This is a genomic window from Bacillus sp. LK2, from assembly GCF_001043575.1.
Taxonomy (GTDB): domain Bacteria; phylum Bacillota; class Bacilli; order Bacillales; family Bacillaceae_G; genus Bacillus_A; species Bacillus_A paramycoides.
In genome coordinates, this window is record NZ_LDUK01000014.1 from 1 (window position 1) to 112,815 (window position 112,815).

The 112,815-nt window shown below is 36.6% G+C and carries 116 protein-coding genes, 7 pseudogenes and 4 other annotated features; of the genes and pseudogenes, 23 read left to right on the forward strand and 100 right to left on the reverse strand.

All coding sequences use genetic code 11. The annotated features are described in order from the left end of the window. Window positions 1–123: 123 nt before the first annotated feature. The 24 genes from recO to gpr all read right to left on the reverse strand — a co-directional run bounded on the left by recO (window position 124) and on the right by gpr (window position 23,034). Window positions 124–870 carry a DNA repair protein RecO gene (recO, locus tag VK90_RS09235; protein ID WP_002173498.1) on the reverse strand — a complete coding sequence of 249 codons (747 nt, stop codon included), beginning with the start codon at window positions 868–870 and terminating at the stop codon, window positions 124–126. A gap of 33 nt (window positions 871–903) precedes the next feature. Next, on the reverse strand, window positions 904–1,047 hold the full coding sequence (locus VK90_RS27600) for a YqzL family protein (RefSeq protein WP_000883924.1): 144 nt from the start codon (window positions 1,045–1,047) through the stop codon (window positions 904–906). A 176-nt stretch (window positions 1,048–1,223) separates the two neighbouring features. Continuing rightward, a complete protein-coding gene (gene era, locus VK90_RS09240) occupies window positions 1,224–2,129 on the reverse strand; it encodes a GTPase Era (protein WP_001080234.1) in 906 nt (301 codons plus the stop codon). Next, the gene (locus VK90_RS09245; protein ID WP_002173499.1) at window positions 2,122–2,520 is read right to left on the reverse strand and encodes a cytidine deaminase; all 399 of its coding nucleotides are present in this window, start codon (window positions 2,518–2,520) and stop codon (window positions 2,122–2,124) included. Before VK90_RS09245 ends, era begins: the two co-directional genes overlap by 8 nt. A gap of 100 nt (window positions 2,521–2,620) precedes the next feature. After that, the gene (locus tag VK90_RS09250) at window positions 2,621–2,974 is read right to left on the reverse strand and encodes a diacylglycerol kinase family protein (protein ID WP_002173500.1); all 354 of its coding nucleotides are present in this window, start codon (window positions 2,972–2,974) and stop codon (window positions 2,621–2,623) included. Further along, window positions 2,971–3,441, reverse strand: a complete 471-nt coding sequence (ybeY, locus tag VK90_RS09255; protein ID WP_002088675.1) for an rRNA maturation RNase YbeY — start codon at window positions 3,439–3,441, stop codon at window positions 2,971–2,973. The genes VK90_RS09250 and ybeY overlap by 4 nt, the downstream gene beginning before the upstream one ends. Further along, on the reverse strand, window positions 3,425–5,581 hold the full coding sequence (locus tag VK90_RS09260) for an HD family phosphohydrolase (protein ID WP_048372237.1): 2,157 nt from the start codon (window positions 5,579–5,581) through the stop codon (window positions 3,425–3,427). Before VK90_RS09260 ends, ybeY begins: the two co-directional genes overlap by 17 nt. 196 nt (window positions 5,582–5,777) lie before the next feature. After that, complete coding sequence (locus VK90_RS09265; RefSeq protein WP_002173502.1) at window positions 5,778–6,737, reverse strand: PhoH family protein; 960 nt, start codon at window positions 6,735–6,737, stop codon at window positions 5,778–5,780. 3 nt (window positions 6,738–6,740) lie between these two features. Then, entirely contained in the window at window positions 6,741–7,940 is a 1,200-nt protein-coding gene (yqfD, locus tag VK90_RS09270) for a sporulation protein YqfD (protein ID WP_048372238.1), read from the reverse strand. Window positions 7,941–8,171: 231 nt separating this feature from the next. Next, window positions 8,172–8,465 (reverse strand): sporulation protein YqfC, encoded by a 294-nt coding sequence (yqfC, locus tag VK90_RS09275; protein ID WP_002088680.1) that lies wholly within the window; start codon window positions 8,463–8,465, stop codon window positions 8,172–8,174. Between the two features lie 109 nt (window positions 8,466–8,574). Next, window positions 8,575–9,018, reverse strand: coding sequence for a GatB/YqeY domain-containing protein (locus tag VK90_RS09280; protein WP_002173504.1), 444 nt, complete (start codon window positions 9,016–9,018; stop codon window positions 8,575–8,577). Between the two features lie 15 nt (window positions 9,019–9,033). Then, window positions 9,034–9,207 (reverse strand): 30S ribosomal protein S21, encoded by a 174-nt coding sequence (gene rpsU, locus VK90_RS09285; protein ID WP_000048061.1) that lies wholly within the window; start codon window positions 9,205–9,207, stop codon window positions 9,034–9,036. Window positions 9,208–9,553: 346 nt separating this feature from the next. After that, on the reverse strand, window positions 9,554–10,906 hold the full coding sequence (mtaB, locus tag VK90_RS09290; RefSeq protein WP_002173505.1) for a tRNA (N(6)-L-threonylcarbamoyladenosine(37)-C(2))-methylthiotransferase MtaB: 1,353 nt from the start codon (window positions 10,904–10,906) through the stop codon (window positions 9,554–9,556). Window positions 10,907–10,912: 6 nt separating this feature from the next. Next, window positions 10,913–11,662, reverse strand: a complete 750-nt coding sequence (locus tag VK90_RS09295; RefSeq protein WP_048372240.1) for a 16S rRNA (uracil(1498)-N(3))-methyltransferase — start codon at window positions 11,660–11,662, stop codon at window positions 10,913–10,915. 145 nt (window positions 11,663–11,807) lie between these two features. Continuing rightward, the gene (prmA, locus tag VK90_RS09300) at window positions 11,808–12,746 is read right to left on the reverse strand and encodes a 50S ribosomal protein L11 methyltransferase (RefSeq protein ID WP_048372242.1); all 939 of its coding nucleotides are present in this window, start codon (window positions 12,744–12,746) and stop codon (window positions 11,808–11,810) included. Window positions 12,747–12,774: 28 nt separating this feature from the next. After that, on the reverse strand, window positions 12,775–13,875 hold the full coding sequence (dnaJ, locus tag VK90_RS09305) for a chaperone protein DnaJ (protein WP_002173508.1): 1,101 nt from the start codon (window positions 13,873–13,875) through the stop codon (window positions 12,775–12,777). Between the two features lie 215 nt (window positions 13,876–14,090). Further along, window positions 14,091–15,926, reverse strand: coding sequence for a chaperone protein DnaK (dnaK, locus tag VK90_RS09310; protein WP_002173509.1), 1,836 nt, complete (start codon window positions 15,924–15,926; stop codon window positions 14,091–14,093). 26 nt (window positions 15,927–15,952) lie between these two features. Further along, window positions 15,953–16,519: a nucleotide exchange factor GrpE gene (grpE, locus tag VK90_RS09315; protein ID WP_048372244.1), complete on the reverse strand. Its 567-nt coding sequence runs from the start codon at window positions 16,517–16,519 to the stop codon at window positions 15,953–15,955. Between the two features lie 115 nt (window positions 16,520–16,634). Next, window positions 16,635–17,651: a heat-inducible transcriptional repressor HrcA gene (gene hrcA, locus VK90_RS09320; protein ID WP_002173511.1), complete on the reverse strand. Its 1,017-nt coding sequence runs from the start codon at window positions 17,649–17,651 to the stop codon at window positions 16,635–16,637. A 129-nt stretch (window positions 17,652–17,780) separates the two neighbouring features. After that, a complete protein-coding gene (hemW, locus tag VK90_RS09325) occupies window positions 17,781–18,920 on the reverse strand; it encodes a radical SAM family heme chaperone HemW (RefSeq protein ID WP_002173512.1) in 1,140 nt (379 codons plus the stop codon). A gap of 51 nt (window positions 18,921–18,971) precedes the next feature. After that, window positions 18,972–19,346 carry a winged helix-turn-helix transcriptional regulator gene (locus tag VK90_RS09330; RefSeq protein ID WP_048372245.1) on the reverse strand — a complete coding sequence of 125 codons (375 nt, stop codon included), beginning with the start codon at window positions 19,344–19,346 and terminating at the stop codon, window positions 18,972–18,974. Between the two features lie 189 nt (window positions 19,347–19,535). After that, a complete protein-coding gene (gene lepA / locus VK90_RS09335) occupies window positions 19,536–21,359 on the reverse strand; it encodes an elongation factor 4 (RefSeq protein ID WP_048372247.1) in 1,824 nt (607 codons plus the stop codon). A 203-nt stretch (window positions 21,360–21,562) separates the two neighbouring features. Next, on the reverse strand, window positions 21,563–21,931 hold the full coding sequence (locus VK90_RS09340) for a YqxA family protein (RefSeq protein ID WP_053081398.1): 369 nt from the start codon (window positions 21,929–21,931) through the stop codon (window positions 21,563–21,565). Then, window positions 21,931–23,034: a GPR endopeptidase gene (gene gpr, locus VK90_RS09345; protein ID WP_048372248.1), complete on the reverse strand. Its 1,104-nt coding sequence runs from the start codon at window positions 23,032–23,034 to the stop codon at window positions 21,931–21,933. Before gpr ends, VK90_RS09340 begins: the two co-directional genes overlap by 1 nt. 180 nt (window positions 23,035–23,214) lie before the next feature. On the opposite strand from gpr, the gene rpsT reads away from it, so the two are divergent. Next, on the forward strand, window positions 23,215–23,472 hold the full coding sequence (gene rpsT, locus VK90_RS09350) for a 30S ribosomal protein S20 (protein ID WP_001274011.1): 258 nt from the start codon (window positions 23,215–23,217) through the stop codon (window positions 23,470–23,472). Between the two features lie 81 nt (window positions 23,473–23,553). Here rpsT and holA read toward each other — a convergent pair whose 3' ends face one another. Continuing rightward, window positions 23,554–24,564, reverse strand: a complete 1,011-nt coding sequence (holA, locus tag VK90_RS09355) for a DNA polymerase III subunit delta (protein ID WP_048372250.1) — start codon at window positions 24,562–24,564, stop codon at window positions 23,554–23,556. 348 nt (window positions 24,565–24,912) lie between these two features. Between holA and VK90_RS09360 the strand changes: the two genes are divergently transcribed. After that, window positions 24,913–25,047, forward strand: a complete 135-nt coding sequence (locus VK90_RS09360) for a YqzM family protein (RefSeq protein WP_000997609.1) — start codon at window positions 24,913–24,915, stop codon at window positions 25,045–25,047. 31 nt (window positions 25,048–25,078) lie between these two features. On the opposite strand, the pseudogene VK90_RS09365 reads toward VK90_RS09360, so the two are convergent. The 3 genes and pseudogenes from VK90_RS09365 to VK90_RS09375 form a co-directional block, all read right to left on the reverse strand. Continuing rightward, a pseudogene (locus VK90_RS09365) lies at window positions 25,079–27,399 on the reverse strand (DNA internalization-related competence protein ComEC/Rec2). A 14-nt stretch (window positions 27,400–27,413) separates the two neighbouring features. After that, on the reverse strand, window positions 27,414–27,971 hold the full coding sequence (locus tag VK90_RS09370; protein ID WP_048372253.1) for a ComE operon protein 2: 558 nt from the start codon (window positions 27,969–27,971) through the stop codon (window positions 27,414–27,416). 63 nt (window positions 27,972–28,034) lie between these two features. Further along, window positions 28,035–28,634 carry a helix-hairpin-helix domain-containing protein gene (locus VK90_RS09375; protein ID WP_048372255.1) on the reverse strand — a complete coding sequence of 200 codons (600 nt, stop codon included), beginning with the start codon at window positions 28,632–28,634 and terminating at the stop codon, window positions 28,035–28,037. 77 nt (window positions 28,635–28,711) lie between these two features. Between VK90_RS09375 and comER the strand changes: the two genes are divergently transcribed. Beyond that, window positions 28,712–29,539 (forward strand): late competence protein ComER, encoded by an 828-nt coding sequence (comER, locus tag VK90_RS09380; protein ID WP_048372257.1) that lies wholly within the window; start codon window positions 28,712–28,714, stop codon window positions 29,537–29,539. Between the two features lie 172 nt (window positions 29,540–29,711). Here comER and VK90_RS09385 read toward each other — a convergent pair whose 3' ends face one another. The 8 genes from VK90_RS09385 to VK90_RS09420 all read right to left on the reverse strand — a co-directional run bounded on the left by VK90_RS09385 (window position 29,712) and on the right by VK90_RS09420 (window position 34,844). Beyond that, window positions 29,712–30,461 carry a class I SAM-dependent DNA methyltransferase gene (locus VK90_RS09385; RefSeq protein WP_025147395.1) on the reverse strand — a complete coding sequence of 250 codons (750 nt, stop codon included), beginning with the start codon at window positions 30,459–30,461 and terminating at the stop codon, window positions 29,712–29,714. After that, window positions 30,458–30,814, reverse strand: coding sequence for a ribosome silencing factor (gene rsfS, locus VK90_RS09390; protein ID WP_025147394.1), 357 nt, complete (start codon window positions 30,812–30,814; stop codon window positions 30,458–30,460). The genes VK90_RS09385 and rsfS overlap by 4 nt, the downstream gene beginning before the upstream one ends. Beyond that, a complete protein-coding gene (yqeK, locus tag VK90_RS09395) occupies window positions 30,811–31,380 on the reverse strand; it encodes a bis(5'-nucleosyl)-tetraphosphatase (symmetrical) YqeK (protein WP_048372260.1) in 570 nt (189 codons plus the stop codon). Before yqeK ends, rsfS begins: the two co-directional genes overlap by 4 nt. Then, entirely contained in the window at window positions 31,370–31,939 is a 570-nt protein-coding gene (locus VK90_RS09400) for a nicotinate-nucleotide adenylyltransferase (protein ID WP_025147392.1), read from the reverse strand. Before VK90_RS09400 ends, yqeK begins: the two co-directional genes overlap by 11 nt. A 135-nt stretch (window positions 31,940–32,074) precedes the next feature. Then, entirely contained in the window at window positions 32,075–32,368 is a 294-nt protein-coding gene (yhbY, locus tag VK90_RS09405) for a ribosome assembly RNA-binding protein YhbY (protein WP_048372262.1), read from the reverse strand. Between the two features lie 4 nt (window positions 32,369–32,372). Next, window positions 32,373–33,206 (reverse strand): shikimate dehydrogenase, encoded by an 834-nt coding sequence (gene aroE / locus VK90_RS09410; protein WP_048372264.1) that lies wholly within the window; start codon window positions 33,204–33,206, stop codon window positions 32,373–32,375. Between the two features lie 15 nt (window positions 33,207–33,221). Continuing rightward, window positions 33,222–34,328 carry a ribosome biogenesis GTPase YqeH gene (yqeH, locus tag VK90_RS09415; protein WP_048372267.1) on the reverse strand — a complete coding sequence of 369 codons (1,107 nt, stop codon included), beginning with the start codon at window positions 34,326–34,328 and terminating at the stop codon, window positions 33,222–33,224. A gap of 3 nt (window positions 34,329–34,331) precedes the next feature. Continuing rightward, on the reverse strand, window positions 34,332–34,844 hold the full coding sequence (locus VK90_RS09420) for a YqeG family HAD IIIA-type phosphatase (RefSeq protein ID WP_002173529.1): 513 nt from the start codon (window positions 34,842–34,844) through the stop codon (window positions 34,332–34,334). 247 nt (window positions 34,845–35,091) lie between these two features. On the opposite strand from VK90_RS09420, the gene VK90_RS09425 reads away from it, so the two are divergent. Further along, window positions 35,092–35,247 carry a sporulation histidine kinase inhibitor Sda gene (locus VK90_RS09425; RefSeq protein ID WP_000850096.1) on the forward strand — a complete coding sequence of 52 codons (156 nt, stop codon included), beginning with the start codon at window positions 35,092–35,094 and terminating at the stop codon, window positions 35,245–35,247. 153 nt (window positions 35,248–35,400) lie between these two features. Here the strand turns inward: VK90_RS09425 and VK90_RS09430 are convergent, their stop codons facing one another. After that, on the reverse strand, window positions 35,401–36,189 hold the full coding sequence (locus tag VK90_RS09430) for a phosphatidylserine decarboxylase (RefSeq protein WP_025147390.1): 789 nt from the start codon (window positions 36,187–36,189) through the stop codon (window positions 35,401–35,403). Between the two features lie 291 nt (window positions 36,190–36,480). Beyond that, on the reverse strand, window positions 36,481–37,194 hold the full coding sequence (sigK, locus tag VK90_RS09435) for an RNA polymerase sporulation sigma factor SigK (RefSeq protein ID WP_000051382.1): 714 nt from the start codon (window positions 37,192–37,194) through the stop codon (window positions 36,481–36,483). 259 nt (window positions 37,195–37,453) lie between these two features. Here sigK and VK90_RS09440 point away from each other — a divergent pair. Beyond that, window positions 37,454–37,683: pseudogene (locus VK90_RS09440) on the forward strand (hypothetical protein). Between the two features lie 55 nt (window positions 37,684–37,738). Here VK90_RS09440 and VK90_RS09445 read toward each other — a convergent pair. Beyond that, complete coding sequence (locus tag VK90_RS09445) at window positions 37,739–39,235, reverse strand: YcdB/YcdC domain-containing protein (RefSeq protein ID WP_048372271.1); 1,497 nt, start codon at window positions 39,233–39,235, stop codon at window positions 37,739–37,741. Window positions 39,236–39,300: 65 nt separating this feature from the next. Continuing rightward, complete coding sequence (gene rpmG / locus VK90_RS09450) at window positions 39,301–39,450, reverse strand: 50S ribosomal protein L33 (RefSeq protein WP_001265617.1); 150 nt, start codon at window positions 39,448–39,450, stop codon at window positions 39,301–39,303. A gap of 449 nt (window positions 39,451–39,899) precedes the next feature. Between rpmG and VK90_RS09455 the strand changes: the two genes are divergently transcribed. Then, complete coding sequence (locus VK90_RS09455) at window positions 39,900–40,550, forward strand: GTP pyrophosphokinase (RefSeq protein ID WP_002173533.1); 651 nt, start codon at window positions 39,900–39,902, stop codon at window positions 40,548–40,550. Window positions 40,551–40,577: 27 nt separating this feature from the next. Here VK90_RS09455 and VK90_RS09460 read toward each other — a convergent pair whose 3' ends face one another. Both VK90_RS09460 and VK90_RS09465 read right to left on the reverse strand, forming a co-directional pair. Then, window positions 40,578–41,045 (reverse strand): hypothetical protein, encoded by a 468-nt coding sequence (locus tag VK90_RS09460; protein WP_048372273.1) that lies wholly within the window; start codon window positions 41,043–41,045, stop codon window positions 40,578–40,580. Between the two features lie 58 nt (window positions 41,046–41,103). After that, the gene (locus VK90_RS09465; RefSeq protein ID WP_048372275.1) at window positions 41,104–42,489 is read right to left on the reverse strand and encodes an alkaline phosphatase; all 1,386 of its coding nucleotides are present in this window, start codon (window positions 42,487–42,489) and stop codon (window positions 41,104–41,106) included. A gap of 271 nt (window positions 42,490–42,760) precedes the next feature. Between VK90_RS09465 and VK90_RS09470 the strand changes: the two genes are divergently transcribed. Together VK90_RS09470 and VK90_RS09475 are read left to right on the forward strand one after the other, a co-directional pair. Further along, window positions 42,761–43,600 (forward strand): GNAT family N-acetyltransferase, encoded by an 840-nt coding sequence (locus VK90_RS09470; RefSeq protein ID WP_048372277.1) that lies wholly within the window; start codon window positions 42,761–42,763, stop codon window positions 43,598–43,600. Window positions 43,601–43,636: 36 nt separating this feature from the next. After that, complete coding sequence (locus VK90_RS09475) at window positions 43,637–44,500, forward strand: alpha/beta fold hydrolase (protein ID WP_376769445.1); 864 nt, start codon at window positions 43,637–43,639, stop codon at window positions 44,498–44,500. A gap of 37 nt (window positions 44,501–44,537) precedes the next feature. Here the strand turns inward: VK90_RS09475 and VK90_RS09480 are convergent, their stop codons facing one another. The 3 genes from VK90_RS09480 to VK90_RS09490 form a co-directional block, all read right to left on the reverse strand. Further along, a complete protein-coding gene (locus tag VK90_RS09480; RefSeq protein ID WP_025147382.1) occupies window positions 44,538–45,038 on the reverse strand; it encodes a DoxX family protein in 501 nt (166 codons plus the stop codon). A 263-nt stretch (window positions 45,039–45,301) separates the two neighbouring features. Next, complete coding sequence (locus tag VK90_RS09485; protein WP_231595852.1) at window positions 45,302–45,784, reverse strand: CHAT domain-containing protein; 483 nt, start codon at window positions 45,782–45,784, stop codon at window positions 45,302–45,304. Between the two features lie 65 nt (window positions 45,785–45,849). Beyond that, the gene (locus VK90_RS09490; RefSeq protein ID WP_048372279.1) at window positions 45,850–46,425 is read right to left on the reverse strand and encodes a histidine phosphatase family protein; all 576 of its coding nucleotides are present in this window, start codon (window positions 46,423–46,425) and stop codon (window positions 45,850–45,852) included. A 148-nt stretch (window positions 46,426–46,573) separates the two neighbouring features. On the opposite strand from VK90_RS09490, the pseudogene VK90_RS27605 reads away from it, so the two are divergent. Both VK90_RS27605 and VK90_RS09495 read left to right on the forward strand, forming a co-directional pair. Further along, window positions 46,574–46,867 (forward strand): annotated as a pseudogene (locus VK90_RS27605) (phosphoglycerate mutase). Between the two features lie 72 nt (window positions 46,868–46,939). Further along, window positions 46,940–47,062: a DUF4023 domain-containing protein gene (locus VK90_RS09495; RefSeq protein WP_002173541.1), complete on the forward strand. Its 123-nt coding sequence runs from the start codon at window positions 46,940–46,942 to the stop codon at window positions 47,060–47,062. 43 nt (window positions 47,063–47,105) lie between these two features. On the opposite strand, the gene VK90_RS09500 is transcribed toward VK90_RS09495, so the two are convergent. After that, complete coding sequence (locus VK90_RS09500) at window positions 47,106–48,344, reverse strand: TolB family protein (protein WP_048372281.1); 1,239 nt, start codon at window positions 48,342–48,344, stop codon at window positions 47,106–47,108. Window positions 48,345–48,704: 360 nt separating this feature from the next. Further along, window positions 48,705–48,933 (forward strand) — a binding site (T-box leader). 51 nt (window positions 48,934–48,984) lie between these two features. Further along, window positions 48,985–49,212, forward strand: a binding site (T-box leader). Between the two features lie 161 nt (window positions 49,213–49,373). Between VK90_RS09500 and VK90_RS09505 the strand changes: the two genes are divergently transcribed. Together VK90_RS09505 and VK90_RS09510 are read left to right on the forward strand one after the other, a co-directional pair. Beyond that, window positions 49,374–51,128 (forward strand): aromatic amino acid hydroxylase, encoded by a 1,755-nt coding sequence (locus VK90_RS09505; RefSeq protein WP_048372283.1) that lies wholly within the window; start codon window positions 49,374–49,376, stop codon window positions 51,126–51,128. Beyond that, complete coding sequence (locus VK90_RS09510) at window positions 51,109–51,423, forward strand: 4a-hydroxytetrahydrobiopterin dehydratase (protein WP_025147376.1); 315 nt, start codon at window positions 51,109–51,111, stop codon at window positions 51,421–51,423. Before VK90_RS09505 ends, VK90_RS09510 begins: the two co-directional genes overlap by 20 nt. Before the next feature lie 16 nt (window positions 51,424–51,439). Here VK90_RS09510 and VK90_RS09515 read toward each other — a convergent pair whose 3' ends face one another. Together VK90_RS09515 and VK90_RS09520 are read right to left on the reverse strand one after the other, a co-directional pair. Beyond that, window positions 51,440–52,297 (reverse strand): VOC family protein, encoded by an 858-nt coding sequence (locus VK90_RS09515; RefSeq protein ID WP_048372285.1) that lies wholly within the window; start codon window positions 52,295–52,297, stop codon window positions 51,440–51,442. 21 nt (window positions 52,298–52,318) lie between these two features. Beyond that, window positions 52,319–52,723 (reverse strand): DoxX family protein, encoded by a 405-nt coding sequence (locus VK90_RS09520; protein ID WP_025147374.1) that lies wholly within the window; start codon window positions 52,721–52,723, stop codon window positions 52,319–52,321. A 157-nt stretch (window positions 52,724–52,880) separates the two neighbouring features. Here VK90_RS09520 and VK90_RS09525 point away from each other — a divergent pair, with 157 nt between their 5' ends. Further along, window positions 52,881–53,426, forward strand: coding sequence for a helix-turn-helix domain-containing protein (locus VK90_RS09525; protein ID WP_048372288.1), 546 nt, complete (start codon window positions 52,881–52,883; stop codon window positions 53,424–53,426). A 38-nt stretch (window positions 53,427–53,464) separates the two neighbouring features. Here VK90_RS09525 and VK90_RS09530 read toward each other — a convergent pair whose 3' ends face one another. From VK90_RS09530 to VK90_RS09570, 9 genes are all read right to left on the reverse strand, one after another. Next, window positions 53,465–53,842 (reverse strand): MaoC/PaaZ C-terminal domain-containing protein, encoded by a 378-nt coding sequence (locus tag VK90_RS09530; RefSeq protein ID WP_002173548.1) that lies wholly within the window; start codon window positions 53,840–53,842, stop codon window positions 53,465–53,467. 123 nt (window positions 53,843–53,965) lie between these two features. Then, window positions 53,966–54,424 carry a GNAT family N-acetyltransferase gene (locus tag VK90_RS09535; RefSeq protein WP_002173549.1) on the reverse strand — a complete coding sequence of 153 codons (459 nt, stop codon included), beginning with the start codon at window positions 54,422–54,424 and terminating at the stop codon, window positions 53,966–53,968. Between the two features lie 71 nt (window positions 54,425–54,495). After that, entirely contained in the window at window positions 54,496–55,023 is a 528-nt protein-coding gene (locus tag VK90_RS09540) for a GNAT family N-acetyltransferase (protein WP_048372291.1), read from the reverse strand. 510 nt (window positions 55,024–55,533) lie between these two features. Continuing rightward, the gene (locus VK90_RS09545; RefSeq protein WP_048372293.1) at window positions 55,534–55,770 is read right to left on the reverse strand and encodes a YrhC family protein; all 237 of its coding nucleotides are present in this window, start codon (window positions 55,768–55,770) and stop codon (window positions 55,534–55,536) included. Between the two features lie 126 nt (window positions 55,771–55,896). Next, window positions 55,897–58,500 carry a bifunctional acetaldehyde-CoA/alcohol dehydrogenase gene (adhE, locus tag VK90_RS09550; protein ID WP_048372295.1) on the reverse strand — a complete coding sequence of 868 codons (2,604 nt, stop codon included), beginning with the start codon at window positions 58,498–58,500 and terminating at the stop codon, window positions 55,897–55,899. 261 nt (window positions 58,501–58,761) lie between these two features. Beyond that, complete coding sequence (locus VK90_RS09555) at window positions 58,762–59,895, reverse strand: bifunctional cystathionine gamma-lyase/homocysteine desulfhydrase (RefSeq protein WP_002173554.1); 1,134 nt, start codon at window positions 59,893–59,895, stop codon at window positions 58,762–58,764. A gap of 3 nt (window positions 59,896–59,898) precedes the next feature. Next, on the reverse strand, window positions 59,899–60,822 hold the full coding sequence (locus VK90_RS09560; RefSeq protein ID WP_002173555.1) for an O-acetylserine dependent cystathionine beta-synthase: 924 nt from the start codon (window positions 60,820–60,822) through the stop codon (window positions 59,899–59,901). A gap of 82 nt (window positions 60,823–60,904) precedes the next feature. After that, the gene (gene mtnN / locus VK90_RS09565; protein WP_002088741.1) at window positions 60,905–61,600 is read right to left on the reverse strand and encodes a 5'-methylthioadenosine/S-adenosylhomocysteine nucleosidase; all 696 of its coding nucleotides are present in this window, start codon (window positions 61,598–61,600) and stop codon (window positions 60,905–60,907) included. A 14-nt stretch (window positions 61,601–61,614) separates the two neighbouring features. Then, window positions 61,615–62,253, reverse strand: coding sequence for a class I SAM-dependent DNA methyltransferase (locus tag VK90_RS09570; protein ID WP_002173556.1), 639 nt, complete (start codon window positions 62,251–62,253; stop codon window positions 61,615–61,617). A gap of 136 nt (window positions 62,254–62,389) precedes the next feature. On the opposite strand from VK90_RS09570, the gene VK90_RS09575 reads away from it, so the two are divergent. Continuing rightward, window positions 62,390–62,605, forward strand: a complete 216-nt coding sequence (locus VK90_RS09575) for a YrzA family protein (protein ID WP_002173557.1) — start codon at window positions 62,390–62,392, stop codon at window positions 62,603–62,605. A gap of 34 nt (window positions 62,606–62,639) precedes the next feature. On the opposite strand, the gene VK90_RS09580 is transcribed toward VK90_RS09575, so the two are convergent. The 12 genes from VK90_RS09580 to alaS form a co-directional block, all read right to left on the reverse strand. Continuing rightward, window positions 62,640–63,308 carry a YrrS family protein gene (locus tag VK90_RS09580; protein WP_048372298.1) on the reverse strand — a complete coding sequence of 223 codons (669 nt, stop codon included), beginning with the start codon at window positions 63,306–63,308 and terminating at the stop codon, window positions 62,640–62,642. A 116-nt stretch (window positions 63,309–63,424) separates the two neighbouring features. Then, window positions 63,425–65,179 (reverse strand): peptidoglycan D,D-transpeptidase FtsI family protein, encoded by a 1,755-nt coding sequence (locus VK90_RS09585; RefSeq protein ID WP_048372300.1) that lies wholly within the window; start codon window positions 65,177–65,179, stop codon window positions 63,425–63,427. A 233-nt stretch (window positions 65,180–65,412) separates the two neighbouring features. Next, a complete protein-coding gene (gene greA / locus VK90_RS09590) occupies window positions 65,413–65,889 on the reverse strand; it encodes a transcription elongation factor GreA (RefSeq protein ID WP_002173560.1) in 477 nt (158 codons plus the stop codon). A 275-nt stretch (window positions 65,890–66,164) separates the two neighbouring features. Continuing rightward, window positions 66,165–66,803, reverse strand: coding sequence for a uridine kinase (udk, locus tag VK90_RS09595; protein WP_048372302.1), 639 nt, complete (start codon window positions 66,801–66,803; stop codon window positions 66,165–66,167). A gap of 17 nt (window positions 66,804–66,820) precedes the next feature. Then, a complete protein-coding gene (locus tag VK90_RS09600) occupies window positions 66,821–68,101 on the reverse strand; it encodes a peptidase U32 family protein (RefSeq protein ID WP_000217969.1) in 1,281 nt (426 codons plus the stop codon). An 18-nt stretch (window positions 68,102–68,119) separates the two neighbouring features. Next, window positions 68,120–69,049, reverse strand: coding sequence for a peptidase U32 family protein (locus VK90_RS09605; protein WP_048372306.1), 930 nt, complete (start codon window positions 69,047–69,049; stop codon window positions 68,120–68,122). 7 nt (window positions 69,050–69,056) lie between these two features. Further along, entirely contained in the window at window positions 69,057–69,698 is a 642-nt protein-coding gene (locus VK90_RS09610; protein WP_048372308.1) for an O-methyltransferase, read from the reverse strand. A gap of 215 nt (window positions 69,699–69,913) precedes the next feature. After that, entirely contained in the window at window positions 69,914–70,984 is a 1,071-nt protein-coding gene (gene mltG / locus VK90_RS09615) for an endolytic transglycosylase MltG (protein ID WP_048372310.1), read from the reverse strand. 224 nt (window positions 70,985–71,208) lie between these two features. After that, a complete protein-coding gene (locus VK90_RS09620) occupies window positions 71,209–71,487 on the reverse strand; it encodes a DUF1292 domain-containing protein (protein ID WP_025147360.1) in 279 nt (92 codons plus the stop codon). 12 nt (window positions 71,488–71,499) lie between these two features. Beyond that, window positions 71,500–71,913, reverse strand: a complete 414-nt coding sequence (gene ruvX / locus VK90_RS09625) for a Holliday junction resolvase RuvX (protein WP_048372312.1) — start codon at window positions 71,911–71,913, stop codon at window positions 71,500–71,502. Window positions 71,914–71,916: 3 nt separating this feature from the next. Next, on the reverse strand, window positions 71,917–72,183 hold the full coding sequence (locus tag VK90_RS09630) for an IreB family regulatory phosphoprotein (RefSeq protein ID WP_000348590.1): 267 nt from the start codon (window positions 72,181–72,183) through the stop codon (window positions 71,917–71,919). A gap of 76 nt (window positions 72,184–72,259) precedes the next feature. Continuing rightward, a complete protein-coding gene (alaS, locus tag VK90_RS09635) occupies window positions 72,260–74,902 on the reverse strand; it encodes an alanine--tRNA ligase (protein ID WP_048372314.1) in 2,643 nt (880 codons plus the stop codon). Window positions 74,903–74,942: 40 nt separating this feature from the next. Next, window positions 74,943–75,161: a binding site (T-box leader), on the reverse strand. A gap of 247 nt (window positions 75,162–75,408) precedes the next feature. On the opposite strand from alaS, the gene VK90_RS09640 reads away from it, so the two are divergent. Then, window positions 75,409–75,753, forward strand: a complete 345-nt coding sequence (locus VK90_RS09640; RefSeq protein ID WP_048372316.1) for a PH domain-containing protein — start codon at window positions 75,409–75,411, stop codon at window positions 75,751–75,753. A 44-nt stretch (window positions 75,754–75,797) separates the two neighbouring features. Here the strand turns inward: VK90_RS09640 and VK90_RS09645 are convergent, their stop codons facing one another. Beyond that, window positions 75,798–76,865, reverse strand: coding sequence for an AI-2E family transporter (locus VK90_RS09645; protein WP_048372318.1), 1,068 nt, complete (start codon window positions 76,863–76,865; stop codon window positions 75,798–75,800). 176 nt (window positions 76,866–77,041) lie between these two features. On the opposite strand from VK90_RS09645, the gene VK90_RS09650 reads away from it, so the two are divergent. Then, complete coding sequence (locus VK90_RS09650; RefSeq protein WP_002173569.1) at window positions 77,042–77,254, forward strand: hypothetical protein; 213 nt, start codon at window positions 77,042–77,044, stop codon at window positions 77,252–77,254. A gap of 46 nt (window positions 77,255–77,300) precedes the next feature. Here VK90_RS09650 and VK90_RS09655 read toward each other — a convergent pair whose 3' ends face one another. From VK90_RS09655 to cymR, 7 genes are all read right to left on the reverse strand, one after another. Continuing rightward, on the reverse strand, window positions 77,301–77,429 hold the full coding sequence (locus tag VK90_RS09655; RefSeq protein ID WP_002173570.1) for a YrzQ family protein: 129 nt from the start codon (window positions 77,427–77,429) through the stop codon (window positions 77,301–77,303). An 18-nt stretch (window positions 77,430–77,447) separates the two neighbouring features. Further along, complete coding sequence (locus VK90_RS09660) at window positions 77,448–77,636, reverse strand: hypothetical protein (protein ID WP_000490499.1); 189 nt, start codon at window positions 77,634–77,636, stop codon at window positions 77,448–77,450. A gap of 126 nt (window positions 77,637–77,762) precedes the next feature. Then, window positions 77,763–80,099: an SF1B family DNA helicase RecD2 gene (recD2, locus tag VK90_RS09665; RefSeq protein ID WP_048372322.1), complete on the reverse strand. Its 2,337-nt coding sequence runs from the start codon at window positions 80,097–80,099 to the stop codon at window positions 77,763–77,765. Window positions 80,100–80,206: 107 nt separating this feature from the next. Beyond that, the gene (locus tag VK90_RS09670; protein WP_048372324.1) at window positions 80,207–80,866 is read right to left on the reverse strand and encodes a tetratricopeptide repeat protein; all 660 of its coding nucleotides are present in this window, start codon (window positions 80,864–80,866) and stop codon (window positions 80,207–80,209) included. 110 nt (window positions 80,867–80,976) lie between these two features. Beyond that, window positions 80,977–82,092: a tRNA 2-thiouridine(34) synthase MnmA gene (gene mnmA / locus VK90_RS09675; RefSeq protein ID WP_002173573.1), complete on the reverse strand. Its 1,116-nt coding sequence runs from the start codon at window positions 82,090–82,092 to the stop codon at window positions 80,977–80,979. Between the two features lie 16 nt (window positions 82,093–82,108). Further along, on the reverse strand, window positions 82,109–83,254 hold the full coding sequence (locus VK90_RS09680; RefSeq protein WP_048372328.1) for a cysteine desulfurase family protein: 1,146 nt from the start codon (window positions 83,252–83,254) through the stop codon (window positions 82,109–82,111). Window positions 83,255–83,289: 35 nt separating this feature from the next. Then, window positions 83,290–83,706, reverse strand: coding sequence for a cysteine metabolism transcriptional regulator CymR (gene cymR / locus VK90_RS09685; RefSeq protein WP_000704116.1), 417 nt, complete (start codon window positions 83,704–83,706; stop codon window positions 83,290–83,292). 293 nt (window positions 83,707–83,999) lie between these two features. On the opposite strand from cymR, the gene VK90_RS09690 reads away from it, so the two are divergent. Further along, window positions 84,000–85,286: a replication-associated recombination protein A gene (locus VK90_RS09690; protein ID WP_048372330.1), complete on the forward strand. Its 1,287-nt coding sequence runs from the start codon at window positions 84,000–84,002 to the stop codon at window positions 85,284–85,286. A 37-nt stretch (window positions 85,287–85,323) separates the two neighbouring features. Beyond that, entirely contained in the window at window positions 85,324–85,965 is a 642-nt protein-coding gene (locus VK90_RS09695) for an RsfA family transcriptional regulator (RefSeq protein ID WP_048372331.1), read from the forward strand. Window positions 85,966–86,179: 214 nt separating this feature from the next. On the opposite strand, the gene VK90_RS09700 is transcribed toward VK90_RS09695, so the two are convergent. From VK90_RS09700 to VK90_RS09745, 10 genes are all read right to left on the reverse strand, one after another. Continuing rightward, the gene (locus VK90_RS09700) at window positions 86,180–86,947 is read right to left on the reverse strand and encodes a tRNA threonylcarbamoyladenosine dehydratase (RefSeq protein WP_000903181.1); all 768 of its coding nucleotides are present in this window, start codon (window positions 86,945–86,947) and stop codon (window positions 86,180–86,182) included. Window positions 86,948–87,296: 349 nt separating this feature from the next. Beyond that, window positions 87,297–89,072: an aspartate--tRNA ligase gene (gene aspS, locus VK90_RS09705; RefSeq protein ID WP_048372334.1), complete on the reverse strand. Its 1,776-nt coding sequence runs from the start codon at window positions 89,070–89,072 to the stop codon at window positions 87,297–87,299. A 12-nt stretch (window positions 89,073–89,084) separates the two neighbouring features. After that, window positions 89,085–90,356, reverse strand: coding sequence for a histidine--tRNA ligase (gene hisS, locus VK90_RS09710; protein WP_033719450.1), 1,272 nt, complete (start codon window positions 90,354–90,356; stop codon window positions 89,085–89,087). 69 nt (window positions 90,357–90,425) lie between these two features. Beyond that, window positions 90,426–90,656 (reverse strand) — a binding site (T-box leader). A gap of 54 nt (window positions 90,657–90,710) precedes the next feature. Next, entirely contained in the window at window positions 90,711–90,887 is a 177-nt protein-coding gene (locus tag VK90_RS30225) for a hypothetical protein (protein WP_001242605.1), read from the reverse strand. A gap of 82 nt (window positions 90,888–90,969) precedes the next feature. After that, on the reverse strand, window positions 90,970–91,302 hold the full coding sequence (locus tag VK90_RS09720) for a YrdB family protein (protein WP_048372336.1): 333 nt from the start codon (window positions 91,300–91,302) through the stop codon (window positions 90,970–90,972). Between the two features lie 115 nt (window positions 91,303–91,417). Further along, window positions 91,418–91,858, reverse strand: a complete 441-nt coding sequence (locus tag VK90_RS09725; protein WP_001266956.1) for a D-tyrosyl-tRNA(Tyr) deacylase — start codon at window positions 91,856–91,858, stop codon at window positions 91,418–91,420. A gap of 16 nt (window positions 91,859–91,874) precedes the next feature. Beyond that, window positions 91,875–94,058: a GTP diphosphokinase gene (relA, locus tag VK90_RS09730; RefSeq protein WP_048372338.1), complete on the reverse strand. Its 2,184-nt coding sequence runs from the start codon at window positions 94,056–94,058 to the stop codon at window positions 91,875–91,877. A 224-nt stretch (window positions 94,059–94,282) separates the two neighbouring features. Beyond that, on the reverse strand, window positions 94,283–94,795 hold the full coding sequence (locus tag VK90_RS09735) for an adenine phosphoribosyltransferase (protein WP_002173582.1): 513 nt from the start codon (window positions 94,793–94,795) through the stop codon (window positions 94,283–94,285). 65 nt (window positions 94,796–94,860) lie between these two features. Next, entirely contained in the window at window positions 94,861–97,182 is a 2,322-nt protein-coding gene (gene recJ, locus VK90_RS09740; RefSeq protein WP_048372340.1) for a single-stranded-DNA-specific exonuclease RecJ, read from the reverse strand. Between the two features lie 101 nt (window positions 97,183–97,283). After that, window positions 97,284–98,177 (reverse strand): cation diffusion facilitator family transporter, encoded by an 894-nt coding sequence (locus VK90_RS09745; protein ID WP_048372342.1) that lies wholly within the window; start codon window positions 98,175–98,177, stop codon window positions 97,284–97,286. Window positions 98,178–98,273: 96 nt separating this feature from the next. Here VK90_RS09745 and VK90_RS28385 point away from each other — a divergent pair, with 96 nt between their 5' ends. Beyond that, on the forward strand, window positions 98,274–98,465 hold the full coding sequence (locus tag VK90_RS28385; RefSeq protein ID WP_082147859.1) for a hypothetical protein: 192 nt from the start codon (window positions 98,274–98,276) through the stop codon (window positions 98,463–98,465). 31 nt (window positions 98,466–98,496) lie between these two features. Here VK90_RS28385 and secDF read toward each other — a convergent pair whose 3' ends face one another. Continuing rightward, window positions 98,497–100,761: a protein translocase subunit SecDF gene (secDF, locus tag VK90_RS09750; RefSeq protein ID WP_048372344.1), complete on the reverse strand. Its 2,265-nt coding sequence runs from the start codon at window positions 100,759–100,761 to the stop codon at window positions 98,497–98,499. A 294-nt stretch (window positions 100,762–101,055) separates the two neighbouring features. Beyond that, window positions 101,056–101,340 (reverse strand): post-transcriptional regulator, encoded by a 285-nt coding sequence (locus VK90_RS09755; RefSeq protein WP_048372346.1) that lies wholly within the window; start codon window positions 101,338–101,340, stop codon window positions 101,056–101,058. 185 nt (window positions 101,341–101,525) lie between these two features. On the opposite strand from VK90_RS09755, the gene spoVB reads away from it, so the two are divergent. After that, entirely contained in the window at window positions 101,526–103,085 is a 1,560-nt protein-coding gene (gene spoVB / locus VK90_RS09760; protein ID WP_048372349.1) for a stage V sporulation protein B, read from the forward strand. Window positions 103,086–103,168: 83 nt separating this feature from the next. On the opposite strand, the gene VK90_RS09765 is transcribed toward spoVB, so the two are convergent. Continuing rightward, window positions 103,169–103,825: a DUF421 domain-containing protein gene (locus VK90_RS09765; protein WP_048372352.1), complete on the reverse strand. Its 657-nt coding sequence runs from the start codon at window positions 103,823–103,825 to the stop codon at window positions 103,169–103,171. A 102-nt stretch (window positions 103,826–103,927) separates the two neighbouring features. Here VK90_RS09765 and VK90_RS09770 point away from each other — a divergent pair, with 102 nt between their 5' ends. Next, window positions 103,928–104,311: a TIGR04086 family membrane protein gene (locus VK90_RS09770; RefSeq protein WP_048372353.1), complete on the forward strand. Its 384-nt coding sequence runs from the start codon at window positions 103,928–103,930 to the stop codon at window positions 104,309–104,311. A gap of 36 nt (window positions 104,312–104,347) precedes the next feature. Here the strand turns inward: VK90_RS09770 and yajC are convergent, their stop codons facing one another. The 6 genes from yajC to ruvA are packed head-to-tail and all read right to left on the reverse strand — an operon-like array spanning window position 104,348 to window position 108,681. Then, complete coding sequence (gene yajC / locus VK90_RS09775; RefSeq protein WP_048372355.1) at window positions 104,348–104,608, reverse strand: preprotein translocase subunit YajC; 261 nt, start codon at window positions 104,606–104,608, stop codon at window positions 104,348–104,350. A 27-nt stretch (window positions 104,609–104,635) separates the two neighbouring features. Then, window positions 104,636–105,775 carry a tRNA guanosine(34) transglycosylase Tgt gene (gene tgt, locus VK90_RS09780; RefSeq protein WP_000125372.1) on the reverse strand — a complete coding sequence of 380 codons (1,140 nt, stop codon included), beginning with the start codon at window positions 105,773–105,775 and terminating at the stop codon, window positions 104,636–104,638. Between the two features lie 12 nt (window positions 105,776–105,787). Further along, on the reverse strand, window positions 105,788–106,840 hold the full coding sequence (gene queA, locus VK90_RS09785; RefSeq protein WP_048372359.1) for a tRNA preQ1(34) S-adenosylmethionine ribosyltransferase-isomerase QueA: 1,053 nt from the start codon (window positions 106,838–106,840) through the stop codon (window positions 105,788–105,790). Window positions 106,841–106,859: 19 nt separating this feature from the next. Next, the gene (locus tag VK90_RS09790) at window positions 106,860–107,060 is read right to left on the reverse strand and encodes a DUF2905 domain-containing protein (RefSeq protein WP_048372360.1); all 201 of its coding nucleotides are present in this window, start codon (window positions 107,058–107,060) and stop codon (window positions 106,860–106,862) included. Beyond that, window positions 107,057–108,058 carry a Holliday junction branch migration DNA helicase RuvB gene (ruvB, locus tag VK90_RS09795; RefSeq protein WP_025151209.1) on the reverse strand — a complete coding sequence of 334 codons (1,002 nt, stop codon included), beginning with the start codon at window positions 108,056–108,058 and terminating at the stop codon, window positions 107,057–107,059. The genes VK90_RS09790 and ruvB overlap by 4 nt, the downstream gene beginning before the upstream one ends. Window positions 108,059–108,063: 5 nt before the next feature. Beyond that, window positions 108,064–108,681 (reverse strand): Holliday junction DNA helicase RuvA, encoded by a 618-nt coding sequence (gene ruvA, locus VK90_RS09800; RefSeq protein WP_000464514.1) that lies wholly within the window; start codon window positions 108,679–108,681, stop codon window positions 108,064–108,066. A gap of 189 nt (window positions 108,682–108,870) precedes the next feature. On the opposite strand from ruvA, the gene VK90_RS09805 reads away from it, so the two are divergent. Next, window positions 108,871–109,815 carry an iron-hydroxamate ABC transporter substrate-binding protein gene (locus VK90_RS09805; protein ID WP_002173594.1) on the forward strand — a complete coding sequence of 315 codons (945 nt, stop codon included), beginning with the start codon at window positions 108,871–108,873 and terminating at the stop codon, window positions 109,813–109,815. 14 nt (window positions 109,816–109,829) lie between these two features. Here the strand turns inward: VK90_RS09805 and VK90_RS09810 are convergent. Together VK90_RS09810 and VK90_RS29815 are read right to left on the reverse strand one after the other, a co-directional pair. Then, a pseudogene (locus VK90_RS09810) lies at window positions 109,830–110,355 on the reverse strand (BofC C-terminal domain-containing protein); the annotation flags it as partial. Window positions 110,356–110,548: 193 nt separating this feature from the next. Beyond that, window positions 110,549–110,635: pseudogene (locus VK90_RS29815) on the reverse strand (DMT family transporter); the annotation flags it as partial. 387 nt (window positions 110,636–111,022) lie between these two features. On the opposite strand from VK90_RS29815, the pseudogene VK90_RS09815 reads away from it, so the two are divergent. Further along, window positions 111,023–111,456, forward strand: a pseudogene (locus tag VK90_RS09815) (branched-chain amino acid ABC transporter substrate-binding protein). Between the two features lie 30 nt (window positions 111,457–111,486). On the opposite strand, the gene VK90_RS09820 reads toward VK90_RS09815, so the two are convergent. Beyond that, window positions 111,487–112,161: a YhcN/YlaJ family sporulation lipoprotein gene (locus VK90_RS09820; RefSeq protein ID WP_048372363.1), complete on the reverse strand. Its 675-nt coding sequence runs from the start codon at window positions 112,159–112,161 to the stop codon at window positions 111,487–111,489. Between the two features lie 180 nt (window positions 112,162–112,341). Next, window positions 112,342–112,815: pseudogene (locus VK90_RS09825) on the reverse strand (spore coat protein); the annotation flags it as partial.

Genomic DNA, 112,815 nt, shown 5'->3' on the forward strand with positions numbered 1-112,815 from the left:
CTTGACATTTCATAGTTGGTCTTTAATGCACAACGAAAAAAGTTATACTATCTCTTAAATATTATATACTAAATATGCTATTCGAAAAAGAAAGTATGTAAAAAGGACCGTATACGGCCCTAATTATATCTGAAACTTATCAAGTTGTTCTAGGAAACGCCTTGATTTCAAATAAATCCCACAATATTCATCATAATATGTATTCAATACTGTGCGCATTTGTTTTTTTGTACTATCCTTCACCGATACATTACCGAGCCGGTGTAGATCGAAGTGAAAAAAGAGACGTAATAATTTATGAACAGCCTCTCCCACCGGGATACGATACGGATCTTGCTCCGCATGACGCGAGCACAGAAAACCACCTTCTCGGACAGAGAAGGCGACAAAATCTGTTGCTTGATGACAAATAGCACATGTATCAAAATACGGGCGCATCCCTAATACCGGAAGCATTTTCGTTTGATAAATTAACGATAATACCTCTGGGTCAACACCCTCACACATATAATGCAACGTTTGATATAACATTTCAAATAAATACGGATTATGCTTCTTATCTTCTGTTGCTTTATCAGTTAATTCAATAATAAATGATGCATAAGCAGTTAAAAATATATCCTCACGAATTTCTTTCATAGATGAAATAATCTCGCCTTGTTGCAAAGTTCCAAGTCCAGATCCCATTTGAATAAGAAAATGACCATGTGTCATAAGTTGCGAAATAGCTGCTAACCGACTTTTCGGTTTTTTCGCCCCTCTTGCCATTGCACTTACCTTACCAAATTCCCGTGAGAATATTGTAACAATCTTGTTCGTTTCTCCGTAATCTGTCGTACGGATAACAATGCCCTCAACTTTTTGAAACATGTTCGTCACCATCCAAGGTTTGAACAAAACGGGTCAAGAAATTGGAGAATCTAAATGCGCTAACTCCTCTTCATGTTGATCCATCTCATCGTTTACGTCTTTTTCCATTTCTTTCAAAAGCAAATACGTTTCAATGCTTCCTGTTTTGGAGAAAAACTTCCAGGTAAAATCTAGCATAAGAATCCACCTTTCTCAATAAGCGTAGCCTATAAACCAATTTCTTTTGTTGTTATTAAATTGACCCATTTTGTTCATTTTCATGTGAGAAAAATTTTTCCTAATTTATCAAGGTTTATGAAAACCAATAATCAGTGGATGAACAAAACATCCACTGATCGCAACTTTACTTCATATTAATATTCGTCTTCACGGAAACCAAGGTCACGCAGCTGTGACATTTTATTGCGCCAATCTTTTTGCACTTTTACCCATACTTCTAAAAATACTTTAGAACCGAGAAGTGCTTCAATGTCAAAGCGAGCTCGCTTACCGACTTCTTTTAACATCTTCCCTTGCTTACCGATAATAATTCCTTTTTGTGATGCGCGTTCAACAACAATCGTTGCATTTATATAAACTGCCCCGCCTTCACGTTTTTGAATTGCATCAATAACAACAGCTACAGAATGCGGCACTTCTTCACGTGTTAAATGTAATACTTTTTCACGAATAAGCTCTGCAATAATAAATCGCTCTGGATGATCCGTTACTTGATTATCTGGGTAGTATTGTGGTCCTTCTGGTAAATACTTTTTAATTGCTCCAATTAACGCTTCCACATTATTACCGTCTAATGCAGAAATTGGTACAATCTCTGCAAACTCATGTAGCTTACGGTATTGATCAATTAACTCTAATAATTGCTCTGGATGAACTTGGTCAATTTTATTAATTACCAAAAATACCGGTTGTTTCGTTTCTTGTAATTTCTCAATAATGAATTCCTCACCACGACCAAATCCTTCAGTTGCATTGACCATAAACAGAACAATATCAACTTCTTTCAATGTCGTTTGAGCCATCTTCACCATGAAGTCACCTAGTTTATGTTTAGGTTTATGTATTCCTGGTGTATCAATGAAAATCACTTGTGAATCATTTTCTGTATATACACCTTGAATTTTATTACGAGTTGTTTGTGGCTTGTCGCTCATAATGGCAATCTTCTGGCCGATAATACGATTTAAAAATGTAGATTTCCCAACATTCGGTCTGCCGATAATAGAGACAAAACCTGATTTATAACCTTTTCTATTCATGTAAATCCTCCGCTAAAAATGCTCCTGGTAACAATTCTCCGACTGTTGTCTCTTGAACGTCACCATGTAAGTTTGATAAGTATACTTTCGTATCCTGTTTACATAATTCTACCATAACTTGTCGACATGCTCCACAAGGAGGTACTGGGCGCTTTGTATCCGCTACGACTGCAATAGCTACAAACTCCTTATCCCCTTCAGAAATCGCCTTAAATAAAGCTGTTCTTTCTGCACAGTTACATAAACCATATGATGCATTTTCAACATTACATCCACGATATATTTTTCCATCTTTAGTTAGTAAAGCTGCACCTACTTGAAATTTAGAATATGGTACGTACGCTTGTTTACGCGCTTCGGTTGCTTCTTGAATTAATTGTTTGCTATTCATATTCCCGCATCCTTTCCGTTCACAGATGTGAATAGATACATTCTTTCATTAAAGGCCTTCACGGCGCTCCCAAAGCTTAATAAAAGCTTTGGAATGCCAACTATACCATATACGGTAAAAAGATAATAGCACCAATTACAACAGCTATAATTGCAAACAATAAAACCGCTCCCGCTGCAACATCCTTTGCAATTTTTGCAAACGGATGAATATCAGCGGTTGCTAAGTCTACTGTTTTTTCAATAGCCGTATTCACCATCTCTAAACTTATTACAATCCCAATCACAATAAGTAATATGATCCATTCTGTTTTTGTAATATGGAAATAAAAGCCGCAGCATATAACAATGACTGCGGCCAAATAGTGAATTTTCATATTTCGTTCATGACGAAGACAAAAGTATATGCCAGCTATAGCATATCCAAAACTATTTATAAGTTTTCCTTTTTTCATCGTCCTAATCCAAATGCCTCTAAAATTTCTTTTTGTCTTCCAAACATTTCTTTTTCATCCTCTTCTGTCATGTGATCATAACCAAGCAAATGTAAAAAGCCATGTAACGCTAAAAACCCGAGTTCACGATCAAAAGAATGTCCATATTCCTCAGCTTGTTCTTTTGCTCTTGGAATAGAAATAATAAGATCCCCTAACATACGTGGCATCTCTGCACCGACGATTTCCATTTCGCCTTCTCCCATTTCTTCCATTGCAAAAGAAATAACGTCTGTAGGCTGATCCTTATCTCGGTAGTCGCGGTTAATTTCGCGAATACGTTCATTATCTACAAACGTAACCGATAATTCTGCTCCTTCTTCTATATTTTCCATTTGGGCTGCTTTCTCTACCAATCCTCGAATCAAACTTATATATTCGTCTTTCACTTCTTCTGTTTCATCAATAAAATCAATTAATAAACTCATTCTTTCTCCTTTCTTCCGGCAGTTCCGGATATGTAATACGAGAATGGAAAATACCATTTAATGTTTCACATAACGTTTTACCAACAATTTGTAATTCTTTAAATGTCAAATCACATTCACTAAATTGCCCATCTTGCAAACGATCTCTAATAATACTTTGCACTAAATTATTAATTTGATCTGGCGTTGGATGATTCATCGAACGTACCGCCGCTTCTACACTATCAGCAATACCAACAATTGCCGACTCTTTAGATGTTGCTTTTGATCCTGGATAGCGGAACATCTCTTCCTTATATTTCTCTTTATCCTCTTTAATCGCTTTATAGTAAAAATATTTAAGCAACGTTGTACCGTGATGCTGTCCGGCAATATCAACAATTTCTTGGGGAATATGATACTCTTCCAACATCCTCACCCCATCAGTTACATGAGCAATGATAATATCTTTACTCGTTACAGGATCTAATTTATCATGCGGGTTTTTAATTCCCATCTGGTTTTCAATAAAAAACTGCGGTTGTACGGTCTTTCCTACATCATGATAATATGCCCCTACACGCGCTAACACTCCATTTGCTCCAACCGCTTCACAAGCAGCTTCAGACAGATTCGCTACCATTACACTATGGTGATACGTACCCGGTGCTTCTAATAAGATTTTACGCAGGAGCGGGTGATTCGGACTTGAAAGTTCCATTAATTTCATACTCGATACAATTCCGAGTCCACTTTCTAAATACGGTAAAATCCCCATAGCTAGAACAGAAGAGATAATCCCTGAAACTGCAGCCATTAATAATTGCATACCAATTTCAAGAGGCGAAAAGTTCCCATTTCGCAATAGTAGCAAAGCCGCCAATACGACTACATTTAATACAGAAACGAGTATACCAGCTTGTAAAATCATCGTACGACGATTTTTTTCTCTCAAGAAGATGCTAACCGATAATGAACTTAATAAAACATAAATACCTACACTATAATTCAGTGTACTCGTTACACCTTCATTAAACATAATACTTCCGCACACAGAAAAAATCATACTTGTTAAAAATACAAATCGATCACCAATCATTAATTTTACAAGTATCGTCCCCATCGCGACCGGAACCACATACGCAATCCCCGCATAGTCAAGCTTTTGAAATAAACTAATGATTTTCATTAAAACAATCGTGATAGACAGAATTGTGATGTATGCTAAGACATACGGCCTATCTTCTCTTTTTCGCTGTAAAAATACTTCAAACTGCTTATGCATAAAGTATAGCAACACACAAATGAGCACCGCCAAACCAACATAAGGTTGGAAGGTATTACCTTTCTCTAGCAACCCAACTAATTTCAACTGATTATACATATCACTTGAAATCGTTTCTCCTTCCCTAACAAGAACTTGTCCTTGAAGGATATAAACAGGTGCAACTAAATCTTCCTCTGCTTTTCTCTTCTCTTTTGTTAAAGTCGGATCATAAAAATAATTCGCTGAAATTGCATATTTCCCTAGTGCCTTAACAGCCTCTTTTAGACCACTATCGACATTAACACTATTCATCTCACTTACATACCGCTCTTTTGCGTCCTTCAATTCGTCCATTTTAATATGCATAGTCATTATACTATTAATGGCTGTGACTGCTGCATCTTTCGCTAATACCAATTGGCTTGAATCTGCGTTAATCAAGTTTAGTAAGTTTGAATCAGATAAATCTTTTGTTAAATCGACAGGTAATTTCTTTTTCAACTTGTCCACTTTATCAGCATCAGTAATCTTTTTTTGCTCATCTGGCCCAATAGCTTTAATCTCTTGTACCACTTCATCTACCTTAGCAAAAACATCATTAACAATATCCACTTTATTTTGTTTAAGCTCACTTCTATATGTATACTGATCTTCAACTTTTGTAGCGGCATCTTTTTTCTTTTTTTCCGTTGTAACTTTATCTTCAATTTTAATAGGAGAGTGGATTGTTTTTTTTGCAATAGAGTATATTTCAACATCTAATTGCTCTGGTTTCACATTATTCATAAGTGCAAAAAACAGTACCGCTCCTAATAAAACGTAAGAAATCCAACTTAGTTTTTTCGAATGTTGTAAATTACGAAACCACTTAGAAATTTCTTGAGATCTTGACATGATTTCAATACCTTCTCCTCTCCAGAAATAAAGTGAAACTATTCATACTTTCATCTCTTCTAGCCAATGATGCTTTTTGGGGCAACATTTTTATACAACATCACCTATAGTTTATTTCCCTCGTCTTTAATGATAGTAAAAAATATGCCGTTCGCCAACCTTATCATACAAAAAGAAATGATCCTGACAAATAGGATCATTCCATTTTATCATATGCCTCAATAATACGTTGCACTAACGGGTGTCTCACAACGTCTGTTTGTTCCAGTGTAATGAACGAAAGACCTGATACACCAGACAAAACATTAGCAGCAATAGAAAGACCTGATTTTACCCCTTTTGGCAAGTCTACCTGTGAAGGATCTCCAGTAATAACCATTTTAGAAGTAAAACCTAATCGTGTTAAAAACATTTTTATTTGGGCACCAGTTGTATTTTGCGCCTCATCTAATATAACAAATGAATCATCAAGAGTACGCCCTCTCATATAAGCAAGGGGTGCAATTTCAATTACACCTCGCTCCATCATACGCTGTGTATATTCTTGTCCAAGAATATCGTGCAATGCATCATATAGTGGACGTAAATACGGATCTACTTTTTCTTTCAAATCACCCGGTAAAAACCCTAGACTCTCCCCAGCTTCTACAGCAGGTCTTGTTAAAATAATTTTCTTTACATACCCTTGCTTTAACGCTCTCACAGCCATTACTACAGCCAAGTATGTTTTTCCTGTCCCAGCAGGTCCTATTCCAAATACAATATCATTCTTTTTCATTGCATGAATATATCGTCTTTGTCCCATCGTTTTCACACGAATGGATTTTCCTTTTGCTGTTTTAAAAATTTCCTCTTCATATAGTTCTTCGAATTGAGCGATTTTTCCTTGTTGCCCAAGCTGAATTGCATACGCAACATCTCTTTCCGAAATTGACACACCTTTACGGATAACAACAAGTAACTGTTGTAAGATTTTTTCTACGAGCGCCACAGTTTCATCTGCGCCAGATACACGAACAGACTCTCCTCTAGTCACAATCGATACACTAAGTTCTCGTTCAATTACTTTTAAATGAGCATCATTTACCCCAAAAAGAGCGATTGCCTCGTTGGGATTTTCCAATTGTTGGTTCATTTCTACTAATTGTTCTGCCATTACTCAGTCTCCTTGAATATCGGATTCAGATATTGGTTGTGGCTCTGCAATATTTTCAATCACTGTATAATGTAATGTGACCTTTAGGTGATCCACCTCAACCTCTTGACTCAAAATCTTATCACTTACAATCATAGCATGTTCATCCAATTTTTTCTTTAGTTCTTTTTCTGCCATCTCTTTTGCTACTTTCATCGCTTGCTTTTCAGTATATTCTCGGTTCGCTTCTTCCTCTTCTCGCACAATATCTTTTTCGTATGCAATTGGTAATGTAAAACCAAATAATTTCACATCATGTTTTACACTTTCAGTACGAGAGCGCTTATACTTATCATGTTTAAATCCCCAAATTTTTATTTTAGCACTCCCAAATTTAAGAAAATATTCATTATACGAATTACCCGTATACACATGAAATTGTGTCTTTAACGGTACATCCACCTCAGATTTGTACCACGTCTCTCCATATACAATACCTTTAGCCGAAACAACTGTTGGATTCTCCTCATTACCATACACCCCTGATACGAGAAGTTGCCCCTTTTCTACATGGTCATTTTTCATAACGACTGGTTTTCCAACTTCCACAAACGTTTTTGTAATAGTCGCTTCTTTTTTTGCCACTAAGTTTTGTGGCTGTTGTTCCTTTTCTTTTTTCGGTTCATTTTTTTCAACAATTTTAAAATGATATGTTGTCCCTCTTATTTCCAATCCTGCCCAAGTAATCGCATTAATATTATCCGTTAAATGACGTTGAACATCTTCTACATTAGGCATTTGGAACTGTAATTTCCCTTTTTTAATACCCATTTTGTCCAATTCTTTTATCAATATATATTCTGTTTCAGGTTTTGCTCCTGTAATTTCGATTTTCCATACCATATTCGATAATGCAATCATTCCGAAAAAAAACATTAAAAAACCAATTAAAAATCCACTATTTTTAATTAAACGCTTATTCCAAAAAGGAAAACCGTAACGTCCAATAAAATATAATTTGCACTCATTTTTTCTATAGATTGGTTTTATTTTTTTCACATCTCGTAATAACATGCAAAAAACTAACGTTTCATCTGCAATCTTCTTTACATCCCAAACTAATAATTTTCTACGAACACACTCGTTAACAAAGCGTTCCGCCCCTCTACCTTCAATCCGTACCTTTACATACCCAAGCCACTTTATAAACCATTTATTTTTCATCGACTATCTCCACTACCTTTCTAAAAGTAGATACAATACCTTTCACTCTAAGTATCAAAATAGCTCGTACTAAAATGAAATAAAGCGGAACTTTAATCAGCGAGGGTTTCATCCCCACTAATTATCCCCTCACTAATCGGGCATTTTCTTTGTATGAACTGAATATTAAGATTGGATTACTACCTGTTAATGGGGATAAGGAAGAAAAACTTCACAAACGGAAGTTTCCCCTCACTCCTCTTTCTTTTCATTTTCTAAAAATGTCACTTGTTCAATTATCCCTTCAAGTAAAAGTTCTTCTGGAAGGATTGTTTTAATAACAAAGGATTGACCTTTAATTAATAATTGACCATGTTTTAATAGCAATCTTACCTCTTTATCTGAAAACACTAATAATCCTCGATGATTTTCTATATAGATATGCACTTGCCCAACAAGCGTGATCCGAGGTAGATCCATTAACACATCCACTGGCAGGTCTATTTGCTTCGTTAACCAATTCTTCATTTGTTCTAATTTCTTCATCTCCAAAAGACCCCCTCTCATCCCATATGTATGAAAAAAGAGCTTGTAATATCACGTCCAAACTGAAAAAAAGCATAAAAAAACGTCTCATACGAAATGAGACGTTTTTTTATGCTAATAGCTGTATAACCAGCTTATTCACTAGTGATCCGTCTGTTTTACCTTTTACTTTCGGCATAATAGCAGTCATCACTTTACCCATATCTGCTTTAGAAGTAGCACCAACTTCAGAAATAACTTGCTTAATTAAATCAGCTAATTCTTCTTCTGTTAATTGCTCCGGCAAATATGCGCTTAAAATCTGAATTTCACTTTGCAGTTTATCAACAAGGTCTTCACGACCAGCTTTTTTAAATTCAAGGAGGGAGTCCTTATACTGTTTTACTTCACGAGCTAAAACTGTTAATTCCTCTTCTTCAGTAAGAGTATGTTGCAGTTTAATACCTTCATTTTGTAAAGCAGCCTTAACCATACGAATGACGGTTAATTTTTCTTTTTGTTTATTCTTCATCGCTTGTTTCATATCATCGTTTAAACGACCGAGAAGACTCATAACTTACACCCTCTCTTAGAATTTACGCTTTCTTGCCGCTTCAGATTTCTTCTTACGTTTTACACTTGGTTTTTCATAAAACTCGCGCTTTCTTGCTTCAGCAAGTGTACCAGTTTTAGAAACCGATCTTTTAAAACGGCGAAGTGCATCCTCCAAAGACTCGTTTTTACGAACGACTGTTTTTGACATTCTCTTTCCCTCCCTCCGAAACATCACACTTACATACTAACTTCAGCATGCAAAAAGAAACACTTCTTCAGCATGTCTTTTACGATTATAATACATTTTATCACTTCAGGTCAACTATTTGGCAGAATAAAAGAAGAAGAGATGCTCTTCCTTTTTCAAAAACTATGTAGATAGCTGTTATCTCTTTCCCTTAAAAATAAATATATTTTTATCACTAAATTATTTTTATACAGAGAACTGCTAAAAAATACTCAGTTAACGAGCAATCCATTACACCCTCTTTCAATACTTAACTTCTCCACAAACGGAAAAAGCATGCAAACCCTTTTTGTTTGCATGCTTTTTATTATGCGCTTGCTGATTCTTTTTTCACATCATCTTCAAGAACACGAACAAACTGCGCTTCGTTATATGGATAACCAGCTTTTGTAATCTTCACTTTTACTAACTTACCAATTAATTCTTCAGATCCTTCAAACACAATTTTTAAGTAGTTATCTGTATAACCTACATATAACCCTTCACGGTCACCATCTTTAAATGTCTCTTCCGGAATAATTTCAAGTACTTCACCTTCAAACCCAGAAGCATACTCTTTCGCTAATTGATTAGATAGCTCAATTAGACGATGAACACGATCGTTCTTCACATCTTCAGGAACTTGATCTTCCATACGTGCTGCTGGTGTACCTGTACGTTTTGAATAAGGGAAAACGTGTAATTCAGAGAAACGATTCTCTTTAATGAAATTGTACGTTTCCATGAATTCTTCTTCTGTTTCACCTGGGAATCCAACGATTACATCTGATGTAATCGCAAGACCTGGTAGCGCCTCTTTCAAACGATCTAAACGCTCTTGGAAAAATTCCATCGTATACTTACGACGCATACGTTTTAATACAGTATTAGATCCTGATTGCAGTGGAATATGCAAGTGACGTACAACTACTTCAGATTTATCTAGCACTTCAATTACTTCATCTGAAATTTGACTCGCTTCAATAGAAGAAATACGAAGACGTTTCAATCCGCCTACTTCTGCTTCCATATCACGAAGTAGTCCAGCTAAGTTATAATCTTTTATATCTTCACCGTATCCACCTGTATGAATACCTGTTAATACGATTTCTTTATAACCTGCATCTACTAATTGCTGTGCTTGTTTAATAACTTCTTTTCCATCACGAGAACGCATTAAACCACGCGCCCAAGGAATGATGCAAAATGTACAGAAGTTATTGCAACCTTCTTGTATTTTTAAAGATGCACGTGTACGGTCCGTGAAATATGGTACATCAAGCTCTTCGTATACACGTGTTTTCATAATATTGCGGACAGCATTAATTGGTTGACGCTCTTTACGGAACTCTTCGATGTATCCTAACATTTTCTCACGATCTTGCGTACCAACAACAATATCTACACCTGGAATTGCCATGATTTCAGCTGGAGATGTTTGTGCATAACATCCAGTTACACAAATTACCGCATCTGGATTTTGACGTACAGCACGTCTAATTACTTGACGGCTTTTTTTATCTCCAGTATTTGTTACTGTACATGTATTAATAACATATACATCAGATTTCTTTTCATATTCAGTTCTTTCATAACCACCTTGTTTAAACAATTGCCAAATCGCTTCTGTTTCATAGTGGTTTACTTTACAACCTAACGTGTGGAACGCAACAGTTGCCATTGATTATCACCCCATCAATTCAAAATGATAAGAAGCGGCACTTAACGCATAAAGCGGAGCCGTTTCTGTTCTTAAAATTCTTGGTCCTAAACTACATGGTACAAATTTATGTTCACGAAGTGCAGTAATCTCTTCCTCCGCTAAACCGCCTTCTGGTCCAAATACAATTAACAGCTTTTGACCCGGTTTAATCGTCGCTAAAGCTTTCGCAAAATTAGATTTCTCACCTTGTTTTGCTTCCTCTTCATACGCAACAAGACAACTATCATACTCACTACTCATTGCAAGTAATTGCTTAAATGATGCAGGAGCATGCACTTCTGGAATTTCACTTCTATGTGATTGTTCCGCAGCTTCTTTCACAATCTTTTTCAAACGCTCAACTTTTTTATCTGCTTTTTTCGCATCCCATTTTACAATAGAGCGAGATGCTTGAAAAGGTAAAAATGCAGCTGCCCCAAGCTCAGTTCCTTTTTGAAAAATTAACTCTAGCTTGTCTCCTTTCGGCAGTCCACTTGCAATCGTCACGAACACAGGAAGTTCGCTTGACGCCTCTACCCATTCTACAATAGCGGTATCCACAAATTCACTGGTAATTTCAGCAATTGAACATTCTGCTGTTTTACCATTTACACAACAATAAATGTGGTCACCAGCTGACATACGCATCACTCTTGCGATGTGATGGACATCATCACCCATTATGCGAATACTTGTCTCATTTACATATTTCTCTTCTACAAAATAACGTTGCATATAATCACCTTAGTAGAGTTTCGTTCCTTTCGTAAGTCAGCACTTACGAAAAGAACGAAACGTTATCATTTTCATATAACAAACGGCAAGTCCCTCACCTTATATAGTGAGAGACTCCCCTGTTCTTTATAGACTAAAATCTATATTACGCATTTCGTGCAATAATTGCTACCCAATCTTCCATTCGTAGCACTTCTTCAATTGTAAATCCAGCTTTTTCTAACGCCTCAGAAATTACTTTTTCTTTCGCCGCAATAATACCAGATGTAATAAATAATCCACCTGGCTTCACAACTCTCGCTGCATCTTCAGGGAATAGAAGAATAATTTCCGCTAATAAATTTGCTACGATTAAATCAACCGGACCTTCAATACCTTCTAATAGACTATTCTGTCCAACATTGACAATGTCATCTGTTTTATTTAAGCGCACATTCATCTCTGCACTTTCAACTGCAACTGGGTCTAAATCATACGCTTGAACAGAAGCCGCACCTAATTTTGCTGCTGCAATACTAAGTACCCCCGAACCTGTCCCCACATCAATCACAGTATCACCTGGCTGAACCGTTTTTTCTAACGCACGAATACACATCGTTGTTGTTGGATGTGTCCCTGTACCAAACGCCATACCTGGATCTAATTCAATAATTTTTTCATCTGGAGAAGACGGTGTATATTCTTCCCACGTCGGCACAATTGTGAATGTATCAGAAATTTGAACTGGATGATAATATTTCTTCCAAGCAGTAGCCCAATCTTCCTCATCGACTTCATTAATTGTAATGTTTCCTGTACCAATTTCGATGTCGAAAGATGGTAGCGCATCAATAGATGATTTTACACTTGCAACCGTTTCGTGTAAAGAATCCGTTTGTGGGAAATATGCTTTCACCAAGACACCCTCACTTGGGTATTCATCTGGGTTAAGTGCATAAATCTCACCGTATTGTTGCTCACGCTCTTTCGTTAACTCAGCCGGATCCTCAATTGCAACCCCGCTAGCGCCTGCTTCGTGCAAAATATGAGAGACAGCTTCTACTGCTTCTTCTGTTGTATGAATACTAATTTCTGACCATTTCACAATTTACCAACTCCATTTTTTATTTCCATTATTCCCCTTTGAAAGCACGTTTAAGCTTTCCGAATAAGCTATCATCTTGATTTTCCTGACCTGCGAACTCACGCAATAATTCTTTTTGATGCGAAGTTAATTTCGTCGGTACAACGACACGAACCACTACGTATTGATCTCCTTGGCCATATCCACGTACATTCGGAGCTCCTTTTCCTTTTAGACGGAATTCCGTTCCTGTTTGTGTTCCTGCTGGAATTTTCAACTTCACTTTCCCGTGAACTGTAGGTACTTCTACTTCAGCACCAAGCGCTACTTGTGCGAATGTCAATGGCATTTCACAAATAATATGATCGCCATCACGTTCGAAGAATTCATGATTTCTCACATGAACAACAACATATAAGTCACCTGCCGGCCCACCATTCACACCTGCTTCGCCTTTACCAGACACGCGAATTTGTTGACCATTATCAATACCAGCTGGAATTTTCACATTAATTTTTTTGCGTTTACGTACTTTACCAGAACCATGGCATGTCGTACATTTCTCTTTAATCATTTGACCTGTTCCTGAGCAATGGTTACACGCTTGACGGTTTACAATACGGCCAAATGGTGTATTTTGTTCTACACTTATTTGACCTGTTCCTGAACAATGTTTACATGTTTCTTTTGAAGTTCCCGGCTTCGCTCCACTACCGTGGCAAGTATCACATGGATCTTCTACTGGAATCTCAACGTTTAATTCTTTACCAAAAATTGCTTCTTCAAACTCTAAAGTAACTTGATATTGTAAATCAGCACCTTGACGCGGAGCATTTGGATCACGACGTCTGCCGCCACCACCAAAGAATGAACTAAAGATATCTTCAAAACCGAAACCTCCACCAAAGTCTCCACCACCGAAACCTTGATTTGGACCAGCGTGACCAAATTGATCGTACTGTGCGCGTTTTTGATCATCACTTAATACTTCATATGCTTCTTGTACTTCTTTAAACTTGTCAATTGCATTTTCTTCTTTACTTACGTCTGGATGGTACTTTTTAGCCAAACGACGATACGCTTTTTTAATTTCATCTTTAGAAGCGCCCTTGCTAAGACCAAGGACCTCATAATAGTCTCGTTTATTCATAAATTTGTAACCCCCGAATCTTTCACATAAACGTAATTTTAACATCGAAAGAAAGTGCTTTGCAACAAAGTTTCCTCACTTACAATATGCAAAGTTCAAAACTTAAGACCTTCTCAAGAATGTCTTAGCTCAAATAACCACTTTTTTCTTATTCGTGAAAAAAGCCAAAGCCAAGGCACGCTTGACTTTGACTTTTTGTCATCTTACTTATTGTATTACTTGTCTTCTTTTACTTCTTCAAACTCAGCGTCAACTACATTGTCTTTTTTCGCACCAGCGTCTTGTGCTCCTTGTGCACCTTCTGCTTGCCCTGCAGCCGCTTGAGCTTGCTCATATAATTTAACAGTTAATTGTTGTACGATTTCTTGAAGAGCATCTTTTTTCGCACGGATTTCATCAAGTTCATTTTTCTCGATTGCCGCTTGTAATGCTTCTTTCGCTTCTGTTGCTTTCGCTACTTCAGCTGCATCTACTTTACCTTCTAAATCTTTTACAACTTTATCTGTTTGGAATACAAGTTGGTCAGCTTCGTTACGAAGTTCAACTTCTTCCTTACGTTTTTGGTCAGCGTCAGCATTTGCTTCAGCTTCTTGTACCATACGATTTACTTCGTCATCAGAAAGACCTGAAGAAGATTGGATTGTAATAGCTTGCTCTTTACTTGTTCCTAAGTCTTTCGCACGTACGTTAACAATACCGTTCGCATCAATATCGAATGTTACTTCGATTTGTGGAATACCACGTGGTGCTGGCGGAAGGTCTGTTAATTGGAAACGACCTAGTGTTTTGTTATCAGCTGACATTGGACGCTCACCTTGTAGCACGTGAATGTCTACCGCTGGTTGGTTATCAGCAGCTGTTGAGAATACTTGTGATTTACTTGTTGGAATTGTAGTGTTACGCTCGATTAGTTTCGTAAATACACCGCCCATAGTTTCAATACCTAAAGAAAGTGGAGTTACGTCTAATAATAGAACGCCTTCTACATCACCAGTAAGTACGCCACCTTGAACTGCAGCACCTAATGCTACAACTTCATCTGGGTTTACACCTTTATATGGTTCTTTACCAGTTTCACGTTTAATTGCTTCTTGTACAGCTGGAATACGAGTAGATCCACCAACAAGGATAACTTTATCTAATTCGCTTGGAGCAAAACCAGCGTCTTTTAATGCACGACGAGTTGGCTCTAATGTTCTTTCAACAAGACCTGCTGAAAGCTCTTCGAATTTCGCTCTTGTTAACGTTAATTCTAAGTGTAATGGACCAGCAGCTCCAGCACTAATGAATGGTAATGAAATTTGTGTTTGCGTTACACCAGAAAGATCTTTTTTCGCTTTTTCAGCTGCATCTTTCAGACGTTGAAGTGCCATTTTATCTTGACTTAAGTCAATGTTGTTTTCTTTCTTGAATTCAGCTACTAAATGATCGATGATAACTTGGTCAAAGTCATCTCCACCAAGACGGTTGTCACCAGCAGTTGAAATAACTTCAAATGTTCCATCTGCTAACTCAAGGATAGATACGTCAAAAGTACCGCCACCTAAGTCATATACTAGAATTTTTTGTTCTTCGTCTTGCTTCTCTAAGCCATAAGCAAGTGCTGCTGCTGTTGGTTCGTTAATAATACGTTCTACTTCTAAACCAGCAATACGACCAGCGTCTTTTGTCGCTTGACGTTCTGCATCGTTGAAGTATGCCGGTACTGTAATAACAGCTTTCGTCACTGTTTCACCTAAGTACGCTTCAGCAGAAGCTTTTAAGTTTTGTAAAATGATTGCAGAAATTTCTTGAGGTGTATAATCTTTACCTTCAACTTCTACTTTATAGTCTGTACCCATATGACGTTTAACAGACATAATTGTATTTGGGTTTGTAATTGCTTGACGTTTCGCAACTTCCCCAACTTGACGCTCTTCATTTTTGAAAGCCACAACAGAAGGTGTTGTACGGTTTCCTTCTGGATTTGGGATAACCTTTGGTTCTCCACCTTCCATAACAGCTACACAAGAGTTTGTTGTACCTAAGTCAATACCGATAATTTTACTCATAGCGAATCCTCCTACATTTATGTAAATTATTGATTTACTTTTACCATTGATGGACGAATCACACGGTCTTTTAGTTTATAACCTTTTTGGAATTCTTCCACAACCGCGTTTGATTCAAACTCACTGTCCTCTACTTGCATAACAGCTTGGTGCTCATGAGGATCAAACTGTTTACCAACAGCTTCAATCGCTTCAACACCTTCTTTAGTCAGTGCTTCTAACAATTGACGATGCACCATTTCCATACCTTGTAATAAGGACTTCATTTGCTCATCAGTTGCTTCCACTTGCATTGCTCTTTCAAAATTATCAAGAGCTGGCAGAATATCTGACACAAGACTTTGTGCTCTATATTTTTCAGCAGCCTGTTTATCCATTTGGACGCGGCGCTTATGATTTTCAAAATCAGCTTGTAGACGTAGTGTGCGACCTTCCGTTTCCGTTAGTTTCGCTTGTAACTCATCTACTTTCTCTTGTAAAAGAGCAGCTTCACTTTTTTCTTCTACAGCTTCTTCACCGTTTTCTGTCGTGATAGCTTCTTCAACTTGCGCTTCTTTCACTTCTTCTACCACTTGTTCGTTACGCTCTTCCACAATTTTCACCTCCTTAAAAGGTATTAGGTATCATGTATAAGCATGATTACCTAAGCATTATATATTACACACAGCAATGAAAATTTCATCACTTGAGCGAATGTATTACTCTCATTTACTTTTTAAGTCCGTCTGTAAATTGTCTTGTAAATAACTGCAGCAAACTAATTACACGAGAGTATTGCATTCTCGTCGGACCCAAAATCGCAATTGTTCCTAGTTGCTCTTCTCCAATCGAATACGTTGCAGAAATTAAACTACAATCTTCCATAGCTATCGAAGAATTTTCCCTGCCAATTTTCACTTGAATACCTACTTGTTTATGACGCAAAATATCATAAAACTCAGCTTCGTTATCAATCATCGTCAGCAAGGACCTTACTTTTTGAATGTCATGGAACTCTGGCTGCGAAAGCATATTTGCTTTTCCTCCAAAGTATATCTTTTCCGATAAAGGAACTTGAAATGTACCATCTAACATTTTTATTGCACTATCGTAATTATGAACATACCCACGCAAGACTGTAACAATCTCTTTAAAGATTTTATTATGAAGTTCCGACATAGGTACACCCGATAGCTTTTCATTTAAAATATTAACCATTTTTTCTAAATCTGATAAATCAACAGATTCCGGAACGGTAATCGTTTTACTTTGTACATGCCCTGTATCCGTTACAATAATGGCGACTGCTGTTTGACGATCAAGCGGTACAATTTGTACATTTTTAAGTTTATTTGTGCTTAATTTTGGGCCAAGAACAATAGCCGTATAATTCGTAAGCTCTGACAAAATCTGAGCAGATTGTTGTGCAATCTTTTCCGCTTCAAAAATTCTTTCAGCAAATAAATCTTTAATTTGTACAATTTCATCGTTAGGTAAGTTTTGTGGTGCCAAAAGATGGTCTACATAAAAACGATACCCTTTTTCAGAAGGAACACGTCCAGAAGAACTATGCGTTTTTTCAATAAATCCTAGTTCCTCTAGGTCAGCCATTTCATTTCGAATAGTCGCTGAACTAAACGTAATTTCATCTTTCTTAGCCAACGTCCTCGACCCAACAGGTTGCGCTGATCCAATAAAGTCATCAATAATTGTTTGTAAAATTAAGAGCTGACGTTCCGTAAGCATCTCATCATCACCTCTGTTAGCACTCTTTGTCTTCGAGTGCTAAATCTATTAATAACTTACCAAAATTGACATTCAATTGTCAACGGAAACGTCACGAAATCACGAAACTTTTTCACACTTATGGAACATTTAATCAATCAAAAATGACTGGAACACTTCATTTCCTAATAGTTTCCCTTTTCTCGTTAAACAAACATGCCCATCTCTGTTTTCAAGTAACCCCTGTTCTTGGTTGCTTTGTAACTGCTTTGCAAAAACGTGATCCATTTCCACATTAAATTTCTTTTGGAATTCTACCTTAGAAACACCTTTTGTTTTTCGGAGCCCTAAAAACAACTCTTCTTCCATTTTTTCTTTCTCCGTCACTACGTGAACATCTAAATATGGAAATCCTGTTTCATCAATTTTAGTGAAATATTGCTTAAGTGGCCCTACATTTTGGATACGTTCCCCATTTACATAACTATGCGCTCCAGCTCCAAATCCATAATACTCTTCATTATTCCAGTATGTGAGATTATGTCTACTTTCATTATCACCTTTTGAGAAGTTGCTAATTTCATACTGGCTATAACCATGTTTCTCCATTTCATCCATTACCATTTCATACATTTTCGCTTCATGGTCTTCACCTGGAAGTCTCAACTTCCCTTTATTCATTAAGTTATAAAATACAGTCTTCGGTTCCACAATTAATGAATATGCTGAGAAATGTTGTACACCAAGCGTGAAGGCAATGTCTAATGTTTCTTTTACATCTTCTATCGTCTGTCCTGGCAAAGCATAAATTATATCTACATTAATATTTGTAAAGCCAACTTCCTGCGCTTCTCGAATTGCTACAAATGCATCTTCCCTCGTATGTTTACGCCCAATCTTCTCAAGTAACTCATCACGAAACGTTTGCACACCAAAACTAATTCGATTTACTCCACCTTCTAGTAATAAGTTCAACTTCTCTTTCGGTAAATCACCTGGGTTCGCTTCAAACGTTAATTCACAATTCGGAGCAAACGGACGCAAACGACGGTTTATAATGTCGAGTAGTTTTTTTGTTTGCTCCATATTTAAGGCTGTCGGCGTTCCTCCGCCAACAAAAATCGTTTTCATACTTTCAAACGGTACTTTTTGAACCGTATTTATTATTTCTTTCTCTAAATATTGCAAGTATTGATCAACCGGTTGGCGTTCAATAAATACTTTATTAAAATCACAATAGTGACAAATATGCTGACAAAACGGAATATGAATATATGCAGCTTGTACCAAATATAACTCCTACCTTTCTACAAAGAAAACCTCCGCACTCGGGAGGCTCTTTTACTTCTCTAACATATTACGAATTTGTTCCATTCGCATTTTTCCCCAATCATACATCATTTCAACGATTGGTAAAAGCGACATGCCTAATTCCGTCATATAGTACTCAACACGCGGAGGGATTTCTGGATATACTGTTCGCTCAACAATCCCATCCTCCATTAATTCCTTTAGTTGATTCGACAACACTTTATGAGAAATGCTCGGGAATAGTCGTTGCAATTCACTAAAACGATGGGGCCCTTCCACACCGAGATGCCACAATATCACAACTTTCCACTTCCCACTAATAATAGAAAGCGTCAATTCCTTTTCACAATTAAAATTACCATTTTGTATTTTATCTTGAATATCTTTTCGAATATTTTCGGACATTAATAGTCTCCTAACTCTAGATCAATCACTAAAAAGCTCTCTCATCATTGTAAATGAGAGAGGCTCAGATGTCTAAAAAGTACTTAGCAATAAAAAAGAAGCCGAACGAACGGCTTCTACTTTTAATCCAATTAGTGCGGACTAATAATCAATAAGGATTGAAAAACCACTGATTATAGTTTCACTTTATTAGTTATCATCCATTTTCAATACAGCCATGAATGCTTCTTGTGGTACTTCTACAGAACCAACAGACTTCATACGTTTTTTACCTTCTTTTTGCTTATCAAGAAGTTTACGCTTACGAGAAATGTCACCACCGTAACATTTTGCAAGTACGTTTTTACGCATCGCCTTAATTGTAGAACGGGCTACAACTTTGTTTCCGATAGTTGCCTGAATCGGCACTTCGAACTGTTGTCTTGGAATTAATTCTTTTAGTTTCTCTACAATTACTTTACCACGGTCATACGCTGAATCACGGTGCACAATAAATGATAAAGCATCCACTTGTTCATTATTTAAAAGAATATCCATTTTCACAAGTTTAGATGGTTTATAACCAATTAACTCGTAGTCAAATGATGCATATCCTTTCGTATTTGATTTCAATTGATCGAAGAAATCATATACGATTTCTGATAACGGGATTTCATATGTCAATGTAACACGCGTTTCATCTAAATATTGCATATCAATAAACGTTCCACGTTTACCTTGGCAAATTTCCATTACAGCTCCAACATAGTCATTCGGAACCATAATTGAAGCCTTCACAAACGGCTCTTCTACACGATCGATAGACTGTGGATCTGGCATATTTGATGGATTATCAACAATAACATCTTCACCGTTTGTTAAATAAACTTTATAAATAACGCTTGGCGCTGTTGTAATTAAGTCAATCTTAAATTCACGTTCAATACGTTCTTGAATGATTTCCATGTGAAGAAGTCCTAAGAAACCACAACGGAAACCAAATCCTAGCGCCTGAGATGTTTCTGGTTCAAACTCAAGAGCAGAATCATTCAATTCTAGTTTTTCTAATGCATCACGTAAGTCGTTATAACGTGCAGAATCAATCGGATATAAACCACAGAATACCATTGGGTTTAATTTACGATATCCTGCTAACGGCTCTGCAGCTGGACGTTTCGCGTGTGTAATTGTATCACCAACGCGTGTATCACCAACGTTTTTAATCGATGCTGCTAAGAAACCTACATCACCTACTGTTAACTCGTCACGTTGCGTTGTTTTCGGTGTAAACACACCTACTTCTGTTACTTCAAATTCTTTTCCAGTTGCCATCATACGTACTTTATCGCCAACTTTTACCGTTCCATTTACAACACGGATATAAGCAATTACACCGCGGTACGGATCATATAAAGAGTCGAAAATCATACATTGTAACGGCTCTTCCGAATCACCTGTCGGAGCTGGTACTTTTTCAACGATTTGTTCTAAAATTTCTTCAATACCAATCCCAGCCTTTGCTGAAGCAAGTACTGCTTCTGATGCATCTAAACCAATTACATCTTCTACCTCTTGACGCACACGTTCTGGGTCCGCACTTGGTAAGTCGATTTTATTAATTACTGGTAAAATCTCTAAATTGTTATCAAGCGCTAAATATACGTTTGCTAACGTTTGCGCTTCAATACCTTGCGCTGCATCTACTACAAGAATTGCGCCTTCACAAGCCGCTAAACTACGAGATACTTCGTACGTAAAGTCGACGTGTCCTGGTGTATCGATTAAATGAAGAATATACTCTTCACCGTCTTTTGCTTTATACGTTAATTGTACTGCGTTTAATTTAATTGTAATACCACGCTCACGCTCTAAATCCATAGAGTCAAGCAATTGAGCTTTCATTTCACGTTGTGTTAACGCGTTTGTTTTCTCTAAAATACGGTCTGCTAACGTTGACTTTCCGTGGTCAATATGAGCAATGATAGAGAAATTACGAATGTTCGACTGTCTTTTTGCTCTTTCTTCTTTATTCATCTATGTTCTCAACTCCTAATAGTCTCGCCAATATACACTAGCACTGATTATATCAATAGAGCAGCAAAGATTCAATGAAAACTCGTGCTGCTTACAATACAAATCATTCTATCTATATCTTATGCGAACAAACCATAAGAGACAAACCTTTTTCAAATTAAAGGACGGCTTTCTTACAAAACAATAGACAACCGTCCTTCCCGCTATCCTTCACTAAAAATTCCTTTTATTTTCCCAACAACTATATCCGTTCCAAACTTAGTTATATCGTAAGCAACACTTGCTATTGCCATACCAATACCTTCTACGACATTAAAACTCCTTAAGTTTTCCAGCTGTTTTTGTTTTTCAGCGGCTGAAAATACATTTCCCAAAATCTCCGATTCAGCCCCGGCACCTTCTGTTCCTGTCATATGAGCAATTTGTTCATATGACAACTGACGATACCCCTTCATACTTTTTAAACCTTGATTAGCGAGTCCCACTCCAGCTATCATCATAAGTAAACATACGACTGTACCGCATATACACAAGAGCGCAAATCGACTCAAAAAACTTCTGTTTCTTTCCATTAATGTGTATATGCCCCTGTATTATCTTGATCAATTTGATGATGTAACGCTGCATTTAAACCACTTGCTATTACATTTGCCATATCTTCAATAAACGCATCTACTTCTTTTGGAGTCACCATTAAATTATGACCAAGAGGTGATAACACTTCATAAATCAACTTTCTCTTTTCTTCGTCTTCTAACGTACCAACAGCTCCTAAAAACATATTCCTGCTCTTCTCATCCGGCATATCTTCTTCTGTTAATTTTTTCTTTTCTCCAAATGTAAAACCTGCTGGCAATAAAGAGCGTGACGGTTTGTTTCCTTCTTTCAGTTCCCGTCCAAAATGTTTCAAAATAAAATCAATTGTATCGCTTGTAATCGAGACGGCATCGACCACTGTCGGAACACCAATTGCGATAACAGGAATACCTAATGTTTCTTTACTTAGTTCCTTACGCTTATTTCCAACACCAGATCCAGGATGAATTCCTGTATCAGAAATTTGTATCGTGCTATTTACTCGTTCAATAGAACGTGCAGCTAATGCATCAATTGCGATAACAAAATCTGGTTTTATTTTCTCTATAATTCCATAAATGACGTCGCTTGTTTCAATTCCTGTAATCCCCATTACCCCCGGACGAATTGCACTAACAGGCCTGAAACCTTCTTCCACACTTTCAGGCTGCAATTTAAACAAATGTCTCGTCACCAATATATTTTCTACAACTATCGGTCCGAGTGCATCCGGTGTCACATTCCAATTCCCAAGGCCGACGATTAAACAACTCGCTTCTTTTGTAACTCCAACATCTTCTAAGAAATAAGAAAATTCTTTTGCAAAAATACGCTCTACCTTTTGCTGAAGTTCCGTATCTTGCTGCCGTATACCTTGCACCTCAAGAGTTAAATAATTCCCGGGTTTTTTCCCCATCGATTCAGATGCAATTTCATCAATAGTTACTTTCGTAATTGTAACACCCTCTTCTTCCCTCTCTTTTACAATTACTCCTTGTATCCCTTTTTGTTCTTCTTGGCGTTCTTGCAGCATTTCGTGCGCCTCTACAGCAAGGTCAGTTCTAACATTATATTTACTTAAATCTAATGGTTCTTTCATCGTATCTCCTCCGTAATTCATAGTAAATATCGTTAGATTTCCCAAAGTTATATAAGGCCATTCTTTCCTTTACGTGAAATTTCATTGATATACTATTGCAATTCTCTTCACCGTTTGATAGAATATCACTTGTTCTATGTAAGAATCGAGTCATTCGATTGCACCAGGGAGGTGAAAAGTATGGCAAACATCAAATCTGCTATCAAACGCGCTAAACTTAGCGAAGAGCGTCGTGCACATAACGCTTCTATCAAGTCTGACATGCGTTCTGCTGTTAAAACTGTAGAAGCTTTAGTTACTAATAACGATCTTGAAAATGCTAAAGAAGCTTTCAAAACTGCTTCTAAAAAACTTGACAAAGCAGCTCGTAAAGGTCTTATCCACCAAAACGCTGCAGCTCGTCAAAAATCTCGCTTAGCGAAACAAGTAAACGCGTAAGGCGTTTAAAAAACGATCCATTTGGGTCGTTTTTTTACATACAAAAAGTTCATGTACTAAGTACATGAACTTTTTGTATCATTACATATGATTTAAACGCATTAAGAAAAACTCGAGTACAAGCTTCTTATCCATCTTTCCCGTCTTCATACTGTAATCAGCTTCCGCCAATTCTATAATAACTTTTTTTAATTCTTCAAAAGAGAAAAACTTCGTTTGATTCATCGCCAACTTTACACGATACGGATGTACACCAATATGAGACGCAATTTGATTTTGTCCATAACCACGCTGTTGCAACTCTTTCACTTGATGTAGCAAGCGGAATTGACTTACTAATAACGCGAGCAGCTTAATTGGTTCTTCCTGCTGAGTAAATAATCCATCCAAAATTTGCATCGCACCCGCGATATCTTTTTTTACCACTTTCTCCGTCAAAGCAAACACATTTTGCTCAACAGATTTCGGCACAAGCTCTGCAACAAGTTTCGGTGTAACCTCTCCTCCCATACCGACGTATAACGTTAACTTGTCCATTTCCTTCGCCAACATCGTTACATTACTTCCTACAAGCTCTAACAACAAACTAACAGCTGCATTATCAATATGCACATGCACCTCATCTGCACGAGACACAATCCACTTCTGTACATCCTGCACTTGCATAGCATTCGCTTCTACTACATCCGCTGTTTTCTTTAATAGTTTTGTAATTTTTTTTCGTTCGTCTAATTTTTCATACGGCGCAACAAAAACAAGAATAGAAAAAGGAGATGGCTCCCCAATATATTCTTCCAAAATTTTTATATTTTGCTCTAATTTCTCTTTTTGTGACGTTAAAAATAACGGTGATTTTATTAATATAACTTTACGATCCCCAAAAAAGGGAAGCGTACGTGCATCCTCAACTACATCTTCTAAGTATGCCTCTTCCAAATCGTATGTCACAACATTAAACTCTCGATCTTCCTCTTCAAGCGCTTCCGTTGTAATAAGTTTTATCGTTTCATTTATAAAATAGGCTTCCGTTCCATACAGTACATACAACGAAGCAAACTGTTTCTTTTTTATTTTCTTATGTATATCACTCATACTTTTTCCTACTCCCTAACTTGGCAATATATATTTATACTAATGCCCTAGCTTTTGTTTTACAAGTACAAAGGAACAGGCTTTATAACCCGTCCCTTTATTTATATAAAACGCCACACAATAAGCCCCGGGTTTCTTATTGGTGTGCGATAATCACCTTCCCTTTATTATTTACAATAATAATTCTAGTATAAGTGCCAACTGTTAACATGCTTGGAAATGAAAAACTCACACTTCTTAGCTAACTAGAAATAGTATACAAATGCTCTATTTTTCTTCATATGGAAATTGTAGATTTTTTTCTGACAATATTTTATACTAAAATGGAATGTTGGGGAGGGATTCTAAATGAATGATTTTGAACAAAACGTTCAAAGTAAACGCAATGACGCTATTGATTCAGGGGTAGGATTTATCGTCTCATTTGGTTTTTTCGCAACACTTTTCATTATTGCAACTGTTATTAAATTCATCGGTTCTTAAAGGCTGCTGCTTAATGGCAGTCTTCTTTTTTTCATCTATTATGTATTCCATCATATGTGATTTTACTTTGAAAGGTTCCTTTTTCTCCATTAAAAACATAGGAAATAGCACCTTGCTTATCCGTGCGCCATATTTCAGTACCTATCTTCTTAAAACGCTCTATAACTTCCTTATGCGGGTGCCCATACCTATTACGTTCTCCCACAGAAATAATCGCCACACTAGGCTGTACAAGGCTTAAAAAGAGATCTGCAGACGATGTTTTACTCCCATGATGGGCGACTTTTAAAATATTAGCCCGCAACTCAGGATATGTCGATACTATAAACTCTTCTCCTGCTTCTTCTAAATCACCCGTAAATAGCCACGTTAGTCCTCCTAATTTCGCCCATATTACAATCGAGGAGTCATTTTCGCCTTTTTCTTTCCCCTTTGGAGATAATACGAAAAATTCCGCTTCATTTATCCTCCAACTCTCACCTTCTCCTACTACACTTATCTTCACTCTCTTTTCTAATGCCTGTTTCTTCAACACTTTTTCTAATACAGCATCTTGCTCCTTTCTCCCAAATACAACTTCTTTTACAGTAATAGAAGATAATAAATCCAGTGCATCACCTATATGATCCGCATCTCCATGCGTTACAATTAATTTATCAATTGTTTTTATACCTTCCTTTTGTAAAAAAGGAACAAGAATATCATGCCCAACAGAAAATTCATGTTTTTTTCTTGCCACGCTTCCTTCTTGACATGAAGCGCTCCACCTGTATCAATAAGGTAGACCCCTTTATCGTATGGGAGACGAATTAATATTGCATCTCCCTGACCAACATCAAGAAATGTAACACTCCCACTTGCGCGAAAATATGGAGATACATAATGACAAATACTAATAAGAAGAAATACACCCACAACTATGACCAAAATTTTTTTCATTATTACTCTTTCCCAGATCACAAATATACTAACAACACTAAAACAATATATAGCTACAAGAAATAAAGGAGTTTGACCAAAAGTAAGTCGGATAAAAGGGAAACTTTCACAGTAACTTAGAAAATCATTAGAAATGGTTAAACATATTGAAAGTGCATATGCAATTCCTTTTGCGAAAAACGGAATGATTGGCATACATATAAAAATAAAAATGCTACACGGTAATACAATAATGGATAGAAAAGGAACATATATAAGATTGAGGAAAATACTATAAGGAGAAAAATAACCAAAATGATATAACAAGATCGGGGTACTAGCGAGCTGTGAAATTATAGAAATATAAATAGAATTCCGAACTACCCCATTACTACGCCCTAATAATATCGGCGCAGATAGTAATAAAGCAAAACTACCTACAAATGAGAATTGGAATCCAATATTAAAAACAAGATACGGGTTGTATATAAGCATACATATGGCTGTTATACTTAGGGCATCTAGGCTAGATAAGCGAACAGAACACATGAAAGCTACCAATAATAAAACTCCTGTTATAGAAGCCCTCACAACAGATGGCGACGCCCCCGCTATGATCATATACAGAGGAATACAAACTATAAGGCATACTGTTGCTACCTCCTTCGTCACACCACTTCTTAGTAAAACAAAATACATCATAACCATTAATAATACGATATGTGATCCTGAAATTGCCAACAAATGTATAAGACCAAATTGTTGATATTGCTCTTCTACTTCAAACGTCATTTGTTGTCGATCTCCAAATAATAATGCATTCATAAACACACCTGATTGTTCTGGAAACATTTCTGTAACTTTTGAGATTGCTTGCTGCCTGAGAAGGAAAATCCATTGCACGAGTGACAACGATGTTTTTTGACATTCAGAAATGTTTGTCACATCGAATATAAAATGTATCTTTTGCTGATATAAATAATTACGATAATCAAAAGCATGAAAATTCCGAGCAGTTTGTGGTTCTTTCACCTTCCCTTTAAATTCACATGATATTCCTGCATATAAGCGTTGCAATTGCTTCTTTTCCGAAGCAGATTGAATTTTATAGTTTAACTGCACTATATTTTTATTTTGATCTTCAATTTGAAAAGAAAGGCGATCCCCATTAATAAGAGGTGTATTTTGTATAACCCCTCGTGTAACTTCGTAGGGCTCTCCTAGCGGCTTGTTTTGACTCTGAACATACGTGGTGTACATAGCGCCACTAAAACACGCTAACATACAAAAAATGAAGGTTTTACGCGAAGTACGATATAAACAAAATAAAACATAACAAACGAAACAACAAGCATTCAACAAATACGACGAGGAAAAGGCAATTGCAATCCCCATTATAAACGAGATTGCAACATAGCCCCATTGTCCCTGCAACTCATATCCACCCCTTATAGCATCATTTTTGCTTCAGTGAATACACGCTGTAATTCTTCCATTGACAAGTTATCTTTTTCTAAAGATACAAACAGTTCTTTTAGCTGCAAATGACGTTCTTGTTCCTCTAGCGATGCAATGTCATACTCTAGCGGAACGTGCTTCACTGTCACATTTGCTTGTTCAAATAACTCTATAGCATACGGATGATTTTTATAATCCTGTGCATAATAAACTGCTGTAATACCACTTTGAATAATCGCCTTGCAACATTGTAGACAAGGGAAATGCGTAACGTATATTTCCGCTTCCTCTGTTTTTACACCAAACTTCGCACATTGCAATAAAGCATTCATTTCAGCATGAATTGTACGAACACAATGATTATCAATGACGTAACAACCATCGTCTATACAATGTACACCACCTTTAATTGAACCGTTATATCCACCAGCAATAATTCGTTTATCACGAACGATCGTCGCTCCTACCGCAAGTCTTGTACACGTACTACGCAAAGATAACAGATGGCTTTGCGTCATAAAATATTGATCCCATGAAATTCGTTCCATATTTTTCACCTACTTTTTTGTCTACTTGTAGTGTAGCGAAAGAAGAAAAACTTCGTCAATCTTTTATGGAATAATTATTTGATCTTTTATTTTTTCAAGGGACTTCGTTCCAATCCCATCAATCTCCAATAAATCTTCTATTTTCCGAAACGGGCCGTGTTCTTCTCGATATTTCAAAATACTTTCCGCCTTCCGAGAACCAATACCCGTTATTTTTTCCAGTTGCTCTTTAGAAGCTGTATTTATTTGCACTTTATCCTCGCTTTTTGAAAAAGCAGCTCCTTCTTGCACTAGTTCATTTTTGTTAGGAACATAAAGAATCATTTGGTCTTGGACCATTTGTGCCAAATTCACTTTCTTCATATCTGCATCTGGCAACAAACCACCAGCTTTTTCAACCGCGTCCTTCACCCGGTCCCCTTCCTTCATTTCATACACACCCTCTTTAAAAACCGCTCCTTTTACACCAATTATAATTATTTTCTTTTGTTCCTTTGTATCCGATACTTTCGGTTTTCTTTTTTTCTCCACATCTTTCGCTTGAACATCCATTGTAATGAGTGATTGTTCTGTATGCTGGTTCGTTTTCCAGAAAAAAAGGAATATCACAGTGCCAATAATAACTACTAATCCCAACCATTTTTTCGGAAAATCCCACATCATTTTACACCTCTAATCATAAATTTATAACATCATTCATATTGTTTAGGAGAACGCTGTTACGAAGGAGGGATGAAACATTGAATATAGGAATTATAGGGACAGGGAACATGGGGAATATACTAATCGATGCATTTTTAGAAACCCGTGCTGTCAAACCTTCGTGCCTTACTATTATTAATCGGACGCCTGCCAAAGCATATCATATAAAAGAAAAATACCCTTCTGTTCATATAGCCAAAACAATCCAAGAGGTAATCGAACAATCGCAGCTTATTTTCATTTGCGTAAAACCGATAGATATATATCCTATCCTACAAAAATACGCTGAACATTTCTCTGATGAAAAGTGCTTAGTTTCTATCACAAGCCCAATATCTCCAGCACAATTAGAAACACTTGTACCTTGCCATGTCGCGCGTATCATTCCAAGCATCACAAACCGCGCTTTATCCGGCGCATCACTTTTTACCTTTGGAAATAACTGCTCTGAAGAATGGCAGCAAAAACTAATTCGTCTATTCAAAAACATTTCTACTCCCCTTGTTATAGAAGAAAATATAACGCGCGTTTCATCTGATATAGCAAGCTGTGGCCCTGCTTTTTTTAGTTATTTATTACAATGTTTCATTAACGCTGCTGTAGATAAAACAAATATTACACATGAAGAAGCCACTACTTTAGTAAGTGAAATGGTCATTGGAATGGGGAAATTACTTGAAAAAGAGATTTTCACATTACCCACATTACAAGAAAAGGTATGTGTCAAAGGCGGTGTTACAGGAGAAGGTATTCGCATTTTAGAAGAGCACGTCGGGGATATGTTCCATAAATTAATTGAACGGACACATGAGAAATTTGATGAAGATTTAAAGTGCGTTGAGCAGCAATTCAATAAACACACATAATAAATACGCCATCGTAATTCCAAATCCTTTTTATTAATACGTATCTTTTTCATACTACATTTTCACTAAAATTAGCATTTTTACACTTTACACATTTCATCTTTTTATTTTTCTAGAACTAAAACTACATCTTTTCTATAAAACAAAAGCAACCTTATCGGTTGCTTTTGTTTTATCCATTCTTCTTCGCCATAAAAAAGATGCGCTCTGTTTGTTCCGTCACTTCAATTCGTTCAAAATCACCTGTGACGCGAAGCACCGTAAACCCAGATTCTTCAAGCCATTTCGTTAACACTTCAACCGAATATGCACGCTGCACGTGACATTCGTCAAAACGATGATACACATCTTCTTCTGAATCTTGTACAAAGAATGTCAAATCATGTTCCACACTATCTGATTCTTCTCCAGGGAAGCAGTTCCAAATAAGTGATATTTCTTCGCCATTCACTGTATATGTTTCATTTTGAAATACGTGATGTATTTTATATAAAGAGTGTACATCGAATAAAAACAAGCCATCCTGACGTAAATGGTGGAAAACTCTTCTAAATGTTTCTTGTACTCCATCTTCTTGCAATACATAGTTTAATGAGTCACAAAAGATTGTCACACAATCAAATTCACCAGGAACATCGAGCTCTCTCATGTCCTGTTGGTAAAAAGGAATAAAGTAACCTTCTCCCCCCAATTTCTGCTGTGCGACAGTTAACATTTCTTCCGAAAGATCTACACCAATTAAATCATAACCTTTTCGCACAAGCGGAAGTGTTACGTTACCAGTTCCACATGCTACGTCAAGAATTTTTGCCTCTTTCATAGATGCCTGTTGCAAACTTTCTTCTGTGAATTCCACCCATTTATCATAAGGGACATCATTCATCAGTTCGTCATACAGCAATGCAAATTGTTCGTATTTCATTGATCTAACTCATCTGCGATATCTTCACGTGGCACATCGCCCCATAGACGCTCTAAATTGTAGTGATCACGCTCATCTTTATGGAATACATGTGCAACTACATCACCAAGGTCTACTAAAACCCAACGTGCTTCATCAAAACCTTCCATACGTTGAACATCAATTTTCAACTCATGTGCCTTCGACTTAATTTCACGTGCAATTGCTTGCACTTGCTTGTCTGAATTCCCGTGACAAATAATAAAATAGTCAGCAATTGGTGAAATTCCTTGCATATTTAGTACAACCATATCTTCTGCTCTCTTATCATCAGCTGCTTTTGCCGCTAATACTAATAACTCTTTATCTTTCATTTAGTAATTTCCTCCTTGATAACTGCGTTGTATGTTTGGAATGTTAATGGATAAATCGTTTGATCTTTTTCCATTAAAAATTGAATTGTTCGCTTTAAAGCAAACAATAAAGCTTTATTTATATCTTTATATGCGAGTTTTCTCGCTTCGTCCACACCAGGAAATTTACGACCTGGTTCAATGTAATCTGCCACATAAATAACTTTATCTAACATTGTCATTTTTTCATGACCACTTGTATGATATGTAATAGCTTGTAGAATTTCAGGATCAGTAATGCCCACTTCTTTTTCTACTAAGTATGCCCCAACAGGTGCATGCCATAACTCTTTGTTATAGTGAAGTAGATCCTTCGGCAAAGCTTCTCTCTTAATAATCTCTTCCATTTCTGGAATCGCTCTACATTTTGCATAATCGTGAAATATAGCAGCTATCTCTGCCTTTTTCTCATCTACACCATATAACCGAGCAAGTTCAATCGCTGTTTCCATTACACCAATCGTGTGTATATAACGTTTTTCATGCATTTGTTGTTCGACAATTTTAAGTGCTTTTTCACGATTCATACAACCCATTCCTCTCGATATATACCTGTACTTTTTCAGGAAGTAAATATTTGCACGTTTTCTTCTCCATGTATCTCTCACGCAACAAAGAGGAAGAAACTGCAAACTCTGGAATTTCCACTTTTACGATATCATAAGGCGTATGCAATGTATAACCTGGTCTTGCAACTCCAACAAAAGTTACAAGCTTGAGTAACTCCTCAATGTTATACCATTTCGGTAAATACTCAACCATGTCTCCGCCAATAATAAAGTGAAACTGTACATCCGGATACTTCTTTGTTAATTGTAACATTGTGTCATACGTATAAGATGGGCCTTCTCTGTTTAGCTCTTCTAAACAAATTGAAAAGTATGCTTCTTCTTCAGTCGCCATTTGCAGCATGTTTAATCGGTTGTTCACACTCGTAATGTTACGGCCTTGTTTGTGCGGCGGAATTTGGTTTGGCAAAAACCATACCTCTTCCAAATTTAGCGCATGATACACTTCATTCGCAATTAACAAATGCCCATTATGAGGTGGATCAAATGTGCCGCCAATAATGCCAATTTTTCTCAAAAGAAACGCTCCTTCCTTTTACATACAGCAACTCTCCCCATAAACATTCGAAGAGAGTCTACTGTTAATAAAAGTTCAATTGGTTTCGCTCTCTACATATCAAGCGTCAATTACGAAACAACTCACTTACACCTTTTATCGTGGAAGCTTAATTTGCTTATTTTCTCTTGATTCTTTGTATAAAACAATTGTGCTTCCAATTACTTGAACGATTTCAGCACGTGCACCTTGTGCAAGCTCTTCTGCAACTTCACGGCGATCAAATTCACAGTTTTGTAACACGCTCACTTTGAATAATTCACGTGCTTCTAAAGTGTCTGCAATTTGTTTAATCATATTTTCATTTACGCCGCCTTTTCCAACTTGAAAAATCGGTGTTAAATGATGTGCCTGCGCACGTAAAAATCTTTTTTGTTTTCCTGTTAACATATAATTAGCCTCCAAGCTTTCTCATTACTAATTGTTTCATTCTATCAATATTCGGCACACGACCTGTCCACATTTCAAATGCAAGTGCACCTTGATAAACGAACATATCGATTCCATTTTGAATTGTTGCACCTTGTGCTTTCGCATCGCCTAAAATTTTCGTCTCAAATGGATTATAAATAATATCAGAAACAATCGTTCCTTGTTTCAACGAACGAATTTCTAGCGGTGCATACTCAACATGCGGATGCATGCCTATCGTTGTTGTTTGAATGATAATATCATATTCCCCTTGAACTTCCGCTGCGCGTTCTAGCGATAGAGCATGTGAATTAACATTTCCCATGCATCCAGCGATAAGATTTTCCGCCTTATCTACAGTACGATTAGCAATATCAATTGCTTTCACACCTACATCTGCAAGTGAAAAGTAAATAGCTCGACTAGCACCGCCTGCACCGATTAATAAAATACGTTTCTCTTGAAGCGGATCTTTACTAATTGACTGTAAGGCACGAACAAAACCAATTCCATCCGTATTATACCCAATCAATTTTCCCTCTCGATGAACGACCGTATTTACTGCACCGATTTGCTCTGCTAGCGGGGCAACTTCATCTAGATACTCCATAATTGCAACTTTGTGCGGAGTTGTTACATTAAACCCTGAAATTCCTAATGCTTTTAAACCTTTTACTGCTTCCCCTAACGTTTCTTCTTCTACAAGAAACGCGTGATAGTGGGCATCCATATTCAAGTGTTCAAATGCATCGTTATGCATAACGGGTGATAATGAATGTCCAATTGGATTTCCGATTACACCATATAATTGTTTCATAAATCCCTCTCCATATTAAATTAAAGATTTACGTAATGAAACACTTACTCCTTTTGGTACATGAGCAACAATTTTCGCTCCTGATTCATTTACAGTAACCCAGCCCAATCCAGAGAATACAACGTCCGTTTTCGGTTCACGAATATTAAATTCATATTTCACAAACTCAGGCATATTTTCTAATTCTTCTGGTGTCGGTGGATTCAATAATTCCCCAGCATGTCTTTCGTACAATTCATCAGCCTTTTCGAGCTTTGTGCGATGGATTGTTAAACGGTTTGAGAAATGACAAGTGAATGCACGACGGCCTCCACTTACATAATCAAATCGTGCTAATCCGCCAAAGAATAATGTTTGTTCCTCATTTAATTGGAATACCATTGGCTTAATCTCTGTAGTCGGTGTAATAAGCTTTAAGCTTTGTTTCCCAACATAATGGGCCATTTGATGATGATTAATAATACCCGGTGTATCATATAGAGATGATGCTTCATCTAATGGAATATCAATTAAATCAAGTGTTGTTCCTGGGAAATGAGATGTTGTAATTACATTCTCAGTTTCATCACTAAACTCTTTAATCATACGATTAATAAATGTTGATTTACCAACATTCGTACATCCGACAACATAAACGTCTTTGCCTCCGCGGTAATACTCAATTGCCTCAGCAAGTTCAGTAATCCCTTGCCCTTTAGCTGCACTAATTAAAAAGACATCTTCTGGTTTTAAACCAAGTTGCTTTGCACTATAGCGCATCCAATGTTTTACTTTATCATGCTTAACTGACTTTGGAATTAAGTCAGCCTTATTCCCTACAAGTAATACTTTATTATTCCCTACAAAACGATGTAAGCCTGGTAACCAGCTACCATTAAAATCGAAAATATCTACGATTTTGACCACTAATGCGTCTGATTGTCCAATTCCATTCAAAATGCGAAGGAAATCATCATCTGTTAAAGATACATCTTGAATTTCGTTATAATGTTTCAAACGAAAACAGCGTTGGCAAATTACTTGTTCTTTCTCTAAAGACGATGCAGGAGCGTATCCTACTTCATTTTTATTTTCTGTTTGAATTTCTACACCGCAACCAATACATTTAATTGTTTCAGTCAAACTTTATTCCTCCCAGTTAATTAAGCCTTTTTTCTTCATGTTTCTCATAATTCTTCGTTCGATTTTTCGATTAAAGCGCGTCACCAATCCGTCCGTTTGCGCTACTGGCACAACTAAAATTGTATGAAGTCCTACTCGATTTCCACCGAGCACATCCGTTAGTAACTGATCTCCAATTACTACAACTTCATCTGGCTGTAAATGCATCTCTTGTATCGCACGCTTAAATGCGCGAACAAGCGGTTTACGCGCACTATGAATAAATGGAATACCTAATGGATCAGCGAAATCTTTAACGCGTTGCTCGTTATTATTTGAAACGACCGTTACTTGAATGTCATTTTCTTTCATTTTCAAAAACCACTCTTCAAGCTGTGGTGTTGCGTTTGGACGATCCCATTCAATTAAAGTGTTATCTAAATCAGTAATAACCCCTTTAATTCCACGTTTCTTCAAATCTTCTGGTTGAACATGATATACATTTTTCACATATTCATTTGGTAAAAATAACTTCAATTTCTTTCACCTCTTTGAGGATTTTTCATAAAAATTTTTCGACAACATTTTTCGATAGATAACCTGTGGATAAACTTGTACACACTTTCCACATTAATTTTTCAGTTAATTTGGAATTTACTAACAATCTATACACATTTTATCCACTGAGGTATGTGGATAACCCCTTGTTTGTGACTGTCATATTTTTTTGGTACATTAAATGCAACAACGAATCAATCCTTATATTATTAGGAGGTGACTCACCTTGAAAACAAAACATATGGAACAGTTATCTACTGAGTTACTCACTGAGTCTTATTATAAAGCAAAAGAGCTAAAATTAAATCCCGACTTCATTTTACTTATAAAACAAGAAATTATTAGACGCTCATTAAAGGACAAGCTTGTCAAATCTTCTTGAGTACATATAGATTACTGATTGACCTGTAAAAAGAGCCATCCTACGATGGCTCTCGAATAAACAAGTACTCCCATCTAGGGGATTTCTTCATTAAGCACCTTTGTCCATATTTCTTAATTAGAGCCTTCACAAGTTTATAATAAAATCTTTTCTTTACTTATGAGATAATCGAGTTGCAATTTTTTCACCAAGACGAAGCTCTTGTCCACTTGTCAATTCCTTCATTACTTCAATCATATCTTTTTCAAACAATAAAACAACTGTTGAACCAAATGTAAAGTATGCCATCTCTTCGCCTTTTTGAACAGTACTTCTTTCATGAAGAAGCTCAATACTATTTACAAACATTGCCCCTACTTTTACAAGCGCCATATGTTCGCCTTCACTATTTACTTCTGTAACAGAGCGATAATTTTTCGACAACGGTTCTTTTCCATATTCCATACCGGCTGCATTTACTGGATATGATTTTCTACCGAGTACAAATCTCTCAGTTACAGAGCCTGAAAGTGGACTATGAATACGATGATAATGACTTGGACTCAAATAAATTACCATATATGTACCGCCTGCATATCGTTTTGCACGCTCTTCATTACCTAGCATATCCACTATTGAATAACGTTTGCCTTTAATATCGAATGTTTTTGTATCCTCAATAGGACCTTGATCAGCAAAAACACCATCAACGGGACTAATGATACTCGATGCGTCTGTATCAATACTACGTTTTCCTTCTTTTAGCCTACGTGTAAATAAATCATGCAATGTTCGATATTCCTTCAAACCCTTTTCCATCTCATCTTGATTGATTTGAAAAACTTTCGCATACGATGGAATAATGATAGAGCTTAAACGAGATTGTGCAAATTTACGTAATATATAAGAAGTAAAACGACCATTTGTAAGTTCGATCATAAGTCGATATAATGTACGTCGCAAATTGCGAAACCTCCTAATCAGTCTGTAACTTTAGTTTCCCCTTCTTTTCTTTCTATATCATATGTAAAATTGGTTCTTATTCCCACATATAGAATGGAGCCGCCTCGTTATACACGAAGAAAAACTAAGTATAATTTTTATTCTTAAATTGGTTAGCACCTTCTAATATTACAGATAGAACTCGTCATTTTCAACAGTGAACATGTATTTCTTCTTAGAGCGGCTCGTTTTCTTTCCTTTTTTCCGAAAGAAAAGCAGCCACTTTTAAAGTGTAGCTGCCTACAATGTACATTATTCTTTTGCTTTCTTCTCTTTCTCAGCTCGCACAAATTCATGGAACATTTTCATTAAAGCACGCTTTTCAATTCGTGATACATAGCTCCTTGAAATACCAAGCGCCTTCGCAATCTCCCTTTGTGTTTTCTCCTTATCAAGCCCAAGCCCAAAACGCTTCACAATCACTTCTTTCTCTCGTTCATCTAAAATATCGATATACTCTTTAATCTTCTCTAATTCCATACTTAACTGAATCATATCAATTACATCTTCAGATTCTGATTTTAATATATCAATAAGTGATATTTCATTCCCCTCTTTATCTTGCCCGATCGGATCATGAAGTGAGACATCTTTTTTCGTTTTCTTCAGTACACGTAAATGCATCAAAATTTCATTTTCAATACAGCGTGCTGCATAAGTTGCAAGCTTTGTTCCTTTCCCTGCTGAATAGCTTTCGATCGCTTTAATAAGTCCAATTGTACCAATTGAAATTAAATCTTCTGCATCTTCACCGGTGTTTTCAAATTTTTTAACAATATGAGCTACAAGCCGTAAATTATGTTCAATTAAAAGATTTCTCGCTTGAGCATCACCTTGCTCCATTAACTCTAAGTACTTTCTCTCATCATCTGATGATAACGGCTGCGGGAACGCATTGTTCTTCACATAAGAAACAAAGACAAACACTTCTCGAACCATATATCCAATTGCGGCGAATAGACTCAAACCCTTCACCTCCGCCAAAATAGTGGTCTTTACTATGTGTATGTGGGCGTGAGGCTGTTTGTGTCTGTACGATATCATTCCAATATGTTTTTTAAGCATACTATTTGTCTCACAAAGCTTCGCTACGGATACTTAAACAACAGATAGGAGGGTAAAATATGAAACATTTCATTACCTTCTTGTACCTGAGTAGCTTGTAAGAGATGAACTCCATGTACGCTCTTGCAAGCTGCTTGTACTACAAGGAGGGATTACAAATATGAAATTTGAAAGAACACGTGCTTATACAACACACCAACGTCAGCGTACAATGCGCCGAAAAATGAATATTGCAAAACACGCATGGGGATATACTCCTGAAATTGCCGGTATTTTGCAAAAGGCAAAGTTCACTGTTCTTGCGGAATGTGTACAACAAAGTGGAGAACAGAAGGACCACCTGCTAGTGTACAGAAGTGGTTATACAAAATTGATACATACGAAGAATAATCGTTCTTTCTAAAAAAAGGTCTTCTCCCGAAGACCTTTTTCCCTATTTAAAGACTTATTTACTCCAAATCTTTTCCCCAGTGCGAGCATCAATATAACGAATTTCTCGACTACACTCGAAGGGTTCTTTATGATTTTCATCCGTCGTGTGTTTATACAATAACTGATATACCGTTTCCTCTGCATCATTATCTATATACCATTCTAATTTAACTCGGATAGCCTCTTTGTATATTTCTAACGCTTTTTCTTTTGTTACTTTTGGTGTTGTTTCATATGTGAACAATTCTTTGATAGCATTACTAGATTCTCCTAAGTAGTGCATCACAGCACCATTTTCTGTATTGATGTTGATCATAATATATTTTCTCGCTACATGAATATCATTTATATATATTGAAAAGGAAAATCTCTCTATCCCTTCTTCTTCCTCATCATGTTCATCCCAAAGACGAAGATATTCTGTAACATCTGGAATCACTCGTTCTAAAAATTGAAGTGCTTTTTGTAAACATTCCTCTCTAGATAATATTTGTTTTGCTTCTTTATCCTCTGTCAGTTTTATAAAGCCAATTAATGCATTGGTTGATTTATCCTTGGTAATTCCAACTAAATTTTTATATTTTAACATCGGTAAATGCTTTTTAAAGAATTCATTCATTAAATACGGATTCTTTTCTTCTTTCTGTTTTTGTAATTCCTCTTTCGGAACAAATTTCATCCTTATTCCATCTTCATTTTCCGTCTCATCTACTTTTGTAAAACTTTCTTTATCCCAGTCAAATAAATCGAATATATCACCTTGTTGACTACCCTTTTTCGGTTTTTCAACAGCTACAGTTGGAGGCAATTTATAATGATCTGGGCCAAACAAATCTTTACCTGTACTTGCATCAATAAACGCATGACTAGGTTCTGGCTCATACACAAGATGGTACCCTTTTACTTCTTCTCCACTTTCATATTCACATGAGGAGTATGTTAAATCAGCAAATACAAGTCTTATATCTTGTCTAGCCTTGAGGTTATCTAAAACAGTGCTCTCATCAACAATTTCAATTGGCCATAACGGTTTTTCCTGTATACTTTCCCCTCCGTTATAACGGAAATTCACAACATTACCTGAAGGATGAACTCGCACAACACATCCTGTATCCGGCAATGGATATCCTTTCACTTCCTGCATATAATTTATTTCTTTCCAACCACGCCAGTCATCCTTAATTGACACATATGTATAAAATTCTAATCCGTCTTCCACATATTTTTTTATAAATACATTTGCAACCTCTCTCGCCTTATTCTCCTCTATCACTTCTTTATCACTCGAAAAATAATTTTCATCATCTATCCTGAATTCAAATAGATTACCAGTATACCTATTTAATGAAATTTGTATCTGTTTCTCCTCATCCTCTTTATGCCCCCACCATAATAAATGATGAGGATCATCCACTCCTTCTTGATCATCTACAACAAGACTATATTCATCTGGAATTTCAATAATATGAGCCACTTGCTCTTTTCTTTCTTTATCTTTTTGATTCATCATATCCTCCCTCTTATTACAATTTAAGGTAATTATAACAAAAAAAGACTAGAGATATCTCTAGTCTTTTACTTCGTTTCACGATGTAACGTTACTCGCTTTAATCTTGGACAATATTTTTTCAGTTCGATGCGCTCTGGGTTGTTTCGTTTATTTTTTTTAGAAATATAGTTACGATCACCGCACTCCGTACAAGCTAATGTAATATTTACCCGCATATGTAATTCTCCTTTCTTTCAAAGATCGCAACTAAAGCGTAATGATTACGATTTATATATTATAGAACTTCATTCTATTTGTCAATTGCAAAACAAAAGGATTCTATATGTCCTTCTCAACAATCAAAGTTTATATTAATTTATAAAGATAAATAACTAAAATAAAAACCTTTAAATTGCGACAATAATTTTTATTTACAAAAAAAAGACAAAAAACTGAAACAATTAGTTCATACGAATTTCACATGAATCTATTACTATAAGAATTGTACATAGCGAACTTACTAACAATCGCGTTTATTCATATATAAAATTTCATTTGAAAGGAGTTGAAAATATGAAAACTAAATATCGTTTTATGATTTCATCATTTGCTGCTTGCGCCTACATGATTTGGTGTTTAGTATAATAACAACTTCACTTGTAAATAAGAAAAGGTGTGTATATAAATGGAATATAACCAATCAACAGTTAACTACTGGAAAGCTTTTGTATTACCTTATACATTCGCTTTAGAAGAGTTAAAAACTAAATTTGAAATTATGAACCGGGAAGCTCAATTTTTAGAGGACTACAACCCGTTTGAACATATAAAAACAAGACTTAAACAACCCGAAAGTATTATTAGGAAGCTTGAGCGTAAAAACTTATCACCAACAGTTGAAAATGCTCAAACACAATTACAAGATATTATTGGCATCCGTATTACATGTTGCTTTGTAGAAGATATTTACCATTTAAAAGAGGTTATTGAGAAGCGCGAAGATATGGAAATTGTAGAAGTAAAAGATTATATCGCTAGCCCAAAACAAAATGGTTATAAAAGTTTACACATGATAATAAAATATCCATTGTCACTAAATTCTGGTACGAAAGATGTCTTTGCAGAAATTCAATTACGTACACTTGCTATGGACTTTTGGGCAAGTTTAGAACATAAACTTTACTACAAATATGAAGGAAACATACCTGATTATTTGAAGGATGAACTGCACGATGCTGCTATGAAAGCTGAAGATCTTGATAATAAAATGGCGACAATCCGTCAAGATATTGATGATATTGAAGCATGTTCAAATCAAATTTTATTACCACTTTAAAAAGGTTCTCTTCTATGAGAACCTTTTTTATTTCTTTTCTATCGTACGAACCTCTTCAATTTTCCATCCTTCATCTTCTTTTCCAAGTGCATACTGTACTTTCTTCTGCAAAGTAACTCCTCCGTCTACTTCTTTTTCCTCTGTTTCAACAATAACAAGTCCCTCTTTAAGAGCTTTCATATTCATATGCTCTAATTCAATTTTCTTATTCCCCTTTTGAAATGCCGCTTCTTTTTGTGTTTTTAAGTCTTCCGCGCCGAGCATTTTGTTTGAAAATAATGCCATATGCTCAGTGAAGTTTTTTTCATTCGTCGTTCGTACGAATGCTTCAATAACCCCTTGAATAGAGCCCTCTTCTTCTTTCGTTATATGTACTTGTTCTTCCATCTTCTTAGCTACGGTTTTCTTTTCTACATGCTCCTCTTTAGATTGACAACCAACTAACAATAGCCCGATTAGCATAACGACTCCTAATTTCCCCGTAAAACCTCTCATCTTTTCACCCTTCCTAAAAAGAAAAAATGAGGCAAAAATGCCCCATTTTCGTTTATAATTAGCGTCTTCCTTTATTTGGATCGCCACCGCCAACAATATCAAAGACACGTTTAGCTATATTTGTATTCTCTTGAACGCCAGAGAACAAGTATTTACCTGGGCCAAATGCATACACGTTCACATCTTCACCTGTATGTCCACCCGTTGTCCATCCTGTAACCGAACGCTTATTGAAAATATCCTCAATCGCATTATCAATCTTTGTTACATCTTTTGATGGAGCTATATCATTTACTGCTTTAATTTCTTCTGGTGTCAATTGTAGATCAATATACTTTTTCAATGTTTCTTCTACATTTGCACCTTTTACAATCTCATTTGCCATAAAGTCTGGCGTACGTTTTGCAGCTTTAATCGGCTCTACTTTAAAGTTATACTCACCATTCGCACCTAAAGACAATCCTCCAGTAGAATGGTCTGCAGTTGCAACAACTAATGTATTTTTATCTTTTTTAGCAAACTCAATCGCTGCTTTAAATGCTCTTTCAAAGTCTTCCATTTCACTCATTGCTGCAACGATATCATTATCATGTCCAGCCCAATCAATTTGACTTCCTTCAACCATTAAGAAGAAACCATTTTTATTTTTGTTCAAACGATCAATTGCTGCATTTGTCATCTCTTCTAATGAAGGTGTTTTATCATTACGATCAATCATTTTATCTAATCCGCCTGGTGCAAATAGGCCAAGAACTTGATCGTTTTTATCATTTAATAATTGATTACGATCTGTTACATAACTATAACCAGACTTCTTAAACTCTTCGGTAAGATTGCGGTCTTTTCTAACAAAGTTATTTACGCCACCGCCAAGCATAACGTCTATTTTATGCTTATCTTTTATTTTCTCATCAAAGTAATCATTTGCGATTTCATCCATATTTTTACGACTAATGTTATGTGCACCGAAAGCAGCTGGTGTTGCATGTGTAATTTCAGAAGTTGCAACAAGTCCAGTTGACTTTCCTCTTTCTTTCGCTTGCTCAAGCACTGTTTTTACTTTTGCTTTATCATTATCAACTGCAATAGCTGCATTATATGTTTTTATACCTGCTGACATCGCAGTTGCTGCCGATGCAGAGTCTGTAATATTTTCATGTTCATCTTCTGGATATGTTTTTTGTGTTCCTACAAGATGTTTATCAAATTCTGTAGATTCCATTTCAAATGTTTTCGGATTGTCTTTCATGTAACGATGAGCTGTCATATATGAAGGCCCCATACCATCCCCAATTAATACAATGACATTTTTAATCTTTTGATCGCTATCTTTCCCATCTGCTTTCACACTGTCTGTGCGCGTGAAATTCCACGTCGCTACAGAAGTAATTGCCAATGACGCCACAACCGCAAATGGCCATGCTTTTTTTACGAACTTTTTCACTTTTTTGTCCCCCTAATTAGGTTATTCATTTCCCACTATCAAATTTAATAGAAGACTGTTAAGAGAAAATTAGTTATATGTAAATTTTTTGTTAACTTATGTAAATATAAGTTATAATTTGTATAACTGTGTCCTTTCATATCAATCATAGCGCCCTTTACAAACTAAATATAAACAAATTAGATTTCTTTTAACGTAAACCTCTTACTTTACATTTCGTAACAATATCAACTCTATTTTTAAAAATAAAATGGAAACTTGGTGAACCTTTATGAAAACAATAAAACTAAACGAATCTTCCATTCCAGATTTACTCTCTCTTTGTGAATCAGTCGGGTGGATACAGCACGAAAGTTTTATGAAAGAACAATTCCATATGTACCTTTCAATTGGCACAATTTTTGGCTATGTACATGAGAATAAACTTATTGCATCTGGAGGGGTGTTTTCATTCGACCCTGGATTTTCTTCTATCGGCATGTTAATCGTACATCCTGATTTTCAAAGACAAGGCATTGGCCGTATCTTGCTAAACAACAGCTTAAAACTAGCTCATTCACCACTTCCTATTATGCTCATTGCAACAAAAGCTGGTGAACCTTTATATCAATCATATGGATTTCAATCAATAACAACAATTCATCGTTTCGAAAAACAAGCAACTTACATAAATACAAATTCCGTTCCCATAAAACAAATTCAGCAAACTGATCTTCAATCTCTAATTTCTCTTGATCAAACTGCGACTGGTGCACATCGTTCTAAGATTTATTCATCGCTACTATCAAGAGCAACTTACTCATTTAAAATTGAACGGGATAATGAAATTGATGCTTTTGCTTTATGCATACAAAAAGGAAATGTACTATGTATTACTCCACTTATCTCAAAAAAAGAAGCAGACTCTATTCAGTTATTAGAAATAATTTGTAAATCGTGGAATGGAACAATACGCATTGATGTTCCGCATTCACAATTCACATTCCGCAAATTTCTGCAAACTGAAAATTTCCATGAAACACTTCTTTCACCTCTTATGATAAAGAACAGTAATCAACTTCCTGGAAACCGTAATATGCTATTTGCTATGATAGATGCAGCGTTATGCTAGAAAGGGGACAACTAATTGAAGCAACTTACCTATCTTATGGCGGGCTGTCTGACTCTTGCATTATTAGTAGGATGTAGTGCCGCAGAAAAGCCCGTGGAACAAGTAAAACAAGTGAAAAATACAATTACTGCGAAATTAACTACAGAAGAAAAAATGATTGAAATAGATGGTCAAACTATTTACTTTAAGCAAATTGGCAGCAAGAAACCACCTTTACTTATGATTCATGGATTCGGTGGATCATCAGATGGATTCCAAAAGATTTATTCTGATTTAGCAAAAGATCATACAATTATTTCTGTAGATGCTTTAGGGTTTGGGCGTTCATCTAAACCGATGGACTTTTATTATTCCTTTCCAACTCATGCGAACTTATATTATAAGTTAATGAAAAAACTAGGTTATGAGACATTCGCAATACTCGGTCATTCCATGGGCGGAGAAATTTCTCTTAATTTAACATATTTATATCCTGATGCGGTTACCCATCTTATTTTAACCGACGCTACAGGTGGCCCTCACTCATTAGTAAATAAACAAGGCTCTCCTAAACCACAATTGTCGACGGATTTAAGTACAGTTTCTTCTGTTGCAGACTATGATGAGAGCAAAGTAAAATTTAAACGTAATGATGAAGAACATTATAACAAAATGAAATTGTGGCCTAGGCGTCTTCAAATCAATGCAAATGAAATAAAACAACCAACTTTAATTATATGGGGAAGAAATGATAGTAGTGTTTCTTGGAAAGAAGGAGAAACTTATCATCAATTCTTAAAAAATAGCACTTTTCATATTATAGAAAAAGGTTACCACGCACCATTTCGTCAAGAACCACAAGAATTTGTAGGGTATGTACAAGATTTCTTTGAGAAAAATCCTATAAGTGCTGAAAAATAAACAGGTATCTCATTTTTGAGATACCCGTTTTCATATATTAAGCAGCTTGCTTTTGGCGTTTTTGAGTTTTTGATCCTAATACTTTCGGTATAACGAAACCATCGATTCCAAGTTTTCCAGCATTCATACCAGAAACAAGAACGAACATTGATAAGATAACCATTTCAGGGTTTACACCAATTGACCCACTAAACATATAAGAAAAGTTCATTACAAGACCGAAAAAGACCGCTGTTTTTGTTAAACAGCCTACAATTAAACCAATTCCGACTAAAATTTCTCCCCACGTTACAAGTGTATTAAACAGATCTACATTTGGAATTGCAAATTCTTGTAAGAATGATGCCCACCAAGATTGAACCGCCGGTTGTGCTCCTTTAGATTTTTCAATTGCACCTTGTAGATAACCAGTTGCATCGAATCCTTTTCCTTGTAGTTTACCGATTCCAGCCATTAGCCATGTGTACCCAAGATATACTCGGATTATCGCTAATACAAAAGAAACTGCTTTGTTTTCTCTTAAAAATTGAATAACCATATCTTCCTCCTAAAGTTGTAATTAAGTTAGTTACAGATAATATAATATCATTAGTTACTTATTTTTATAATGTTAATTATGAATAATTTGTGACATCCGAATAAAACATCCAAAACTAACGTTTATATAGTAACTTTTATTACCTGTAAAAACTTGAACATATCATACCACAGTTGATAATCATTTTCACTGAAAAAGTGTAAAAAAACTGTGTGCTAAATATGAAACGTGTTCATTCTATATTCGAATAAACCCGTTTCAGACTATTCATATAATCGAAATGTACGAGTCTTCTCATCAATTAATCTTGCTTCTTGAAAAGCATCTTCTAATGGTTTTTTATGATTAATAAGCCCGTAAAATAAGCGAATTGTAAACATAAGTGCTGCATTTCCATCAACATAATCTATCGATCCAATATACGATTTTGCACCATTTTGTAAAAATACTTCTGCTAGTTTTTGTTCGCCTAACGTACAACCACTATTTACAATATGGATATTATGCAATTTTGCATATCTCTTAATTTTTGCTGCACCAAAGTATCCTCTCGGTTCATTTTCGTCATACACATCTTCTCCTAACTCTTCCATTACAAATTCCCCTTCATCACCATGAAAGCAAAAAATAATATAATTGATATCTTTATATAAAGTCTTTCCGGAAAGAACGTCGATGAAATCTTTCGGTCTACCGATCCAATATGTCACAACTCTCGCCCCAAAATATTCAAGCGTTGCTCGAATTGATTACGCTTCCAAATCAGAGTTATAGCCAACTACTAGTGCAATGTTCATTTGACATCCCCTCCCTATAAATCTATTTGATATATCCCCGTTTCTTCTAAAAAATCATCTCTCGTTAAAACTACTTTTTGTAAATATTGTCTATAAGCTGTAATTGTTCCATCATGCGAAACGATACAAACTTTTTCTGCTTTTAACTGATAGCACCAATGCAGAAACTCACCTACTATTTGTTGAAATTCCTTCTCTCGGATTATATTGATTCCCTCATTCCATAACAGTTCATTTGTACTTTCTTCTAACGAAAAATGTGGAAATAAATTTCTAATTATCTTTCGATCTAACAATTGATCACACGGCAATGTTTTAGCTAATTCACGATAAGGGAAAATGCGTGGGGATATATATGGATGAACGATTTTTTGACAAGCAACATTCGAACTCCACATTGTCGCAGTTTGTAGTGTTCGAAGTGTAGGACTAGCGATTAATATATCCCTGTCTTGTAATGGTACATCGCACTGAAGCAATTTAGCCTGCTTCTTTCCTACTCCCGTCAACGGCGGATTCGCCACTTGCAAACTTAATGGTAAATCCTTTGTATGTTCACCTTCACCATGACGAACAAAGACAAGTTTCATACTCCTCTTCCTCTCAATATAAAATAGTCTCACATATTCCTTCCCTATTTTATTCTTCATTCCTGCTATATGAATTTTTTACAAGAAGAGAAGGACCACAAATATGAAATGGATTATCGTCTTTATCGGAATGATCATATAGGGATACATAAATAGCTTTTTTAATAGTGATAAAACTGCTAATCCTTGGATTACAGATGATGAACGTGAAGCAAAAATTAAGCAACAAGCAATTATCGTAAGCTGGTCCGGTGTTTTCATTTTTTGCATCATTAATCTCTTAAACAAATAGTTAGATTTAGGAGCGAGCGAAAAATCCACTTACTTGCCAGACCCTTTCGAGGCTATTTCAAAAGAAAATATAGAGTTACAAGTTTTACTTATGCTATTTATTACGTATAGAATATTTTACCTATATTACCGAAGAAAACTAAGTGCTTAACTTTTATCTCATGATTTTCCTCCTAAATGGTTATAGTAATTAGGACGAAATGAAAAAAGGAGAGATATAAAAATGAGTAACTCAAATGACTTTTTAGATACATTGCATGAAAAGCAAGCAAAAGATGAACAAAATAGAAAACATCAAGGGAATGGAAACCCTGCGAAAAAAAAGCCAAATAAGACGCATAAATAACATTGAAAATCCTGCCTAAAAATTATATTTCAGGCAGGATTTTTTACTCGTCTTTCACCGAAATGACATCTTCCCAATTCCATTTCTCATAATACCACTCTGGTACATCTATATTTTCAATCCACTTCTTTTCATATTTCCCATCGCTATGAGCAAGCCATACATCAGCTTTCTTACGATTTGAACGTATCCACATTAATTGGTTGCTCTTCTTTATAAAGATAGGATTATAATCACCTTGATTATAAGGTGGCTTTGTGATTTGATGTTGTTCATCGCTTGTACTATTTATCTCATATAAAGTTGGTAGTGGCCTTTTTTCCGGATGTATCGATAGTTCTGCTTCCTTTGCCCTTGAAACGATAATTACTTTATCGTTCTTCCATGTGAAGTCCCAATCAACATATCCTTTTGGAGTAAATGTATTTTGCTGTAGGGCTGGTAATTCTTTTACTTTTAAATGTTTATTCTCTAATGCAACTCTTCCGCTACCTTCAATATACGCCAATATATTTTTTGATGGCGACCATTGAAACCATTGTGTATTTAACAACATTTGATCTATTTTTTCAAAACGACTGCCGTCCGCTCGAATTAAACAAAGTGTATTACTATCCGCTGACAAAGAAGCTGTTGGTACTGCTAAAAACGAAATCCACTTTTGATCTGGTGACCACTTAAATCCACTTGCAACTAATGCTAAAAAGTCATCATGCTGATTCGGTAGTGCATATAAATGTTTCATCTTATGAGGATTCATATTTGCATCCTTTTCCGTTTCATATAGCTGAGCTCCTGTCCATCCTGTTGGAAGCAAATACGCTTCAGATGATACAAGAAACCTCTTACCATCAGGATACCATGCATAGTCACCTACACCAGCTGATACATTTTCAAAATCTGCTTTCTTTTTTTCAGCATCAAACGTATTTAATGTACGTGCAAATACAAATGCGATTACATTCTCTATTGGTGACCATTGATAATTCGATGCTTCTGATTGAAACGGTGTAACTTTCTTTCCATCTTTCAGCCGATACAGTTCAAGATGATTTCGCTTCTTTCCTTTTGTATATGCAAGCCATCCTCCATCATATGACCATTTCGGCCCTGTTATGTACTCTCCTTTTGTAATCTGCTTTTCTTTTTCACCGACTTTAATCCAAAGATCATGATTACGAATAAAAGCAACTTTTACTCCATTATTTTCTGCGCTAATAATAGAAATTGTACAGAAAAAAAGAAACAAACTCACGCTGCCACTTACTATAAACTTTTTCATATAACACCCCTATTTTTCCCTATAGCATCCCTCACATTCCGCTTGCTATATGCATGTTGTAGCCATTCGACATTATCCCCCAAAATTTCTTGGGAAATTTTTAATTCAAAGAGGATTGGTATGAATTATGTCGAATGTATAGTTTAGCCAACACCCGTCTTTATAATTAACGATAGAAATATAATATTTATTTCCTGAAAATTAGAACTTTTATTAGTGGGAGTTTCATTGTTGCAACTGATGCAACTGAAAATACATCTAATTTAAACGTTGATTTAGAAGTAAAATAATAAAATTATTGTTGACAAGCTTTTCAATATAGTTTTATAATACAAAACATAGTTTAGTTGAACGAATTATATATCGGCTTTGAAGGAATACTAGTAGCGACTTATATCCCTGTCTCAGAGAACTGATGGTTGGTGCAAATCAGTACATATACAAGCGTGAATTACAATTCTGGAGCTTCTTTCCCGTAATGCTTTTTATGCATGAAGAGAAAGACGGATCTTTCCGTTATCTTAAAGTAAGTGGTAAACAATTAGTTGTTTACAAATAGGGTGGTACCGCGATTTTTATCGTCCCTATCGGATATTCCGATAGGGACTTTTTTGCGTCCTTCCCTTTTAAATAACTTCATATATACGCGTTGAAAGAATCGCAGTAGTATCTTGTATCCCTGTTTCAGAGAGCTAATGGTCGGTGGAAATTAGCACATATATAAGTACGAATTACAATTCTGGAGCTTCTTTTTCGTAGTGCTTTTATGCATGAAGGAAAAGACGGAGTTTTTCCGTTATCATTAGTTGAGATGTAAGTATATTTTCACTTACAAATAGGGTGGTACCGCGATTCTTTCGCCCCTATCGGATGTTCCGATAGGGGCTTTTTCTATTTCTCACGCAAACAGTTGTTAAATAATTCCGAATCTTATGATAAAATTCTATAAGCGCTTACAATTTTGAAGGGAGGTGGTACAAGCTATACGAACCGGTATTCATTTTTATAGAAAAAAAGGAGGATGTCTAAATGACAAAGAAAACAAAAATTCCATCACATTTAAAACCATTCGTATCCACACAGCATTATGATCAATACACGCCGGTGAATCACGCTGTTTGGCGTTACATTATGAAACAAAACCATAACTTCTTAAAAGATGTTGCTCATCCAGCATACGTTAATGGACTACAATCATCTGGTATTAATATAGATGCGATTCCAAAAGTAGAAGAAATGAATGACTGTTTAGCACCAAGCGGCTGGGGCGCCGTAACGATTGACGGACTTATTCCCGGCGTCGCATTCTTTGATTTTCAGGGGCACGGATTACTACCAATCGCAACAGATATTCGTAAAGTAGAAAATATCGAGTATACACCAGCTCCTGATATCGTTCATGAAGCAGCAGGACACGCACCGATTTTACTTGATCCTACATATGCAAAATATGTGAAACGATTTGGACAAATTGGAGCGAAGGCTTTCTCCACCAAAGAAGAACATGAAGCTTTCGAAGCTGTTCGTACATTAACGATTGTAAAAGAAAGCCCGACTTCTACACCTGAAGAAGTTGCAGCTGCTGAAAATGCTGTAATCGAAAAACAAAACTTAGTTTCTGGTTTATCAGAAGCAGAACAAATTTCACGTCTATTCTGGTGGACAGTGGAATATGGCTTAATCGGTAATATAGATGACCCAAAAATTTACGGTGCTGGTCTCCTTTCCTCTGTCGGTGAAAGTAAGCATTGTTTAACAGATGCTGTAAAGAAAGTCCCATTCTCAATTGAAGCTTGTACAGGTACAACTTATGACGTAACAAAAATGCAGCCACAGCTATTTGTTTGCGAATCATTTGAAGAGTTGACTGAGGCACTTGAGAAGTTCTCTGAAACGATGGCATTTAAAACAGGTGGCACAGAAGGATTAGAAAAAGCAATCCGCTCCGAAAACCATGCTACAACTGAGCTAAGTAGCGGATTACAAATTACAGGTACATTTACAGAGACAATTAAAAATGATACTGGTGAAGTCATTTATATGAGAACAAATACACCAACTGCATTAGCAATTCATAATAAACAGTTAGCAAATCATTCTACATCTGTGCATAGCGATGGATTCGGGACACCAATCGGATTACTAGATGGAGATATTGCATTAGAAAATTGTACAGAAGAACAATTACAATCATTATGCATTACAATTGGAAATAGTGCAGAGTTTACTTTTGCAAGTGGCATTCATGTAAAAGGAACAGTAACAGACATTTTAAAGAATGATAAAAAGATTGCTCTTATCTCCTTTATAGATTGTACAGTTACTCATAAAGATCGCTTATTATTTGATCCTTCATGGGGAGCATTTGATATGGCTGTCGGCTCACAAATCACTTCTGTATTCCCAGGAGCGGCAGATGCAGCTGCATTTTTCCCAATGGATGAAGAAGTACAAGAAACTCCTGATCCGCTTGTACTGACTGAGCTTGAACGTATGTATCAAACGGTTCGTGATATTCGAGGTGAAGGTACTTTACACGACGCGCATGTCGAGCAATTAGTAGCAATCCAAGAAGTATTAAATAAATTTTATCCGAAAGAATGGTTGCTTCGTCTTGAAATTTTAGAATTGCTTTTAGAACATAACAAAGGTCATGAAGCATCAGCAGCATTATTACAACAACTTTCTACCTTCACAACTGACGAAGCTGTAACGCGTCTTATTAACAATGGTCTTGCACTACTACAGATAAAGGATGTGAAAAATGATGCTACGATTAAATAATGAAGAAGTACAAGAGGAATTAGCAAAGCTGGATAAATGGACAGTGAAAGATGAAAAATGGATCGAAAGAAAATATATGTTTTCCGACTACTTAAAAGGAGTCGAATTTGTCTCTGAAGCCGCCAAACTATCAGAAGAACATAATCACCATCCATTTATCCTTATCCAGTATAAAGCAGTCATTATTACTTTGTCATCATGGAATGCAAAAGGTTTAACGAAACTAGATTTTGAGCTTGCGAAGCAATTTGATGAACTATTTTTACAAAACGAAAAAGCAATTATAAGAAAGTAAAAAAGAGAAGCCATTTTTAGGCTTCTCCTTTTATTTTGAAATGTATACAATGTCCAAATGGGTCCTCAACTTGTAATATTCCATCTTTGTACGTAGCAATCTTGCCAATATTTTTTAAGCTTTCACATACTTGTTCTTTTTGTTTTTCATCCGCTAGTACAATTGTGAAATATTTCAAGCCGACGGAATTTGGCATTTGCGGTGGTATCCCTTCACCTTGCCATGTATTTAAACCAATATGGTGATGATAACCACCTGCGGATACGAACAACGCTCCATTACGAGCTGGGATGGTTACTTCAAAACCAAGACCATCAACATAGAAACGTTTCGCTTCTTCCAAATCAGCTACATGGAAATGAATATGCCCCATCACAGTACCAGCTGGAAAGCCATTCCATGTACTTCCTTGCTGTAATAATTCTTCACCGGCTAACGGGTTACTAACAAATGGTAGCTCTCCATTTTCATCACGCCAAACTTCTTTTTGGCGATCATGATAAATTTCAATCCCGTTTCCATCTGGATCAGCTAAATAAAGGGCTTCACTAAAGTAATGATCGGCTCCGCCGTGCAGTGGATATACCATCTCTACAAGATGACGAAGAACATTCGCTAAATCCTGTCTGCTTGGTAATAAAATTGCGTAATGATATAATCCTGTTCTCCCTCTTTGTTTCGGAAAAGCTTCTTTCTTTTCTTCAATGATAAGGAGTGGTTCGTCATTTTCATTCCCAAATGTAACGACTGTTTCATCTTCTTTTAACACTTTCATGCTTAGTACTTCCGTATAAAACTCTAGTGATTTCTTTATATTTGATACGTATAAATGAACAACATCAAGTGTTGTATCGGGATGAAGTTGAAAACTCATCTTGTTAGCCCCCCATGTAAATTAAGCTTTTTTAAACACTTTTTCTTTTAAGAAATTATCTATAAAACCGTCTGCTTTTGCAACAAATAAGTACGCACCCATCGCTAACAATGCAAGTTCTAATTCGAAGCCAGGATTTTTTCCATCTCCTAATAAACCAGCTGACCATTTCACTTTTACAATTGCTCCAACCATAACAAGTGCAAATAATAATCCAATATATCTTACACCTAAACCTAGAATTAACAATAGACCACCAACTAATTCCACTGTTGCTACACCGTATGCAAGTCCTCCTGGTAAACCAATGCTTGTGAACCACCCTGCAATATTGTCAATTCCTGATTGGAATTTTGTTAAACCGTGCATAAAGAACGTTACCCCTAACACGATACGAATAATTAAGTTACCGATATGTTGATTCATTTCTTTCTCTCCTTTATAGTTTTCTTATACAAAACTTTTATTTACATTACAAAACATACACTAATTTTTTTTATTCGTCAATTCATTTTCAGTGGAAAAAAATATATTTTTTTTGCTATGATACAAATAGTTGTTTACAAAAAGGAGCTTGATTTTTATGAACATTGGTTCTGCAATACGTGAAATTCGTCAACGTCGAGGGATAACAATCGCACAAATTTGTGAAGGAACAGGTCTTTCTAAAGGCTTTATGAGTCAAGTTGAAAATAATAAAACATCACCATCTATCTCAACTTTAGAAACGATCTCCAATTTTTTAAACGTTCCCCTTCCCTATTTATTATTAGAACAAAAAGATCGGTTGAAAATTGTAAAAAAAGAAGAACGTAAATACAGTGTATACGGAAAAGATGAACAAAGAATTGAACATGTTGCGGAGCAAGGTGGTCTTCGCCTATCTCTAGTAGAAATTCCTACCGGGTTTCCGAAAGAAAACTCACCAAATGCTCATGAAGGGGAAGAATGTCACCTTGTATTACGTGGAAAACTAGAAGTTCAACATGGGGAAGATATTGCAATTGTAGAAGAAGGTGATTCTTTCTCCTGGAATGCATGTGTTCCTCATATTGTTCGTAATGTAGGTGAAGAAACTGCATTATTACTTATCTCTAGTCATGCGGAAAATCGAAAACGTGTTTACTAAATAATAAAAAAGAAGCCTGTTTGAAACAGGCTTCTTTTTTATTCCCGTATAATTCCATAACTTGTCCCGACTAGTACAGTCTTTTCATGTTGGTTACGATAAACTGACTCTATTGAAACTTTTTTATACCCTTCCATTTGTTCAATATTTGTTAAAGTTAATTCACAAGTAATCGTATCCCCTGTAAAAACTGGTCTAATAAACTCACTTACTAATTCCCTTGCGATGTAATGTAACTCTTCGCCTACTTTCGTCCCAATGCTAGCAGTCAATAAACCATGAACCATTAATCGTCCATTCTCATCATATTCCATATGATGTCTACCTTTATCGCCTGTAATATTTGCAAATTCAAAAACTTCTTCCTCGGTAAACTTTCTTTCGTATTTAAATACATCCCCAACTTTTATACTCATTTTTATCCCCCTAATAATAACTGAATTTTCTTTCATTTTACCATAAAATGAGCCTCAATTCATTTTCTATTATGAAAAGAATCAGAATTACTTAACTATGATTTTTCTTTACTTTCCGCTCATTTATCGATGGCCATCCCTTTTTGCCACTTGATACCCATAGTACGCACATGTTCCATTTCTTGATAACTCTCTTACTTCAAAACCACAGCTTCTATAAAAATCAAAATTGTTAGCAGATGTATGCGCAAACCAATCGCCATGTGGAAGCTTTTGCAAACAAAGAGCCACAAGTTTCTTACCTAATCCTTTTCCTCTATACTCACACTTCACAACTAAATTTACTATGTTAGCAACCATGATTTGATCAGAAATCACTCTAACCATCGCGACCATCTCTTCTTCATCCCAAATTGTGAAAGCCCATGTTGAATTTTCAAATGCTATCGTAAATTTTTCAATTTGCCAAGAAGGGATATTATCATTACTCCAGCCAGCATCTTCAAATAATGTTTTAATTGCATATGCTGGCACTCCATTCGTTCCTTCACGAATAATTAGTCCATTATGATAAATATACATTTAATCCCTCCTTTTATTTTTATATACCATTCTTCAAAAAGGACATTTCACCTTTAAAAAAGTGAATTTTTTCATCCAACTCTCTTAATAGAATAAACTAGGACATCAATTCCATGAAATGCAGTTGTTTTTTCATAGCTAAGCCCTGTTTTTCTAGCGACAAATATTGAAGCTGGGTGGTTCGGATTAATAAGTGAAATTAATTTATTCATTTGTAACGCTTGAAAACCATAGTCTCGAAATGCTGCCGCGGCCTCTTTCGCATATCCTTTCCCCCAATACTTAGGAAGTAGCCAATAACCAATCTCAATTTCCTCTTTTCCATCTACTTTCTGCTTGACAAGCCCTGCATGACCAATTCGTATGCCCGTTTCCTTTTCAATCATTACAAATAAACCGAGACCATTTTTATAATTCGGAAGTACCCACTCCTCCAAACTTTTTTTGCATTGCATATATGTTTTTAACGTTCCATTTCCAATATAACGCATTACCTTCTCATTCCCCCATAACGAAGCGTAGAACTGTAAATCATCCATTGTATATTTGCGAAATTGTAGGCGATCTGTATGGAACACTCTTTTATTCACTCCCATCATTTTGAACCTCATTACATAACAACATATTTCAAATTACGTAAGTGTTGAATGCTTTGTATTAAGAAAACCGCTAAAAAGAAAGAAGATTCAGTCTTATTAAATTGTATTATATCAAAAAAAAAGCAGTAGACAAAAGAGTGTCTACTGCATCCATATCATAACTAGTATAAAGAAAACTACAACTGAGGGGGGTGTAGGATTTCGAAATATACTAGATACTTATCCCGTTCTAACGGGCGGTAAACTTTCCAATTTTTCAAGTGGAAAGTTTACCGCACATAAGAACTCTTGCGGTCAATTAGGACCGATTAAACTAGCAATTTCTCCAGCTTTAATATGTACATTTTAATAAGAAAAAAATAGATAAGATCGCTGTGAAAAGCGTAATGGATTTTTTCATTCTTTCACCTCTAATCGATAAGGATTATCATTGTCAATGTGAAACGCATACATTTTCTACAAAAACGAAAAAACGCTACAAAAAGAGTTCTTCTTTTCGTAGCGCCTCATTTAACAATTTTCTTCATATTCGCTCTCCTCTAATTGATCACGCATCGCTTTAGCACGCTTAAAGAAGAGGAATGAAAAACTTAAAAATAATATGATACTCCCCATCATAACAAAAGTTTGTAACGTCTCTTTTGCTCCATTCGGAATTAATAAACCAACCATCAAAAATGTACTTACTGCAAGAAGCACTTGTCCGAATCGGATATAATCTGCTATTTTTTGTTGTAATTCTTTCATTTATTTATCACTCCCCTCCTCACTGTATCATATTCTATGAAGCTTAAAGACAAGTAAATAGAGCCAATCTGGGAGATGTTTTCCAAAGAAAAAGAGCCGCTTAAATGCGACTCTTTCATATATCTATTACAGGCCTTTATATGCTTCCATATAAATTTCTTTCAGTTCTGAAATGAGCGGTAATTTTGGATTAGCTGTTGTACATTGGTCTTCAAAAGCTCTTTCTGCTAACACTCCGACAACCTCTTCAAATTGTTCTTTAGCAACTCCTTGCTCTGCAATGCTCATATTAATATTCAAGCTTTTTCCAAGCGCAATAATTGCTTGAACGAGTGATTCCACACCTTCTGCTGTTGAGCTTGCTGGAAGTCCGAGCATTCTCGCAATATGTGCATAGCGTTCATCCGCTACAAAGTGCTCATATTTTGGGAACAATGCGTGTTTTCTTGGCTTAATAGCATTATAGCGGACTACGTGCGGCATAAGAATTGCATTTGCACGTCCGTGTGGAATATGGAATTCTGGTCCAAGTTTATGTGCTAAACTGTGATTAATACCTAGGAATGCATTTGCAAATGCCATACCTGCGATTGCGGAAGCATTATGCATTTTTTCTCGAGCTTCTTCATCATTTCCATCTTCATATGCTCTCGGTAAATACTTAAATACGAGATCAATTGCTTTTAACGCTAAACCATCTGTATAATCATTTGCCATAACAGACACATATGCTTCAATTGCATGTGTTAATACGTCCATGCCAGTATCTGCTGTTACATGAGGTGGTACTGTCATTACAAATTGTGGATCAACAATCGCTACATCTGGTGTTAATTCATAATCTGCGAGCGGATACTTTATATTATTTTTCTTATCTGTAATAACCGCAAATGGCGTCACTTCTGACCCAGTTCCTGATGTTGTTGGAATTGCAACAAACTGCGCTTTATTTCCTAATTTCGGATATTTACATGTGCGTTTTCGTATATCTAAAAACTTCTGTTTAATTCCATAGAATGTTGTTTCTGGGTGCTCATAGAATAGCCACATCCCTTTTGCTGCATCCATAGCTGAACCACCACCAAGTGCGATAATTACATCTGGTTTAAAGCTTTTCATCATGTCCGCACCTTTAAAAACAGTTTCATCTGATGGATCTGGCTCGACTTCAAAGAAAACTTCAACTTTCACATCATTTACATGTTTACGTAAATAGTGTGTAACTGTATCTACATAACCATGCTCCACCATTCCTGGATCCGTTACAATAAATGCACGTGAAATATTGGGCATGTTTTCTAAATATGCTGTCGCATGTTTTTCAAAATAAATTTTTGGTGGTAATTTGAACCATTGCATATTCTTTTTTCTATTTGCCAGCCTTTTTATATTTAATAAATGAGTCGCCGTTACGTTTTGGGAAACTGAGTTTTTCCCGTAAGAACCACAACCAAGCGTAAGTGATGGAATAAATCCGTTATATATATCGCCAATTCCCCCTTGTGATGAAGGTGCATTTACTATGAGACGGCAAGCTTTCATGCGTAATCCAAATTGTTTTTGTACTTCTTTATTTGTAGAATGAATGACTGCTGAATGCCCTAAGCCACCAAGGTCTAACATTCCTTCGCAGTATGTTAATCCTTCTTCTAATGAATTTGCTTTTACACAAGCTAATACTGGGCTCAGTTTCTCACGAGATAGTGGATACGCTGCTCCGATCCCTTTAATTTCAGCTATAAGAATTTTTGTATCTTCAGGTACAGTAATCCCTACTAATTCGGCAATGTACTGTGCTGATTTCCCTACAATATCGCTATTTACTGCACATGTATTTTCATTAATAACAAGCTTTTCTAATTTTCTTCTCTCTTCTTCTGTTACAAAGTAACAATTGTTTGCAATCATTTCTGTTTTAACATCATCATAAATTTCCTTATCTACAATGATAGCTTGTTCTGATGCACAAATCATTCCGTTATCAAACGTTTTCGATAAAATCAAATCATTAACAGCTCGTTTAACATGTGCCGATTTCTCTATATAACATGGTACATTACCAGGGCCTACACCTAACGCTGGTTTGCCAGTAGAATAAGCTGATTTCACCATACCAGCTCCTCCAGTTGCTAGAACGAGTGCAACACCTTCATGGTTCATTAATTGTTTCGTTGCTTCGACAGAAGGTCTTTCAATCCATTGAATACAGTGTTTTGGTGCACCAGCCTTCACTGCTGCATCATATACTGTTTTCGCCGCTGCAATGGAACAGTTTTGTGCAGAAGGGTGAAATGCGAAAATAATTGGATTTCTCGTTTTTATTGCGATTAATGCTTTAAACATCGTTGTCGACGTTGGATTAGTTACTGGTGTTACTCCTGCTACTACACCGACAGGTTCCGCAATTTCTATTATTTCTTCATGAGGATCTTCGTGAATAATTCCTACCGTTTTATCTTTCTTTATGCTATGCCAAATATATTCAGTGGCAAAAATATTTTTAATGCATTTGTCTTCATATACACCACGGCCCGTTTCTTCAACAGCCAATTTCGCAAGTGGCATATGTTGATCAACACCTGCTAGTGCCATTTCATGAACAATGTTGTCAATTTGCTCTTGTGTAAAACTATCTAATGCTTGTAAAGCTTTTTGACCGTTCTTCACTAACGTATCAATCATCTCTTTTACCTCTTGCATTTCATTTACAACTTTCTCTTTGACTACCATGTAAATTTCCTCCTATTCTACTATCGTGGTCCTTATATGTCCCTATAGGTCAAAATAAGTCCCTATTATCGTAAAAAAAATAGAGTTGCCTTCTTACATGAACCTCATCGTTTGTGAAATATTTCACAAGTTTGTTCGTGAGTAACATTTCATGAATTTAATATACAGGAAATCATTTCATTTGTGTGTGTCTAATTTGTGAAATATTTCACAAATTAACATAATAAAAATGTACTGCTCATATAGAGCAGTACATTTTTATTATGCTAACGCTTGTGCTAAATCTTCAATTAAATCTTCACCATCTTCAATACCGACAGAAATACGAATTAATGTATCTGTAATTCCTAATTCTTTACGGCGATCAGCTGGAATAGATGCATGTGTCATTTGTGATGGAATAGAAATTAAGCTTTCTACTGCTCCTAAACTTTCAGCAAGTGTAAAATATTGTAGTTTTTCTAGTACTTTATTTAATGTTTCTTCACTATCTACATCAAATGAGATGATTGCACCAAATCCGTTCGCTTGTTCTGTTGCTAATTCGTGATTTGGATGTGATTCAAGACCCGGATAATATACTTTATTTACTTTTGGATGGTTATTTAAAAACTCAGCAATTGCGCGTGAATTTGTTTCATGCTCTTCCATACGAATTCCTAGTGTTTTTAAACCACGAAGTAGTAAGAAGCTATCTTGTGGTCCAAGAATGCCTCCTGTTGAGTTTTGTACGAAATGAAGGTCTTCTGCTAATTGTGGGCTATTTACAACTACTAGGCCTGCAACCACATCACTATGCCCACCTAAATATTTTGTTGCACTATGAAGTACAATGTCTGCTCCTAAAGAAATTGGTGACTGCCAATACGGCGTCATGAATGTGTTATCAATAATTGTTAATAAATCTTTCTCTTTTGCAAGAGTGGATATTTTCTTAATATCAGTAATTTTCAGTAACGGATTCGTCGGTGTTTCCACATAAATCGCTTTCGTATTTGGGCGAATTGCTTCTACAACTTCCTCTAGGTTTGTTGTATCTACAAAGGTATGCTCAATGCCGAAACGGTTTAGTACTTTTGTAATAACGCGGTATGTTCCACCGTAAACATCGTCTGTTAAAATGACGTGATCTCCTTTTGAGAATAACATAATTGTTGCTGTAATAGCTGCCATCCCTGAACCAAATGCAAATCCAGCATGACCATTTTCTAATACTGCAATCATTTCTTCTAAAGCTGAACGAGTTGGATTACCTGTTCGTGAATATTCATATCCTTGATGCTTACCAACTGCTTCTTGTTTGTACGTACTCGTTTGATAAATCGGTACGTTTACAGATCCAGTTGAAGGTTCTCCTATGCGAATACCATGAATTAACTTTGTCTTTGCTCTCATTTTTTATTCCCATCCTTTGTATATATCTTTACTTAAATAACGCTCACTACTATCTGGAAAAATCGTTACAATATTTGTACCTGGTTTTGCTTTTTCAGCCTCAAGCAAGCTTGCATGGAATGCCGCTCCTGAAGAACTTCCAACGAGAAGACCTTCCTTTTGCGCCAATTCTTTTACACGTAAAAATGCATTTCGATCAGAAATCGTATGAATTTCATCGAAATAAGATGTTTTTAAAAATGGTGGAATAAATTCAAGACCAATTCCTTCTGTTTCATGTGAACCAGCCTTACCACCATTTAAAATAGATCCTTCTGGTTCTACAATAACCGTTTTAATATCAATGTTTTTCTCTTTTAAATAAGACGCAGTTCCCATAAACGTACCGCCAGTTCCTGCCCCTGCAACAAATATGTTAATCTCTCCATTCAGTGCATCCCAAAGTTCAGGACCTAGTGTTTTGAAATAAGCACGAGGGTTTGCTTCATTAGCAAACTGACTTGGAGAGTATGAATTTGGTATTTCCTTTACTAATTCTTTTGCCTTTGCAATTGCGCCGGTCATTCCCTGCTCAGTCGGTGTATGCACGACCGTTGCACCTAACGCTTTCATTAATTCTTGCTTTTCAACACTAAATTTCTCTGGTACACAAACAATGACGCGTAAATCATGTTCTAACGCTGCAAGTGCCAGTCCAATACCGGTATTTCCAGCCGTCGGTTCAATAATTGTTCCGCCCTGGGTAACAAGCCCTTTTTCTAGTGCATCTTCGATTAATTCCCTTCCTAAACGATCCTTAACGCTTCCGCCTGGGTTGTAAAATTCAAGCTTTGCAAATAAACGGACTCCTTTCGGAAGTGAAAAACGAGTAATTTCTACGATTGGTGTATGGCCAATCAACTCATGAACGCCACGATATACATTCATCGTGTTCTCCCCCTTATTTGCCAATAAAGAAAAGGCAACTGTATGTATTTTCTTTATATGAGACAGTTGCCTTTTTGTTACATTACTTTAACTCTTCTAGTACTTTTACGATAAAGTTTGTAGAATGAAGAGCTGCTTGATCTAAAAATTGATCAAATGAAACATTTGATTCTTTACCAGCAATATCAGAAAGTGCACGAATAATAACAAACGGAACTTCATATTGGTGGCATACTTGCGCAACAGCTGCTGCTTCCATTTCTACTGCATAAAGGTCTTCAAATTTATCACGAATTGCTGCAACGCGGTTCGGATCACTCATAAATGAATCACCTGTTGCAATCATACCTTTTACAACTTGAATATTTTCTTCTGCTTGCATACATTTCTCAGCTAATGCAACTAATGCCTCATCAGCTTTAAATCCAGGTGGCATTCCTGGCACTTGACCATATTCGTAGTTAAATGCTGTAACATCTACGTCATGATGACGAACTTCTGTTGAAATAACCACATCTCCAACATTTAAAGAATGATGGAATCCACCAGCTGAACCAGTGTTGATTACTTTTTCAGGTTTATATCTTTCTAATAAAATTGTCGTTGACATCGCTGCATTTACTTTACCAATACCAGACTTTAGCAAGATTACTTCATGTCCTGCCAATAGCCCTTTCGTAAATTCACAACCTGCAACAGTTTCTGTTTCTGCTTGTTCTAGTTTGTCACGTAAAATACGTACTTCTTCTTCCATTGCTCCAATTACAGCAATTCTCAATCTAATCCCTCTTTCTATTGCTTAGTTGCCTCCATTACCCATACAAAATGATTTAATCTCGTAAACGTTACATGGAAGCCATTGTTTTCAAAAATAGATTGCATGATAGGAATACGTGTATAGTATTCTGTTTGCAAATCGTTTGCTAACTGATGAAAACCTCTTTGTTTTGCTGTTTCAACAGTTTTATCATATGCATCTTGATCTGCAAATATCGTATCAGCAAACACTATTTTACCACCTTTGTTTAGCAATTGACTATACTTCGCAATTGCTACATCTTTTTCTTCATCTGTTAAATGATGAAATGCATAGGTGCTCACAATAGTATCAATTGAATTTGGGACTTCAAATGAAAGAAAGTCACCCTCTGTAATTGAAAACTCTTTTGGTAATTTCTCTTTTGCAATAGTACGCATTTCGCGTGACGGTTCTATACCGTAAACTGTGCGACCAGCAAGTAATAATTTATTTGTTAAATTGCCAGTACCAACACCGAATTCTAATACGTTGCCAAATGACTTGTTAACTACATCCTCTAAAATGTCCTCATAATGGGCGAAAACTTCTTTATATTGTATATCTTCGCCTTGTACAAATGAGTCGTACGTATGAGCCCATTCATCAAATAAACCATTAAATTCTATGCCCATAAAAATTCCCCTTTTTCTTATCGGTTTTATCAGTATGATATTCCCTCTTTCTAAAAATGTCAATTGAAATGCACATAGTATTTCCTTCTTTTCTTTGTTACACTATAGGTGATTACATAGGAGAGGGGTCGTCTTCGTGTCATTTACCTTTGAAATGTTAGAAGATAAAGTAGAGTTTTTTGAAGCAGCGGACTTAGCTTCTTTAGAAAAAAAAATTAGTGAGCAAATTGATAATAATAAAGCACTTATGCTCGAAGTACATCATATCTCGCATCAAATGATTATGGATTCTGAAAGCAAAAGACCTTATTATAGTGCGGTTGTTCATTTTAAATTAAAAAAATTACGCTAACTAAAAAAGAGAAGCTCCTAAGAGCCTCTCTTTTTTAGTTTAGAGTTTGAACAAGTACTGGTTTCCAGCCCTCATTATCTACCCAATCAATGTTTACATAATATTTTTTACCTGATTGCTTATCTTGTACGTTACCGTAGGCTTTATTCTTACCGTTATTTCCGATTCTATGAATAACTAATTGCTCTACTGGAACGTCAATTGCAGCGGAAATCGCTTGATTCATCTCATTCCAATCTGCTGTACCTTTTTTAAACGTCATCGCAGGTGTTGCACCTTGTTCTGTACCTACTGGCTTCCAAGAAGGTTTCGTATAAGCATCTGTTGCCTTTGGCTGTGTTTTTTCAGCTGATACTTTCTCATTAGCTTTTGCTTCTTCTTCAGCTTTTTTCTTTTCTTCTTCAGCTTTTTTCTTTTCTTCTTCAGCCTTTTGCTTCTCTTCTTCTTTTTTCTTAGCCTCTGCTTTATCTTGCTCGTTCTTCTTCGTCTCTTCTTTACCTTTAGCTTTCTCAGCTTTATTCTCTTTTGTTGTTTGCTGAGCTACTTTTTTATCACTAGAAGACGCTTGCTCTTTTGTATCAGGAACAAACAATTGATATGCTACTATAGCTACTGCCACTAATACAATAGCAATCGCAATATTTAAAACACCGTTTTGACGACGTTTTTGTTGTTTCTGTTGGAATCTAGATCCTCCTGCCATTCTTCAAACCTCCATGCAGTTTTTCATACTTGCTATTGTAACATTAAATCTAGAAAGGGTGAACATTTACAATAATATTTTCACGAAATGAAAACATTTCATAAATAATTGCAAGATTACTTTTCATTTTCTAATTGATGAATTGCTTCTACCAGTTCTGTAAAAACTGGTGTAACTACATTTACGTTACTATCTGTTTCTATATCAACTACAACTAAAGCATATCTTGGGTTTTCATATGGAAAATAACCTGCAAACCAGCGATTCACCTTCGTTCCTTTTCCTGTTTGTGCCGTCCCAGATTTTCCAGCGACACTTAGTGGCAACGAACGAAATGCCGTTCCCGTTCCCTTCTCCATCGTTACAACGCCTCTTAATAACTCTTGTAGTTTTTTCACCGTTTCATAAGAAAGTTGTTTCCCATTTAATTTATGGTTTTCAAATGTAAAAAAGTCGGTTCCATTTTTATACACTATTTTTTTCACAGCTTTCACTTCCAGCTTCTCTCCATCTCTAGCAATTGTCGCCATCATATTCGCTATAGCTAGAGGTGACACGCGTACATCTTTTTGTCCGACCATCGTTTGGGCAATCGCTTTTCTACTATCTTTATTTTCTTCGCTTCCCCAAATAATAGCACTCTTTTCTTCTGGCAATTGCTCAAATTCCGGTGTATGAAATACCGAACCTTTCCACCCTACCTTCTGACTTGCTCCTAAGGCCTCTAAATACGTTTCTAAAACTTCACTATCCTTTTGCATTAGTTCATTACCTAATGCGGCAAACGTCCGATTACAGCTTCTAGCAAAGCTTTCCTTAAAATTTAATGAACCCATCATAACTTGTGGCAGATTTTCATCGTATAAATCCGTATTACAGTTAAATGCACGATTAAACCGCACCAAATTCTCATCAATTACTGCCGCTGCAACTACTGTTTTAAAAACAGACCCCGGAAAATGAGGAGTTAACATTTGATTTTCAAGTGTAGCTTTATATACACTCCTATCACTCATCTGTAAAGATGGCTTACTTACCATTGCTAAAATTTCACTATTCTTTATGTCTAGTAATACTAATCCACCTTTTTTTATTCCGTTTTCATCTATAATCTTTTCTGCCTGTCGTTGCAACGTTTTATGTATTGTCGTTTGAATAGTAACTGGATAAAATGGATTTCCTGGTGAAGTATATTTCGCCTGTTTCCCGAAAATCGGTTCTCCTTGTCGATCCACTTGATATAGTACTTTCGCCTCTCCATCAGTTAGTAAAAATTCATCAAATGATTGCTGCAATCCGGAAATACCAATTGGCGTTTGTTTCGAAAGTTTTTTCATTTCTCCATAACGCTTTTGAAATTCCTGTTCATTCTCTCCCACATCACCTATTAAATGATTTGCCTCTCCCGTTTGCTTCAATCGAACTTCTGCTGCTACAATACCTAAAATATCTAAGCGATTTACCTTCTCCATCTGCTCGACCGTTAATTGAAATGGGATATTCCCCCTTCGTAATATAAATGCTTCATTCTTATTTTTTATTTGCAGTCTTATCTCTTGTCTCGACACACCAATGATATGCGCAATTTTCTCTAACATGTCATTTTTTATTTGTAAAAATGGGAAAATAATTAAAACTGGATATTTCTCTTCACCAATTTCCTTACCATTTCGATCTATAAAATGCCCTCTTCCATTATCTACTGTAAGTGATTGTGTGCGCTGCGTAACACTTTTTTCAATCAAATTAATATTTCGGTCAGTAAACGATTCTGTATCTATAATCTGTATTTGGATTAAACGACAAAGTAATAAAAAAATCATACCCATAAAACAAATTAAAACAATTATAATTCTCCGTTTCATTTTCATAAAAAACACCTCGTCTATTTTAGTTTAGACGAGGTACTGTTTTATTTATACAAACTGCAAAATTTAAAGCTATATTACCTCAATATACTTAAAGTCCTCAATTATGATATCAAACTATTTAGTAGTTTATTGCCCTTTCCTGTCGAACCGTTTGAAAGTTCTAACAGTTTTTTATTTGTATAAAAAAGTTAAAATAATAAAAAAGATTCCCCCAATTGGGAGAATCTTTTTTATTATTTTACAGAGATAATCTCTACTTGCATTTCTCCACCTGGTGTTTGGATTGCTACCTTCTCACCAATTTGCTTACCTAATAAGCTTTTTGCGATTGGAGAATCGTTAGAAATTCTTCCTTCAAATGGATCGGCTTCTGCGCTACCTACGATTGTGTAAGCTTCTTCGTCTCCACCCGGTAATTCTTTAAATGTTACAGTTTTACCTAATGTTACAACTGTAGACTCTTCACCGTTGTCTTCAATGATAACCGCATTACGGATCATATTTTCCAGTTGTGTAATACGCCCTTCTACGAACGCTTGCTCATCTTTCGCTGCATCATACTCTGAGTTCTCAGAAAGATCTCCGAAGCTACGCGCGATCTTAATACGCTCTACAACTTCTTTACGTCTTACTGTTTTTAATTGTTCAACTTCGTTCTCTAGTTTTTGCTTACCCTCTTGCGTCATAGGGTATGTTTTTTCTGTTGCCATATTTTCCACTCCTTTTATATACCAATCCCCCGAAAAAAGAGGAGTTCCATATGAAAACTCCCCCACTTATATTAGCGGAGGTTTCTAGTACACGTGGCACTAGTGGAGTTGTCACATACAACCCCGTATTCCAAATTCTTCTTTATAGTAAGAAGATATGTATGGAAACTTGATATAAATATGCCCTCACCTATATATAGATGAGGTTGCATGTTTCATTGTATTCGATAGGAAGGGAAAAAATCCCTTCCTATCGTATATCTTTTACTATGCTATTACAAATTTACTTTTTGTTCAAGAATTGTAGCAATTTTTGTCACCATAATATCAATTGCAACGTGGTTTTGTCCACCTTCAGGGATAATAATATCCGCAAATTTCTTAGAAGGCTCAATAAATTGATTGTGCATTGGACGTACAACACTTACGTATTGATCAACAACTGAATCCATCGTACGACCACGCTCTTTAATATCACGCTGCATACGGCGTAAAATACGAAGGTCTGCATCTGTATCAACGAACAACTTAATGTCCATTAACTCGCAAAGACGTGGGTCTTCTAAAATAAGAATTCCTTCTAAAATGATTACATCTTTCGGCTCAACTGGAATAATTTCTTCTGAACGCGTATGCAATGTATAGTCATATACAGGCTTATCAATTTGCTCATATGCAAGCAACTGCTGCAAATGTTCAATTAACAGATCATTATCAAACGCAAGCGGATGATCATAATTTGTTTTTAAACGCTCTTCCATTGGTAAATGGCTTTGATCTTTGTAATAATAATCTTGCTCTAAGATTAAAATAGAATGACCTTGAAAATGGTCAAAAATCGCTTTCGTTACACTCGTTTTACCTGATCCTGAACCACCAGCAATTCCAATTACAACAGGCTTATTCGTCCCCATTCGACTATCACTCTTTCTTATTGAAGTATGCTTTTGCGCATCATGTTATTCACATACACTGGTTGATCCACTTTGAATTTCACGATTTGCAACGGATGTCTCGCTGCATCTAATTCGTTTCCATCCTCATCCCAAATTTTCTCCACCGTCTGCGTAAAGTTTTCTATTTCTGGTCCAAAGAACTCCACTTCATGTCCTGGTTTGAAATGATTACGTTGCTCAATCGTTACGATGCCCGTTTCTTCATTATAATCTAACACTAAACCAGCGAAATCATACGTTGTTTTCTTACTATGATTTCCAAACATTTGCTCTTGATGTCCTGGAACCCCTTCAAAGAATGCAGGAGCTGTATCACGATTTGCACATTTATCAAGCTCATCTAGCCATTCTTGTTTAAACTCAAAATTATCCGGATCCGCACAATATGCATCAATTACTTTACGATATACAGTTGCTACAGTCGCTACGTAATGGATAGATTTCATACGTCCTTCAACTTTTAAGCTATCAATTCCAATTTCAATCATTTTCGGAATTGATAAGATTAAATTTAAATCTTTTGGACTCATCGCAAAGTGAGCATCTTCTTCTTGGAATAGAGGAAGCTCTTTTGCATCTTTATGTTGTGATACCGTTTGAACTAAATCATAGTCCCAGCGACAAGATTGACAACAACCACCACGGTTAGAGTCACGCGCTGTCATATGGTTACTTAATGTACATCTTCCTGAATATGCGATACACATTGCACCATGGACGAATGCTTCAATTTCAATATCCACTTTTTCTTTAATTTCTTTCATCTCTTCATAGCTTGCTTCACGAGCTAATACAAGACGATGTAAACCTTCTTCTTTCCAATACTGTGCTGCTTTCCAGTTGGATAGTGATTGTTGTGTACTTAAATGCACCTCAACAGAAGGCGCTACACGTTTACATGTCTCAATAATAAGCGGATCGGCAACGATAATTCCCGTTACGCCAGCTTTTTCAATCCCTTTTAAATATTCCTCTAGCCCGTCCATATTTTCATTATGCGCAAAGATATTTGTTGTTACGTATATTTTTGCTCCATATTTCTTTGCAAATTCAACGCCTTCTGCCATTTCTTCCAGCGTAAAGTTACCTGCATTTGAACGAAGACCAAATTCTTGTCCACCTAAATATACAGCATCTGCCCCGTAATGGATAGCTACTTTTAATTTTTCTAAGTTACCCGCAGGGATTAACAGTTCAGGTTTCTTCACAATAACGCGTTTGCCATCGATCACTCGTGAAATTTCTTGTACAGTCATTTCCTACACCCTCCTCGTTTAGTAAACCGTCTCTTTAAAGAAGAACCCTGTATCTAACGGACGATTTACCGGTTGCATTTCTTCTATCTCGTTATATAAATCGTCTTTCACGTCATAATACGCATCACGATCTTCTACACATAAATCAATTGCTTTACGATATTTCTTCGTTACCTCAATAATGTATTCAGAACTTTTTAGTACACCCTCGATTTTTAAGCTATCAACTTCAGCATCGATTAGTTCCTCTAACTCATCAATGAAACAAATATCGTTCGGACTCATAATGTGAGTACCATTTTCATCTTCATAAATTGGATATTTATTATTGCGCTCTGGATCATATAAGAACATATTCTCTTCATACTTTTTCTTTTCAATATCGAGATTACGACCTTGATACTCAAAGTAGTTTCCGACTAATGAACGCTTTGATTGGAACATGCAAGTCATACCGTGAATTTGCACTTCAAGTTCCACTTCAGCATTTTCTTTTAATTCAACAATTTCATCTAAACTAAGCTCACGAGCTAATACAGCGCGTTTCGCACCTCTTTGCCCCCAATAGTTACAAGTAAACCAGTTTGTTGCTGTCGTTTCTGTATTCCAGTGCAACTTCATGTTTGGTGCAACTTCACGAACAGCCATTAATACCGCTGGATCTCCGAAAACAATCGCATCTACATGTATTTCATTTAAAAATGCAACATAGTCCGTTAATTCTTCTACTTTATCATTATGGAACATCGCATTCATTGCAACGTATACTTTCACACCATTTTCATGTGCAATGTTTACAGCTTCTTTCACATCTTCACGTGAAAAATCTCCTGCTAAACGTAAACCAAACTTTTGTTCACCGATTATTACTGCATCTGCTCCTGCTTTTGCAAGAGGTTCGATATCCGCCACTGCTCTAGGCGTTACTAACAATTCAGGTTTCTTCATACCTTTGTCACCCTTTCTTTTTACTTACAGCCACTCCATCACCAATCGGGAAAATCGTTGTATCATATCCTTCATGGTTCATAAGCCATTCATTGTACGTCTTAATACGACGAATCAAACCACGTGTACGTCTATTTTCAATTTTCTCTTTTGTCGTTACCAGGCCATGGTACATAACATTATCTGAAATAATAACGCCACCAGGATTTAATAACGGTTCATATAAGTCAAAAAAGCGACGATATTGCCCTTTCGCTGCATCAATAAAAATAACGTCAAATGTTCCATGTTCTTTCACTTGTTCGCCCGTTTCTAAAGCATCACCGTAAATAACAGAAATACGCTCTGTTACTGGGGAACGTTCTATATATTCAAGTGCCTTTTCATATCGTTCGCGATTACGCTCTACTGTCACAATACGAGAATTCGGAATGGCTTGCATCATACGAATACTAGAATAACCGATTGCTGTTCCAAGTTCTAAAATGCTTTTCGGTCCAATTAAACGTAAAAATTGCAGCATAAATTCCATTCCAAGTCGATCCATAATCGGCACATGGTTTTCTGTTGCATACTCTTCCATTTCAAGAATTAATTTATCTTTTGGATCAATAAATGATAATAGGTACTCGTTAACTGCATCCTCCATAATTGGTCCTCCTTATTTACATGGAGAAGTGCCTCTATGACGCGTAAACCTTTGTCTTTTCACACATAGAATGCAATAAAAATACAAGCCAGCTTCACCCTTAGCTTGTACGTCCCGTTTTGATATTAAAAACGATTCTTCTGCCAGTTTTTAACCCGATATATTTTATCATAAAAAAGAGGGATGTGCGACCTTTTTCGCTACCCCTCCCCATTTCACTGTTTTTTCGTTATATATTTTTGCTTTAATGCATTATGTTCTTCTAATGTTTTCGCATAATACACTTCACCACTTGGTGCAGCTAAGAAATAATAATAATCTGTTTGCGCAGGTTCTAACGCTGCTTCTACTGAATGTTTACCAGAGTTTGCAATCGGTCCAACTGGCAATCCTTTCACAACATACGTATTGTACGGTGAGTTCACTTTTAAGTCCTCGTATAATACACGTTGTTTATGCTTTCCAAGCGCGTATAATACCGTCGGGTCCGTTTGAAGTGGCATACCTTTCGCTATACGATTATAAAAAACACTAGAGATCTTTTGACGATCTGTAAAACCAGTAGCCTCTTCTTCAATAAGTGAAGACAGCGTAAGAAGCTGATGAACATCCCAGTTCTTCGCTTTCATTTTCGCCTCATTTTGAACAATGATTGCATTCGTTTTCTCAAGCATCGGCATTACAATTTCTTCTAATGTCGTATCTTTCTTATAGAACGAATACGTCGCAGGATATAAATAACCTTCTAATGGATATTTAATATTGCTATCAAAGATTTTGTCAGTCAATAACTTCGGATACTTTTGCTGCATTTTTTGAACAAATGCCTTATCGTTTAATTGACGCACAACATCATCTTTATTCCACTTTAATTCTGCCGCAATCGCTTCTGCAATTTCAGTTACTTGTGCTCCTTCTTTAATCGTCACTTTATAAAGAGCCGGACGATGTACATTACCAGATGACATTTGTTCCATGACATCTCCAGCACTCATGGAAGCATTTAACAAATACGTGCCAGCTTGTAAATTTTTTGATTTAGCTTTTGCATAAAAACTAAAGACTGTACCGTTTTTCACAGCACCTTTTTCTTCTAAAATCTCACCAATTTTACTTGTAGATGAGCCCTTAGGAATCTCTACTTCAATCTCTTTTTTATTCCCGCTATCAACCGGTCCTAACGCCGATAAAATATATGCATAGACTGAACCACAAACTAAGAGCAGTGCAATAATCGAAAATAAAAAAATGCGTCTACGCTTCTTTTTCACTTGATTCTCTACCAAAACTCTTCCTCCTTATTCAATTGTAGACCATATGTATATGTTTCTATACAGCATGATGGAAAACCACAACAAATCCGCCTAGCTCTTTTAATAGCCATTTTATTTTTCTACAATCCGTATCATTATACTACAAAGGATTGCGTGGTTTCGACAAAAAATCTTTCATTTTACATATAAATACAAAAAAAAGATGGACTGTATGTCGTCCATCTTTTCAGTACTTATTATTCTGCGTCTTGCTCATCAGCAAGAGTGTTGAACATTTCTTGTACCATTTCCCACTCTTCTTCAGATTCGATCGGAAGTAAAGTTCCGCCCTCTTCTTCATTTTGCTCATAAGCCATTGCATCATAAATTTGGTCTCCATCTTCGTCTACCTCACCGATTGGAGAGAAGACTACGTATGATTTTTTGCCAAATTTTTCAGCATCAAAAGTGAAAACAATCTCACATAAATGTTCGTTACCTTTTTCGTCTACAATTGTAATTTGATTTTCTTCCATTTTGGTCACCTCTTATTTACTATCTAAAAATCCTTGTAAGATTACGACTGCAGCCATCTTATCGATTACTTGCTTTCGCTTCTTACGGCTTACATCAGCTGAAATGAGCAGACGTTCCGCTGCCATCGTCGACAAACGCTCGTCCCACATTACAACGTCTAATTGTAACAGTTCTCGTAGGTTTTCTGCAAATTGCTGGCAAGCTTCACCACGCGGGCCAATTGTACCATTCATATTTTTAGGTAAACCTACTACTATTTTGTCCACTTCATACTGTTTTACTAACTCAGAAATACGGTCAAAACCAAATTGACCTCGTTCTTCGTTAATCTTGATTGTTTCCAATCCTTGTGCTGTCCAGCCCATTTCGTCACTAATTGCAACTCCGACTGTTTTTGTACCTACATCTAAACCTAATATCCGCATAAACTACTCCTCACGATGATGTTTCAAATAAGACTTCACAAGCTCTTCAATTAACTCATCACGTTCAAGCTTGCGAATGATGCTTCGTGCATCTTTATGGCGAGGTATGTATGCTGGGTCTCCACTTAATAAATAACCGACGATTTGGTTAATCGGATTATAGCCTTTTTCTTGAAGTGCATCATACACAGTTAAAAGTACATCATTTACATGGACACTCTGTTTTTCATCTTGAATGCTGAACTTCATTGTTTTATCAAAACCGTCCATTTCAAGCACCTCACTTATAGAGTAAGTATAGGGAGAAGAACTTCTCCTCTCCCTACCATTGTACACTACTATCTCTTTATTTTGAAACAGATTTAACGTACTCTTGTACAAATGCTAAAGCTTCCTCAACTTGCGCTGGGTTTTTACCACCTGCTTGTGCCATATCAGGACGGCCACCACCGCCACCGCCACAACGAGAAGCTACTTCTTTCACAAGCTTACCTGCATGGTAACCTTGGCTAATTAAATCTTTCGTTACGCCAGCTAAAATATTTACTTTATCATCATTTACAGACGCTAATACAACAACTGCAGACTCTAATTTATTTTTCAGGTCATCCATCATCGTACGTAAGTTGTTCATATCTGCAACATTTACTTTCGCTGCTAATACGTTCACGCCATCAACTGTCATTACTGAATCAGTTAAGTTTCCAGCTTCGATATTGCTTAATTTCGCAGCAAGAGATTCGTTTTCTTTTTGAAGTTGTTTCACTTCAGCAAATAAACCATCAACTCTTGTTAAAATATCTTTCGGATTTGTTTTCATTTTTCCTGCTGCTTCTTTTAATAAACCTACTTGATCGTTCATTAATTCGTATGCAGACTTGCCAGTTACCGCCTCAATACGACGAGTTCCTGCACCGATACCAGACTCAGCAACGATTTTGAAAATACCGATAGAAGCTGTGTTATCAACGTGACAACCACCGCAAAGCTCTAAGCTGTAATCGCCCACTTGTACAATGCGTACAACATCACCGTATTTTTCACCGAATAATGCCATTGCACCCATTTCTTTCGCTTCTTCGATTGCTTTTTGAGAAATCTCAACATCAATACTTTCCCAAATTTTCTCGTTTACGATACGCTCAATTTTTTCTAGTTCGTCAGCTTGTACTTGACCGAAGTGAGAGAAGTCAAAACGTAAACGTTCAGAAGTTACAAGAGAACCAGCTTGGTTAACATGCGTTCCAAGTACGTCTTTTAATGCTTGATGCAGTAAGTGAGTTGCTGTATGGTTTTTCACAACGCTACTACGGTTTTTCGTATCGATAACAGCTTTTACAGCCGCTTCTTTCGTTAATGTACCTTCTTCAACAACAACTTTGTGTAAGTTTTGACCATTTGGTGCTTTTTGTACGTCTTTTACAAGAACTTTCACACCGTCAGCAAGAAGATAACCACGGTCTGCAATTTGCCCACCGCTCTCAGCGTAGAATGGCGTTACATCAAGTATTAATTGTCCTTCTTCGCCTGCTTGCAAGCTATCTGTGTACTCACCATTTTTCACAAGTGCAACAACGTTACTTTCTGTTGCAACTGTACCGTAACCAACGAATTCGCTCGCTACTTTAACTTCGCCAAGGACACCGCCTTGAACTTGCATAGAATCAACGTCTTGACGAGCCGCACGTGCACGCTCACGTTGTTTTTCCATTTCAGCTTCAAAGCCTTTATGGTCAACTGTCATACCAGCTTCTTCTGCGTATTCTTCTGTTAATTCAATCGGGAAACCGTATGTGTCGTATAGACGGAACGCATCTACGCCAGAAATAACAGTTGTTTTTTCTTCTTTCGCTTTTGCAATTACTTCAGCTAAAATTGCTTCACCATCATGAAGTGTTTCATGGAAACGCTCTTCTTCGTTTTTCACAACTTTTGCGATGAAATCTTTCTTTTCAAGTACTTCTGGATAGAAGTCTTTCATTACTTCTCCAACAACCGGTACTAATTCAAACATGAATGGACGGTTGATATTTAATTTCTTCGAATAACGAACAGCGCGGCGTAATAAACGACGTAATACATAACCACGGCCTTCGTTAGATGGAAGAGCACCGTCACCAACAGCGAATGTTACTGTACGAATATGGTCAGCAATTACTTTAAACGCCATATCTTTTTCTAAGTCGCCATTACGATACTTCTCACCAGAAATTGATTCTGTTGCACCAATCATCGGCATGAATAGATCTGTATCAAAGTTCGTAGGCACATCTTGAACGATAGATGTCATACGCTCTAGACCCATTCCTGTATCGATGTTTTTCTTAGGAAGTGGCGTATATGAACCATCTGGATTATGGTTAAATTGAGAGAATACAAGGTTCCATACTTCTAAGTAGCGCTCATTTTCTCCACCTGGATATAATTCTGGGTCACTAAAGTCATTACCGTAAGATTCTCCGCGGTCATAGAAAATCTCTGTATTCGGTCCACTTGGTCCTTCACCGATATCCCAGAAGTTTTCTTCTAAGCGGATGATGCGCTCTTTTGGAACACCCATTTTCTCATTCCAAATTGTGAATGCTTCTTCATCTTCTGGATGGATTGTAACTGATAGTAATTCTTTATCGAATCCAATCCATTTGTCGCTCGTTAAGAATTCCCAAGCCCAAGTAATTGCTTCTTCTTTGAAGTAATCACCGATTGAGAAGTTTCCTAACATTTCAAAGAATGTATGGTGACGAGCTGTTTTCCCTACGTTTTCAATATCGTTTGTACGAATTGATTTTTGTGCATTTGTAATACGTGGGTTTTGCGGGATTACACGACCATCAAAATATTTCTTTAATGTCGCTACACCACTGTTAATCCATAGAAGAGATGGATCTTCATGTGGAACTAGTGATGCACTAGGTTCTACTGCATGTCCTTTTTCCTGGAAAAAGTCTAAAAACATTTGACGAATTTGAGCGCCTGTTAGTTGTTTCATTGTATTTTCCTCCTTAAATATAAAAAACTCCCGCCCCTATAAAAGGGACGAGAGTTAACTCGCGATACCACCCTAATTATGAATTGATTATTATAACAATCAATTCATCACCTCATGGTGCCGTAACGTGGCAAGACGGCAGTGATTAGCTGCTCTCAGGATTAGCTTTCTGTTACCCTTCATTTGAAGCTCCTTTCAGCCAGTGGAAGCTTCTCTCTATAAATGGACTGTAACATACTTGTTCCGTCATTGATTTAATGTATTATATGACTAAATATAATAGAATTCTCTTAAGTTTGTCAATGTAGATAATAATAATTATATTGTACCACATACATTTCTGATAGCTACATAAGTATCTACTTGTCATTATAAACAGCCTTTATATATTATGTATTTATTAACAAGTAGGGATATTTTCATACAAAAAAATTACTACTTGTTAATATTTCTGGATATTACATTTTTGTTATAATTAAATTATTAACAATAAAGGAGCGATTATAATGACAACTTTATTGAATCAAGCTAAAGAAATGTTAACTACTGACGAAAAAATCCTTTTTTATGCAGCATGTTCATTAGATATATTTATCTATCGTTCCGTCGCAAGGCCAGGACTGTTAATCTTGACGAACAAAAGGCTCTTCTTTTACGGACCAGATTTAAGTAGGAACCCAATATTTGAAGAGTACTCTTTCGCAAAAATTTCTAATCTAAAAGAACAGAAACGACTTTTCAGCAATCAAATTGTATTTATGTATGATGATGAATGGAAAAGAATAAAACATATTCAAACAAATGATGTGAGCGGGGTTGTTCAGCAAATAAAAAAACAACTACCTAAATAGGCAGATTGTGAGCCCTCTATTTCTATAAATAGAGGGCTTTCACATTAAATATCTTCTCTTTTCCAAAGAGGCCTTACATGAACGATCACTGTGCGAATGACCGCTAAAATCGGGACCGATATTAATAATCCTACAATTCCCGCAACTTCTCCCCCAACTAGTAATGCGAGCATAATAATAACAGGGTGCATACGGAGCGACTTACCAACGATGTAGGGAGATAAAATATTACTTTCAACAAATTGCAAAATCGCAATTGTAATTCCCGCCTTAATGAGTAAACTCGTTGATACCGTTGCCGCGATCATCAATGTCGGAATGGCTCCTAAAATAGGGCCAAAATACGGGATTATATCCGTTACCCCAATAATAATACCGAGCAGCAATGGATATTTCATACCGATAAACCAAAAAGAAAGAGCGGATACTCCCCCTAATACTAAGCAAACAAATAACTGTCCTCGAATATAGCTTCCAAGTGACTTGTCAATTTCTTTCGCGAGCATTTGTCCTGTACTACGCCATTTACTTGGAACTAGTTTCCAAAAGGTATGATAAAACTCACCGTAGTCTTTTAATATGTAAAATACAATGAACGGAATTAAGAAAATAATGAGCAATGAATCCAGTACACCACGAGCTGTGCTCATTACTTTATTCAAAAGCGCTTGAATCTTCATTTCTACACCAACAAAAATTTGTTTCACCTTTTCATGAATAAATGATGGGAAATTCGCTGTTTGTTCTGTTACCCCATCCATCCAAGAATCGTACATTTTTGTAAACTGCGGAAATTGTTCATTAATCTCTTGCAACTGCTTTATAACAATTGGCGTTCCTTTATAAATTCCATAGCCAATCCCGCCGAAGAAAAGGACATAAATGAGCAAAATAGCAAGTGTGCGTGGCATCCCTTCCTTATGGATTTTTTCAATTAACGGGTGTAATAAATATGCAATGAAACACGCAATAAGAAATGGTGTAATTGCCATTTTAAACACAAAAATAATCGGTGCCCATAGCGGCTTAATTTTTAAAAAGACAAGCAAACAAAGAAAAACGAGTAACAATAATCCTAAACGATATATCCAAATGATTTTAAGATTCTTCACACGAAAAACCTCCTCCACCTTTATTTTGAAAATAAATAGGGTAGGTTATGTGCAAAACTTTTAAAATCTTTTCATACAGACCATACTGTTTTTTAAAGACGTACATATATTTAACATAATAAGGACAACCACCCCTGAGAATACAAAAAATCAAAATATAATCAGGAGGGCTAATTATGGTTTTATTTATGCTCGTATTATCCGCACTTTTTATGATTCTTGAATGGATTTGTATCGGGTTTGGTATTTGGAAAGGTTTCTTTATTCGCTCCTCGCGAAAAGAAAGAGCGAAGCAATTATGGCATTATGGAATACTTGGAGTTGGATGTTACGGTCTATCTTATGTTTTCTCGGAAATCGGACTTTTATATTTGCATATGAATACGTAAAAAAACTCCCTCGTCAATAAGGGAGTTTTTCACTTTATCGAAATGATTATAAATAAGACTTAATCATCTTACGCGCTTTTTTCATATTGCGTTTTGAAAATACATCTTGCTTGCGAGCATATCGATATGCTGCAGCCCCAACACCTAATGCGATTAATGAATTGCGTAGATTCAAAGTAGATCCCCCTTTTCGTTATCCGATCGTTCTCTCATTCTCATCAAATAAATCATCAAGAGAGCTTAATGAACCATCTTCCTCTACTTGATGCGTATGGATTTTCCCCTTTGAAACCGATAATTCAATATAACAATTCCAGCAATAAAATTGGTTGACACCTATTTTTCCAATGTCTTTCCCTTTGCAATTTGGACAACTGAACATATGGCTTTCATCTCCTCACAGTCTCCCAGATTCTATTCGCCATTATGTCCAAACCGCATTCATTTATACATGCTAGAGCCTTTCAACGTTGTACGTTTGAAAGTTTCACTATATAATCTCACCTTGTTACATGAAATCATACGGTGAAATGTTTTCCACGTCCATTTCTTCACCATTAACCGTTACCATCTGTACCTCTCCTTGTGATTCTTGCAATCGACCAGCTAAAGTCGTTTGACGCATTGCATCATCAAGGCGATTTACACCGGATTGAAAAGCTGCTTCCTCTCCGCAAATAATAAGGAATTTTTTACTTCTCGTAATGCCCGTGTAAATTAAATTACGACGTAACATACGATTGTAACTTTTTACGATTGGCATAATAACAATCGGGAATTCACTACCTTGTGATTTATGAATCGAACAACAATATGCATGTGTAATTTGATTTAAATCTGGCTTTGTATACGTTACTTCAATCCCATCAAATGAAACGATAATCATATCTTGTTGCTCAACGTTTTCTTTCGCATAAAACACCGAAACGATTTCTCCGATATCACCATTAAACACTTGGCTCTCTGGCTGATTCACCAATTGTAGTACTTTATCACCTCTTCGGTATACAACATCACCGTAAGCAATCTCTTTACTCTTTTCTTTTTTCGGATTAAATACTTCTTGCAACGCTTCATTCAGCACATTAATACCAGCAGGTCCCCGGTACATCGGCGCTAATACTTGTACATCTCTTGCACTAAATCCTTTTGTCTTTGCGTTTTCACAAACCTTTTTGACAACCTCAACAATTTGATTTCCTGTACAAGCAATAAACGAACGGTCTTTTTTGTTTTCCGCTAAATCTGGTGGTAACATTCCATCTTTTATCGCATGGGCAAGCTGAATAACAGATGATCCTTCCGCTTGACGATAAATTTCTGTAAGTTTGACTGTCGGAACTGCACCTGCATTCAATAAGTCTTTTAACACTTGTCCAGGGCCTACAGATGGCAACTGATCTTCATCGCCTACAACGATAACTTGAATATTTGTCGGAAGCGACTTGAATAGCTGATTTGCAAGCCAAATGTCAACCATTGAAAACTCATCAATAATGAGTAACTTCCCTTGAACCGGGTCAGTTTCATTACGCTGGAAAGAACCTTCTGGCGTCCAACCAAGCAAACGATGAATTGTGCAAGCTGGAAGTCCTGTTGATTCACTCATTCGCTTCGCCGCTCTTCCTGTCGGGGCCGTTAATAGTATTGGAAATGGATTATCATCACTATATTCATTTGGATTTAGTGATAATCCGTGCAATGACGCATACATTTCAACAATTCCTTTAATAACTGTTGTTTTCCCCGTTCCTGGTCCACCTGTTAATAACATCATCGGTTTATGAAGTGCAGTTTGAACTGCTTCTTGCTGAAGCGGTGCATACTGCACCTTCAACTGTTCTTCAATTTCTCCTAATGTTTTTAACACTTTTGCTTCAGGGAATGAAGGAGTTTCTTCTTGATTCATAAGACGACGAATTGACTTTACAACGCCTTTCTCAGAATAGAATAAAGAAGCTAAATACACTCGCTCTTCTTCTATAATGACTTTCCCTTCACTTTGCATCATTTCAACGCAGCCTACAATGTCTTCCTCAGTCACTCTACCTTCTTGATTATTTAAAAGTGACATCGTTTCTCTTACAAGCTGACCTTTTTCCATATAAACGTGACCAAATTGTAATGACACATTCTCTAATGTATAAAAACATCCCGCACGTACACGGTCGTCGTGATTGCCCGATATACCTAATGCACGCCCTATATCATCTGCTCTCCCAAAACCAATTCCATCCACTTCTTCAATAAGCTTATATGGATTGTTACGAATCACTTCTAATGTCATCTCTTTATATTGCTGATAAATTTTAATTGAAAGCTTCGTCCCAAAACCGTAACCATTTAAAAAACTCATCACTTTTTCTAACCCTTGATGCTCAATAATCGTCTCATATATTTCCTGCGCTTTTTGCTTGTTTACAACACCATTTAACGCATCAGGATCATCCATAATTTTAGAAATGGCATGCTCACCAAGATGGTCCACGATTTTTTCAGCCGTACGCTTTCCAATCCCTTTAAACAAATCGCTCGCTAAATACTGCACCATACCTGCTTTTGTTTGTGGCAATTCTTTCTTAAATGTTTCAACTAAATATTGTTTCCCATACTTTGGGTGGTCTTTAAAATGACCTGTTAATGTAAACACTTCATCCTCATGCATACGGGGAAAATGACCGTTTATCATTACTTTTTTTTCGTCGTATGTTTCATTCGTTTCAATGACTTTCATACTGACAACGGAATAGAGGTTTTCTTCGTTGTGGAAAATGGTATGAAGAACTTGCGCTTTTATAAATTTTTTCTCTTCCTCAAACAAATCCATTGCATGTTGATTTCCCATCTTTCCTCTCCTTTCCGATTTCTTTTCACTTTAATGAGCAGTACATCCCCCACCTGTTGCACACTCTTTAGATGAGGGGTAACTGCGCATTAAACTATAATTTCACTTTATTCAGCTTCTTGCTCTAATAAACGAATACCATTACCAGCTAAAAAGTGATCTGGCTGAACTTCAGTTGCTTTCTTAAATAAAGTAAGAGCTTTCTCGTTATTTTCTTCGAATACGTACGCAACACCTAAATTATAATACGCATCTGCATGCTCTTCATCCATTTCTAATACCTTTTCAAAATAAGGTTTCGCCTCTTGAATATGTTCTAGTCGCGCGAAGCAAAGTCCACATTGGAATACAGCTTCTACATCGTTTCCATCTAATTCAGTTGCTCTTTGTAAAAATGGCAATGCAAGACGATCATTTCCAAGTTGCACGTGTGTGATACCTAGCATAAATGTTACATCAGCTGATTGTAGTCCTGCTTGCATCGCTTGTTCAAATACAGCCTTTGCCTCTGCAAATTGCTCTTGGCCGTAATATACATTTCCTAAACCATAATAAGCAGCCGCAGATTTATCATCTAATTCTAATGCACGTTTATAAAATAAAATTGCTCGTTCACTATCACCTAATACATCTAATAAATTCGCAAAGTTAATGTATCCAAGCGCATCTTTCGGATTTTCTTCAATTGCTTCCGTAAAGTTTTTAGCTGCTTCTTCCCAGTTTCCTTCTTGCATATATTGAATACCTGTTTCAAGTTTGTTTGACATGTCCTTCACCTCTACATCAAATTATAACAAAGAATGTATTTTTCAAGCGAACGAAAATTCGCTTTATGTAAAAGAAACCTCTAACCGCTAATCGGCAGAGGCTTCTTGTTCTATCCTAAATAATCTAATTTCTTACCACTACGATATACTTCATCAATTGTAGCACCGCCTAAGCACTCATCTCCATCATAGAAAACAACTGCTTGGCCTGGCGTAATCGCACGAATTGGCTCATCACAAAGAATACGAACTGTATTTTCATCAACGATTTGAACCGTTACTTTATTGTCTGCTTGACGATAACGGAATTTCGCTGTACATGTAAATTCTTTTTCCTTCGCTTTATTACTTACCCAGCCTACATTCGTAGCAATAACTTCATCACCATATAGAAGTTCGTTATGGAATCCTTGGTCAACATATAAAATGTTTTCTTTCAAGTTTTTCCCAACAGCAAACCACGGATCACCGTTACCACCAATACCAAGACCATGACGTTGTCCAATTGTATAGTACATTAAACCATCATGTTTCCCTTTCACTTCACCAGATAATGTTTGCATCACACCTGGTTGTGCTGGCAAATAGTTGCTTAAGAAATCTTTAAAGTTACGCTCACCGATGAAACAAATACCTGTACTATCTTTCTTCGCCGCTGTCGCTAAACCAGCTTCTTTCGCCATTTCGCGAATTTGCGGTTTCTTTAATTCACCTAATGGGAACATTGTTTTTGATAATTGCTCTTGGCTTAATTGATTCAAGAAATATGTTTGGTCTTTATTATCATCAACGCCGCGAAGCATTTTATATTCGCCGTCCATATAAGCAACGCGTGCGTAATGACCAGTTGCTACATAATCAGCACCAAGTGCAATTGCATGCTCTAAAAATGCTTTAAATTTAATTTCTTTGTTACACATTACATCTGGATTTGGTGTACGCCCAGCTCGGTACTCATCTAAAAAGTACGTAAATACTTTATCCCAGTATTGTTTTTCAAAGTTTACTGCATAATACGGAATACCGATTTGGTTACACACTTCAATTACATCATTGTAATCTTCTGTTGCTGTGCAGACACCATTCTCATCTGTATCATCCCAGTTTTTCATAAAAATTCCGATTACATCATAACCTTGCTCTTTTAATAAAAGAGCTGCTACAGATGAATCGACGCCACCGGACATCCCGATGACAACGCGTGTTTCTTGAGGTAGTTTGTTCATCATGTCACCTCCCATGCTAATTTTGTGTTAATCGCTTCACGATTTTCACTGTTTCGTACGCAGCTTTTTCAATTTGCTCTTTCGTATTTCCAAGTCCGAAACTAAAGCGTACGGATGAACGTATTTGATCGGAGTCTTTTCCGAACATCGCTACTAATACATGTGATGGATCAATCGAACCAGCTGTACAAGCAGAACCACTTGATACTGCAATGCCAGCTAAGTCTAAGTTTACAAGAAATGGTTCAATGTTCATTCCTGTAAAGTTTATATTCAACACATGCGGTAAGCGATATTCCAAGTTTCCGTTTACCTCGAAATGAATGTCCTCATTTTTGAAGACAGATACCATTATATCTTTAAACTCTTCATATTGGGCATTTTTTTGCTCACGAGTTTTTTCAGCTAGCGAAACTGCATGTTGAAGTCCAGCAATACTAGGTACATTTTCAGTACCAGCACGACGTTTTCTTTCTTGCTCCCCACCTGTTAATAACGGTTCAAATTTCACATCTGTACTAGCATACAAAAATCCTACACCTTTTGGACCGTTAATTTTATGAGCTGAAATTGATAATAGGTCAATTCCAAGTTCTTTCACATCAATTGCTACTAAACCGTAAGCTTGTACAGCATCTGTATGGAAATAAGCTTGATGTTCTTTTAACAGCTTTCCTATTTCCGCAATTGGTTGTATTGTCCCAACTTCATTATTCCCGAACATAATAGATACAAGAATTGTCTCACTTGTTAACGCTTCTTCTATATCAGAAACTTGAACACGCCCAGTTTCATCGACAGGTAAATACGTCACTTCAAACCCTTCACGCTCTAAAACTTCACATGTATGCAAAATCGCATGATGTTCAATTTGCGTTGTAATAATGTGGTTACCTTTATGACGATTCGCGCGCGCTACACCTATAAGTGCTAAATTATCAGCTTCTGTACCACCGCTCGTAAATATAATTTCATTTGGATTTGCATGAATGCTACGTGCACACACACGTCTCGCCTCATCTACCGCATGGCGCGTTTGACGCCCATAAAAATGAATACTAGACGGATTTCCAAATATTTCTATCATATATGGAATCATCTTTTCGACCACTTCTGGGTGAGTCGGAGATGTCGCAGCATGATCTAAGTAAATGCGTTCCATTAAATCTCCTTCTTTCCAAATCGTTTCACAAGGAATTAAATGTAAAACATATAGCCCCCATGATTTTCTTCCTCATAACGTACTAAATCTTCTAAAGTTGTACTATCTAATACTTCTTGCACCGCATCACGAACACGCATCCATAATTGGCGTTGTGCAGGTTCTTCTTCCTCTATCATTTCTACAACACTAATTGGCCCCTCTAGTACACGGATTACATCCCCAGCTGTAATGTTAGCCGGCTGATCAGATAATACATATCCACCGTATGCACCACGCGTACTCTTTACAAGTCGAGCGTTACGAAGCGGCGAAATTAATTGCTCTAAATAATGCTCAGATAAGTCATGTGCCTGCGCAATTGATTTTAATGAAATTGGACCTTCACCAAACTTTTTTGCAAGGTCGATCATAATTGTTAAGCCGTAACGGCCTTTTGTTGAAATCTTCATCTATTTTGCACCTCTTTTCAAATTTTCACTTCTATTGGTTATATCTTTATTCGTAAAAGAACACAATTTAAAATCCTATGAAATTATAGCATAATATAGTATTATAAGAAATTTCAACTTGTGTAACAAAATGATAACATAAAATCACATTGAAAAACTCGGGAATTATTACAATTGAAAGAAAAATAAGAATATTTAATATCAATATACAAATAACACTGCAATATATTTCAATTTTTCACTTAAAAAATGATACGATACAATGAGATTACATATTAAGGGAGACGGTCAAAATGAAACAACCACTCGCACATCGAATGCGCCCTACAAATATTCAAGACATTATTGGACAACAGCATTTAGTTGGTGAAGGAAAGATTTTATGGCGAATGGTCCAAGCAAATCATTTTCAATCTATGATTTTATACGGTCCTCCGGGCACAGGAAAAACATCAATCGCTAGCGCAATTGCAGGAAGTACTGGAACCCCGTTTCGCCTCCTAAACGCTGTTACTCATAATAAAAAAGATATGGAGGTTGTCGTACAAGAAGCAAAAATGCATCGCCATCTCGTTTTAATTTTGGATGAAGTTCACAGGTTAGATAAAGCGAAGCAAGACTTTCTATTACCTCATTTAGAAAGCGGACTCCTTACTTTAATCGGTGCGACGACAAGCAATCCGTTCCATGCTATCAATTCTGCTATACGAAGCCGTTGTCAAATTTTCGAATTACACGCATTAACAGAAGATGATATTTTAATTGGTTTAAAACGAGCGCTTGAAGATAAAGAAAAAGGACTTGGAGAATATGATGTCATTGTCACAGAGGAAGCTCTCCTTCATTTCGCAAATGCCTCGGGCGGTGATATGCGCTCAGCTTACAATGCACTTGAACTTGCTGTTTTATCTAGCTTTACTACAGACGACCAAGCGGCTGAAATCACACTCGAAATCGCTGAAGAATGTTTACAGAAAAAGAGTTTTGTTCACGACAAAGGTGGCGATGCTCACTATGACGTTTTATCTGCTTTTCAAAAATCAGTACGCGGAAGTGATGTGAACGCCGCACTTCATTATTTAGCACGTCTTATTGAAGCAGGTGACTTACAAAGCATTGGTAGACGTCTTCTTATTATGGCATATGAAGATATCGGACTTGCAAGTCCACAAGCTGGCCCACGTACACTTGCAGCGATTGAATCAGCTGAACGGGTCGGCTTCCCAGAGGCACGCATACCACTTGCAAATGCCGTTATCGAGCTGTGCCTATCACCGAAATCAAATTCGGCCTACAAAGCACTCGATGCCGCACTACACGATCTACGTAATGGTCAAACTGGCGATATTCCAAGTCATTTAAAAGATAGTCACTATAAAGGAGCCGAATCGCTAGGTAGAGGCATCGGATACTTATATCCACACGATCATCCAAACGGCTGGGTACAACAGCAATACTTACCTGATAAAATAAAAAACAAGCAATATTATAAACCGAAAACGACAGGAAAATTTGAACAAGCGCTGTCTACCGTTTATGAAAGATTACAAAGTTCGCATAAAACGAAGAATAAAGGGTAATATAAGCGAAAACGTCACCATTACGGAGGCTTCGCTTATGAAAACACGTCAAGATGCATGGACAAAAGAAGACGATCTCCTTTTAGCAGAAACTGTTTTACGACATATTCGCAGCGGAAGTACACAAATAAAAGCATTCGATGAAGTTGGCGATACATTAAACCGAACTTCAGCAGCATGTGGATTTAGATGGAATGCTGAAGTAAGACCAAATTATGAAGATGCGGTACAACTTGCAAAAAAACAACGTAAAGAATTAAAGCGTTCGGAAGCTAAAATAGAAAAAGAGCTGTTCTCACAAACGAAACAACTCGTAATCGATGCCGAGTTTTCAGAAGATATTACGCCAAATAAACAAGATCTTACAATGCAAAATGTCATCTCATTTTTGCAAAACTTGGAGTACAATAATCCTTCACTCACAAAGTTACAAACTGAAAATGACGTATTACAAGATCAGCTCACTTCCCTGCAAAACACGAATAATGAACTTGAAGCAAAATTAGCTGTTCTCACAAAAAAACAACAAGCAATCGAAGAAGATTATGCAATGCTTGTTAGAATTATGGATCGTGCTCGAAAACTTGTTTCAGTCGAAGAACAGGAGGAGCAGATTGCTCCGATTTTCAAGACTGATCAAAATGGAAATTTAGATATTATATATTCAGCAGAAAATTGAAATAATCCCCACCTAATACTACATGGTGGGGATTATTTTTTGTGCATTTAAACTACAATAAGGTAAAGTATAACTTTTATATTTTTATAACCCTAATGATGTGTATTATCAAAAGGAGAGATGAGCTATTTCATTACCAATATGGATATTTTTTAAAAATTTTTTATACAAATTAAAAAGCGCATACTCCTCATGGAATATGCGCTTTTGTTTTTTATTCTTGCCCTACACGCTTCACTTCTACGTTTTTAATACGTTCACGTACAACATGACTCGCCATAATTAAACCAGCCACAGATGGTACGAACGCATTTGAAGAAGGTGGTAATTTCGCTTTACGAATTTTTGCATTTTCGTCTGGTACGATTTCTTTACGTACCTCTTCACGAATTACGATTGGGTTTTCGTCAGAGAAGACAACTTTTACACCTTTTTTAATACCGTCTTTACGAAGCTTCGTACGAATTACTTTCGCAATTGGATCTGTGTGTGTTTTAGAAATGTCCGCAATACGGAAACGAGTTGGGTCCATTTTATTTGCCGCACCCATACATGAGATAATTTTAATTTTACGACGTAAACATTGTTTAATTAAATGAATTTTGAACGTAATCGTATCAGATGCATCTACTACGAAATCTAAACCGTGTTTAAAGAACTCTTCATATGTTTCATCTGTATAAAACATTTCTAGTCCAATTACTTCACATTCCGGATTAATGTCTGCAATACGCTCTTTCATTAATTCTACTTTTGAACGTCCTACAGTAGATACTAAAGCGTGAATTTGACGGTTTACGTTTGTAATATCTACAACGTCTTTATCAACTAATACAAGACGGCCTACGCCAGAACGTGCTAACGCTTCTGCCGAAAATGATCCTACGCCGCCAATTCCTAAAATACCGACTGTACTATTTTTTAATATTTCAAGCCCTTCTTTACCGAAGGCTAATTCATTACGTGAAAATTGATGTAACATTCAGCTCTACACTCCTATTACAAAAATGGTCTACCATGTATTCTAGCGTTTTTCCGACTATTTGTATAGAAAAAGTTATAGAATTCCTAAAAATACATATTTCAAAAATGAAAGCACCTTGTAAACCGGACTTTTTAAACTTCCTTTTCAATATACGTTTAAAAAGGAGAATTTAGAGAACCGAGCTAATCGAGGCGCTGAAGCCAGGAGGAGCGTAGTGTAGCTTTTCTACTCGAGCACCGGACTGGCGAAGCAACGATGAGATGCGACCGTTATCTAAACCGGACTTTTTAAACAACCTCTCAAAAAAAGTCTAGACGGCTATAGTATAACCATCTAGACTTCATTCTTACTTCTCTTCTTTCAAGCTCAATTTTAAGTTTAACTCTTCAAGCTGAGCTTCTGCAACTGGGCTTGGAGCTTCTGTTAATAGACAGCTTGCGCTTGCTGTTTTCGGGAATGCAATTGTATCACGAAGGTTTGTACGACCTGCAAGTAACATAACAAGACGGTCTAAACCTAATGCGATTCCGCCGTGTGGTGGTGTACCGTATTCGAATGCTTCTAATAAGAATCCGAATTGCTCTTGCGCTTCTTCTTGTGAGAATCCAAGCGCTTTGAACATTTTCTCTTGTACGTCACGCTCGTAAATACGAAGTGATCCACCACCAAGCTCATAACCGTTTAATACAAGGTCATATGCTTGTGCACGCGCTTTTTCTGGTGCTGTTTCTAGTAGTTCAACATCTTCACGGAATGGCATTGTGAATGGATGGTGAGCTGCGAAGTAACGATCTGCATCTTCATCGTACTCAAGAAGTGGCCAATCAGTTACCCATAGGAAGTTAAATTTACTTTCGTCAATTAACTCAAGTTCTTTACCTAGACGTAAACGAAGTGCACCTAAGCTATCTGCAACAACGCTCTTCTTATCTGCTACGAATAGTAATAAGTCGCCAACATTAGCTTCTAATGTACTCATTAACACATTTGCATCTTCTTCACCGAAGAATTTTGCAATTGGTCCTTTTAGGCCGTCTTCTTCAACTTTAAGCCAAGCTAGACCTTTTGCACCGTATACTTTTGCAAATTCAGTTAATGCATCGATGTCTTTACGAGAGTATTTGCTCGCTGCACCTTTTGCGTTAATTGCTTTTACTTGTCCACCGCTTTCTACAGCACTTGTAAATACTTTAAATCCACAACCTGCTGCAAATTCAGATAGGTCTGTTAATTCCATCTCAAAGCGTGTATCCGGCTTATCAGATCCAAAGCGAGCCATTGCATCAGCATAAGTCATACGAGGGAACGGCGCGTTAATTTCTACACCTTTCGCATCCTTCATAACTTTCGTCATCATGCGCTCCATCATATCTAAAATTTCCTCTTGTGTTAAGAATGAAGCTTCGATATCGATTTGTGTGAATTCCGGTTGACGGTCCGCACGTAAATCTTCATCACGGAAACAACGTGCTACTTGATAGTAACGCTCAAATCCACCGACCATAAGAAGCTGTTTAAATAGCTGTGGTGATTGAGGTAATGCGTAAAATTCACCATCATGAACACGGCTTGGTACTAAATAGTCACGAGCTCCTTCTGGTGTGCTCTTCGTTAAAATTGGTGTTTCAACTTCTAAGAACTCTTCGGTATCTAAGAAGTTACGAATTGTTTTTGTTACGTCATGACGCATTTTGAATGTGTTGAACATTACAGGACGACGTAAGTCTAAGTAACGATATTTTAAACGCACATCTTCTGATGCATCCGTATCATCAGCAATAATAATTGGCGTTGTTTTCGCTGCGTTTAATACGTTTACTTTCGTTGCTTGTACTTCAATACGACCAGTTGCCATATTGTCATTAATTGCGCCTTCACCACGCTCAACAACTGTACCTTCTACGTGTAATACGTATTCGCTACGAATTGTTTCTGCTACTTCTAGCGCTTCTTTTGATGTTTCTGGGTTAAATACAACTTGCACGATACCTGTACGGTCACGTAAGTCAATAAAGATTAATCCACCTAAGTCACGGCGTTTTTGTACCCAACCTTTTAATTGAACTGTTTGTCCAACCGCTTCTACTGTTACTTTTCCACATGCATGTGTTCTTTCAGCCACTGTAAGTTCCCCCTATATTAATTTCTCTGCTACGTATGAAGCAAATACATCTAATGCTACTTCTTCTTGTCCGCCAGTTGCCATATCTTTTAAGTTAATGATGCCTTTATCTAGCTCATCTTCTCCTAATACAGCTACATATTTCGCATTTAAACGATCTGCTGATTTAAATTGTGCTTTCATTTTGCGATCTAAATAATCTTTTTCAACTGATAATCCAGCTTTACGAAGATCAAACGCAATTTTCGCAGCATGGTCTTTCGCTTTTTCACCAAGCGCTACAACGTAACAATCAATACTATGTTCAATTGGTAATTCAATATTTTCAGCCTTTAGCGCCATAATTAAACGTTCAATACTCATCGCAAAACCGATACCTGGCATCTCCGGCCCACCGATTTCTTGCACAAGTCCGTTATAACGGCCACCGCCACTTAATGTTGTGATAGCACCGAAACCTTCTGCCTCACTCATAATTTCAAAAACAGTGTGTTGATAGTAGTCTAAACCACGTACTAAGTTCGGATCTTTTTCAAATGGTACATCCATCATCGTTAATAGTTCTTGAACTTTGTCGTAGTATACTGCTGAATCTTCGTTTAAGTATTCTGTAATAGATGGTGCCGTAGCCATTAATTCATGATTACGGTCCTTCTTACAGTCTAAAATACGAAGAGGGTTCTTTTCTAAGCGAGATTGACAGTCCGAGCAGAACTCACCGATACGAGGCTCAAAATGAGCAATTAATGCATCACGGTGCGCTTGACGGCTCGCTGCATCACCTAAGCTATTTAGTACAACTTTAATATTTTTTAAGCCCATGCCGCGGTAAAACTCTACAGCAAGTGCAATTACTTCTGCATCAATTGCAGGATCGTTACTACCGATTGCTTCAATACCGAATTGCACGAATTGACGATAGCGACCTGCTTGTGGTCTTTCGTAACGGAACATTTGACCGATATAGTATAATTTCGTTGGTTGTGTTGCATCACCGAACATTTTGTTTTCAACATAAGAACGTACAACAGGTGCAGTACCTTCTGGACGTAATGTTAAACTACGCTCTCCACGGTCTTGGAATGAATACATTTCTTTTTGTACGATATCTGTCGTATCACCTACACCGCGTAAAAATAGCTCTGTGTGTTCAAAAATTGGTGTACGAATTTCTTTATAATTGTAACGACGGCAAATTTCGCGCGCTTGCCCTTCGATGTACTGCCATAACTCTACACTACCTGGAAGAATATCTTGCGTTCCGCGTGGGATTTGAATAGACATATTCAGTTCCTCCTCAAATTGTTTTAATCTTAATAAAAATAAAAAAACTCCCGCCTCTACTGTTTGAACAGTAGGGACGAGAGTATTATACCCGTGGTGCCACCCTAATTGAAGCACGTATGCTTCCACTTTTTTAATAACGCTTAAATTTGCGTTCATCTCTACTAAGCATATACACCTTTCGAGTTGAAACCTACAGAGTGTCATTCAATCAGTCATCATGTAGAAATGTTTTCAGCCTAGGACATTTCTTCTCTTTCCATGTGTGTCTCATTTACTCTTCTCTATCAACGGCTATATTCATATGTAAATATAAAATTACTATACGTTTGTTGCGTAGGATTGTCAAGTGGTCTAGGAGCGTTCAATTTGCTTCTTTAGACGCTTTACATCTTGTAGTGAAATTCCGAACTCAGAAGCGAGTTCCATTGAAGTATTGTTTTGCTCTTTTGAAATAAAATCATGAAAATTCACGTTAAACAGTTGATTTGCACCATTTGTAACAGAATGTCCTTTTTCATTCATACGCATACGTATATCCCTCACATTCAATATGGATGTTTTACTTTTTATTCTTCCATATCAATGAGATAGTTATACATAACTGAAACAGCTATTGATTCCAAACAAACATTAGAATTCGATTAACAATAATAACAATAGCTAATCCACTCGCCAGCATAGGATGCTTCAAATGATACAATGCTGCAACGCCTAATCCAAAAACGGTAATCTCTAATAGAACGTGTAGAGTGCCATGAAGTTCCCACTCTGCATTGGGCGCTCCAAATAGCCCCCATATAACAGCCACAACAACCGGAAGAATTACAGAAAGCATAAGTTTTACAGCCGGTATTCCTCCTTTACGAAATCCCCAGTACCCAATACTCCCAAGAATGCATAACTCTAACATAAAGCGCAAAGCTATATTGAATTCTTGAATCATGATACACCTTCTTCTACTTTTATTCCCCTTCACAATCATCCTATGATAAATCAACAAAACATACAACAATGTATGAAAAAGAGAGGATTATATAATCCTCTCTTCTCGGGCAACACTATTTACTTTCCACAATTAAGGTCACCGGACCATCATTGATTAAAGAAACGTCCATCATCGCTCCGAACTTCCCTGTTTCGACATGCAGCCCTTGTTTACGAACTTCTTCATTAAAGAAATCATATAAACGCTCTGCATAGTCAGGTTTCGCAGCATCCATAAAGTTTGGACGTCTTCCTTTACGGCAATCTCCGTATAATGTGAATTGCGAAATTGATAGAACTTGTCCTTCTACATCAAGTACTGAATGGTTCATCTTTCCGCTCTCATCTTCAAAAATACGTAGGTTTGCAATTTTTTCTGCAATATAAGTTGCATCTTTTTCTGTATCTTCATGCGTAATGCCAACTAGCAATGTTAGACCGAATGGAATTTGCCCTACAATCTCACCATCTACTGTGACAGACGCTTCCTTTGATCGTTGTAAAACAACTCTCATCTTCCTACACTCCCTATTAATGCATCATGCGTCGTACTGCATAAATTTCCGGAACACGTTTAATGCGCTCCACTACTTTTTTCAAGTGTTGTAAGTTACGAATCGAGATTGACATATTAATTGTCGCCATCTTATTACGGTCACTTCTACCAGAAACAGCTGAAATGTACGTTTTCGTCTCTGTAACAGCTTGCAATACTTCATTTAATAAACCACGGCGATCGTAACCTGAAATTTCAATATCAACGTTATACTCAATTTCTTTTTCAGGACTACCTTCCCACTCTACTTCTAATAAACGTTCTACAGCTTCTTCTGTATGAACATTTACACAATCACGACGGTGAATCGATACGCCTCGGCCTTTCGTAATATACCCAACGATATCATCGCCCGGAACTGGGTTACAGCATTTTGATAAACGAATTAATAAATTATCCGCACCACTTACTTTAACGCCAGAATCCCATTTTCGAATTTTCATCGGTTTACGAACTTCTTTAACTTCGACGATTTCTTCTTCTTCACGTTGTTTACGGAACTTGTCCGTTAGTCGCGTAACAATTTGTGATGCAGTGATGCCATTATATCCAACTGCCGCAAACATATCCTCTTCATTTGCAAAGTTGAATTTCTCAGCAACACGTTTTAAATTGTCAGGAGCTAATACTTCTCTCATCTCATACTCTAAGCCACGCACTTCTTTTTCAACAAGTTCACGGCCTTTTTCAATATTTTCGTCTCTACGTTGTTTCTTAAAGAATTGACGTATTTTATTTTTCGCATGAGATGTTTGAGCAAGTTTCACCCAATCTTGACTTGGGCCATACGAATGTTTCGATGTTAAAATTTCAATGATGTCACCCGTTTTTAATTTATAATCAAGTGTCACCATTTTCCCATTTACTTTTGCACCAATTGTTTTGTTTCCAATTTCCGAATGGACACGATATGCAAAATCAATCGGAACAGATCCAAGAGGTAATTCCATTACATCGCCTTTCGGTGTAAAGACGAATACCATGTCAGAGAATAAATCAATTTTTAATGACTCCATAAATTCTTCAGCATTAGAGGCTTCATTTTGCCATTCTAATATTTGACGGAACCATGTTAGTTTTTTCTCTAGTGTACCCGTTGTTTCTGCTGTTTTTCCTTCTTTATACGCCCAATGTGCCGCAATCCCGAATTCTGCAATTTCGTGCATTTCTTTCGTACGAATTTGCACTTCAAGTGGATCACCTTTCGGCCCAATTACAGTCGTATGAAGAGATTGATATAGATTTGCTTTCGGCATTGCAATATAATCTTTGAAACGACCTGGCATCGGCTTCCAGCACGTATGAATAATTCCAAGCACCGCATAACAATCTTTAATACTGTTTACAACGACGCGTACAGCTAGTAAATCATAAATTTCATTGAACTGTTTGTTTTGCAGTGCCATTTTACGATAAATACTGTAAATATGCTTTGGTCTTCCAGAAATCTCAGGTTGAATTGCAACTTCTTTTAGTTTCTCACGAATACCAGTCATTACTTCATCTAAATATTCTTCACGCTCTGCACGTTTACGCTTCATTAAATTTACAATACGATAATATTGTTGCGGATTTAAATAGCGAAGTGACGTATCCTCTAGCTCCCATTTAATAGTACTAATTCCGAGTCTATGTGCTAAAGGTGCAAAGATTTCTAACGTTTCATTTGCAATGCGACGCTGCTTCTCTTGAGGCAAATGTTTCAATGTACGCATGTTATGAAGACGATCAGCTAGTTTAATTAAAATCACTCGAATATCTTGAGCCATTGCAATAAACATTTTGCGATGGTTTTCTGCTTGTTGCTGTTCATGGGATTTATATTTAATCTTTCCAAGCTTTGTAACACCATCGACAAGCATAGCGATTTCTTTATTAAATTCCCGTTCAATATCTTCTAATGTAATTTCTGTATCTTCCACTACATCATGCAAGAAACCTGCCGATACTGTAGATGGATCCATGTGTAAATCAACTAAAATACCTGCAACTTGAATTGGGTGAATAATATATGGTTCACCCGATTTTCTATATTGTTCGCTATGTGCATCACGCGCATATTCATAGGCACGTGCCACTAGCTCAATATCTTCATCCGCTAAATATTGACTTGCTTTCTCGAGTACCTGTTCAGCTGTTAGTACTTGCTCATTTGCCATCGAATCACCTTTTATTGAAAATTGACTTTATCTTTATTGAATAGAATAGAATAGAATAGAATAAATTATATTCTATCATTATAACCCAATGATTGTGAATTGTGAAAAGGAAAAGATTTCACTGACATTTCATCATATTTTTTGTGCAATTATACAAAAGTACCCGTTCCTCTCCAAGAGATTCACGGGTACTTTTTATCACCGTAGTTTCACCTATATAATGATTAGTATTTTTCTAATACTAATACATCGTAACCATCTAACATTTTACGACCATCTAAGTAAGTAAGCTCTACTAAGAATGCAATTCCTGCTACAACTCCGCCAAGTTCTTCAACTAGTTTAATTGTCGCTTCGATCGTTCCACCTGTAGCTAATAGGTCATCTGTAATTAATACACGTTGACCTGGCTTAATTGCATCTTTATGGATTGTTAAAACATCTGTTCCATATTCTTTACCGTAGTCAACTGTAATTACTTCACGTGGTAATTTCCCTAATTTACGAACTGGTGCGAAACCTACTTCTAATGCATAAGAAACTGGGCAACCGATAATAAAACCACGTGCTTCTGGTCCTACTACAACATCAATGTCTCTTTTTTTTGCATAAGCAACGATTTCATCTGTTGCTGCTTTGTATGCTTTTCCGTCGTTCATTAAAGGTGTAATGTCTTTGAACACAATACCTTCTTTCGGATAATCTGGTACAATTGCGATATGTTGCTTGAAATCCATATTTCTGAATCCTCCTCAGATATAAAAGGTTTGTAAATACAAATCCTTTACCATAACTGTTCTACTTATTTATGATTACGAATCGCTTCAAACCATGTATATAGTTGCTGATATGTGCTATAAACCAATTCTTTCTCTAATTGTAAGTGGTTCATTTTCTCACGATATGTGTTCGATTCAATTAAATCACGCTTTTGTTTTTTGTCTGCCATAAAAATGACACCGTCTTTTATTGTAACAAATTCTAACTCAAAAAACACCTGTGTCATGAAATTTACTGTATCTTTTGACCAACCTTTATGACGACACAATTGTTCCCCATATTGCCTTAAAGAAAATGGAGCTTTTTGGTTCAAGAAAGAATAGTACCATTTAAAGTGTTCCCTCGTTGGGACTGTACTAAATAAATGATTATTCTCTTGATAAAATAGTGTATAAATCCGGGCAGGGAATCCTGTCTTAAATAAATCACGTAATTCATCTGTTCCTTTCGGTAAATCAAGTAACACAATGTATTGATCATCTAAATGACTTACCTCTGATGCATGCACGAGCTGTTCTTTATAGTCTTCTAAAGCAAATTTATTCAATACCTCTTCAGAAAAATACACCATTATTATTTTTTCTTTCGGAAGTTCTGCTAAATTCGCTTCTACATTACGCATACTACGCCAGTCAAATAATTGCCATGCCTCTACAGCAATATCTTGCACCATTAATTGCGGCTTTTTAAAGTTATTCCATTCATTAATGGACGCTTCTCCTACTACAGAAACCTTCGCAACCGGAGAGATTTCTTTCGCATAAGCACCGAATCCAAATCCAATTGTGTCCAGTGTTGCTTGTCCATCACGAAGAGCCATTTTCAAATGAGATCCATCAGATCCGATTGCACGAATACTTTCTAAGTCAGCGTTTTTCACCGCAATACGTGGTTTCGGATTTCCTACGCCAAATGGCGCTAACTTTTGCATATCCTCAATCGCGGCAAGCGTTACATCCTCTACTTTACAAAATGCATCCACTGCTGTAATCGGAATAAAATCTTCTTCTGTTAAAATTACATCTGCTTGCTCATTTAATCGCCTTCTTAATTCATCCACATCATTCATATGAAGCGTCATTCCCGCCGCCATCGGATGGCCTCCGAAATGCGGTAACAGTTCACGGCAATCTGAAAGGTTTGCAAACAAATCAAACCCTGCAATACTACGAGCTGATCCCTTTGCTGTTTCTTTATGAGGATCAATACTTAATACAATCGTTGGACGGTAAAAACGTTCAACTAACTTAGAAGCGACTATTCCAATTACCCCTGGATTCCAACCTTCTTTCGCAAGAACTAATACTTTATTTTCTTCTGGCGGGAATTTATTTTCGACTTCAGCGATAGCTTCTTCTGTAATTTGCTTTACAATATCTTTTCGAAGTTTGTTCAGCTCATCAATCTCTTCAGCTAGCTCTTTCGCTTCCTCTGGATCGTCCGATAATAAAAGGTGAACAGCAGGTGCTGCATCTTCTAAACGTCCAACGGCATTAATACGCGGCGCGAGCGAGAAGCCAATACTTTCTTCTGTAATTTCACTTTGCGAAACGTTAGCAACTTTAAATAACGCCTTTAAACCGATATTTCGCGTCATTCGCATATGCTTCAGTCCACGCTGTACTAGCAATCTATTTTCACCGTGAAGTGATACTAAATCGGCTACCGTACCGATTACTGCAATTTCCAACAAATGCTCCGGCACACGACCTAAAAGTGCATGTGCAACTTTAAATGCAACACCAACACCCGCTAAATAATGAAACGGATAAACACCGCCCTCTAATTTCGGATGAATAATCGCAAGTGCTTCTGGTAATTCTGGTGGTGGCTCATGGTGATCTGTAATAATAAGATCTATTCCAAGTTCCTTCGCTACCTTCGCTTCATGTACCGCTGCGATACCAGTATCGACAGTAATAATTAGCGAGAATCCTGCGCTGTGCGCCCAACGAAATGCTTCTTCATTTGGCCCATAACCTTCAGTAAAACGATTTGGAATATAAAACTCAACATCTGCACCTAATTCTTGCAGAGCAAGATATAACACAGTCGTACTACTTACTCCGTCCGCATCATAATCACCAAATATTAATATTTGTTCTCCATTTTCAATAGCTTTTTTCACACGTTCTACAGTCCGATCCATCCCTTCAAGTAAAAATGGATCGTGAAATTCTTGATCTGCTGTATTTAAAAAGTCTACAATCTTGTCTTCTGTATTTAAGCCTCTACCGAGGAATAATGAAGTCACTAAAGGTGATAGTTGTAGTTTACTTGCTAATTCACTCACTAGTTCCTCATTATATTCTTTTTCTTTCCAACGCGTTTTCGGTTGTAACACGAAATCACCCCTTAACCTATCCATTATACAAGACAGATTAAGGGGTGACAATATAATGCAAACAACGAGTGGATATCTACATAATCAAATATCTACTATACTCAATTTGGAGAATACGGATTAATATGTACAAAAACATTTTGTACGTTATCTTGTTTCATAAGTACTTCTTTTACATGTTTTCCAATGCGATGTCCTTCTTCTACAGTGATATAAGGATCTACAGATACTTTAATATCAACAATTACATAATGACCATGTTCCCTCGCATATAAAGATCCGATTTTTTTCACACCTTCCACTTGAAGAACTGCCTCTCTAAGCGGAACAACATCTTCTTCATGAAGAACATGATCGAGCGTTGCATGAATAGCTTCCGCTCCAATATCCCACGCCATCTTCGCAACGAGAAGTGAAACAAATAATCCCGCAATAGGATCAGCATATACAAGCCAATCTATACCTAACTTACCGCCGATAATAGCTGCACAAATGCCGATTAAAGCTGCAATTGAGGAAAACACATCAGAGCGATGCTCATATGCATTTGCGATAATTGCATCACTATTTATACGTTTCCCTAATCGGAATTTATACTGAAACATTCCTTCTTTTACTACAATCGAAAGAACGACAGCAAAAATCGTAATTCCTTTTGGTGGTTCTAATTCTTGCGAAAAAGCTTTTATAGACGAGATCGCTATCTCCAGTCCAACAATAAATAATAATACCGCAACAATAATCGCTGAAATCGATTCCGCTTTACCGTGACCGTACGGATGATCTTCATCAGGCGGTTGCTTTGCCGCTCGCAATCCAAAAAGTACAGCTAACGAGCCAATTACATCCGATCCAGAATGCACCGCATCCGCTAAAAGTGCCTTACTGTTTCCAATGTAACCAATTACCGCTTTTACAATCGCTAATATAATATTACCAACGATTCCGACAATAGCACCAAACTCGGCCTGTTTAAAACGTTCATCTTTTTCCATAATTAAAATCCCTTCTTTTCTTAACCTATCGTTTTATCCCACTTTAACGGGCAGTAAGACTCCCACCTCAAAATCCGGCGAATACGAGGAAGTTAGGTGGGAGATCAACTGCCCGTAAAAGCCCGATTGGTGAAGGCTAATAATCAGTGGGGGGATGCCCCTCCACTGATTAAAGTTTCACTTTATTATAACAAAACTAAAGACCTCTCCACCACTTTCTTCCATTTGTTCTTTTTTAAAAGACGCTACATTATTGTATCCAGAAACGAAAAAAGAGATGCCCCATAAAAGGACATCATCTTTATATATATTTTCATTTTTACACTTGCGGTTCAGTTACTGGTTTTTCTACTTTTTTATTTCCTTTACCCTTTTTCAAACGACGGTTTTCAAGCATTAACCAAATTTGAGAAGCAACGAAAATAGAAGAGTACGTACCTACAACTAATCCAATTAATAACGCAAGTGAGAAGTTACGCAGTGATTCACTACCGAAAATAAGTAGTGCAATTACTGGGAACAACACTGTTAATACTGTATTAATTGAGCGACCAATTGTTTGACGAATACTTGCGTTTACGATTTCTTCTAAATCTTTTATGTCACGAACTCGTTTTTTCTGTTTGTATAACTCACGGTTTCTATCGAACGTAACGATGGAGTCATTGATAGAATAACCGATAATTGTTAACACAGCAGCGATAAACGTTAAATCTACCTCTATTTGGAAAAGACTAAATATAACAATCATAACGAATGCATCGTGTAATAATGCGATTACTGCAGATACTGCGTACGTAAGGCGGAAGCGAATGCTTACGTATAAAATAATAACCACTGATGCAATCAGAACTGCAATAAATGCATTTCGTGCAATTTCTTTACCGATTGTCGGTGAAACTGTACTTATGTTTGGTTCTGTCCCGTATTTATCATGGAAGAATGTTTTCGTTTTCGCAATTTCATCTTTTGATAGAACACCTAATGTACGAACTGCGAAACCTTTATTGTCATTACCAGTCGGTACAATATTTTCTTCTTTCACATCAATCTTCAGTTCGTTGAAATCTTTATGAACGTCAGACACAGTAAGTGCTTGTTTTGATTGCAAGTCAATACGTGTACCACTTGCAAAGTCAATTCCAAGGTTCATTTTGAAGATCGGTAATATAATTGCCCCAGCAATTACAACTACAAGTGAGAATAAGAAGAATTTATGACCGATATTTACGAAGTTAATACGATCAAATCTCGTCGGTGGATGTACTACACCTTTTGTTAATGGAATAATATCCTTTTCCTTAACACCAAAGTAAGATGGCTTTTTATCGAAGTAACGGCTCTTTACAAGTAAACCTAGTAAGAAACGAGTACCGAATACGTTCGTAATAAAACCAACTAAAATACTTACGATTAAACTTGTTGCGAAACCTTTTACAGAGCTATTACCGTAAGCGAATAAGACACCTGCTGCTGCAATTGTTGTAATGTTCGCATCTAATATTGTCGATAATGAACGATGGTTACCAGCACGAAATGCTGACATCATCGATTTACCAATTTTCAGCTCTTCCTTTAACCTCTCGTACGTAATGATATTCGCATCAACTGCGATACCAACCCCGAGCACTAATGCCGCAATACCTGGTAACGTAAGAACTGCATGCATCCAGTTAAAGACAAGTAAAGTAACGAAAATGTATAAACCTAACATAATAACCGCTACAAGTCCTGGTAGACGGTAGAATACAAGCATGAATAAGAAGATAATAGCAATACCGATCGCACTAGCGAAAATCGTTTGCTCTAATGCTTGTTGACCAAATTTCGCTCCAACAGATGTTGAATACATTTCTTTTAAATCAACAGGAAGTGCCCCTGCATTTAATAAAGATGACAGTTCTTTCGCACTTTCAACTGTGAAGTTTCCACCTACGATAGATACTTCAGCTTGATTAAATACTTGGTCTACTGTTGCTGCTGATAAAAACTTCGGATTCGGTTTTGCAGATTCTGCTTTATATGAATCTTTTCCTTCTTCAAAATCAAGCCAGATTACCATTAAATTCGTTGGTGGTGGCATTTTTGAAATCTTTTCAGTTACTTCACGGAATTTTTCAGCGCTTTTTAACGTAAGTCCCACACTTGGACGACCTTTATCATCAAATGTTTGCTTCGCTCCGCCGCCTTTTAAATCCGTTCCGTCCATAAGAAGATTGTCATTCACATCACGGAATGTTAATTTCGCTTGTGTTGATAACATTTCACGCGCTTTTTGCTGATCTTGTACACCAGCAAGCTGGACACGGATTCGATCTTCTCCTTCAATTTGAATGTTCGGCTCACTTACACCGAGAACATTGACACGATTTTCAAGAGCACCTACTGTACTTACAAGTGCATTACGATCGATTTTATCACCTTTTTTGGCTGGCTTTACTTCATATAGAATTTCAAAACCACCGCGAAGGTCTAGTCCTAGACTAATTCCTTTTGCTATGTCTTTTCCTGCCGCACCAATTACTCCACCAATTAATAAAACGATGAGGAAAAAGGCGGCAATTCTTGTACCACGCTTTGCCATATGTACCCTCTTTCTGCTACTAACACATTCCATACATCACTTGATTCACTTGCAATAAGTAAATCTCTATACCTATATGCTTGTCTAGTTAGTAGACTTCCTTTCTGTAAAATACATGTGTTTCTTGCTAGTTCATCACTAGCTGTGTCGGTAAAACCTACGTAATACCTACACTTTCATTATTTATTTTCCTCTTCACTACCTCCTTTATATATAATCTTAGACATAATTAATTCCTCTTTATTAATACCTATCATTATACTGCAAAAGGAAGAACAAACCAATTACAGTCGGTTATTTATTTTCATATTCATCAAACGACCAAAGTGGCTCTTGATATGCTTCAACGGTTAAATAAGTCATATATTCATTAGCAGTTACTCTTAATACATCATTTACTAATTCATATAATCTAACATCGCTGTCTATCTTTTTCCACTTTTTCACCTTAAGGAATTTCCAAATATCATTATCTGTCACCCGGTCGTAACCGAACATTTGAAACTCTTCTACTTTACTTTCTAAAACGACTTGTAACTGTCCGCGGTATGATTCTACCAAATCTTCTTTTTCTAACATACGTAACATCTCCTTATAGTTTCAGCACGAAAAGTCGCTTTTAATCCCGCTCTAATGGACAGTAATAACTACTTTCAAGAGCATTATCATACTCCACTCTCTTAAATGCTTGTCATTCTTGTCTCATACGTGCATATAAATTATTGTAAATCATTCCATTGATTTTGAGAAGGTAGGAGAGGACCATGACGAAACAAAGCTTTTTAAAAGGTGCATTTATTTTAATGATAGCCGGTTTTATCACAAAAATCCTTGGGTTTATTAACCGCATTGTAATGGCACGTATTTTAGGAGAAGAAGGCGTTGGCCTTTATATGATGGCTGTTCCCACCTTTATTTTAGCAATTACATTAACACAAATCGGCCTTCCTGTTGCGATTGCAAAATTTGTAGCAGAAGCGGAAGCAGTGAACGATAAACAAAGGGTTAAAAAAATATTAACTGTTTCGCTGGCAGTTACATCCGTTATTAGTATCATTTTAACAATTGCGATTATGCTAATCACACCTATTTTAGCAAAAACATTATTAACAGATGAAAGAACATACTATCCATTAATGGCCATTTTACCTGTTGTCCCTGTTATTGCAGTTTCTTCTGTTTTACGTGGTTACTTCCAAGGGAAACAAAATATGAAACCAAGCGCTTATGCCCAAGTTTTAGAGCAAGTCGTCCGCATTACCATTATCGCTGTATGCATTCGTTTATTTTTACCTTATGGCGTAGAATATGCTGCAGCCGGTGCCATGCTATCAGCTGTTCTTGGCGAAGTTGCATCTTTATTATTTTTACTTACTTTATTCCAACGTGAAAAACATTTATCTATACGCTCTGGATTTTTCACTACTGTAAAGGAGAGCAAAAATACATTTTATTCCCTTATGGACATTGCACTCCCAACTACAGGAAGCCGTTTAATTGGTTCCGTTTCTTATTTTTTTGAACCTATCGTCGTTATGCAAAGCTTAGCGATTGCTGGAGTCGCTGCTTCTGTCGCAACTCAGCAATACGGTATATTAAACGGTTATGCGTTCCCACTTCTATCACTGCCAGCCTTTATTACATATGCTCTTTCTACAGCACTTGTCCCATCAATTAGCGAGGCAATGGCAAAGAGGCAAAACAAATTAGTGGAACACCGATTACAACAAGCCCTTCGAATCTCATTAATTACTGGTGGATGGTCAGTCGTAATATTATACGTATTTGCTTCTCCTATTTTAACTCTCATGTACGGATCAGACAGCGCGACAGCGTTCATCCAACTTCTTGCGCCTTGCTTTTTATTTCATTATTTCCAAAGTCCTCTTACATCTGTGTTGCAAGCTTTAAATTTAGCACGAGCCGCTATGATGAACACATTTATTGGAGCCATCGTAAAATTAATCGTTATTTTTGTACTCGCTTCACGGCCAGAGTTTCAAATGATGGGGGTTGCACTTGCTATCGCTGCAAATATAGTGACGGTAACATTCCTTCACTATGCTACTGTTTTAAAGAAGATTACATTTACGATTTACGCAAAAGACTATATTTTCGGTGGGATTGCTATCGGGATTGCTGGTGCTTTCGGTTTTTATCTTCATACGCATATCGTTTTTTCTCATTCACTTGGCGTACAAACATTATGGGAGATCACCTTAACAACCATCGTTTATATTGTTCTCCTCTTCGTTTTCAAAATCATTCGAAAAGAAGAGTTAAGTCGACTCCCTATCATTCGTAAACTTTCATTTTTAAAGTAAAGTGAAACTTTAGTCAGTGGGGGGCATCCCCCACTGACTATTAGCCCGCACCAATCGGGCTTACCATTCAAAATGGTAAGCCTCTAATTTTCTTTCAAATCAACAAAAAATTGTCCATTTTGAAAACTACAATATAAAATCTGTTTCACATCTTTATAACCTAAGTTATTCAATTTTTCAACGAGCCATTCATCTGTATGCTCAATCATTTGCAAATGATGGTATTGAATTTCTCCATCAATAATTAGTGGGAGTGTAAAAATTGGTGTATCATTTTTACTCTTTTTACTTTTTTGTTTTTGAAAGACAGATAACTTCCCAGTTGGTTCTAAAATAGCGTATTCTACATCACGTACATCTCCGACTCCTTGCTCCCGTAGTTGCATCATTAAATCATCTATGCTATACCGCTGCTTCCGCATCTTTTTTTCATCAATTTTACCTGCATTTACAAGAATAGCCGGCTCCCCTTCTATTAAATGCCGAAAACGTTGAAACTTTAATGAAATGACTGACAAAATGATTTGTATACACATAAGAAAAGTCATTGGAACTAATTGATGCCAAAGTGACTTATCTGTATTTTCAATTGCCACTACAGCCATTTCACCGAGCATAATGAATACAACTAAATCTAATACACTTAATTCTCCAATTTCACGTTTACCCATAAGACGAAAAATAATTAAAATGATTATATACAACAGCATTGTTCGTCCAATTATTGATACCCATTCCATTTCTACATCTCCTTTTTTACTTATAGGTTCCCCCACAAAAAAGAAACTAGTCTAACTTAAACAAAATGAAAATATGCTTGTATTAAAAAGGGGGAATGCATAATGGATGGAACGAAAAAATTATCAACTGCAATTGGCTTTGGTATTATCACCCTATTAATTCTCGCATCTATTACAAGTATGATTATGGCTCTTTTATTAAAATTCACTAATATTGGCGAAGAGACATTAGCGGTTACCATTTTTATACTAGCTCTTCTATCTACTCTCATATCCGGATTTGTAGCTGGTAAAAAGGCAAAAGGAAAAGGATGGTTAGTCGGCCTCACAACAGGACTCACATTCACTCTTCTCGTCTTTCTCGTTAACTATTTAGGCTTCTCTCAAACTTTATCGAACTCACAGTTACTCTACCAATTAGCATTAATGGGTGCGAGTACACTCGGAGGTATTTTCGGTGTAAATATGTCAAAACAAAATAATTAAAAAAGGCCCTGCACATTTCATGCAGGGCCTTCATCATTAGTTTTTCACAACTTCACGAATCGCATTGCGATCGAAAGTTAAGTGTGAACCACCAGATTTAATAACGATTTTCGTTTCATCTACTGATTCGATTGTACCGTGTAAACCACCGATTGTTACGATAGCATCACCTTTTGTTAACTCGCTTTGCATTTGAGCAACTGCTTTTTGACGTTTTTGTTGCGGGCGAATTAATAAGAAATAGAAAATCGCAAACATCGCAACGATCATAACGATATTCATCATACCTGGATTCATCTTTTGTTCCTCCTTTTAAATTATGTATTAGAAGTTTTTAGCATTCGGTTTATTAAAGCCATACTGTTCAAAGAACTCTTCGCGGAAATCGCCAAGACGGTCTTCACGAATAGCTTGTCTCACCTGCTCCATTAAGTTTAACAGAAAATGAAGGTTGTGATAAGACGTTAAACGAATTCCGAACGTTTCATCACATTTCATTAAGTGACGAATGTACGCACGAGAGTAATTTTTACATGTGTAGCAATCACAGTTTGGATCAAGCGGACCGAAATCTCTAGCAAATTTCGCGTTTTTCACAACTAAGCGACCTTCACTTGTCATACATGTACCATTTCGGGCAATACGAGTTGGAAGTACGCAGTCAAACATATCAATACCACGAATCGCACCATCAATTAATGAGTCAGGAGAACCGACTCCCATTAAGTAACGTGGCTTATTATCTGGAAGAAGTGGTGTTGTAAATTCAAGTACACGGTTCATAATATCTTTTGGCTCTCCAACAGATAAACCACCTACAGCGTAACCAGGGAAGTCCATTGAAACAAGATCTTTCGCACTTTGACGACGAAGCTCTTCAAACTCTCCGCCCTGTACAATACCGAATAAACCTTGGTCTTGTGGACGCTCATGTGCCTTTAGACAACGCTCTGCCCAACGGCTTGTACGCTCTACAGACTTTTTCATATATTCAAAAGTAGCTGGGAACGGTGGACACTCGTCAAATGCCATCATGATATCTGAACCTAATGCATTTTGAATTTCCATCGCTTTTTCTGGTGATAAGAATAATTTATCCCCATTTAAGTGATTACGGAAATGAACGCCTTCCTCTTCAATACGGCGGAAGTCACTTAAACTGAATACTTGGAAACCACCTGAATCCGTTAAGATTGCACGGTCCCAGTTCATAAATTTATGCAAACCGCCTGCTTCACGAACAATCTCGTGACCTGGGCGTAGCCATAAATGATACGTATTACTTAAAATAATACCAGAATCCATCGCTTTTAATTCTTCTGGTGACATCGTTTTAACTGTTGCAAGTGTACCAACTGGCATAAATGTTGGTGTATCAAATGAACCGTGTGGCGTATGCACACGTCCTAAACGCGCACCCGTTTGTTTACAAGTTTTAATAAATTCATAACGAATTGCTGTCATAATTTACTCCTTTTATTTGTTTCTCATTTTAGTGTGAGATGCAACGAACATCGCATCACCAAAGCTAAAGAAACGATATTTTTCTTTTACTGCTTCATTATATGCATGAAGTACATTATCTCTATTTGCGAATGCACTTACAAGCATAATTAATGTTGATTTCGGCAAATGGAAGTTTGTAATTAAACCATCAATTGCTTTAAATTCATATCCTGGGTACATAAAAATATCTGTCCATCCAGAAGCGGCACAAAGCTTACCATCATGATCTGTCGCAATCGTTTCTAATGTACGAGTTGATGTCGTACCTACTGTAATAATACGTCCACCATTCTCTTTCACACGGTTTAATAACGCAGCTGTCTCTTCAGACATATGGTAATACTCTGCATGCATATGATGCTCTTCAATAGTATCTGCAGAAACTGGTCTAAATGTTCCAAGTCCTACATGGAGCGTAATAAATGCTAATTGAACGCCTTTTTGCTTCAATTTCTCGAGTAACTCTTCTGTAAAGTGAAGTCCAGCTGTCGGTGCTGCTGCTGAACCAATTTCCTTCGCATATACCGTTTGATAACGATCGCGATCTTCCAACGTCTCTTTAATATACGGAGGAAGTGGCATTTCTCCAAGTTCGTCTAAAATTTCATAAAAGATGCCGTCATATGAAAACTCAAGTTGACGCCCACCTTGATCTGCAGTTCCTGTGCAAGTTGCTTTTAACTTTCCTTCACCAAAAGAGATTACAGTACCTTCTTTTACACGCTTCGCTGGCTTGACAAGTGTTTCCCACTTATCGCCTTCCTCTTGTTTTAAAAGAAGCACTTCGATATGTGCACCTGTATCTTCTTTCACACCGTGCAAGCGAGCAGGCATAACTTTCGTTTCATTTAAAACTAAGCAATCCCCCTCATGTAAGTAAGAAAGAATGTCCGTAAAATGTTTATGCTCAATATCCCCTGTTTCACGGTCTAACACCATCAATCTTGATGTTTCACGCTCTTCAAGCGGGATTTGTGCAATAAGCTCTTCTGGTAAATGAAAATCAAACAGATTAATATCCATAACTATATCCACCTATTTCTTATTTGAATCGATTTATTATATACATAACAAAAGATAATACAATACTTAACACAATACATGTAATGATAGGAAAATAAAAGGTAACGTTTCCTTTTTTCACAAAAACATCGCCTGGAAGCCTTCCAATAAACTTCCAAGCTAGACCAACAACAATGAGTAAAATACCAGCTGTAATAAGCAGCTTTGGCATCTCCGTCATACCTTTGGCATCTCCATCCCAAAATGTTCATATGCGAGTGGGGTTACTATTCGGCCTCTTGGCGTTCGTTGTAAAAAGCCAATTTGTAATAAATACGGCTCATACACATCTTCAATCGTATGAGATTCTTCTCCAATCGTTGCCGAAACTGTTTCTAACCCAACTGGACCACCACGGAACTTTTCAATAATACCAAGCAGTAATTTATGGTCAATATGATCAAGTCCTAATTTATCTACTTGTAATAGCTCTAACGCCATTTGTGTAATTTCCATCGCAATCGTTCCGTCACTGCGAACTTGCGCGAAGTCACGTACACGTCGTAATAGACGATTCGCAATACGAGGTGTACCACGGGCACGTCTTGCAATTTCTAGTGCTGCCAACGAATCAATCTCCACTTCGAATACTTCCGCTGTGCGTTCTACAATCGCAGAAAGCTGATCTACTGTATAATACTCTAATCGTGAAAGTACACCGAAACGGTCACGAAGTGGTGCTGATAATGCACCTGCACGCGTCGTTGCCCCAACTAGTGTAAATGGGGGTAAGTCTAGACGTACAGATCGAGCTGACGGTCCTTTCCCAATAACGATATCAAGGCAAAAGTCTTCCATCGCTGGGTATAACACTTCTTCAATAGATCTATGCAAACGATGAATTTCATCAATAAATAATACATCCCCAGGCTGAAGTGCTGTTAATACAGCCGCTAAATCTCCTGGTCTTTCAATTGCGGGACCTGACGTTGTTCGAATGTTAACACCCATTTCATTGGCAATAATATTCGCAAGCGTCGTTTTACCAAGTCCAGGTGGTCCATATAAAAGTACGTGATCTAACGTTTCTTCACGCATTTTCGCCGCTTCAATAAAAACTTCTAAATTATGTTTCGCTTTATCTTGGCCAATATACTGACGGAGCGTCTGTGGCCGTAATGAATATTCTAAATCTGCATCTTCATATACAGATTCCCCTGAAAGGAGACGTTCGTCCATTATACTCACCTCTTACCATTTAGTAAAAGACTAAGTGCCTTTTTAATATATTGATCCGTCGTTAGTGATTCTTTTAATAATTCTGGTACAACGCGAGAAACTTCTCGTTCTGCATAACCGAGTGCACGCAGTGCTTCCAGCGCTTCATCAAGTTCAACTGATGAACCTTTCTTCTCATCAAAACTTTCGACATCTGAGAACAAATCAACAAACGCATCTGGTACAACATCTGCTAATTTCCCTTTTAAATCTAAAATCATTTGGCGCGCTGTTTTCTTTCCGACACCTGGGAATTTCACTAAAAACTTCTCATCTTCATGTTCAATTGCTTGAACGACCTGTCCTGTTTGACCAGAAGCTAAAATTGCAAGAGCGCCTTTCGGTCCAATGCCTGATACACCTAACAATTTTGTAAATAATAAACGCTCTTCACGTGTTTTAAATCCGTAAAGTGCCATAATATCTTCTCTCACATAATGATATGTATAGACACGAATTTCTTGCTTACTTCTTTGAAAGACATATGGATTTGGTGTGAAAATTTGATAACCAATTCCATTATGATCAATTACGACATATTCCGGTCCTACATACTCCACGTAACCTGTAACATATTCAAACAAAATACGATCTCTCCCTCTCAAATCATGTATTCCATTTTAACATATTTAACAATAGAAAAGCGAGGCTACCCCAACAAATGTTCTCTGTTTAAAATTTCCGTTTTTTTCTATTGACATAAATACAGAAAGAACATTACTATACAATAGTCGATAATGATTATCAATATTAATTAAAGGGGTTACATCAGGATGAAAAAAAGGCTATTTATTTTATTTACTATCATGTTAGTTGTTCTTTCTATCGTTGGCTGCTCTTCTCAAAAAGATGAGTCAAAAGCGAAAGAACAACCGAAAACAAAAGTTGTCAAACATGCTAAAGGAGAAGCAACAATTCCAGTAAATCCAAAAAGAATTGTTGACTTATCTGGATCAACAGAAGAATTGTTACTTCTTGGACATAAACCTGTTGGTACAGCAAATACATATAAAGATAAAATCCAAAATCATTTAACAGAAAAGCTAGACGGAGTAAAAGCTGTTGGCTGGTATTGGGCACCTAAAGTTGATTTAGAAGCTGTTACTGCTTTAAAACCAGACTTAATTATTTTAAACAATCGTCAATTGAAAATTTATGATCAACTAGAAAAGGTGGCACCAACAGTTGTTCTAGAAACAAATCTAGAAGACTGGCGCGGTAAGTTTAAAGAAGTAGGTAAACTATTTGACGAAGAAAAGAAAGCTGATAAATGGATTACAGACTACGATAAAAAAGCAGACTCTTTATCTAAAAAAATTAAAGAAAAAACAAAAGACGAAAACTTTATGTTCGTTGCAGTAACACCACAAAACTTCCGTGTATACGGTAGCTTCGGATATGGTGACATCATCTTTAACGACTTAAAACTTCCAGCAACAAAAGGTACAGACTTAAAACAAACGATGGCACAAGTATCACTAGAAGGTCTCGTTGCATTCCAGCCCGATCAAATGTTCATTGTAAACTTCGGCGGCGAAGCTGATAAAGTGTATGAAGACTATAAAAACAGTGCAGTTTGGAAAGATAATAAAGCAGTGAAAAATAATCACGTATACGAAGTATCGAATGAAGTCTTCAATACGAAAGCATTTAATCCAATCGGAAAAGATATGCTAATTGATGAAATTGCTAAACAAATTTTAGATAAAAATAAATAAGAAAAGCAGCTCGCACCAGAGCTGCTTTTCTTACTTTCTCACTGCATACTGCTTCATTTTTTCAATGGTCTTCACAAAACCTTCTTTTGATTTTATACGAATGCCACGTTTTAATTTCGCACGCTCATAACTTTCAAGCTTTTTCATATCAATTTGAAAAAATGAGTGAATCGCATTATCACTTTTCGGTACCCCTTTAAAAATTTGTAATATTCCTTCCTCTGAAACACCAAAATAACCACTTGTTTTCAATAAAGGTGAAATATCATCAATTTTCTTTTGTAATACGATTTGTACATCATCACGATCAACAAGTTGCCACTCTTTATATTGCTGCAAAAACTGCTCCAAATTCACTACTTTTTCCGTAAATATTTCCTCACTTACTTCTCCATCAACATACATACGCTCTAATAAAATTGTAACTTGAGGTTCTTTTTCTTTTACTTCTGGTACTGGCCCTTCCGCCCTCACACTCGTTTCATAAACTAAACAAAACACCATAACGAAAGCTTGCACTGCAATCAGTATCCATTTCATTTCCGTTCACCTCTTCTAGGCAAAATCATACTTTCATTTGTAGTTTTTCCGGAAATGGGGGTTTTATCCCTAATTCATAGAATACCCCTATTAAGAATTATAGAATTCAATTTTTTGTACACCTTTACACTATTTCCCCCTATTTAGAATCGCAGTGATTATGTGAAGGTAGTTTTTTATCTTTATTGGATTGCATTGTAGCAATGATAAGTGAGCCATTCATAGTAGAAGTATAGTGAAGTCCCATAAAGAAAAAAACGTTGTACCCAAAATTACCACTACATATTAATTCTTTTGAGAATATTCGTAAATACATTCCGAATATTCCGTCATTAAAACCAACAAAAAAGTGAAGTTTAGATTTCTCTAAACTTCACTTTATCTTTATAAAATATGAAAGACGCCTGCATAGCAGGCGTCTTGATGCGTTTACGGCGAGAGACCAGGCGACCACATTCGCGTGTTTAGCACTTAAGCATATCTCTCGTCTTACGTAAATTAGCTCATCGCTTTGCTAATATAACATTAATAAGATAGAAGCGCAACATGTTTATAAAAATATTCCATTTCCTTTTTTGCCCAAATAAAGTTTATGTAAATTATAAATTGATTAATGCAATATATATGTTACAATTAATACTATAAATATAAACAGGGGCTGAATGCTTTGAAAAAAATTAAAGATGAACGTCTCATTCTTCAAACATTAAAAACATACGTATTGCCTTTCTCTTTCAATCAATTGGTATAATCGGAATTTTAGGTTATATCGGATTCACTGAAGGAATGGATCAAATTACGAAATCTCCATTATGGTTATTATTTATTCTTACAAGTATTTTACTTAGCTATTTACAATTAAGTATTTCAATCGATGTAGAAGAAAGCGAAAAGGAAATAAAGTTAACTCCTTATTACAAACTTGTCTTACGCTCCCTTATTGTAGGGATTATTATGGCTATTATTTATATCATTTTCAGTCCAGAGAGACCTCTGTTTGAAGCTACCCTTACAGGTAGTATCCTCTTCGTATGCTTTTTAACTTCTTATTCCGTTAGTTATCTCATTAAAAAACGTCGTTTAGAAGACGAAGATGAATAAAGAGGAAGGGATTCCCCTTCCTCTTTATTGTTATCGCACTGTACCAGTTAAACCGTAACGAATGTCTCGGAACATATTTGTTATGTCACGATTAAAATCGTTTGTAACTGTACCATTACGCAGACGCGTACTCATTGCATCAACACGAGTAAACATGTCGTTTCTTACAGAGACGTACACGTTTCTGTTTCCAGCTTCACTCGCAACAGCTTGACGAATTTCGTTTGCCATCGCTGTTTCATCTGTCGCTGTATTACGTGGTTTTACCGCAATCGCTACATCGTTTCCATATACAACTGTAGAAACTCGATCTACGTTATTCATACGTTTCACACGATTCGTAATTTTTTCTGCAGTTTTACCATCATTGTTAATGTATGAATTGTTCATTGTAATATTACGTGTTGGGTGCGGATTAGCAATTTGTCCATTGTAATTTACATCACGGTAATAATTATATCCGGTACCGTTACGATTATCATACACATTGTCTGTTGCTCTGTTTCCATTTCGGTATGTTACATAATCTGTATAACGATCGTTACCCGTTACATTAGTACGATTTGGATGTGTATCATTATAAGATGTACGCTCGTAATTATAATTACGCCCGTCCATCGCAGTTTTCTCTTTAGGTGTACCACATGCAGCTAACGCACTGGTAACTAACAAAGAAGCAGCAATAATTTTAACTTTCGTATTCAATACAAAAACCCCCCTTGTTAGAATGCACTTCTCTTTTCGAAAAGCTCCCTCTTATGATGAGTAACAGAGAGGTTTTTTACACTGTTAATATTTCACTAGGAATTTTCTAGCACTTGATGTAAATCTCACGTTTTCTTAACTACCACAAATACAAAAAAGGCGGGAATAATCCCACCTTTTTTAAACTTCCTCTTCGTCCTCTTCTTCTGAAACTGGTTCTCCAAATACATTTGGCGGATCTGGCTGATAATACATCGTTCCCGGCTGCGGTGCATATGCTGGCTGAGTCGGTTGATAATATAAAGGATTGGCGTATTGTGGTCCACCTGGTTGCGGACTATATAACCTACTTTCTCCTCCGCATCCACAATCTTCCTCACCTTGCACGAGTGGTGGCATATTATTATCCATTGGCATCATATTCGGATTTGGCATAGAAGTATATTGTGGTGCTACCTGTGCACCTTGTTGATATGGCATATTATAGTATGGATTTTGTTGTTGATAATGCGGATATGGCGGCATCATTGGCATTTGATTTGGCATCATATTCGGCATTTGATTGTTATCCATTATTGGCATCATATTCGGCATTTGATTGTTATCCATTATTGGCATCATGTTCGGCATTTGGTTGTTATCCATTATCGGCAT

Bases quoted from the DNA above. Each gene is read 5' to 3' on its own strand.
- VK90_RS09480 (WP_025147382.1), bottom strand. From the start codon at position 45,038: ATGGTTATTCAATTTTTAAGAGAAAACAAAGCAGTTTCTTTTGTATTA.
- yqeK (WP_048372260.1), bottom strand. From the start codon at position 31,380: ATGAATCGTGAAAAAGCACTTAAAATTGTCGAACAACAAATGCATGAA.
- secDF (WP_048372344.1), bottom strand. From the start codon at position 100,761: ATGGCAAAGCGTGGTACAAGAATTGCCGCCTTTTTCCTCATCGTTTTA.
- era (WP_001080234.1), bottom strand. From the start codon at position 2,129: ATGAATAGAAAAGGTTATAAATCAGGTTTTGTCTCTATTATCGGCAGA.
- mtaB (WP_002173505.1), bottom strand. From the start codon at position 10,906: ATGGCAACTGTTGCGTTCCACACGTTAGGTTGTAAAGTAAACCACTAT.
- VK90_RS09745 (WP_048372342.1), bottom strand. From the start codon at position 98,177: ATGGAAAAAGATGAACGTTTTAAACAGGCCGAGTTTGGTGCTATTGTC.
- ybeY (WP_002088675.1), bottom strand. From the start codon at position 3,441: ATGAGTTTATTAATTGATTTTATTGATGAAACAGAAGAAGTGAAAGAC.
- VK90_RS27600 (WP_000883924.1), bottom strand. From the start codon at position 1,047: ATGCTAGATTTTACCTGGAAGTTTTTCTCCAAAACAGGAAGCATTGAA.
- VK90_RS09765 (WP_048372352.1), bottom strand. From the start codon at position 103,825: ATGGAATGGGTATCAATAATTGGACGAACAATGCTGTTGTATATAATC.
- VK90_RS09620 (WP_025147360.1), bottom strand. From the start codon at position 71,487: ATGGAAGAAAATCAAATTACAATTGTAGACGAAAAAGGTAACGAACAT.
- VK90_RS09455 (WP_002173533.1), top strand. From the start codon at position 39,900: ATGGAATATAACCAATCAACAGTTAACTACTGGAAAGCTTTTGTATTA.
- udk (WP_048372302.1), bottom strand. From the start codon at position 66,803: ATGGGGACGAATAAGCCTGTTGTAATTGGAATTGCTGGTGGTTCAGGA.
- queA (WP_048372359.1), bottom strand. From the start codon at position 106,840: ATGGATATTAATCTGTTTGATTTTCATTTACCAGAAGAGCTTATTGCA.
- dnaJ (WP_002173508.1), bottom strand. From the start codon at position 13,875: ATGAATAAACGAGACTATTATGAGGTCCTTGGTCTTAGCAAGGGCGCT.
- tgt (WP_000125372.1), bottom strand. From the start codon at position 105,775: ATGACAGCAATTCGTTATGAATTTATTAAAACTTGTAAACAAACGGGT.
- VK90_RS09630 (WP_000348590.1), bottom strand. From the start codon at position 72,183: ATGGACGGTTTTGATAAAACAATGAAGTTCAGCATTCAAGATGAAAAA.
- VK90_RS09735 (WP_002173582.1), bottom strand. From the start codon at position 94,795: ATGGATTTCAAGCAACATATCGCAATTGTACCAGATTATCCGAAAGAA.
- yqfC (WP_002088680.1), bottom strand. From the start codon at position 8,465: ATGAAGAAATTAGAACAAATGAAGAATTGGTTAACGAAGCAAATAGAC.
- VK90_RS09610 (WP_048372308.1), bottom strand. From the start codon at position 69,698: ATGGAGGATGCAGTTAACGAGTACCTATTATCATTTATTGATCCAAAA.
- VK90_RS09540 (WP_048372291.1), bottom strand. From the start codon at position 55,023: ATGATGGGAGTGAATAAAAGAGTGTTCCATACAGATCGCCTACAATTT.
- VK90_RS09720 (WP_048372336.1), bottom strand. From the start codon at position 91,302: ATGATTCAAGAATTCAATATAGCTTTGCGCTTTATGTTAGAGTTATGC.
- VK90_RS09265 (WP_002173502.1), bottom strand. From the start codon at position 6,737: ATGGCAGAACAATTAGTAGAAATGAACCAACAATTGGAAAATCCCAAC.
- VK90_RS09680 (WP_048372328.1), bottom strand. From the start codon at position 83,254: ATGGAACGCATTTACTTAGATCATGCTGCGACATCTCCGACTCACCCA.
- VK90_RS09260 (WP_048372237.1), bottom strand. From the start codon at position 5,581: ATGTCAAGATCTCAAGAAATTTCTAAGTGGTTTCGTAATTTACAACAT.
- VK90_RS09280 (WP_002173504.1), bottom strand. From the start codon at position 9,018: ATGAGTCTTCTCGGTCGTTTAAACGATGATATGAAACAAGCGATGAAG.
- VK90_RS09475 (WP_376769445.1), top strand. From the start codon at position 43,637: ATGGCGGGCTGTCTGACTCTTGCATTATTAGTAGGATGTAGTGCCGCA.
- VK90_RS09510 (WP_025147376.1), top strand. From the start codon at position 51,109: ATGATGCTACGATTAAATAATGAAGAAGTACAAGAGGAATTAGCAAAG.
- relA (WP_048372338.1), bottom strand. From the start codon at position 94,058: ATGGCAAATGAGCAAGTACTAACAGCTGAACAGGTACTCGAGAAAGCA.
- VK90_RS09600 (WP_000217969.1), bottom strand. From the start codon at position 68,101: ATGACTGTACAAGAAATTTCACGAGTGATCGATGGCAAACGCGTTATT.
- holA (WP_048372250.1), bottom strand. From the start codon at position 24,564: ATGAGTGATATACATAAGAAAATAAAAAAGAAACAGTTTGCTTCGTTG.
- gpr (WP_048372248.1), bottom strand. From the start codon at position 23,034: ATGAAAGAACCATTAGATTTAAGTAAATATAATGTTAGAACTGACCTT.
- VK90_RS09520 (WP_025147374.1), bottom strand. From the start codon at position 52,723: ATGAATCAACATATCGGTAACTTAATTATTCGTATCGTGTTAGGGGTA.
- yajC (WP_048372355.1), bottom strand. From the start codon at position 104,608: ATGAATCCAGGTATGATGAATATCGTTATGATCGTTGCGATGTTTGCG.
- rpsU (WP_000048061.1), bottom strand. From the start codon at position 9,207: ATGTCAAAAACAGTCGTTCGTAAAAACGAGTCTTTGGAGGATGCACTT.
- VK90_RS09445 (WP_048372271.1), bottom strand. From the start codon at position 39,235: ATGATGAATCAAAAAGATAAAGAAAGAAAAGAGCAAGTGGCTCATATT.
- dnaK (WP_002173509.1), bottom strand. From the start codon at position 15,926: ATGAGTAAAATTATCGGTATTGACTTAGGTACAACAAACTCTTGTGTA.
- recD2 (WP_048372322.1), bottom strand. From the start codon at position 80,099: ATGGGAAATCAACATGCAATGGATTTGTTTGAGGAAGAGAAAAAATTT.
- VK90_RS09690 (WP_048372330.1), top strand. From the start codon at position 84,000: ATGAAACAACCACTCGCACATCGAATGCGCCCTACAAATATTCAAGAC.
- VK90_RS30225 (WP_001242605.1), bottom strand. From the start codon at position 90,887: ATGCGTATGAATGAAAAAGGACATTCTGTTACAAATGGTGCAAATCAA.
- VK90_RS09330 (WP_048372245.1), bottom strand. From the start codon at position 19,346: ATGTCCGAAAATATTCGAAAAGATATTCAAGATAAAATACAAAATGGT.
- VK90_RS09770 (WP_048372353.1), top strand. From the start codon at position 103,928: ATGGATGGAACGAAAAAATTATCAACTGCAATTGGCTTTGGTATTATC.
- rpsT (WP_001274011.1), top strand. From the start codon at position 23,215: ATGGCAAACATCAAATCTGCTATCAAACGCGCTAAACTTAGCGAAGAG.
- VK90_RS09340 (WP_053081398.1), bottom strand. From the start codon at position 21,931: ATGGAAAGAAACAGAAGTTTTTTGAGTCGATTTGCGCTCTTGTGTATA.
- VK90_RS09755 (WP_048372346.1), bottom strand. From the start codon at position 101,340: ATGTTAGAAAAAGAAGATTTGGTAGAATCATACCGCGGACAGTTACAA.
- VK90_RS09460 (WP_048372273.1), bottom strand. From the start codon at position 41,045: ATGAGAGGTTTTACGGGGAAATTAGGAGTCGTTATGCTAATCGGGCTA.
- yhbY (WP_048372262.1), bottom strand. From the start codon at position 32,368: ATGTTAACAGGAAAACAAAAAAGATTTTTACGTGCGCAGGCACATCAT.
- VK90_RS09535 (WP_002173549.1), bottom strand. From the start codon at position 54,424: ATGTATATTTATCATAATGGACTAATTATTCGTGAAGGAACGAATGGA.
- VK90_RS09725 (WP_001266956.1), bottom strand. From the start codon at position 91,858: ATGAGAGTTGTTTTACAACGATCAAAGGAAGCGTCTGTCACAGTAGAT.
- ruvX (WP_048372312.1), bottom strand. From the start codon at position 71,913: ATGCGGATATTAGGTTTAGATGTAGGTACAAAAACAGTCGGAGTTGCA.
- VK90_RS09470 (WP_048372277.1), top strand. From the start codon at position 42,761: ATGAAAACAATAAAACTAAACGAATCTTCCATTCCAGATTTACTCTCT.
- VK90_RS09370 (WP_048372253.1), bottom strand. From the start codon at position 27,971: ATGGAACGAATTTCATGGGATCAATATTTTATGACGCAAAGCCATCTG.
- VK90_RS09805 (WP_002173594.1), top strand. From the start codon at position 108,871: ATGAAAAAAAGGCTATTTATTTTATTTACTATCATGTTAGTTGTTCTT.
- VK90_RS09670 (WP_048372324.1), bottom strand. From the start codon at position 80,866: ATGTCAAACAAACTTGAAACAGGTATTCAATATATGCAAGAAGGAAAC.
- VK90_RS09505 (WP_048372283.1), top strand. From the start codon at position 49,374: ATGACAAAGAAAACAAAAATTCCATCACATTTAAAACCATTCGTATCC.
- VK90_RS09650 (WP_002173569.1), top strand. From the start codon at position 77,042: ATGGTTTTATTTATGCTCGTATTATCCGCACTTTTTATGATTCTTGAA.
- recO (WP_002173498.1), bottom strand. From the start codon at position 870: ATGTTTCAAAAAGTTGAGGGCATTGTTATCCGTACGACAGATTACGGA.
- aroE (WP_048372264.1), bottom strand. From the start codon at position 33,206: ATGAAACAATTATATGGTGTAATCGGAAATCCAATTGGACATTCATTA.
- VK90_RS09245 (WP_002173499.1), bottom strand. From the start codon at position 2,520: ATGAATAGCAAACAATTAATTCAAGAAGCAACCGAAGCGCGTAAACAA.
- VK90_RS09545 (WP_048372293.1), bottom strand. From the start codon at position 55,770: ATGAAAGAATTACAACAAAAAATAGCAGATTATATCCGATTCGGACAA.
- cymR (WP_000704116.1), bottom strand. From the start codon at position 83,706: ATGAAGATTTCAACAAAAGGCCGTTACGGCTTAACAATTATGATCGAC.
- VK90_RS09570 (WP_002173556.1), bottom strand. From the start codon at position 62,253: ATGGGCATAGAATTTAATGGTTTATTTGATGAATGGGCTCATACGTAC.
- VK90_RS09585 (WP_048372300.1), bottom strand. From the start codon at position 65,179: ATGAAAATGAAACGGAGAATTATAATTGTTTTAATTTGTTTTATGGGT.
- VK90_RS09790 (WP_048372360.1), bottom strand. From the start codon at position 107,060: ATGACGGAGATGCCAAAGCTGCTTATTACAGCTGGTATTTTACTCATT.
- ruvB (WP_025151209.1), bottom strand. From the start codon at position 108,058: ATGGACGAACGTCTCCTTTCAGGGGAATCTGTATATGAAGATGCAGAT.
- rpmG (WP_001265617.1), bottom strand. From the start codon at position 39,450: ATGCGGGTAAATATTACATTAGCTTGTACGGAGTGCGGTGATCGTAAC.
- spoVB (WP_048372349.1), top strand. From the start codon at position 101,526: ATGACGAAACAAAGCTTTTTAAAAGGTGCATTTATTTTAATGATAGCC.
- alaS (WP_048372314.1), bottom strand. From the start codon at position 74,902: ATGAAACAACTAACAGGCGCTCAAATTCGTCAAATGTTTTTAGACTTT.
- VK90_RS09700 (WP_000903181.1), bottom strand. From the start codon at position 86,947: ATGTTACATCAATTTTCACGTAATGAATTAGCCTTCGGTAAAGAAGGG.
- VK90_RS09295 (WP_048372240.1), bottom strand. From the start codon at position 11,662: ATGCAACGTTATTTTGTAGAAGAGAAATATGTAAATGAGACAAGTATT.
- VK90_RS09605 (WP_048372306.1), bottom strand. From the start codon at position 69,049: ATGAAGAAACCTGAATTGTTAGTAACGCCTAGAGCAGTGGCGGATATC.
- VK90_RS09530 (WP_002173548.1), bottom strand. From the start codon at position 53,842: ATGAGTATAAAAGTTGGGGATGTATTTAAATACGAAAGAAAGTTTACC.
- adhE (WP_048372295.1), bottom strand. From the start codon at position 58,500: ATGGTAGTCAAAGAGAAAGTTGTAAATGAAATGCAAGAGGTAAAAGAG.
- VK90_RS09385 (WP_025147395.1), bottom strand. From the start codon at position 30,461: ATGAAATACGAACAATTTGCATTGCTGTATGACGAACTGATGAATGAT.
- VK90_RS09495 (WP_002173541.1), top strand. From the start codon at position 46,940: ATGAGTAACTCAAATGACTTTTTAGATACATTGCATGAAAAGCAAGCA.
- VK90_RS09555 (WP_002173554.1), bottom strand. From the start codon at position 59,895: ATGAGAGCAAAGACAAAGTTAATTCATGGTATTCGCATAGGAGAACCT.
- lepA (WP_048372247.1), bottom strand. From the start codon at position 21,359: ATGAATAAAGAAGAAAGAGCAAAAAGACAGTCGAACATTCGTAATTTC.
- VK90_RS09640 (WP_048372316.1), top strand. From the start codon at position 75,409: ATGACAACTTTATTGAATCAAGCTAAAGAAATGTTAACTACTGACGAA.
- VK90_RS09560 (WP_002173555.1), bottom strand. From the start codon at position 60,822: ATGAATGTATATCGTGGCGTTCATGAGTTGATTGGCCATACACCAATC.
- yqfD (WP_048372238.1), bottom strand. From the start codon at position 7,940: ATGAAAAATAAATGGTTTATAAAGTGGCTTGGGTATGTAAAGGTACGG.
- VK90_RS09580 (WP_048372298.1), bottom strand. From the start codon at position 63,308: ATGGCAGGAGGATCTAGATTCCAACAGAAACAACAAAAACGTCGTCAA.
- rsfS (WP_025147394.1), bottom strand. From the start codon at position 30,814: ATGAAAGATAAAGAGTTATTAGTATTAGCGGCAAAAGCAGCTGATGAT.
- VK90_RS09360 (WP_000997609.1), top strand. From the start codon at position 24,913: ATGAATGATTTTGAACAAAACGTTCAAAGTAAACGCAATGACGCTATT.
- VK90_RS09695 (WP_048372331.1), top strand. From the start codon at position 85,324: ATGAAAACACGTCAAGATGCATGGACAAAAGAAGACGATCTCCTTTTA.
- VK90_RS09500 (WP_048372281.1), bottom strand. From the start codon at position 48,344: ATGAAAAAGTTTATAGTAAGTGGCAGCGTGAGTTTGTTTCTTTTTTTC.
- greA (WP_002173560.1), bottom strand. From the start codon at position 65,889: ATGGCAACAGAAAAAACATACCCTATGACGCAAGAGGGTAAGCAAAAA.
- VK90_RS09250 (WP_002173500.1), bottom strand. From the start codon at position 2,974: ATGAAAAAAGGAAAACTTATAAATAGTTTTGGATATGCTATAGCTGGC.
- VK90_RS09490 (WP_048372279.1), bottom strand. From the start codon at position 46,425: ATGAAACTTGTCTTTGTTCGTCATGGTGAAGGTGAACATACAAAGGAT.
- VK90_RS09660 (WP_000490499.1), bottom strand. From the start codon at position 77,636: ATGTTCAGTTGTCCAAATTGCAAAGGGAAAGACATTGGAAAAATAGGT.
- VK90_RS09375 (WP_048372255.1), bottom strand. From the start codon at position 28,634: ATGATGTGGGATTTTCCGAAAAAATGGTTGGGATTAGTAGTTATTATT.
- VK90_RS09515 (WP_048372285.1), bottom strand. From the start codon at position 52,297: ATGAGTTTTCAACTTCATCCCGATACAACACTTGATGTTGTTCATTTA.
- mnmA (WP_002173573.1), bottom strand. From the start codon at position 82,092: ATGAACAAACTACCTCAAGAAACACGCGTTGTCATCGGGATGTCCGGT.
- hisS (WP_033719450.1), bottom strand. From the start codon at position 90,356: ATGTCTATTCAAATCCCACGCGGAACGCAAGATATTCTTCCAGGTAGT.
- VK90_RS09525 (WP_048372288.1), top strand. From the start codon at position 52,881: ATGAACATTGGTTCTGCAATACGTGAAATTCGTCAACGTCGAGGGATA.
- hrcA (WP_002173511.1), bottom strand. From the start codon at position 17,651: ATGCTTACGGAACGTCAGCTCTTAATTTTACAAACAATTATTGATGAC.